Annotated in this window: 105 protein-coding genes and 18 pseudogenes (1 of these 123 cut by a window edge); 65 read left to right on the top strand and 58 right to left on the bottom strand. The window is 68.8% G+C overall.

Going from position 1 to position 111,267, the window contains the following annotated elements; all coding sequences use genetic code 11:
* Positions 1-547, bottom strand: partial view of an alpha/beta hydrolase family protein gene (locus tag AC4OXY_RS05125; RefSeq protein ID WP_362817345.1) — the 5' portion only. 221 nt of this gene lie to the left of the window's left edge; the window shows 547 of its 768 coding nt (coding positions 1-547); its start codon is at positions 545-547; its stop codon lies off the left edge, out of view.
* A gap of 424 nt (positions 548-971) precedes the next feature.
* On the bottom strand, positions 972-1,460 hold the full coding sequence (locus AC4OXY_RS05120; RefSeq protein WP_356027963.1) for a MarR family winged helix-turn-helix transcriptional regulator: 489 nt from the start codon (positions 1,458-1,460) through the stop codon (positions 972-974).
* An 89-nt stretch (positions 1,461-1,549) separates the two neighbouring features.
* Between AC4OXY_RS05120 and AC4OXY_RS05115 the strand changes: the two genes are divergently transcribed.
* Positions 1,550-2,137 (top strand): NADPH-dependent FMN reductase, encoded by a 588-nt coding sequence (locus AC4OXY_RS05115; RefSeq protein ID WP_356027965.1) that lies wholly within the window; start codon positions 1,550-1,552, stop codon positions 2,135-2,137.
* A 355-nt stretch (positions 2,138-2,492) separates the two neighbouring features.
* Here the strand turns inward: AC4OXY_RS05115 and AC4OXY_RS05110 are convergent, their stop codons facing one another.
* The gene (locus tag AC4OXY_RS05110) at positions 2,493-3,509 is read right to left on the bottom strand and encodes an SMP-30/gluconolactonase/LRE family protein (protein WP_491993271.1); all 1,017 of its coding nucleotides are present in this window, start codon (positions 3,507-3,509) and stop codon (positions 2,493-2,495) included.
* A 500-nt stretch (positions 3,510-4,009) separates the two neighbouring features.
* Here AC4OXY_RS05110 and AC4OXY_RS05105 point away from each other — a divergent pair, with 500 nt between their 5' ends.
* The 3 genes from AC4OXY_RS05105 to AC4OXY_RS05095 are packed head-to-tail and all read left to right on the top strand — an operon-like array spanning position 4,010 to position 5,618.
* The gene (locus tag AC4OXY_RS05105; protein ID WP_376292726.1) at positions 4,010-4,774 is read left to right on the top strand and encodes a hypothetical protein; all 765 of its coding nucleotides are present in this window, start codon (positions 4,010-4,012) and stop codon (positions 4,772-4,774) included.
* A 57-nt stretch (positions 4,775-4,831) separates the two neighbouring features.
* Positions 4,832-5,182, top strand: coding sequence for a DUF6207 family protein (locus tag AC4OXY_RS05100; RefSeq protein WP_376292794.1), 351 nt, complete (start codon positions 4,832-4,834; stop codon positions 5,180-5,182).
* A 1-nt stretch (position 5,183) separates the two neighbouring features.
* Positions 5,184-5,618: a hypothetical protein gene (locus AC4OXY_RS05095; RefSeq protein ID WP_491993270.1), complete on the top strand. Its 435-nt coding sequence runs from the start codon at positions 5,184-5,186 to the stop codon at positions 5,616-5,618.
* A 211-nt stretch (positions 5,619-5,829) separates the two neighbouring features.
* On the opposite strand, the gene AC4OXY_RS05090 is transcribed toward AC4OXY_RS05095, so the two are convergent.
* The 3 genes from AC4OXY_RS05090 to AC4OXY_RS05080 form a co-directional block, all read right to left on the bottom strand.
* The gene (locus AC4OXY_RS05090; protein ID WP_356027970.1) at positions 5,830-6,240 is read right to left on the bottom strand and encodes a VOC family protein; all 411 of its coding nucleotides are present in this window, start codon (positions 6,238-6,240) and stop codon (positions 5,830-5,832) included.
* A gap of 81 nt (positions 6,241-6,321) precedes the next feature.
* The gene (locus AC4OXY_RS05085; RefSeq protein WP_356027972.1) at positions 6,322-6,714 is read right to left on the bottom strand and encodes a helix-turn-helix domain-containing protein; all 393 of its coding nucleotides are present in this window, start codon (positions 6,712-6,714) and stop codon (positions 6,322-6,324) included.
* A 316-nt stretch (positions 6,715-7,030) separates the two neighbouring features.
* A complete protein-coding gene (locus AC4OXY_RS05080) occupies positions 7,031-7,315 on the bottom strand; it encodes a hypothetical protein (RefSeq protein WP_362817357.1) in 285 nt (94 codons plus the stop codon).
* Positions 7,316-7,802: 487 nt separating this feature from the next.
* Between AC4OXY_RS05080 and AC4OXY_RS05075 the strand changes: the two genes are divergently transcribed.
* The 14 genes and pseudogenes from AC4OXY_RS05075 to AC4OXY_RS05010 all read left to right on the top strand — a co-directional run bounded on the left by AC4OXY_RS05075 (position 7,803) and on the right by AC4OXY_RS05010 (position 17,383).
* Complete coding sequence (locus tag AC4OXY_RS05075; RefSeq protein ID WP_491993269.1) at positions 7,803-8,387, top strand: dihydrofolate reductase family protein; 585 nt, start codon at positions 7,803-7,805, stop codon at positions 8,385-8,387.
* The gene (locus AC4OXY_RS05070; RefSeq protein ID WP_376292732.1) at positions 8,384-8,797 is read left to right on the top strand and encodes a VOC family protein; all 414 of its coding nucleotides are present in this window, start codon (positions 8,384-8,386) and stop codon (positions 8,795-8,797) included. Before AC4OXY_RS05075 ends, AC4OXY_RS05070 begins: the two co-directional genes overlap by 4 nt.
* 146 nt (positions 8,798-8,943) lie before the next feature.
* Positions 8,944-9,606 carry a dihydrofolate reductase family protein gene (locus AC4OXY_RS05065; protein WP_491993268.1) on the top strand — a complete coding sequence of 221 codons (663 nt, stop codon included), beginning with the start codon at positions 8,944-8,946 and terminating at the stop codon, positions 9,604-9,606.
* A 188-nt stretch (positions 9,607-9,794) separates the two neighbouring features.
* Positions 9,795-10,964 carry a sensor histidine kinase gene (locus AC4OXY_RS05060; protein WP_491993267.1) on the top strand — a complete coding sequence of 390 codons (1,170 nt, stop codon included), beginning with the start codon at positions 9,795-9,797 and terminating at the stop codon, positions 10,962-10,964.
* Complete coding sequence (locus AC4OXY_RS05055) at positions 10,961-11,620, top strand: response regulator (RefSeq protein ID WP_356027984.1); 660 nt, start codon at positions 10,961-10,963, stop codon at positions 11,618-11,620. Before AC4OXY_RS05060 ends, AC4OXY_RS05055 begins: the two co-directional genes overlap by 4 nt.
* 112 nt (positions 11,621-11,732) lie before the next feature.
* Positions 11,733-12,371, top strand: coding sequence for a GOLPH3/VPS74 family protein (locus AC4OXY_RS05050; RefSeq protein ID WP_491993266.1), 639 nt, complete (start codon positions 11,733-11,735; stop codon positions 12,369-12,371).
* Positions 12,372-12,391: 20 nt separating this feature from the next.
* Positions 12,392-13,960 (top strand): carboxylesterase/lipase family protein, encoded by a 1,569-nt coding sequence (locus tag AC4OXY_RS05045; protein ID WP_491993265.1) that lies wholly within the window; start codon positions 12,392-12,394, stop codon positions 13,958-13,960.
* A 203-nt stretch (positions 13,961-14,163) separates the two neighbouring features.
* Positions 14,164-14,625, top strand: a complete 462-nt coding sequence (locus tag AC4OXY_RS05040; protein WP_491993264.1) for an RICIN domain-containing protein — start codon at positions 14,164-14,166, stop codon at positions 14,623-14,625.
* Positions 14,626-14,734: 109 nt separating this feature from the next.
* Complete coding sequence (locus AC4OXY_RS05035) at positions 14,735-15,109, top strand: hypothetical protein (protein ID WP_376292745.1); 375 nt, start codon at positions 14,735-14,737, stop codon at positions 15,107-15,109.
* Positions 15,110-15,123: 14 nt separating this feature from the next.
* A complete protein-coding gene (locus tag AC4OXY_RS05030) occupies positions 15,124-15,621 on the top strand; it encodes a transposase family protein (RefSeq protein WP_376292747.1) in 498 nt (165 codons plus the stop codon).
* Positions 15,567-15,812 (top strand): annotated as a pseudogene (locus AC4OXY_RS05025) (ISL3 family transposase); the annotation flags it as partial. The gene AC4OXY_RS05030 and the pseudogene AC4OXY_RS05025, both read left to right, overlap by 55 nt.
* Before the next feature lie 190 nt (positions 15,813-16,002).
* On the top strand, positions 16,003-16,182 hold the full coding sequence (locus tag AC4OXY_RS05020) for a hypothetical protein (protein WP_491994834.1): 180 nt from the start codon (positions 16,003-16,005) through the stop codon (positions 16,180-16,182).
* Entirely contained in the window at positions 16,115-16,378 is a 264-nt protein-coding gene (locus AC4OXY_RS05015; protein ID WP_356027999.1) for a transposase, read from the top strand. The genes AC4OXY_RS05020 and AC4OXY_RS05015 overlap by 68 nt, the downstream gene beginning before the upstream one ends.
* A gap of 264 nt (positions 16,379-16,642) precedes the next feature.
* Entirely contained in the window at positions 16,643-17,383 is a 741-nt protein-coding gene (locus AC4OXY_RS05010) for a VOC family protein (RefSeq protein WP_491993263.1), read from the top strand.
* A 216-nt stretch (positions 17,384-17,599) separates the two neighbouring features.
* Here AC4OXY_RS05010 and AC4OXY_RS05005 read toward each other — a convergent pair.
* Together AC4OXY_RS05005 and AC4OXY_RS05000 are read right to left on the bottom strand one after the other, a co-directional pair.
* Positions 17,600-17,764 (bottom strand): annotated as a pseudogene (locus AC4OXY_RS05005) (DUF2267 domain-containing protein); the annotation flags it as partial.
* A pseudogene (locus AC4OXY_RS05000) lies at positions 17,761-17,889 on the bottom strand (DUF2267 domain-containing protein); the annotation flags it as partial. The pseudogenes AC4OXY_RS05005 and AC4OXY_RS05000, both read right to left, overlap by 4 nt.
* On the opposite strand from AC4OXY_RS05000, the gene AC4OXY_RS04995 reads away from it, so the two are divergent.
* A complete protein-coding gene (locus AC4OXY_RS04995; RefSeq protein WP_376292799.1) occupies positions 17,837-18,490 on the top strand; it encodes a hypothetical protein in 654 nt (217 codons plus the stop codon). The pseudogene AC4OXY_RS05000 and the gene AC4OXY_RS04995 overlap by 53 nt on opposite strands.
* 264 nt (positions 18,491-18,754) lie before the next feature.
* Here the strand turns inward: AC4OXY_RS04995 and AC4OXY_RS04990 are convergent, their stop codons facing one another.
* The gene (locus AC4OXY_RS04990) at positions 18,755-19,666 is read right to left on the bottom strand and encodes a helix-turn-helix domain-containing protein (protein ID WP_376292751.1); all 912 of its coding nucleotides are present in this window, start codon (positions 19,664-19,666) and stop codon (positions 18,755-18,757) included.
* Positions 19,667-19,750: 84 nt separating this feature from the next.
* On the opposite strand from AC4OXY_RS04990, the gene AC4OXY_RS04985 reads away from it, so the two are divergent.
* The 6 genes from AC4OXY_RS04985 to AC4OXY_RS04960 all read left to right on the top strand — a co-directional run bounded on the left by AC4OXY_RS04985 (position 19,751) and on the right by AC4OXY_RS04960 (position 24,409).
* Positions 19,751-20,353, top strand: coding sequence for a non-oxidative hydroxyarylic acid decarboxylases subunit B (locus AC4OXY_RS04985; protein ID WP_356028007.1), 603 nt, complete (start codon positions 19,751-19,753; stop codon positions 20,351-20,353).
* A gap of 28 nt (positions 20,354-20,381) precedes the next feature.
* Entirely contained in the window at positions 20,382-21,809 is a 1,428-nt protein-coding gene (vdcC, locus tag AC4OXY_RS04980) for a non-oxidative vanillic acid decarboxylases subunit C (protein ID WP_376292754.1), read from the top strand.
* A gap of 41 nt (positions 21,810-21,850) precedes the next feature.
* A complete protein-coding gene (locus AC4OXY_RS04975; protein WP_356028012.1) occupies positions 21,851-22,096 on the top strand; it encodes a non-oxidative hydroxyarylic acid decarboxylases subunit D in 246 nt (81 codons plus the stop codon).
* 283 nt (positions 22,097-22,379) lie between these two features.
* A complete protein-coding gene (locus AC4OXY_RS04970) occupies positions 22,380-22,631 on the top strand; it encodes a hypothetical protein (RefSeq protein WP_491993262.1) in 252 nt (83 codons plus the stop codon).
* 391 nt (positions 22,632-23,022) lie between these two features.
* The gene (gene arr / locus AC4OXY_RS04965; protein WP_356028017.1) at positions 23,023-23,433 is read left to right on the top strand and encodes an NAD(+)--rifampin ADP-ribosyltransferase; all 411 of its coding nucleotides are present in this window, start codon (positions 23,023-23,025) and stop codon (positions 23,431-23,433) included.
* Positions 23,434-23,587: 154 nt separating this feature from the next.
* Positions 23,588-24,409 (top strand): MerR family transcriptional regulator, encoded by an 822-nt coding sequence (locus AC4OXY_RS04960; RefSeq protein ID WP_491993261.1) that lies wholly within the window; start codon positions 23,588-23,590, stop codon positions 24,407-24,409.
* A gap of 49 nt (positions 24,410-24,458) precedes the next feature.
* Here AC4OXY_RS04960 and AC4OXY_RS04955 read toward each other — a convergent pair whose 3' ends face one another.
* Positions 24,459-24,710, bottom strand: a complete 252-nt coding sequence (locus tag AC4OXY_RS04955) for a hypothetical protein (RefSeq protein ID WP_491994833.1) — start codon at positions 24,708-24,710, stop codon at positions 24,459-24,461.
* A gap of 36 nt (positions 24,711-24,746) precedes the next feature.
* The gene (locus tag AC4OXY_RS04950; RefSeq protein WP_491993260.1) at positions 24,747-24,989 is read right to left on the bottom strand and encodes a transposase; all 243 of its coding nucleotides are present in this window, start codon (positions 24,987-24,989) and stop codon (positions 24,747-24,749) included.
* Positions 24,990-25,281: 292 nt separating this feature from the next.
* Between AC4OXY_RS04950 and AC4OXY_RS04945 the strand changes: the two genes are divergently transcribed.
* The gene (locus tag AC4OXY_RS04945; RefSeq protein ID WP_376294260.1) at positions 25,282-26,316 is read left to right on the top strand and encodes an alpha/beta fold hydrolase; all 1,035 of its coding nucleotides are present in this window, start codon (positions 25,282-25,284) and stop codon (positions 26,314-26,316) included.
* A gap of 22 nt (positions 26,317-26,338) precedes the next feature.
* On the opposite strand, the gene AC4OXY_RS04940 is transcribed toward AC4OXY_RS04945, so the two are convergent.
* Positions 26,339-27,103, bottom strand: a complete 765-nt coding sequence (locus AC4OXY_RS04940; protein WP_491993259.1) for an SDR family NAD(P)-dependent oxidoreductase — start codon at positions 27,101-27,103, stop codon at positions 26,339-26,341.
* Positions 27,104-27,223: 120 nt separating this feature from the next.
* Positions 27,224-28,183 (bottom strand): SDR family NAD(P)-dependent oxidoreductase, encoded by a 960-nt coding sequence (locus AC4OXY_RS04935; protein WP_402071090.1) that lies wholly within the window; start codon positions 28,181-28,183, stop codon positions 27,224-27,226.
* Between the two features lie 161 nt (positions 28,184-28,344).
* Between AC4OXY_RS04935 and AC4OXY_RS04930 the strand changes: the two genes are divergently transcribed.
* The 6 genes and pseudogenes from AC4OXY_RS04930 to AC4OXY_RS04905 all read left to right on the top strand — a co-directional run.
* On the top strand, positions 28,345-28,929 hold the full coding sequence (locus AC4OXY_RS04930; RefSeq protein ID WP_362817388.1) for a TetR/AcrR family transcriptional regulator: 585 nt from the start codon (positions 28,345-28,347) through the stop codon (positions 28,927-28,929).
* A gap of 125 nt (positions 28,930-29,054) precedes the next feature.
* Complete coding sequence (locus tag AC4OXY_RS04925) at positions 29,055-29,264, top strand: hypothetical protein (protein WP_376294047.1); 210 nt, start codon at positions 29,055-29,057, stop codon at positions 29,262-29,264.
* A gap of 629 nt (positions 29,265-29,893) precedes the next feature.
* Positions 29,894-31,567, top strand: a complete 1,674-nt coding sequence (locus AC4OXY_RS04920; protein ID WP_491993258.1) for an NAD-dependent malic enzyme — start codon at positions 29,894-29,896, stop codon at positions 31,565-31,567.
* Entirely contained in the window at positions 31,564-33,045 is a 1,482-nt protein-coding gene (fumC, locus tag AC4OXY_RS04915) for a class II fumarate hydratase (protein ID WP_491993257.1), read from the top strand. Before AC4OXY_RS04920 ends, fumC begins: the two co-directional genes overlap by 4 nt.
* A 1,508-nt stretch (positions 33,046-34,553) precedes the next feature.
* Entirely contained in the window at positions 34,554-34,868 is a 315-nt protein-coding gene (locus AC4OXY_RS04910; RefSeq protein WP_356028040.1) for a putative quinol monooxygenase, read from the top strand.
* Positions 34,869-35,026: 158 nt separating this feature from the next.
* Positions 35,027-35,227: pseudogene (locus tag AC4OXY_RS04905) on the top strand (tetratricopeptide repeat protein); the annotation flags it as partial.
* 338 nt (positions 35,228-35,565) lie between these two features.
* On the opposite strand, the gene AC4OXY_RS04900 reads toward AC4OXY_RS04905, so the two are convergent.
* A complete protein-coding gene (locus AC4OXY_RS04900; protein WP_491994832.1) occupies positions 35,566-35,787 on the bottom strand; it encodes a hypothetical protein in 222 nt (73 codons plus the stop codon).
* Between the two features lie 41 nt (positions 35,788-35,828).
* Here AC4OXY_RS04900 and AC4OXY_RS04895 point away from each other — a divergent pair, with 41 nt between their 5' ends.
* A complete protein-coding gene (locus AC4OXY_RS04895) occupies positions 35,829-36,464 on the top strand; it encodes a DUF1989 domain-containing protein (protein WP_491993256.1) in 636 nt (211 codons plus the stop codon).
* Positions 36,465-37,199: 735 nt separating this feature from the next.
* On the opposite strand, the gene AC4OXY_RS04890 is transcribed toward AC4OXY_RS04895, so the two are convergent.
* The 3 genes from AC4OXY_RS04890 to AC4OXY_RS04880 all read right to left on the bottom strand — a co-directional run bounded on the left by AC4OXY_RS04890 (position 37,200) and on the right by AC4OXY_RS04880 (position 38,948).
* Positions 37,200-37,325 (bottom strand): hypothetical protein, encoded by a 126-nt coding sequence (locus AC4OXY_RS04890; protein ID WP_491993255.1) that lies wholly within the window; start codon positions 37,323-37,325, stop codon positions 37,200-37,202.
* 313 nt (positions 37,326-37,638) lie between these two features.
* Positions 37,639-38,199, bottom strand: coding sequence for an IS5 family transposase (locus AC4OXY_RS04885; RefSeq protein ID WP_491993254.1), 561 nt, complete (start codon positions 38,197-38,199; stop codon positions 37,639-37,641).
* A complete protein-coding gene (locus AC4OXY_RS04880; protein ID WP_491993253.1) occupies positions 38,196-38,948 on the bottom strand; it encodes a rhomboid-like protein in 753 nt (250 codons plus the stop codon). The genes AC4OXY_RS04885 and AC4OXY_RS04880 overlap by 4 nt, the downstream gene beginning before the upstream one ends.
* Before the next feature lie 212 nt (positions 38,949-39,160).
* On the opposite strand from AC4OXY_RS04880, the gene AC4OXY_RS04875 reads away from it, so the two are divergent.
* Positions 39,161-40,264 (top strand): sensor histidine kinase, encoded by a 1,104-nt coding sequence (locus tag AC4OXY_RS04875; protein WP_491993252.1) that lies wholly within the window; start codon positions 39,161-39,163, stop codon positions 40,262-40,264.
* Entirely contained in the window at positions 40,261-40,929 is a 669-nt protein-coding gene (locus AC4OXY_RS04870) for a response regulator (protein ID WP_356028048.1), read from the top strand. Before AC4OXY_RS04875 ends, AC4OXY_RS04870 begins: the two co-directional genes overlap by 4 nt.
* A gap of 212 nt (positions 40,930-41,141) precedes the next feature.
* On the opposite strand, the gene AC4OXY_RS04865 is transcribed toward AC4OXY_RS04870, so the two are convergent.
* Positions 41,142-41,447 carry a hypothetical protein gene (locus AC4OXY_RS04865; RefSeq protein ID WP_491993251.1) on the bottom strand — a complete coding sequence of 102 codons (306 nt, stop codon included), beginning with the start codon at positions 41,445-41,447 and terminating at the stop codon, positions 41,142-41,144.
* A 332-nt stretch (positions 41,448-41,779) separates the two neighbouring features.
* Between AC4OXY_RS04865 and AC4OXY_RS04860 the strand changes: the two genes are divergently transcribed.
* Entirely contained in the window at positions 41,780-42,523 is a 744-nt protein-coding gene (locus AC4OXY_RS04860) for an HAD family hydrolase (protein WP_402071119.1), read from the top strand.
* Complete coding sequence (locus AC4OXY_RS04855) at positions 42,520-44,922, top strand: glycoside hydrolase family 65 protein (protein ID WP_491993250.1); 2,403 nt, start codon at positions 42,520-42,522, stop codon at positions 44,920-44,922. Before AC4OXY_RS04860 ends, AC4OXY_RS04855 begins: the two co-directional genes overlap by 4 nt.
* Positions 44,923-45,011: 89 nt before the next feature.
* On the opposite strand, the gene AC4OXY_RS04850 is transcribed toward AC4OXY_RS04855, so the two are convergent.
* Positions 45,012-45,353 carry a hypothetical protein gene (locus AC4OXY_RS04850; RefSeq protein WP_491994788.1) on the bottom strand — a complete coding sequence of 114 codons (342 nt, stop codon included), beginning with the start codon at positions 45,351-45,353 and terminating at the stop codon, positions 45,012-45,014.
* 200 nt (positions 45,354-45,553) lie between these two features.
* Positions 45,554-46,174, bottom strand: a complete 621-nt coding sequence (locus AC4OXY_RS04845; RefSeq protein ID WP_376294075.1) for a TetR/AcrR family transcriptional regulator — start codon at positions 46,172-46,174, stop codon at positions 45,554-45,556.
* 62 nt (positions 46,175-46,236) lie between these two features.
* Between AC4OXY_RS04845 and AC4OXY_RS04840 the strand changes: the two genes are divergently transcribed.
* On the top strand, positions 46,237-47,457 hold the full coding sequence (locus tag AC4OXY_RS04840) for a metal-dependent hydrolase family protein (protein WP_356028062.1): 1,221 nt from the start codon (positions 46,237-46,239) through the stop codon (positions 47,455-47,457).
* A 521-nt stretch (positions 47,458-47,978) separates the two neighbouring features.
* Here the strand turns inward: AC4OXY_RS04840 and AC4OXY_RS04835 are convergent.
* Together AC4OXY_RS04835 and AC4OXY_RS04830 are read right to left on the bottom strand one after the other, a co-directional pair.
* A complete protein-coding gene (locus tag AC4OXY_RS04835) occupies positions 47,979-49,001 on the bottom strand; it encodes an IS110 family RNA-guided transposase (RefSeq protein WP_362817419.1) in 1,023 nt (340 codons plus the stop codon).
* 181 nt (positions 49,002-49,182) lie between these two features.
* Entirely contained in the window at positions 49,183-49,863 is a 681-nt protein-coding gene (locus AC4OXY_RS04830) for a maleylpyruvate isomerase family mycothiol-dependent enzyme (protein ID WP_491993249.1), read from the bottom strand.
* Positions 49,864-50,209: 346 nt separating this feature from the next.
* On the opposite strand from AC4OXY_RS04830, the gene AC4OXY_RS04825 reads away from it, so the two are divergent.
* From AC4OXY_RS04825 to AC4OXY_RS04810, 4 genes and pseudogenes are all read left to right on the top strand, one after another.
* Positions 50,210-51,148 (top strand): MerR family transcriptional regulator, encoded by a 939-nt coding sequence (locus AC4OXY_RS04825; RefSeq protein ID WP_356028067.1) that lies wholly within the window; start codon positions 50,210-50,212, stop codon positions 51,146-51,148.
* Positions 51,149-51,294: 146 nt separating this feature from the next.
* A pseudogene (locus AC4OXY_RS04820) lies at positions 51,295-51,838 on the top strand (GNAT family N-acetyltransferase).
* Between the two features lie 158 nt (positions 51,839-51,996).
* Positions 51,997-52,253, top strand: a pseudogene (locus AC4OXY_RS04815) (transposase family protein); the annotation flags it as partial.
* 180 nt (positions 52,254-52,433) lie between these two features.
* Positions 52,434-52,811, top strand: coding sequence for a nuclear transport factor 2 family protein (locus AC4OXY_RS04810; protein WP_356028069.1), 378 nt, complete (start codon positions 52,434-52,436; stop codon positions 52,809-52,811).
* A 153-nt stretch (positions 52,812-52,964) separates the two neighbouring features.
* Here AC4OXY_RS04810 and AC4OXY_RS04805 read toward each other — a convergent pair.
* Positions 52,965-53,459, bottom strand: a pseudogene (locus tag AC4OXY_RS04805) (transposase); the annotation flags it as partial.
* A 76-nt stretch (positions 53,460-53,535) separates the two neighbouring features.
* Here AC4OXY_RS04805 and AC4OXY_RS04800 point away from each other — a divergent pair.
* Complete coding sequence (locus tag AC4OXY_RS04800) at positions 53,536-54,126, top strand: DUF6461 domain-containing protein (protein WP_356028071.1); 591 nt, start codon at positions 53,536-53,538, stop codon at positions 54,124-54,126.
* Positions 54,127-54,131: 5 nt separating this feature from the next.
* Here the strand turns inward: AC4OXY_RS04800 and AC4OXY_RS04795 are convergent.
* The 3 pseudogenes from AC4OXY_RS04795 to AC4OXY_RS04785 form a co-directional block, all read right to left on the bottom strand.
* Positions 54,132-54,683 (bottom strand): annotated as a pseudogene (locus AC4OXY_RS04795) (transposase); the annotation flags it as partial.
* 74 nt (positions 54,684-54,757) lie between these two features.
* Positions 54,758-54,844 (bottom strand): annotated as a pseudogene (locus AC4OXY_RS04790) (hypothetical protein); the annotation flags it as partial.
* A gap of 432 nt (positions 54,845-55,276) precedes the next feature.
* Positions 55,277-56,343: pseudogene (locus AC4OXY_RS04785) on the bottom strand (IS630 family transposase); the annotation flags it as partial.
* A 232-nt stretch (positions 56,344-56,575) separates the two neighbouring features.
* Here AC4OXY_RS04785 and AC4OXY_RS04780 point away from each other — a divergent pair.
* A complete protein-coding gene (locus AC4OXY_RS04780) occupies positions 56,576-57,304 on the top strand; it encodes a rhomboid-like protein (RefSeq protein WP_491993248.1) in 729 nt (242 codons plus the stop codon).
* Positions 57,305-57,889: 585 nt separating this feature from the next.
* On the opposite strand, the gene AC4OXY_RS04775 is transcribed toward AC4OXY_RS04780, so the two are convergent.
* Positions 57,890-58,018: a hypothetical protein gene (locus AC4OXY_RS04775; RefSeq protein ID WP_491993247.1), complete on the bottom strand. Its 129-nt coding sequence runs from the start codon at positions 58,016-58,018 to the stop codon at positions 57,890-57,892.
* Positions 58,019-58,503: 485 nt separating this feature from the next.
* Between AC4OXY_RS04775 and AC4OXY_RS04770 the strand changes: the two genes are divergently transcribed.
* Complete coding sequence (locus AC4OXY_RS04770) at positions 58,504-58,737, top strand: helix-turn-helix domain-containing protein (protein WP_491994787.1); 234 nt, start codon at positions 58,504-58,506, stop codon at positions 58,735-58,737.
* Between the two features lie 186 nt (positions 58,738-58,923).
* Here AC4OXY_RS04770 and AC4OXY_RS04765 read toward each other — a convergent pair whose 3' ends face one another.
* Entirely contained in the window at positions 58,924-59,499 is a 576-nt protein-coding gene (locus tag AC4OXY_RS04765) for a TetR/AcrR family transcriptional regulator (protein WP_491993246.1), read from the bottom strand.
* 91 nt (positions 59,500-59,590) lie between these two features.
* Between AC4OXY_RS04765 and AC4OXY_RS04760 the strand changes: the two genes are divergently transcribed.
* Both AC4OXY_RS04760 and AC4OXY_RS04755 read left to right on the top strand, forming a co-directional pair.
* Positions 59,591-60,421 (top strand): oxidoreductase, encoded by an 831-nt coding sequence (locus AC4OXY_RS04760; protein ID WP_402071248.1) that lies wholly within the window; start codon positions 59,591-59,593, stop codon positions 60,419-60,421.
* A gap of 367 nt (positions 60,422-60,788) precedes the next feature.
* Positions 60,789-60,965 carry a hypothetical protein gene (locus AC4OXY_RS04755; protein ID WP_491993245.1) on the top strand — a complete coding sequence of 59 codons (177 nt, stop codon included), beginning with the start codon at positions 60,789-60,791 and terminating at the stop codon, positions 60,963-60,965.
* A gap of 374 nt (positions 60,966-61,339) precedes the next feature.
* On the opposite strand, the gene AC4OXY_RS04750 is transcribed toward AC4OXY_RS04755, so the two are convergent.
* Positions 61,340-61,957 (bottom strand): TetR/AcrR family transcriptional regulator, encoded by a 618-nt coding sequence (locus AC4OXY_RS04750; protein WP_356028089.1) that lies wholly within the window; start codon positions 61,955-61,957, stop codon positions 61,340-61,342.
* Between the two features lie 127 nt (positions 61,958-62,084).
* On the opposite strand from AC4OXY_RS04750, the gene AC4OXY_RS04745 reads away from it, so the two are divergent.
* Complete coding sequence (locus tag AC4OXY_RS04745; protein ID WP_491993244.1) at positions 62,085-63,077, top strand: 4,5-dihydroxyphthalate decarboxylase; 993 nt, start codon at positions 62,085-62,087, stop codon at positions 63,075-63,077.
* Positions 63,078-63,444: 367 nt separating this feature from the next.
* On the opposite strand, the gene AC4OXY_RS04740 is transcribed toward AC4OXY_RS04745, so the two are convergent.
* The 3 genes and pseudogenes from AC4OXY_RS04740 to AC4OXY_RS04730 form a co-directional block, all read right to left on the bottom strand.
* Positions 63,445-63,582, bottom strand: coding sequence for a hypothetical protein (locus tag AC4OXY_RS04740; RefSeq protein ID WP_356028093.1), 138 nt, complete (start codon positions 63,580-63,582; stop codon positions 63,445-63,447).
* Between the two features lie 370 nt (positions 63,583-63,952).
* A pseudogene (locus AC4OXY_RS04735) lies at positions 63,953-64,192 on the bottom strand (TniB family NTP-binding protein); the annotation flags it as partial.
* A 199-nt stretch (positions 64,193-64,391) separates the two neighbouring features.
* On the bottom strand, positions 64,392-65,135 hold the full coding sequence (locus AC4OXY_RS04730) for an alpha/beta fold hydrolase (protein ID WP_356028095.1): 744 nt from the start codon (positions 65,133-65,135) through the stop codon (positions 64,392-64,394).
* A gap of 49 nt (positions 65,136-65,184) precedes the next feature.
* On the opposite strand from AC4OXY_RS04730, the pseudogene AC4OXY_RS04725 reads away from it, so the two are divergent.
* Positions 65,185-65,565, top strand: a pseudogene (locus AC4OXY_RS04725) (winged helix-turn-helix transcriptional regulator).
* A gap of 340 nt (positions 65,566-65,905) precedes the next feature.
* Here the strand turns inward: AC4OXY_RS04725 and AC4OXY_RS04720 are convergent.
* Positions 65,906-67,864 (bottom strand): AfsR/SARP family transcriptional regulator, encoded by a 1,959-nt coding sequence (locus tag AC4OXY_RS04720; protein ID WP_491993243.1) that lies wholly within the window; start codon positions 67,862-67,864, stop codon positions 65,906-65,908.
* A 280-nt stretch (positions 67,865-68,144) separates the two neighbouring features.
* Here AC4OXY_RS04720 and AC4OXY_RS04715 point away from each other — a divergent pair, with 280 nt between their 5' ends.
* On the top strand, positions 68,145-70,193 hold the full coding sequence (locus tag AC4OXY_RS04715; protein WP_356028101.1) for a GAF domain-containing sensor histidine kinase: 2,049 nt from the start codon (positions 68,145-68,147) through the stop codon (positions 70,191-70,193).
* Positions 70,186-70,881, top strand: coding sequence for a response regulator (locus AC4OXY_RS04710; RefSeq protein ID WP_376294104.1), 696 nt, complete (start codon positions 70,186-70,188; stop codon positions 70,879-70,881). Before AC4OXY_RS04715 ends, AC4OXY_RS04710 begins: the two co-directional genes overlap by 8 nt.
* Here AC4OXY_RS04710 and AC4OXY_RS04705 read toward each other — a convergent pair.
* The 5 genes from AC4OXY_RS04705 to AC4OXY_RS04685 all read right to left on the bottom strand — a co-directional run bounded on the left by AC4OXY_RS04705 (position 70,848) and on the right by AC4OXY_RS04685 (position 78,336).
* Positions 70,848-73,163: a M14 family metallopeptidase gene (locus AC4OXY_RS04705; protein ID WP_491993242.1), complete on the bottom strand. Its 2,316-nt coding sequence runs from the start codon at positions 73,161-73,163 to the stop codon at positions 70,848-70,850. The two genes, AC4OXY_RS04710 and AC4OXY_RS04705, sit on opposite strands and share 34 nt — an antisense overlap.
* A 146-nt stretch (positions 73,164-73,309) precedes the next feature.
* A complete protein-coding gene (locus AC4OXY_RS04700; protein WP_191873955.1) occupies positions 73,310-73,411 on the bottom strand; it encodes an ALQxL family class IV lanthipeptide in 102 nt (33 codons plus the stop codon).
* A 32-nt stretch (positions 73,412-73,443) separates the two neighbouring features.
* On the bottom strand, positions 73,444-76,206 hold the full coding sequence (lanL, locus tag AC4OXY_RS04695; protein ID WP_491994786.1) for a class IV lanthionine synthetase LanL: 2,763 nt from the start codon (positions 76,204-76,206) through the stop codon (positions 73,444-73,446).
* 16 nt (positions 76,207-76,222) lie between these two features.
* Entirely contained in the window at positions 76,223-77,296 is a 1,074-nt protein-coding gene (locus tag AC4OXY_RS04690) for a radical SAM protein (protein ID WP_491993241.1), read from the bottom strand.
* Positions 77,297-78,111: 815 nt separating this feature from the next.
* Positions 78,112-78,336: a hypothetical protein gene (locus AC4OXY_RS04685; RefSeq protein WP_402071907.1), complete on the bottom strand. Its 225-nt coding sequence runs from the start codon at positions 78,334-78,336 to the stop codon at positions 78,112-78,114.
* Between the two features lie 70 nt (positions 78,337-78,406).
* Here AC4OXY_RS04685 and AC4OXY_RS04680 point away from each other — a divergent pair, with 70 nt between their 5' ends.
* The 4 genes and pseudogenes from AC4OXY_RS04680 to AC4OXY_RS04665 all read left to right on the top strand — a co-directional run bounded on the left by AC4OXY_RS04680 (position 78,407) and on the right by AC4OXY_RS04665 (position 81,774).
* On the top strand, positions 78,407-79,789 hold the full coding sequence (locus AC4OXY_RS04680; protein ID WP_491993240.1) for an NADP-dependent succinic semialdehyde dehydrogenase: 1,383 nt from the start codon (positions 78,407-78,409) through the stop codon (positions 79,787-79,789).
* Positions 79,790-79,844: 55 nt separating this feature from the next.
* Positions 79,845-80,207 (top strand): annotated as a pseudogene (locus AC4OXY_RS04675) (NAD(P)-binding domain-containing protein); the annotation flags it as partial.
* A 36-nt stretch (positions 80,208-80,243) separates the two neighbouring features.
* Positions 80,244-81,044, top strand: coding sequence for a maleylpyruvate isomerase family mycothiol-dependent enzyme (locus AC4OXY_RS04670; protein WP_362817453.1), 801 nt, complete (start codon positions 80,244-80,246; stop codon positions 81,042-81,044).
* 34 nt (positions 81,045-81,078) lie between these two features.
* Positions 81,079-81,774, top strand: a complete 696-nt coding sequence (locus AC4OXY_RS04665; protein ID WP_362817454.1) for a type 1 glutamine amidotransferase domain-containing protein — start codon at positions 81,079-81,081, stop codon at positions 81,772-81,774.
* 54 nt (positions 81,775-81,828) lie between these two features.
* Here the strand turns inward: AC4OXY_RS04665 and AC4OXY_RS04660 are convergent.
* From AC4OXY_RS04660 to AC4OXY_RS04625, 8 genes and pseudogenes are all read right to left on the bottom strand, one after another.
* Positions 81,829-82,671, bottom strand: a pseudogene (locus AC4OXY_RS04660) (lyase family protein); the annotation flags it as partial.
* 17 nt (positions 82,672-82,688) lie between these two features.
* Positions 82,689-82,811, bottom strand: coding sequence for a hypothetical protein (locus AC4OXY_RS04655; RefSeq protein ID WP_491993239.1), 123 nt, complete (start codon positions 82,809-82,811; stop codon positions 82,689-82,691).
* Positions 82,812-82,893: 82 nt separating this feature from the next.
* Positions 82,894-84,549, bottom strand: coding sequence for an NAD-dependent malic enzyme (locus AC4OXY_RS04650; protein WP_491993238.1), 1,656 nt, complete (start codon positions 84,547-84,549; stop codon positions 82,894-82,896).
* Between the two features lie 161 nt (positions 84,550-84,710).
* Positions 84,711-85,574: an SDR family oxidoreductase gene (locus AC4OXY_RS04645; RefSeq protein WP_362817459.1), complete on the bottom strand. Its 864-nt coding sequence runs from the start codon at positions 85,572-85,574 to the stop codon at positions 84,711-84,713.
* A 526-nt stretch (positions 85,575-86,100) separates the two neighbouring features.
* Positions 86,101-86,523, bottom strand: a complete 423-nt coding sequence (locus AC4OXY_RS04640; protein WP_491994785.1) for an FUSC family protein — start codon at positions 86,521-86,523, stop codon at positions 86,101-86,103.
* 247 nt (positions 86,524-86,770) lie between these two features.
* Positions 86,771-87,613 carry an alpha/beta fold hydrolase gene (locus AC4OXY_RS04635; protein WP_376294130.1) on the bottom strand — a complete coding sequence of 281 codons (843 nt, stop codon included), beginning with the start codon at positions 87,611-87,613 and terminating at the stop codon, positions 86,771-86,773.
* Between the two features lie 605 nt (positions 87,614-88,218).
* Positions 88,219-89,193: a helicase associated domain-containing protein gene (locus AC4OXY_RS04630; RefSeq protein ID WP_491993237.1), complete on the bottom strand. Its 975-nt coding sequence runs from the start codon at positions 89,191-89,193 to the stop codon at positions 88,219-88,221.
* Between the two features lie 248 nt (positions 89,194-89,441).
* Entirely contained in the window at positions 89,442-90,026 is a 585-nt protein-coding gene (locus AC4OXY_RS04625; protein ID WP_402071895.1) for a TetR/AcrR family transcriptional regulator, read from the bottom strand.
* Positions 90,027-90,239: 213 nt separating this feature from the next.
* On the opposite strand from AC4OXY_RS04625, the gene AC4OXY_RS04620 reads away from it, so the two are divergent.
* Complete coding sequence (locus AC4OXY_RS04620) at positions 90,240-91,178, top strand: alpha/beta fold hydrolase (protein WP_491993236.1); 939 nt, start codon at positions 90,240-90,242, stop codon at positions 91,176-91,178.
* 347 nt (positions 91,179-91,525) lie between these two features.
* Here AC4OXY_RS04620 and AC4OXY_RS04615 read toward each other — a convergent pair whose 3' ends face one another.
* Both AC4OXY_RS04615 and AC4OXY_RS04610 read right to left on the bottom strand, forming a co-directional pair.
* Positions 91,526-92,812, bottom strand: a complete 1,287-nt coding sequence (locus AC4OXY_RS04615; protein WP_491993235.1) for a cytochrome P450 — start codon at positions 92,810-92,812, stop codon at positions 91,526-91,528.
* Between the two features lie 16 nt (positions 92,813-92,828).
* Positions 92,829-93,455, bottom strand: a pseudogene (locus AC4OXY_RS04610) (type I glutamate--ammonia ligase); the annotation flags it as partial.
* Between AC4OXY_RS04610 and AC4OXY_RS04605 the strand changes: the two are divergent.
* The 3 genes and pseudogenes from AC4OXY_RS04605 to AC4OXY_RS04595 form a co-directional block, all read left to right on the top strand.
* Positions 93,445-93,918, top strand: a complete 474-nt coding sequence (locus AC4OXY_RS04605; protein ID WP_491993234.1) for a hypothetical protein — start codon at positions 93,445-93,447, stop codon at positions 93,916-93,918. The pseudogene AC4OXY_RS04610 and the gene AC4OXY_RS04605 overlap by 11 nt on opposite strands.
* Complete coding sequence (locus tag AC4OXY_RS04600; RefSeq protein ID WP_362817473.1) at positions 93,915-94,046, top strand: hypothetical protein; 132 nt, start codon at positions 93,915-93,917, stop codon at positions 94,044-94,046. The genes AC4OXY_RS04605 and AC4OXY_RS04600 overlap by 4 nt, the downstream gene beginning before the upstream one ends.
* Before the next feature lie 86 nt (positions 94,047-94,132).
* Positions 94,133-94,737, top strand: a pseudogene (locus AC4OXY_RS04595) (winged helix-turn-helix domain-containing protein); the annotation flags it as partial.
* 82 nt (positions 94,738-94,819) lie between these two features.
* Here AC4OXY_RS04595 and AC4OXY_RS04590 read toward each other — a convergent pair.
* Both AC4OXY_RS04590 and AC4OXY_RS04585 read right to left on the bottom strand, forming a co-directional pair.
* Positions 94,820-95,902, bottom strand: a complete 1,083-nt coding sequence (locus tag AC4OXY_RS04590; protein ID WP_491993233.1) for a hypothetical protein — start codon at positions 95,900-95,902, stop codon at positions 94,820-94,822.
* A 314-nt stretch (positions 95,903-96,216) separates the two neighbouring features.
* A complete protein-coding gene (locus AC4OXY_RS04585) occupies positions 96,217-96,525 on the bottom strand; it encodes a hypothetical protein (protein ID WP_491993232.1) in 309 nt (102 codons plus the stop codon).
* A gap of 463 nt (positions 96,526-96,988) precedes the next feature.
* On the opposite strand from AC4OXY_RS04585, the gene AC4OXY_RS04580 reads away from it, so the two are divergent.
* Both AC4OXY_RS04580 and AC4OXY_RS04575 read left to right on the top strand, forming a co-directional pair.
* The gene (locus tag AC4OXY_RS04580) at positions 96,989-97,981 is read left to right on the top strand and encodes an AraC family transcriptional regulator (protein ID WP_491993231.1); all 993 of its coding nucleotides are present in this window, start codon (positions 96,989-96,991) and stop codon (positions 97,979-97,981) included.
* 229 nt (positions 97,982-98,210) lie between these two features.
* Positions 98,211-99,040, top strand: a pseudogene (locus AC4OXY_RS04575) (alpha/beta hydrolase fold domain-containing protein).
* 104 nt (positions 99,041-99,144) lie between these two features.
* Here AC4OXY_RS04575 and AC4OXY_RS04570 read toward each other — a convergent pair.
* The 5 genes from AC4OXY_RS04570 to AC4OXY_RS04550 all read right to left on the bottom strand — a co-directional run bounded on the left by AC4OXY_RS04570 (position 99,145) and on the right by AC4OXY_RS04550 (position 105,384).
* Positions 99,145-101,880: a helix-turn-helix transcriptional regulator gene (locus AC4OXY_RS04570; RefSeq protein WP_491993230.1), complete on the bottom strand. Its 2,736-nt coding sequence runs from the start codon at positions 101,878-101,880 to the stop codon at positions 99,145-99,147.
* Between the two features lie 273 nt (positions 101,881-102,153).
* The gene (locus AC4OXY_RS04565; protein WP_356028116.1) at positions 102,154-102,912 is read right to left on the bottom strand and encodes an SDR family NAD(P)-dependent oxidoreductase; all 759 of its coding nucleotides are present in this window, start codon (positions 102,910-102,912) and stop codon (positions 102,154-102,156) included.
* 25 nt (positions 102,913-102,937) lie between these two features.
* Complete coding sequence (locus AC4OXY_RS04560) at positions 102,938-104,284, bottom strand: MFS transporter (protein WP_491993229.1); 1,347 nt, start codon at positions 104,282-104,284, stop codon at positions 102,938-102,940.
* 78 nt (positions 104,285-104,362) lie between these two features.
* Positions 104,363-104,947 carry a TetR/AcrR family transcriptional regulator gene (locus AC4OXY_RS04555; protein WP_356028121.1) on the bottom strand — a complete coding sequence of 195 codons (585 nt, stop codon included), beginning with the start codon at positions 104,945-104,947 and terminating at the stop codon, positions 104,363-104,365.
* Positions 104,948-105,024: 77 nt separating this feature from the next.
* On the bottom strand, positions 105,025-105,384 hold the full coding sequence (locus tag AC4OXY_RS04550) for a winged helix-turn-helix transcriptional regulator (protein WP_491994784.1): 360 nt from the start codon (positions 105,382-105,384) through the stop codon (positions 105,025-105,027).
* 81 nt (positions 105,385-105,465) lie between these two features.
* Between AC4OXY_RS04550 and AC4OXY_RS04545 the strand changes: the two are divergent.
* Positions 105,466-106,111: pseudogene (locus AC4OXY_RS04545) on the top strand (NADPH-dependent F420 reductase).
* A 1,023-nt stretch (positions 106,112-107,134) separates the two neighbouring features.
* Here the strand turns inward: AC4OXY_RS04545 and AC4OXY_RS04540 are convergent.
* Together AC4OXY_RS04540 and AC4OXY_RS04535 are read right to left on the bottom strand one after the other, a co-directional pair.
* Positions 107,135-107,557, bottom strand: coding sequence for a Rid family hydrolase (locus tag AC4OXY_RS04540; RefSeq protein WP_491993228.1), 423 nt, complete (start codon positions 107,555-107,557; stop codon positions 107,135-107,137).
* Positions 107,558-107,604: 47 nt separating this feature from the next.
* Positions 107,605-108,279 (bottom strand): HD domain-containing protein, encoded by a 675-nt coding sequence (locus AC4OXY_RS04535; protein WP_491993227.1) that lies wholly within the window; start codon positions 108,277-108,279, stop codon positions 107,605-107,607.
* A gap of 71 nt (positions 108,280-108,350) precedes the next feature.
* Between AC4OXY_RS04535 and AC4OXY_RS04530 the strand changes: the two genes are divergently transcribed.
* The 3 genes from AC4OXY_RS04530 to AC4OXY_RS04520 all read left to right on the top strand — a co-directional run bounded on the left by AC4OXY_RS04530 (position 108,351) and on the right by AC4OXY_RS04520 (position 110,745).
* Positions 108,351-109,313: a GlxA family transcriptional regulator gene (locus AC4OXY_RS04530; RefSeq protein ID WP_362817495.1), complete on the top strand. Its 963-nt coding sequence runs from the start codon at positions 108,351-108,353 to the stop codon at positions 109,311-109,313.
* Between the two features lie 500 nt (positions 109,314-109,813).
* Positions 109,814-110,161, top strand: coding sequence for a transposase (locus AC4OXY_RS04525; protein WP_491993226.1), 348 nt, complete (start codon positions 109,814-109,816; stop codon positions 110,159-110,161).
* Complete coding sequence (locus tag AC4OXY_RS04520) at positions 110,158-110,745, top strand: IS3 family transposase (protein ID WP_491993225.1); 588 nt, start codon at positions 110,158-110,160, stop codon at positions 110,743-110,745. Before AC4OXY_RS04525 ends, AC4OXY_RS04520 begins: the two co-directional genes overlap by 4 nt.
* Positions 110,746-110,851: 106 nt before the next feature.
* Here AC4OXY_RS04520 and AC4OXY_RS04515 read toward each other — a convergent pair whose 3' ends face one another.
* Positions 110,852-111,205, bottom strand: a complete 354-nt coding sequence (locus AC4OXY_RS04515; protein WP_356028131.1) for a hypothetical protein — start codon at positions 111,203-111,205, stop codon at positions 110,852-110,854.
* Positions 111,206-111,267: the final 62 nt, after the last annotated feature.

Here is a 111,267-nt window from a genome sequence, read left to right as displayed (position 1 = left end):
TCTCGGCCAGGACGTCGGGCCAGTGCTGACCGAAGACCGCGGCCGTGATCCTGGGTTCGATCGCCACGAACGGTATGCCAATCGCGGTGCCCATGTTGATGCCCCAGAAGCCGACCTGTCCGTTGGGGCCGATCTCCGGGAGTTCCTGGAGGGCGTCCAGGGTCGCCTGGTACTCGGGTACGGCGAGCTCCGCCAGGTGGTCGTTGTAGCGCACGACGATCGGGCCTTCCGGTTCGCCCGCCGCCCTCGCCCGGAACAGCTCGGCGACTTCCGCCTCGTCGTGTGCCGTGCGCGGCCGGTCGCCGTGACCGGGCGCGTCGATGACGGCGACGTGGAAGCCACAGCCGGTCACGAGGAGTCGGGCGCGGCCGGACATCGCCGGGTGCTTCTTGTGGTTGCCGCCGCCGTGGGCCATCAGAACCAGGGGCGCGCGATCGGCCGCATCGGAGGTCGGCGACCAGAGGACGCCGGGGACGTCGCCCACGGTGAAGTCGCGTTCGAGCATGCCGTTCGACGGCAACTCGGCGGTGAACTGCAGAGAGTGCATAGGTGTTGCCCTTCGGGAGTGCTTGTTGGCGAGGCGCTCCCGGCGACACCTACGTCAGTCGCCGACCGTGACGGTAAGGGAGAGCACCCACGTCGATACAGCGTTCATGGGTCTCACCTCCTGGGGCGGTGTCACGGGCGACTGAAAGCTACCAGCCCGATGATCATCTCTTCAACCCTTTTCCCGCTGGGTCATCAGGACTCCAGACACGCCCTGATCGGCTGGCTCCACCGCACCCGTGGTGTTCGGGAAGATTGCTCCGCCCCCGCGCTGCGAGGACACTCCGATCATTGGCTCCGTATGGCCTCCCGCGCCCAGTCGGCCTTGGTCTGGGCGAAGCAAGGCCGAGGGAGGCCCGCCAGAAGCTGTCTGACATGTCCAGTGCGGTATCGGCGGCGTCTGTGAGGGTGATGTGGGGCGCGGTCTAGGACGCGCCGTCGCCGGCTGTCTCGCTGCGGTGGGACTGGAGGCGTTCGGCTGCTTGTTCGCTCCATGCCCGGATGACTGATGTCTGCTCGGGGGTCAGTGAGTCGAGGAAGTGGCGGCGGATGTTGCCGCCGTGCACGAGGATGGCGTTCTGGGCGGCGCGGCGGCCCTCGGTGGTCAGTCCGATCCCCGCACGGCGACCATCGGCCCCGTACCGGGTGCGATTGACGAAGCCGCGTTTTTCCATGCGCGTCAGCTGATGTGAGACGCGGCTCTTGTCCCAGTCGAGCGCCTCGGAGAGCTCGCCTACACGCATCTCGCGGCCGGCCGCCTGCCACAGTGTCACCAGCACGCTGAACTCGGCCTTCGAGATGTCGCAGTCACGCTGCAGACCACGCTCCAGCTCCCTGGTGAGCAGGCGCTGCGCCCGCATCCAGGTATCCCAGAACTCCCACTCCTCGGGTTCCAGCGGTCGAGTCTCCTTCATACCGCCGAGGATACCGCGACCAGCAGAGTTGTCACATCAACACTCTCCAATCTAGAGTTGACGTATCAACTCTTCCGGAAGGGGAGACCATGACACTTCGCATCGCACTCATCCTCGGAAGCACCCGCCCCGGACGTCGCGGCGACCAGATCGCCGCCTGGGCACTGGAGACCGCCCGTGCCCACGGCGGCGCCGACTACGAACTCATCGACCTCGCTGACCACAACCTCGGCAACCTCGACGAGCCCGGCAACCCGAACCTCCAGGAGTACCAGCACGACCACACCCGCACCTGGGGCGCCCTCATCGACAGCTTCGACGGCTACGTGTTCCTCGTCCCCGAGTACAACCACTCCTATCCCGGAGCCCTGAAGAACGCCCTGGACTACGTCTACCGGGAGTGGAACGACAAGGCCGCAGGCATCATCAGCTACGGGGGCTGGGTCGCCGGGGCCCGAGCCGCCGAAGCGCTGCGGCTCGTCCTCGCCGAACTCCAGGTGGCCACGGTCCGCGCCCAGCCCACCATCTCGACACACCCCTCGTTCCACACCGGCACCTTCGCGCCCCAGGAGGGCCTCGACACTGCCCTGGGCGGCATGCTCGATCAGGTGATCGCCTGGTCCGGCGCGCTGCGCGGGGTGCGCCAGGCCAAGACACAGACGGCTGCGGCTGCATGAGGCCAAGTTCGTGGCCGATCACGTGGCAGGACGTGGCGAGCTGACGGACGCTGTACGGCAGGCGCAGCCCCTGCCGCCGGGCGCCGACGGACCCGGCCGTCGGCGGCGCAACCTGCCGGAACACTACGGGCCATGGCCGACGGTCCAGACCCGGCCGCCGACCTGGTCAAGGTCCCGGCGGCGGACTCCACCAAGGCCGCGCTCCGGGCCGGGTCCGTGGTGAACTTCGGCAGCGGGCTTCATGAGCGGCTCAGTTGGCGAGTCCCGCCAGATGGAGGGAGCGCTGGTAGGCGAGGGCGCACTGCCAGGGGGAAGCCGGTGGCGGGAGTGTCCTTCGCCCTGGTCTCTGGCGTGGTCAGCGACTCGCGTCGGTGTGGGCGAGCATGACGATGTCGTCCTCGTGGAGGCTGCCGGCGACCACCGTTCCGCGATGCTCGGCGACGCTGGTTACGAAGCCGTAGTCGACTTCGTCCGTGCGTAGGTCGTGGACGAGGCGGCCGGAGAGGTCGAAGGCCATGACCCAGGCGAGGGGGGTGGGCTTGGGGCGTACAGCCTCGGGCAGGTTCCACAGCAGGATCCGCAGGAATCCCGGCCGGGGGAGCAGCTTGTCGAGGAGTGCGTTGCGGGGCGCGGCGATCGCCACCCACACGAGTCCGTCGCTGCCCAGACTCATGTTGTCGGGCGTGCCGGCGAGGTTCTCGGCGAATGGTTCGACGGTGTCGGCCTTCGGGCCGGTGAGCCAGTAGCGGCTCACCCGATAGCCGGCGGTCTCGGCCACGAGCAGGTAGGACTCGTCCGGGGCGAGCACGAGGCCGTTGGCGAACTTGAGACTGTCGCGCAGAACAGTGACGGTGTTGTCGGGGTCGCGTCGGACGAGCATGCCTGTGCAGGAGTGTTCGACGATGTCGCCGAGATGGTGTTCAAGGTCCCAGCGACGGGTGGAGACGGTGAACCAGACGGTTCCGTCCCGGCTTTCGACCACATTGCTGGCGAAGGTGAGCGGCTTACCGGCGACGGTGTCGACGAGGACGTCGACCGATCCGTCGGCCCCCATGCGCAGCAGTCCGCGGTCGTGGTCGCAGACCAGGACGCTGCCGTCGCCGGACAGTTGGAGTCCCAGAGGCCGGCCGCCGGTGTTGCCCAGCACGGTGCGTGCGCCGCTGGCGAGGTTGAGGCGAATGACGCTGCCGTCGCCGAGACCGGCGAGTACGCGGCCCTGCCGGTCGAAGATCACGTCTTCGGGACCGTGGCCGCCGCTCGCGAGTCGGCGGGCGATGGAGAAGCGGCCCGTGACAGGGCTGCGCCCTGCGTCGTCAGGGGCCGGGGGCGGGGTCCAGCGGCGAGGCGAGATGAGGCGGCGGGTCACAGTCACGGCGCCAGTATGGGCCAGCGTTCGCAGGTGCTGGCAGATTACAGGAAACCGCCGGAACGCACCTGGGGAAATCGGGCCAACGGCGCCTACGGTTACCCGGGAACCCTCGACGGGCCGATTCTCGCAAGATGCCTGGCCGCTTGGCCGAGCTGACTGCTCACGGGACCGGGGTAGGGGGTTCAGCCGGTAACAGCCGCGACAGCCTTGACTACTGGGGCGTCTCCGCCTACCAGCTCCAGCGTCCGCTCGACCGCTCCGGCTCATCGAGCAGGTGCTGCTCGACATCACCGGTTGGACGCCGGGCGAGATCGACACCTACGTCTTCCACGGACCGAGCTTGGGCAGTTCGGTCCCGGCGGCCGGGCGCTGTACGACCCGCGCCCGGGCAACCCGGCCTGCTGGGACCGGGATGGCGACATCCCCTGATCGCCCTCTCCTCGGCCGGGCGAAGACACCATACGGGCCGAACTTCCCCTGGACGCCGGGTCGTAGTGCCGTGCATGGACCCGATCCACGACATGCATGTGAGCGAGCCGGGCCCGGTCGTCGTCGACTTCCTGTTGACTGAACTAAAAATGTCGGGGATTTCGATCACGGAGGACTGGATGAGCGTTGTAGAGGCCTACCTGGGCGCCGCGGGGCAGGGGGTAGCACTGTTGGAGGCGCCGGAGGTTGCCACGGCGTGGGAGCAGCCCAGTGCGTTGGCCAAGATGACGGTCGGCGGCTTGGCCGGACATCTCGCCTATCAGATCTTAAGTGTCAGTTCTGCCCTGCAAGTCGGCGCCAACTCGGCCCTGCAGGAGGCCCCTGCCCAAGAGGTGCCGATCCCCCTGCTGGAACATTACGCCCGAGCTGCCTGGATCGATACGCCTCTCGACGGGGAGGTCAACGCCGGCATCCGGGCGAAGGGGGAGGGAATCGCGTCCCAGGGGTCGTTGTGGTTGGCAGAGCTTGCCCGTACCTCGTTCGTAGAGCAGCGGACCAAGCTCGCGGAGTGTGCAGGCGACCAGCCCGTGTTCATGCCGCAGACGGGATGGGCATTGCGTCTCGATGATTTTCTGGTCACCCGGATGTTGGAGCTCGCCGTGCATATGGACGATCTCGCTGTCAGCGTGGGGCTGGCCGTCCAAGAGCTCCCGGAGGAAGCTTTCGATCTGGTGCTTGTGCTGTTGGCTCGTCTCGCTGCCCGGCGGCATGGCCAAGCCGCGTTGCTGAGAGCATTGGCCCGATTGGAGCGAGCGCCCGCGGCGATCAACGCGATATGACTCGCCGCAGGCGATCAGCTTGGACGATCAGCCCGCTTGCTGATCACTTCGTAGTCCATCGGAGTCGCGGCCGCCAACGACGTAACCGCTCGCGTTCCAGCAGCTGCTCGCCGATCGGCGGCGACATCTTCCGCACAGCACACTACCCACGACGAGGGCGAGCCCGGCGTACGGCTGCGTTGCTACCTGGACCTGCGCCAGCCGATGAGCCCGGCCACATCCGGTAGAGCCGCACCACCCGTGGGGCGGTGTCCCTGCCGCCCCACGGGCTCTGCGCTGTCCTTACGCGCTGAACACCCATCCGCGTTCACCCGTACCTCGTGCCGTAGACCCGCCACACCCGGCCCACCGCGTAACCGCCTGGATACGGAGCCCTCACGTGCCCTGCGACAGGCACTATGGTGCTGACGTGTGCATCTGGGCCGAAGGCGTCCACGACAATATCGGCGCGCCCGGCATCACCAATTCGTGCTACCGCTATGGCACTTACAACCTGTCGAACCAGGTCAACCGGCATTGGGTAACGGGAGACCGGGACCGACTGGGCGTAGTGGTCAAAGGCGGCCGCAGCGTCCTGTGTGGCGCACTGACCACCGGCGCCACCAGAGCCGGTGCCTGGGACACCAGGATGTCTGAGGGATTGCGTGCCGGCTGCGTCCGGTACGGAACCTGGCCGCGCACGTACCACGGGCGCCGGGGAATGTGGTGTGACGTCCCCGGGGCCCGCCACATGGGGATTGCGCTGCTCAACGACGGTGCGACCTGGGCGTCGACGGGTGCCGGCGGCGGCTGCTCCCGCAGGGCCTGGGCGACGTTGCGGGGCGACGGGGCGCTTCCGACGTAGCCCCCCGGGTCGCCGGACTCCACACCGCCCCGGACCAGATCTTCCCGTCCTCATCGAGGGGTTCTTCGTCTTCGCGTTCCTCGCCCGGCCCGGCGACAGAGTCGCCCACGGCCCTGCGCACCGGCCGTGCCGGGGGGCGACCCGGAGCAGGTCCCAGCCGGGGGACTACGTATCCAGGTGCTGGTGACGTCGGCCCTGGCGGGGACGGCCCTCAGGCTTTCGGCTGCGTGAAGCGGATGCTGTTGCCGAAGGGGTCGCGCAGGGCGCAGTCGATTCCGTACGGACGCTCGGTGGGTTCCTCGGTGAACTCCACGCCCCGGTCGCGCAGCGTCTCGTACGTCTTGCGGCAGTCGTCGGTGCTGAAGATGAGCGAGCCGCCCATTGCGCCCTTGGTGATCAGCTCGCGGACCTGCTGCGCCGTCTCCTCGGACAGCGCCGGAGGGCCCGGTCGCTCCAGCAGGATCTGGCGGTCGGGGTGAGCGGGGATGCTGACCGTCAGCCAGCGCATGAAGCCCAGGTCGACGTCGGCGTTGACCTCCAGGCCGAGCTTGCCGACATAGAAGTCGAGGGCCTCGTTCTGGTCGAGGACGTAGATCTGCGAGTGTGTGATGGCGTTGAACATGTGCATCACGCTAGTGGGCGAGCCGGACGAAAACTTATCCAAAACTGCTCAGTCGACGGACGGTGCCCGTAACGCGGACGGTCAGGCGCGCGGCCGCAGCCACGCCATCGTGAAGCACGTCGGTACGTCCGTGGCCGCCACTTGTCTGCGGTACGCCCGCGGTGACAGGCCGACGACGGTGCGGAAGGTGCGGCTGAAGGTTCCCGGGCTGGTGAAGCCGACCGCGAAGCAGATGTCCGTCACGCTGCGGTCGGTCTCCCGCAGCAGGGACATCGCACGCTCCACCCTGCGACGCTGCAGGTAGCGGTGGGGCGTCTCGCCGAACGTGGCCCGGAAGGTGCGCGTGAAGTGCGCCTCGGACACATGGGCGATCCGGGCCAGGGCCGGTACGTCCAGTTGCTGCGCGTAGAGGCGGTCCATCACGTCCCGTGCCCGCAGCATGCGGCGATTGGTCGATTCCACGGTGCGACTCACGGCGCCATCACACCACGCCTCTCCGTCGTCTGTCATCGACGCCGGCCGGCACCCGCCGGTCCAGGTCCATCAAGGCCGCCGCGGAGGCACCGCCGGGGGAGTGGCCGAAGACACCGAACCGGCCGAGAGCCAAGAGCCCGCGCAGGCCGCGCGGGAGCGGCCGCCGTTCGGCGTCGGGGTTGTGCCGCCCCTGTCCAGGACGGCCACTTGGTCCAGCACACAGCGCAGGCCGGCGACGCGCACCGCGACGGCGTCCGCGCTCGGGGCGGAGCGGGTGAGCACCATTCGGCCGTCAGGGAACTCCACCTCGCCCGAGTCATAGGGATGGTCGACCGCGACCACGACGTAGCCCCAGGGACGCCAGTTCCTCGACGAGCAGCGTGTTGAACGTGCGATCCGACTGACAGCCCGGCGAGTGGAGCAACACCGGCCGGCGGCCCTGCCGGACCGGCGCGCGGTCCGCGCTGTGGGTCTGCGGGAGCGCGTAATCGTCCACCGCGCCTCCGAAGCGGGCCTTCAGGGCCCGCTCGGCGCCCGTCGGCAGCCATGGCAACAGCGCGCGGTCACGCACGTCGGCGGCCGGACAGGTCACGGTCACCATCACCTCGCGCGTCCGCCCCGACCAAGGGTCGGACCGAGACGGGTCCACCAGATGCAGTTCTACCGCGCCCACCGGCAGGGGACCGGTCGGCCCTGCCAGCCGGATGGGGATGAGACCGGCTGCCAACGCAGGCGTGGACACCGACAGGGGAACGGCGGCTGAGGCGGCCACTGCGAGGCCACCGGCTCTCGCCGAGTCAGCCCAGCAGCGGTAGCGGGCGGTGAACGCACCCCACCTCGCCGCCCTGGTTCATGCCGGAGTCCGCTTCGAGCGCGGCCACCCCGTCGAACGCTCCGAGGGCCACGCGGCCTGAACGACCGCAATTGATCCACGGGGCATGACTCCTGCCCCTCAGCCGGGCATCAGGCCGGGCGCGTCGGGCCGATGAGTTTGCCGGTTGCCTGAAGTCTTCCTCGTGATAGCCCGCCCCGTCGGCGGATCAGGAAACGCCGGGTCCCGGTGTCATGGAGGAGAGAGGGAGGCCAGGATGAACAATCCGATTCGGCTGTACATGTCGATGTCGCTCGACGGCTATATCGCCGGCCCGGACGATCGGCCGGGGCAGGAGCTCGGACGCGACGGGGGACGGCTCTTCAACTGGCTCGACGACCGGGAGTCCGACGGTCCGAGCGGCCGGGTCTACCGCGAGGCGCGGGCGACCGGCGCGGTGATCTCTGGCCGTCGGACCTTCGAACTCGCCGGGCGCTGGCAGGGCGATCACCACGACGGCGTGCCGATCTTCGTCCTCACCCACCAGGTGGATGACGGGAACGTGCCACCCGACCACGCGCTTTTCGTCACCGATGTCGAGGACTGCGCCCGTCAGGCTCGCTCAGCCGCAGGGGACCGGCCGGCTATGGTCCATGGGGCGGGGGCGGCCCAAGCACTCCTCCGCGCCGGGCAGGTGGACGAGATGGAGATCCACCTGGTGCCGGTCCTCCTCGGGGACGGTCGACGGCTGTTCGACCACCTGGGTACCGATCACATCGAACTCGACCTCGTCCGACGGCTTGAGGATCGAGACGTTACGCATCTCCGCTACCGGGTGTATCGACCCGAGGAGGTCGCGTGAAGACGCTCTTCGTCTCCTACCGCGTCACCGACCTGGACCGCTCGCTCGGTTTCTACACCGCCTTGGGCTACGTCGAACTGGGCAGGATCGAGGGCGGCGACGGGGCCCGCCTCGTGATCCTCAAGTTCCCCGACGAACCGGTGGCCTCGCTCGAACTGGTCCATCGCCCCGGCGACGGACCGGTCGACGTGGGCAGCGGTTTCGACCACCTCGCGATCCAGGTGGAAACGCTGGCCACCACCCTGGAGACGCTGACCGAAGCCGGCCTGGAGCCGGAGCATGTCCAGTATCCGGGCGGTCCTCACGGCCCGAAGACGTCGTGGCTCACGGACCCGGATGGTTACCGGATCGAGTTGGTGGAGTGGCCGTCCGGACATCCCGACGGCATCACCGCAGCAGACTTCTCCTGAGGGGGGCACGGTGACCGGAGTGACGAAGCCTCCCTCGGCGCGGCCGCGGCACAACGCGGGGCAGCATTGCCGTCCCATCCACAGGTCTTGACGATTACTCGGTCCGTATCCACGACACGCCATCAACCGCACTTGAGGAGAGCACTATGACGGCTGTCTACACCTGGGACGTCTTTTCCACCCTCGACGGCTACGGCTCCTACGGCCCCGACGGCGACTGGGGCGGCTACTGGGGAAAACAGGGCCCTGAGTTCCTTGACAACCGCCTTGCCGTGATCAGCAAAGAGCAGCGGATGGTTCTCGGGGCCAACACCTTTCGGCAGTTCGTGGAGCTGCTGGGCCCGATCCCAGAGGCCGACCTCGATCCGGTGAACTCCCGGATGCGAAGCATGCCGACAACGGTGGTGTCGACGACGCTCACAGGACCCTTCGCAGGGCCGGACGTGACCGTCGTGGCTGGCGACGCCGTCGACGTCGTCGCCCGGCTCAAGGAGGAGTCCGAGGTGCCGTTGCGCTCGCACGGCAGCCTGTCGTTGAACCGGGCGCTGATGGCCGCAGGGCTCGTCGACCGCGTTCAGGTGACGATCTTCCCTGTGATCAGCGGTCAGACCGGGACCGACCTGATCTTCGAGGGCGCGGCCGACTTCGACCTTGAGCTGATCGAGAGCCGGATGTTCGACGGCCGCACCCAAGAGCTCATCTACCGGCCCACCCTGCACTGTTCAGCACAGCCGTGCACTGCACCAGGTCCAGCAGCCGAACCTGACCCGGAAACTCCCCCGCGAGCCGACATGCCGCACCTGACATGAACTTGAACACGCCCTGGGCCGCCGGTGCCCCGTCGCGGTGGCTGTCTGCCTGGACACGCACCTCGGAGCACTCGGCCGTGCTCCCGCTCGGGCAACGACGGGGTTCTTCTCCAGCGGCACAGCACGTAGGCCACGGCGCGCCCCCTCGCTGAAACGGCCCGGCCGGCGCTGCTGGATAGGCTCGGGGCGTGGAGCCGATCAGCATGCAGCCGAACCACGCGCTCGCCGCAGAAGCCCGGGGCGGGCTGTCGCCCCGGGCGGCCCGGGCGTTGTGGTGGGGATCGGGAGGTCTGGTGCTCGGCGTGCTGGGCACCTCGGTGCTCGTCGCCGGTGCGGAGCACGGCCGGCGCCTGCCGGTGACCGTGATCCTGGTCCTCGCGCAGGTATGTGCCCTGCGGTGGCAGACACGCGCGCCCATGGCCGTACTGGCCGTCAACGCGCTGACGGGGCTTGCGGTGTGGGCTCTGCTGCCCGCGGTGTCCTTGTCGGGGGCGCTGCTTGCCGCGCAGGTCACGTTGTGCGTGCTGTCGGCCACCAGGCCGCGGCGGGTGTCGGTGTGGGCGCTGGCGGTGATGTGCCTGCCGGCGCCGTTGGCGCTGGGGGCGGCCGGCGCCGCGGGGCCGTCGGTCTATCTGCTGGCGGTGGTTCTGGCGTGGACAGCGGGGCAGTGGCGCAGGGCACAGCAGGACCGGATGCGGGCGGAGGCGCGCCGGGCTGTGGTCGAGGAGCGGGCGCGGATCGCGCGCGAGGTGCACGACGTCGTGGCGCACACCCTCTCCGTTATGGTCATTCAGGCGGGCGCCGCCGACGACGTGTTCGTCCAGCGGCCCGAACAGGCGCGTGAGGCGCTGCGGGCCATCGAAACGGGTGCCCGCTCGGCACTGGGCGAACTGCGCTTGCTGCTGCGGGCCTTCCATTCCGACGAGGGGGCGGGCGCGGCTGGGGATGAGTTGGGGCAGCAGCCCTCGCTCGCGCGTCTGCAGGAGCTGGCCGACAGCGTGCGTACGACCGGGATCACCGTGCACGTGCACTGCGAGGGCGCAACCGACACCCTGCCGGCCACGGTGGACCTGGCGGCATACCGGATCGTCCAGGAGGCCCTCACCAACACCGTGCGCCATGCGGCCGGTGCCGACGAAGTGAGCGTGCGAGTGAAGGCCGAAGGGGAGTGCGTGAAGGTCACTGTGGTCGACAACGGCCGTACCCGGCAAGGCGGTCCGGCCACGGTGGGAGCGGGTCGCGGGCTGGTGGGGATGAAGGAGCGTGCCCGGCTCGTGGGCGGCAGCCTGCGTGCCGGGCCGTTGCCCGAAGGAGGCTTCGAGGTGACGGCGCAGTTGCCCGTGCGGGACGGGTCATGACGCTGCGCGTGGTGGTGGCCGACGACCAGGCGTTGGTCCGCACCGGGTTCCGCATGATCATCGATGCCCGGGACGACCTTGAGGTGGTCGGTGAGGCGTCCGACGGCCAGGAGGCGGTACGGCTGACCCGGGAGCTGGTACCCGACGTGGTGCTGATGGACGTACGCATGCCGGTCGTGGACGGCATCGAGGCGACCCGGCAGATCGCGCTGTACGGCAGCCCGGCCAAGGTGCTCGTGCTGACCACGTGGGACGTGGACGCGCACGTCGTCGCCGCTCTGCGGGCCGGAGCGAGCGGCTTCCTGCTCAAGGACATCCGACCCACCGAGCTCGTCGACGCGATCCGCCTCACCGCGCGCGGCGACGCGCTGCTGGCGCCCGCCGTGCTCAGCCGCGTCCTCGACCGGTTCCTGCGCACCATGCCCGACCCGGCACCGCCGCCCTCCCTGCAGGACCTCTCCGGTCGCGAACGGGAGGTGCTCACCCTGATCGGCCAGGCCCTGTCCAACGCCGAGATCGCCGAACGGCTGCACTTGTCGGAGGCCACGGTCAAGAACCACGTCACCGCGGTGCTGCGCAAACTGGGCCTGCGCGACCGCGTCCAGGCCGTCGTCGCCGCCTACGACCACGGCCTCGTGCAGCCGCGCCGCCCCTGACACCTGCCTCCTCCTCAAGGAGGAGACAGGGCCACGATCCTCCTGTGTTCCCAGTGCCGGACCGCTCCCACGGACGATCCACGGGCGGGGCGGCCGGCCGTAGCGTCGACGTGTGATCGACGACCTGCCTTGCCTCATGTATCTGCTCGCCTACGACGACGCGGCCGAAGGCTCCTACGACCGCCCCCGGACCCAGTTGCTGCTCCGGGCCGCCGCCCTCGTCGACCTCGCCCTGCGCGGCCGGCTGCGGGAGGACGACGGCACGGTCACCGTCTTCGGCACCCGACCGACCGGCGCCCCCGCCCTGGACGGCGTGCTGCACGACGCGGCCGGCGGCCACGGCTGGAAGCACCTCGCGCGCACCCACCGCAAGCGGACCCTGACGGAGGTGGAGGACCACCTCACGGCGGCCGGAGTCCTCACCGTGAAGGAACCCCGCACCCCCTTCGGCACCCGGCGGCTGACCCTGACCGACCGCGCCGTGCCCGCCGCCCTGCACGCCCGCATGTCCGTGGCGCTGCGCGGGGACGAGCCCGTGCAGAGCCTCCCCGCCGCCGACACCGCGCTGCTGGCGCTGGCCGCGGCGGCCGGCGTCCACTCGGTCGTCTCCCGGCAGGACCGCAAGACCTACCGGGCCCGAATCGATGCCTGCACGACAGCTCTCGCCGCCCTGGCGCCCGGCCTGGAGAAAGCGGTACGCGACCTGCCGACGACCATGATCGCCGCCCAGGGCGGCATGGGCGGCAGCTGACCGAACGAAACGGGGAGACGATGACCATGCGCCGCGTCCTGACCGCCCTATGCTGTGGCCTGACCGCCGTCCTCGCGACGGCCTGGTCCGCACAACCGCCGACGCAGTCCGGCCGGCCCGATGCCGCCGCCACGACGGTCCGCACCCACGACGGCCTCGTGCGGGGCGCCGCTCACGACGGCTACCGCACCTTCGAGGGCATCCCCTACGCCGCACCCACGATCGGCAGGCTCCGCTGGGCACCGCCCCACCATGCCGCCCCCTGGTACGGGGTCCGGGACGCGACCCGTCCCTCGAACGCCTGCCCGCAGCCGGCCGGTGAGGTGCCCGGCGGCAGCACGGACGAGGACTGCCTCCGCCTGAACGTCACCACGCCCGACGGCGCGCGACCGGCACACCCCCGTCCGGTGATCGTGTGGCTGCACGGCGGCGGCTTCACCACCGGAGCGGGCGCCTCCTACGACGCCCACCGCATGGCCACCCGTGGCGGTGTCGTGGTCGTCACCGTCAACTACCGCCTCGGAGCACTCGGTTTCCTCGCCCACAGCGCACTGCCCGGCTCCGGCACCTTCGGCCTGGCCGACCAGCAGGCGGCGCTGCGCTGGGTCCGCGCCGAGATCGGCGCCTTCGGAGGCGACGCGCACAACGTCACACTGGCCGGCGAGTCGGCCGGCGGCTACAGCGTCTGCGCCCAACTCGCCTCACCCGCCGCCGCGGGCCTCTTCGACCGGGCGATCATCGAGAGCGGCCCGTGCACCGGCCGCGTCGGCCGACCCTTCGCCCCGTCCTCCGTCCCGCTGTCCACGGCGCGTACCGCGGGCGCGGACCTCACGGCGAAGGTCGGCTGCAACACTGCCCACGACGTCATGCACTGCCTGCGGCGCGTGCCCGTCGCCCGCCTGCTCAAAGCCCAGACCACCGACCAGCAGCCCGCATACGCCACGTCTCTGCTGCCCCGTGACCCCGCGGCGGCCATCGCCGCCGGTCGCTTTCACCACGTGCCCGTACTCCTCGGCAACAACCACGACGAGGGCAACAGCTGGGCCGCCGGGATCATCCGGGCCGGCCACCCCGTCACCCCGGACACCTGGCCCGATGTCGCAGCCACCTTCTTCCCCGCCGCGGGGGAAGCGAAGGCGATCGTCCGCGTATACCCGGTGCACCCCACCGACGGCGGCCCGGTCTTCGGCGCGGTCATCGGCGACTCCGACTTCGCCTGTCCCACCGCGCGCACGGACTCCCTCCTCGCCACCCAGGTGCCCGTCTGGCGCTACGAGTTCGCCGACCAGCATGCCCCGCCGCTCACTCCCGGCACGCCACCGTTCCCGCTCGGCGCACCACACGCGAGCGAACTGCCGTACCTGTTCGACCTCGGCGGCCGCCCCCGCAGCCTGACCGCGGCGCAGCACCGCCTGGCCAACACCATGATCGACTACTGGACCCGCTTCGCCCGAACCGCCGACCCCAACGGCCCGTTCTCACCGCGCTGGTCCCGCCAGACGACACTGTCCCTGGCACCCGACCACATCGTCCCCACACGCACCACCCAGACCCGCCACCATTGCACGTTCTGGAACGCCCTCGGGTGACCACCGGGACAACCACTGTCGAGGACCTCACCCAACCGCACAACTGGCCCGCGACCCACCACAAACCCGCCCTCACCGGCCACCACACCGGCCACCCCGCCCAGACCCGTTCGCCGACTCACCAGCGATGACTGTGCCTGGCGAGCGCCCACCGGGTCCGAACAGGGCTACGTGCCGACCTTAAGGAAATGAGGCAGCGCGACATGCGCAAACTCAGCCGCATCACCAGCACCGCCGCAACGCTCATGGTGGCTACGGGCCTGACCCTTGCCATCGGAGCCGGAACCGCGCAGGCCGACAGCTACACCCAGTACGTGAATGGCTATACAGGTCTGTGCCTGGACGACAGCAACTCGTACAACTGGCGCGCTTTCCCGTGCAATTACGACTCGTGGGAGGCTGGCTACCAGAAGATCTACCACCACGAATTCAACGACGGCACTGAGCGCCTGATGGGCCAAGCCACCGGCCTGTGCCTGCGTCACTTCGGGGGCGGACGGGTCGGCCACGCCGGATGCGACACCTCGCAGGCGGAGAGCTGGTACCACACCTACGACAATGGACTAAGGCTCAAGAACCAGGCCACGGGTTGGTGTCTGGACGACAGTCCTGAGGCGCACCTGCGCACTTTCCCGTGCAATGGCTTGTCCTACCAGGCGTGGTAGCCGCACGCGGCTGAGGCCGACGCGCGGTTGAAGGAGGACCGGCCCGGCATTCGCCGAGTACCGGTGGTGACGGCCGGCAAGGGTCGGCCGCGAACGGAGGGACACCACTATGCGCAGGATCACGCGCGGCGCCGCCGCGCTCGCGCTCGCCACGGCCGCGATAGCGACAGCCGGCACCGGCTCCGCACACGCGAGCGACAGGACCGTCTACGGCTGTCCGGGCGGGGCGGTGTGCATCTACCCCGAAGGGGCAGACATCCACACGAGCTCGCCGGCGCACATCTTCTACAGCTATGGCGCCCACAATCTGAGCAACCAGTTCGGCAACCACTACGTGCTCAACAACCAGTACGGCAGCGCAAACGCCACCGCCCAGTTGTGCAACGGCTACAACGGCGTGGACTGCGTGGTCACTGTCGGGCTGAACGAGTTCGGAGTCTTCAACCTGACGCCGATCAACTCGATCGTCCTGAACCAGCCGTAGCCGGCCGTTGGCTGGTGTTCGACGGGATCGACGATCTGACCGTCGAGGCGGTGACGGCCGTTTTCGGCACGGTCGATGTGGTGGCAAGAGGCCGGGCGGCTGCGGCCCGCTGCCCGGACTGCAATGGCTTCTCGAACCGGGTGCACGACTCCTGCCTGCGCAGACTCAGAGATCTCCCGATCGGTGAGTTCCGGGTCGTGATCCTTTTGACTGTCCGGCGGTTCGTCCGTGGCTCGGCGGACTGCCCGCGCCGGACGTTCGCCGAGCCGTTCGCGCAGTTCACGACCCCGTGCGCACGCTCCACCAGCCGTCTCAAGCGCGCCCTGGAACGCATCGGGCCGGCACTGGCCGGACGAGCCGGCTCCCGGCTGGCTGTCCAACTCAGTTTCGACGCTGGGAGGATGACCTTGCTGCGCCGGGTCATGGCGTTTCCGGATCGCTGTCCAGCACGCCGCCCGTGCTGGGTGTGGACGATTTCGCCACCCGGCGCGGACAGTCGTACGCCACTGTGATCACGGACGGCGAACGCCACCACCCGATCGACGTCCTGCTCGGACGTGAAGCGGGACCGCTCGCGGCCTGGCTCACCGCGCATCCCGGCGTGGAGATCGTCTGCCGGGACCGGGCAGGCGCCTACGCGGAAGGGGTCCGGCGCGGTGCCCCTGACGCTCTCCAGGCCGCCGACCGGTTCCATCTGTGGCGGGGACTCGGCCGGGCCGTGGAGACTTGCGTGGGAACGGCGGTTAGCCGAAGGCTGCACGAGCGTCATCCAGCTGCACCGTGTACTGCTGGCCGAGAACGCCCCCGTCACCTATCAGATGGTCCGTGCCCACATGGCCGGCCTGCGTGCCTCTCCGACTCAGGCACCGCCGCCACCACCGACAGTGCGGCAGGTGACGGGCTGGCTCACCCGCCGTCCCATGGCCCTGGGCGAAGAGGATCGTGCCGGCCTCAAGGAGGTTCTGGCCCGCTGCCCCGAACTGGACACCGCCGCCGGACACATCCGTGAATTCGGCGAGATCCTCACCGACCGCCGCGGCGCCATGCTCCCCCACCTGGATCGACGCTGTTGACGCCAGCCAACTCCCCGGCCTCACCGGCTCCGCACTCCACTTGCTTCGAGACATCGACGCCGTCACCGCCGGACTCACCCTCACATGGAGCTCCGGCGGCATCGAGGGCGCCGTGAACCGCATCAAGAAGATCAAGAGGCAGCTCTATGGGCGTGCCGGATTCGAAGTGCTCCGCAAGATGATCCTGCTTCAGTGAGGCTCCGCGGCCGCTCCCCAAGATCTGTGCCAGAACCCGGAATTCACCGACATCGAGGCGCTGGACTTCGACCTGTAGACCCCAGGAGGATGAGGACCAGGAAGCGCAGCGGTGACTCAGCACTTCACCTGGCGAGTGAGCAGTTCACTTGGCGGGGCTGAGCCCTCCAGTCGGCGAGCTGAGCATTGCGGCTGCTGAGCGAGTCGATCTCTGTTTGACGACGGTGAGGATGTCGTTGCAGAGCGGGCGCATAGGATCGCCGGCATGGCACTGCGACCCGTCATGGTGAACATAAAGGCTCTTGATCACTCGGCAGTCGGCCGGTTCTGGGCGGAGGCGCTCGGCTGGAGTGCCTACAGCCCCGGCGTGACCACCTACGTCGGACCCGCCGGCGGCCTCGTCTGGCCGGACCCCGTCTTCGTCGGCATCGACGTCGTCCCCGTCCCGGAACCCAGGACATCGGCAAAGAACCGCGTACACCTCGATCTCGCCACCGCCTCTGCGGCCCATCAGGCGGAGTTGGTCGCGCGTCTGAAGTCTCTCGGTGCGACGCCCGCCGACGTGGGCCAGGGTGTGGTGCCGTGGACGGTTCTCGCCGACCCCGAGGGCAACGAGTTCTGTGTGCTGGAGCCTCGGGAGATCTACCGGGACACCGGGCCGATCGCCGCGGTTGTGGTCGACTGCGCGGATCCGCGGGCCATGGCCCGGTTCTGGGACGAGGCGACGGACTGGACCCTGCACGAGGTGAGCGACGATCAGGCGGTGTTGCGCTCCGCCAAGGGCGTCGGCCCGTATCTCGAATTCCTGCGCACGCCCGACGTGAAGACCGTTCCGGACCGCGTCCATCTCGACCTGCTGCCGTACCCCGGTGACGACAAAGCAGCGGAGGTGGCCCGGCTGCGGGCCCTCGGCGCCACTGACCTCGACCTCGGCCAGGGCGACGTCCCTTGGACGTGCCTGGCCGACCCGGAGGGCCACGAGTTCTGCGTCCTCGCCCTGTCCTGACGCGGAGCCTTAGCGACTCCCCGACGCGTGAGCCTTGTGTGCTCATGAGCCCTGACCCGGGGTGGGTTGGGCTGCCGCGTATCGGTCGATTCGGGCGGCGAGAGCTGTGCCTGTTTGCGATCCTCGGAGCGCGTATGAGCGGTGCCTCCAGCGTCGGTGTCGGACCACGTGGCTGCCTTGTCCGCGTCAGGATGGTGCCGGAAAGGCGCGGCCCGGCTATGCGGCTTGGGTGAGTTCGGCATGGCCGAACAGCAGCGCGTAGCCGGAGGGGAGCTGTTGCAGGATGCGGGTGATGAGGTCGGGTCCGGCGTAGGCGGCGACGGCGGAGAAGACGGATCCGGTGTCCCAGCGGGTGGTGGCCAGGGAGGCGCCGGTGCGGGCTGGGGGCGGCCGAAGAGGAGGTCGTAGCCCGCGGGGAGCTGGAGCAGGATCTGTTTGAGGAGGTCGTCGCCGGTGGCGTCGGTGACTGTGGACAGGACGGCGCTGACATCCCAGGCCGAGGCCCGCGACCCGCAGCTCCGCCGATGCTGGGTGGTCCTGGCCGACGGCGCCACCCACCAGCTGGGGCTGATCCGGGCCTGGACTGCCCGCCGCAGGATCGAGATCCATATCGTCCTCGACATCGTGCACGTGCTCGAAGAGAAGGTATGGGCGGCCGCGCGGTGTTTCCACACCGCCACCGATCCCGACGCCGAGGACTGGTTGGGCACCGAAGCCACCCGGATCCTGGCCGGTGACGCCCCATCAGCCGTCGCAGCCATCCGCACCGAGGCCGACCGCACGGGCCTGTCCCCAGATCAGCGGGCCGCAGCGGACAAAGCCTGCCGCAACCTGGAGAACAATGCCGCCTTCGTCCACTACGGCCAGGCCCTCGACGCCGGCTGGCCGATCGCCAGCGGCATCGTCGAAGGAGCAGCCCGCCACTTGACGGACCGCCTCGACATCACCGGCAGCCGATGGAGCGTCTGCGGAGCCGAAGCCGTCCTCACCCTCCGCGCCGTCATCAGCAACGGCGACTTCCCGGCCTACTGGACCTACCACACCCAGAGAGAACGCGAACGCCGCTATCACCCACCCGACGAGCACAACGGCGAACTCCAGCCCTGACCAACGATCTCACCACAGAAGAGCCGCACCCATCCGCAATCCGCCGCACAGCGGCGCCATGAATACCTTTTCAAGATCTCGATGGTCTGCAGACGTGACGGAACGGTGCGCTTCATCGGAGTGTGACCGCTGGGCGGTCAAGATCGACGCGGCAAGCCCTGGCCCGGCATCCCGAGCCGGGTGCTGAAGCCCCCGGCCGGGGGCAGGCCGTGCGCCAACCTGTCCTGCGGTAGTCCTGGGCGATGACGGTGGAGCGAGGAGCGTTCAGGTGGGCGTGTGGTGCCCGTTCTGATGACGTGGCGATGGGTTCTCGCGGAAAGCGCCCGGCGTCACGCCCGTCCGCAGCCGGAAGAACTTCGTGAAGTCGCTGGCGTCGGTGAACCCGAGCCGGTCCGCGACCTCCTTGGCAGCGAGTCCGCTGTGCCACAGCAGCCGCTTCGCCTCGAGCAGCACCCGGTCGTCGATGTACTGCTTGGCCGTACGTCCCGTCGCGGCGAGCGTCGCACGGGTCAGCGTGCGCGGGCTGTAGCCGAGCGCCGCTGCGTAGTCCTCCACGCGTCGGGTCACCGCATGGTCCCGCTCCACGGCCGAGTGGAAACGGCGGAAAGTCTCTGACGCGGAGGTCGGCCGGGGCGCCGGGCCGCGCGCCTGTGCGAACCGCACCACGAGGACGGACAGCAGCGCGCGCAACACCTCGGTGTGTGCCTGAAGGGGAAGCGAGGCCATCGCACGGTACTCGTACGAGAGATGGTCGAGCGCCCGCCGCAGGCCCTCCGCCGCCGCGCTGTCCGGCGTCGTCGGACGCTGCTCGTAGGGCGGGTCCATGTGCGCCGCCGACACCGTGGCCGACGGCAGGAAGCCAGGCTGGAACAGCACCACCACCCCGTCCGCCGCCACCAGGTCGGGGCCGAACCGCTGCACCTGCCCCGGCCGGATCCACAGCCACGACCCGGGCCGCAGCTCGTGCTCGACGAAGTCCACCCACATCCGCAGCGGCCGCGAGCGGGCGCCGATCAGCTGGTGGAAGGCGGGTCGCAGCGGCACGTACGGGTCGTTGCCATGGCGGCGCGAGCGCTCGTACAGATCGGAGAGCTCCATCACCTCGACCCCGGCCGCGGCGCCCACGGTCGGGGTGTAGGCCAGCTCCTTGACCTCAGACTGTCCGTTTTTCCCCATCGTGAGTCCCGAGGGTACCGCCGCCCGCCCAGAACCGCCTCCTAGCGTGGAAGCACAGGTCAGCGAGGCGTGAGGAGTGGTCTTGTGCGGTTGGTCGTGGGAATGACCGGGGCGACGGGAGCCCCGTTGGGTGTCCGGCTCCTGGAGCACTTGCGGGAGCTGCCGGACGTGGAGACGCATCTGGTGCTGTCCCGGTGGGCGCGCACCACCATCGAGCTGGAGACGGGCCTGTCCGTGGCCGACGTGTCCGCGCTCGCCGATGTCACGCACCATCCCGAGGACCAGGGCGCCACCATCTCCTCCGGTTCGTTCCGCACCGACGGCATGGTGATCGTGCCGTGCTCCATGAAGACCCTCGCCGGGATCAGGACCGGCTATGCCGAGGGGCTCGTGGCCCGCGCCGCCGACGTCGTCCTGAAGGAGCGCCGCAAGCTCGTCCTCGTCCCGCGCGAGACACCGCTGAGCGAGATCCACCTCCGGAACATGCTCGAACTTGCCCGCATGGGGGTGCACGTGGTGCCGCCCATGCCCGCCTTCTACAACAACCCGCGGACCGTCGACGACATCGTCGACCACATCACGGCCCGCATCCTCGACCAGTTCGACCTGCCCGCGCCGGCCGCCAAGCGCTGGGCCGGGATGCGCGCGGCGCGCACGGCCTCCCGATCGTCGGCTGACGCCGCCTGAAATTTCTTAACCCACAAAGGAGTTCCCTATGGCCTACGACGATCTGCGCAGTTTCCTGGACACGTTGGAGAAGGAGGAGCAGCTGCTGCGCATCACCGACGAGGTGCTGCCCGAGCCGGATCTCGCGGCCGCCGCCAACGCGACGGGCCGCATCGGCGAGAACGCCCCCGCCCTCTACTTCGACAACGTCAAGGGCTTCACCGACGCCCGCATCGCCCTCAACGTCCACGGTTCCTGGGCCAACCACGCGCTCGCCCTCGGACTGCCGCGGAACACCCCGGTCAAGGAGCAGGTCGAGGAGTTCGCCCGCCGTTGGGACGCCTTCCCCGTCGCGCCCGAGCGCCGCGAGGACGCGCCCTGGCGTGAGAACACCCGGGAGGGTGAGGACGTCGACCTGTTCTCTGTGCTGCCGCTGTTCCGCCTCAACGACGGAGACGGTGGCTTCTATCTCGACAAGGCCGCCGTCGTCTCCCGCGACCCCGAGGACCCGGACGACTTCGGGAAGCAGAACGTCGGCACCTACCGGATCCAGGTCATCGGCCGGGACCGGCTCGCCTTCCAGCCCGTCCCGATGCACGACGTCGCCCAGCACCTCCGCAAGGCCGAGGAGAGGGGCGAGGACCTGCCCATCGCCATCACCCTCGGCAACGACCCGGTGATGGCGATCGTGGCCGGGATGCCGATGGCGTACGACCAGAGCGAGTACGAAATGGCCGGCGCCCTGCGCGGCGCGCCCGCACCGATCGCCACCGCGCCGCTCACCGGCTTCGACGTGCCCTGGGGGAGCGAGGTCGTCATCGAGGGCGTCATCGAGTCCCGCAAGCGTCAGATCGAGGGCCCCTTCGGCGAGTTCACGGGCCACTACTCGGGCGGCCGCCGCATGCCCGTCATCCGCGTGGACCGCGTCTCGTACCGCACGAACCCGGTCTTCGAGTCCCTCTACCTCGGCATGCCGTGGACCGAGTGCGACTACCTCGTCGGCCCCAACACGTGCGTGCCGCTGCTCAAGCAGCTGCGCGTCGAGTTCCCCGAGGTGCAGGCCGTCAACGCCATGTACACGCACGGCCTGATGGTCATCATCTCCACGGCCAAGCGGTACGGCGGCTTCGCCAAGGCCGTCGGCATGCGCGCCATGACGACGCCGCACGGACTCGGCTATGTGGCCCAGGTGATCCTCGTCGACGAGGACGTCGACCCGTTCAACCTGCCGCAGGTCATGTGGGCCATGTCCGCCAAGGTCAACCCGAAGGACGACGTCGTCGTCATCCCCAACCTGTCCGTCCTGGAACTCGCGCCCGCCGCGCAGCCCGTCGGCATCACCAGCAAGATGATCATCGATGCGACGACGCCGGTCGCCCCGGACGTCCGCGGCAACTTCTCCACCCCGGCCAAGGACCTGCCCGAGACCGCCGAATGGACGATCCGCCTGCAGCACCTCATCGCCGACCGCCACTGACGCCTGTCACTCCTCCCCTCCCCCCTGAAAGGACAACTCCCGTGAACGACGAGCACCTTGAGTGCCCCCGTTGCGCTTTCGGCACGATCACCCAGCTCGCCGCGTCCCCCGTCCCCGGTGTGTGGGACGTGCTGCAGTGCGCGCGCTGCCTCTATACCTGGCGCACCATCGAACCCGCCCGCCGCACGCGCCGCGACACCTACCCCGAGGCGTTCAAGCTGACGGAGGCTGACATCGAGAACGCGATCGAGGTGCCCGCCGTCCCCCCTCTCATTGGCCGCAGTTGATGACGTGGCCGACACACAACGAGGTCATCCGGTTTGGGTGCGGCTCTTCTGCAGTGAGCTGGTGATGCTGTGCGCCGTTGCCGCTCGTGGTCGGACGGCGGAACGCCGTGTCCCAGGACGTGGTCTTGGAGGCGGCGATGCTGTCGTGGCTGGAGGAACTCGATCGGCGGGAGACTGCCTCACAGGAGGAGATCGCCGAACTGCGGGTCAGATCGAGGAGTTGACCAGGCGTCTCGGTCAGCGGGAGGACGGGTTGTCCCGGCTGCAGATCACGCGGGAGACGATGACCGGGATCCTGTCCGGCAACGAGACGGTCTCGGTTGCCGGGGCGGTAGCGGACGCGGGCGAGGCGGAGATGGAGGAGCACCGGTTGCCGTCGGGATCGCCGGTCGGTGTGCGTCTGGTGCCGCACTGGACGCCCGAGCCGGCCGTGGGGGTGCTGCCGGATTCGTACCGGGACATCATCGAGGTCCTCCAGGACGCGGTGCATCCGATGCGGGCGCATCGATCTGGCAGGTGGCGACCCCGCTGCTGAACGCCGCGGTGTGTGCTACTTCATCTTCGGCATGCTGACGGGCACAAGGCCCGCCAGCTTCCCTACGCGGTCGGCTGGGCGCTGCTCTTCGGCGTCGGCGGGTGCATCTACTTCTGGAAGGCAGAGGGGCGGCACGACCGTGGCTGAGCAGATCACCGAATTGGTTCCCGCTGCGAGACGCTACGGGCCCGTGGCGTGCTCGGCACGAGCCCGGCGCCGTCGGCACCACGGCGGACCCTCGGTACCCGCGGCCGTGCCTCCCTGTGACGCGGCGGGTGCTCGCACACAGCGGGGCCTTCGGCAACGGCGGAGTGGATCCAGCGCTCCCGTCCGGGGCTCTTCACTCGGCAGACAGCTGGGGGCGGGCAAGCAGGTGCCGTAACCTGTGGTGATGAACCAGGCGTTGGACGAGGGACCGTTCTTTCACGGCACGAAGGCCGAGCTGCGGGTCGGAGATCATCTCACCGCCGGATTCCGTTCCAACTACCGGCCCGAAATCGTGATGAACCACATCTACTTCACCGCGTTGCGCGACGGCGCGGGACTCGCCGCCGAACTTGCCGCCGGTGACGGAGCCCCGCGGGTGTATGTCGTCGAACCGACCGGAGAGTTCGAAAACGATCCAAACGTCACCGACAAGAAGTTCCCTGGAAATCCCACTCGCTCCTATCGCAGCAGAGAACCGCTCCGGATCGTCGGGGAGGCCACCGACTGGACGCGACAGACACCCGAAGCTCTCCAGATGTGGCGAGACCGGCTGGCCGCAATCCGTCTTGATGGCCGCGCCGAAATCATCAACTAAGAGGATGTCTCACGTGGCGATGTCTCGTCACGAACTGCTCGCTTGTGGGCACACTCGTGCAACTGCGCCGATGGAGCCCCGAGTTCTCGCTGCCCCGGCCGTCAAGTAGCTTCTTGACTCTCACACCGTGTCAGGCGGTCAGCTCGGAGACATCATGTTCACCATCGGAGACTTCGCCCGACATGGCCGCGTCTCGGTCCGGATGCTGCGTCACTACGACGCGACCGGACTGCTGCGCCCGGCTCACGTCGACCCCGCCAGCGGCTATCGCTACTACACCGCTACCCAGCTCGCCCGCCTCAACCGGATCATCGCGCTCAAGGACCTCGGATTCACTCTCCAGCAGGTCCAGGACATCGTGGACGAGAAGGTCGGCCTCAAGGAACTGCGCGGCATGCTGCGGCTGCGGCGGGCCGAACTGGAGACCGCAATGGCTGCCGCAGGAGCACGGCTGATCCAGGTCGAGGCGAGGCTCCGAGCGATCGAGAATGAGGGGCACATGCCCACGAACGACGTCGTCATCAAGAGCGTCCCTTCCGTCCGGGTGGCGCAGCTGACCGCAACGGCCGCGAGCTTCGAGCCCGAGGACATCGGCCCGGTCATCGGGCCGCTCTACGACGAGCTGTTCCGGTGCCTGGGCTCAGCGGGTATCACTCCCACGGGCCCCGGCATCGCGTACTACGAGGACGCCCCGGAGGGCGGAGGCAGGATCAGCGTCCACGCCGCCGTCCAGGTCTCCGTCCCTCTCCAGGACGGTACCTTCCGGATCCTCGACCTGCCGTCCCTCGACCAGGCAGCGACCATCGTGCACCACGGTTCGATGGACGCCGTGCTCCCCACCGCCCAGGCCCTGGCCCGCTGGATCGACGCCAACGACTACCAGTCGACCGGATACCCCCGCGAGATCAACCTGGAGTGCCCGGAAAATCGTGACGACTGGGTGACGGAACTGCAGGCACCGGTGACCCCGGCCTGATCAATCGCGCCCCAGCCTGGCCGGATTACGTTCGGGCAGCGGGAGACCGCTAAGGCCTCCCGCTGCCCGACTTCAGTCTTGAGAGCTTCTTGTAGCAGTTCAGGGCGGCAGCGAGGCCGAGAAGGGCGAGGAAGTGTGAGCCGGTTCGCTCGTATCGGACGGTGAGGCGGCGGTAGCCGAACAACCAGGCGATCGACTTCGGCCCGGTGAGGGTGCCCCCCCTTTTCGTCCGGGCCGAGGCGGCGTCAATGATCGCCGAGGTCAAGTCGACTTCGTCCTTGGCGCCGAGTTCGTCCAGCACCGCCCGGTGAAGCCGGCGCCACAGGCCCGCCTCGGTTCACGCAGTGAACCGGCGATGCACCGTCGCGGGAGACGTACCGAACGTCGGCGGCAGATGCCGCCAGGCACAACCGCTGGTCAGCACGTACACCACGGCAGTGAACGCGGCCCGCTCATCACACGGAGCGGTCCCACCATCCGGCGGACGAGCAGTGAACGACGGCAGCAACGGGGCGAGCAGCTCCCAGAGTTCGTCAGGAACCAGACGCTGCGACAGATCAGCACCCACGACCTGCATCATGCCGCACAGACTTCACACCACGTGAGACAGCCACTATGTCGACTGCATGCCGGGTGGCCACTGGGATCACTCAGACGGAGCAATGTGTACATGTCCCGTCACGTTGCGCCGTCAGCGGTACGAGTGTTCCATGGCAGAGGAGCGAACCGGCGTGAGAGCCCGGCCATGAAGGTCCTCGACCACGGAGATCAGACACATCCGACTGCCGGCCCCTCCCTCGGCGTCACGCCCTCCGTGGCCTGCCCGCGCCCTCCTCGAACAAGGAGATTCACCGATGGAAATGCGCGGACCCATGCATAGCCGTCGTCAATTCCTCGGAGCCGCAGCCGCAACCGCTGTGACAGCCCAGTTCGCCATGGGGGACACTGCGCAGGCACAGTCGGAATCGCGAGAACATATGGCTCATCCCGGGGTCGATCCTGCGAAACGGACGTCCTTTGGCCCGGTGAAGCAGATCCACGCCGGGGAACTCGACGTGGGGTACGTCGAAGCCGGACCGGCGAATGGGCAGGCGGTCCTGCTCATGCACGGCTGGCCCTACGACATTCACAGCTACGAGGCGGTCACGCCGTTGCTCGCGGCCAAGGGGTACAGGGTGATCGTCCCCTATCTGCGCGGCCATGGCACCACGCGATTCCTGTCGAGCAAAACGCCCAGGAACGCACAACAGTCGGCGTTCGCCGTCGACATCGTCGCGCTGATGGACGCCCTGAAGATCGACAAGGCCGTTCTCGCCGGGTACGACTGGGGATCGCGGACGGGCGACATCATTGCGGCCCTCTGGCCGGAGCGCTGCAAAGCGCTGATCTCGGTGACCGGCTACCTCGTTGTGAATGTCGAGGCCAACAAGACGCCGACGCCGCCGAAGAGCGAATGGGCCTGGTGGTATCAGTACTACTTCTCTACCGAAAGAGGCGTACTCGGCCTCCAGGAGTACCGGCGCGATCTGGCCAAACTGGTCTGGAAGTTCAACTCCCCGACCTGGAACTTCGACGAGGCGACCTTCGATCGGACGGCAGCGGCATTCGGCAACCCCGATTACGTCAGTATCGTGATCGACAACTACCGCTGGCGCCTTGGGCTCGCGAAGGGTCAGCCGCGGTATGACGAGCTGGAAAAGCGTCTGGCCGCGGCGCCGGTCATCAAGGTGCCGACGATCACCATCGACGGAGCGCACGATCCGTTCACCCCTCCGGGGAACGGGTCCGCGTATCGCAAGAAGTTCGCGGGCAAGTACGCGCACCGGACCCTGGACGTAGGGCACAACGTTCCGCAGGAGGACCCGCAGGGGTTCGCGGCGGCTGTCGTGGAGGTCGACGGGTTCTGACCGGTGCGGCGCCGCGAGGGACCTACCAGGTCTGCTCGGAAGCGCGGACGAGGACTTCGTTGACGGACACCCTGCGGTCACGCGTGACGACGAAGGCGACCGTGTCCGCGACGTCCTCGGGGCGCAGCATCTCCATCCCGGCCAGCTGCCGGCCCAACGACGCTCTGATCTCGTCCCGCGAGTGCGTGACGAACTCGGTGTCCACCGTCCCGGGTTCGATCACGCTCACGCGCAGTCGCTGCCGCATGACCTCCTGGCGCAGGGCTTCGGTGAACCCGTTCACACCGAACTTGGTCATGCTGTAGACCGCCGTGCCCGGCCGTGCCACGCGTCCCGCGGTGGAGCTGATGTTGACCAGGTCCGCGACCCGGCGGGGCGAGTCCTCCGCCGCGCTCAGCAGGTGGGGCAGCGCCGCGTGGGTGACATGGAGCAGGGCCTGGAGGTTCACCCTCACCATGCGTTCCCATTCCTGGGCGGGCGCGTTCAGGACCGGTCCGGCCATGCCCACGCCAGCGTTGTTGACGAGGACGTCCAGGCGGCCGAGTTCGACCACCACACGTTCCACGGCGGCCGTCGCCTCTTCCGGGTCCGTGATGTCGGCATCCACCACGAGGGCCGCCCCGCCCTCGGCGCGTATCTTCCCGGCCAGCTCCTTGAGCCGGTCACGGCGCCGGGCGACCAGGGCGACGGCGGCGCCCTCCGCGGCGAGGCTCAGGGCGGTTGCCTCGCCGATGCCGCTGCTGGCGCCGGTCACCAGGGCAACGGTGTTCTGCAGACGTGCGGCCATGACTGTCTCCTTGATCTGGATCGAGATCGAAACCGGGGGGGAATGCGTGGCGGCGGCGATGCGGTGGTGGCCGACCGGCGCCCGTTGCGGGCCCGCGGCTGCTGGTGCTGGACGGTGCCGTCAGGCGGCCGTGGAGACGGTCGTGAGCATGTCGAGGGAGACCTGCCACAGACGGGCCGCGTTGTGGGGGTCCACCGCGTGGGCGGCGACTCCCCGGCGCACACCAGGCCGGTGCGGGCCGGCCTCGTTGCAGTCCTCGAAGTACCGGCCGGTCACACCCTCGGCCAAGGGAGAGGCGGCGAGCAGCACCGAGGTCGCGGCACCCTGCTCGATGTTCTTCCAGGACACGTCGGTGCTGGTGGGGTCGAACGAGGCCGGGCTGTTGGAGATGTCCCCGATGTGTCGGCCGAGCCGGGTGCTGGTGATGCGGCCCGGGTTGAGGGCGTTGACGGCGATGAGGTCGGTCGCCCAGCGGCGGCCCGCCTCGACGGCGAACAGGACATTGGCGGTCTTGGACTGGCTGTAGGCAGCCCATGGGTCGTAGGGGCGCTGCTCGAAGTTGATGTCGTCGAAGATCACGCCGCCGTTGACGTGGCCGACCGAGCTGACGGCGACCACGCGTGCACCGTGGGCTGCTGTCAGGGCGCTGTGCAGGCCGGTGGCGAGGGCGAAGTGGCCGAGGTGGTTGGTGGCGAACTGCATTTCCCAGCCTTCTTTCGTCCGCTCCAGCGGCGAGGCCATCACGCCGGCGTTGAGGACCAGGATGTGCAGGGGCCCCCGCCACGCCGCCACAAAGGCGTGCACCGATTTCTGATCGGCGAGGTCGAGCGGCGCGGCGTCGACCGTTCCCGGACCCGTTGCCGGTGCGATCTCCTTCGCGACCCGCACGCCGGCGGCCAGGTCGCGGACGCCGATGGTCACCTCGGCGCCGGCGGCGGCCAGGACCCGGGCGGTTTCACGTCCGATGCCGGAAGCGCCCCCGGTGACGATGGCGCGCCGGCCGCTCAGGCCGATGCCTGCGAGTACCTCGGCGGCGGTGGTCTGCGCTCCGAACGGGGTCGTGAGGAGGTTGTCGGTCATGGGTTCTCCAGGAAGGCGACGGGAACGGGAGGCGAGTGCGCGTCCGATGGCGCGCGGCCAGGGGGTGTCGTACCCTCATATCCGGAACTGGTTCCGGTTACGCCATCGAGAGTAAGCGGAACCGGTTCCGGTTGCAAGTGTGACGAGGAAGGGAGTCGGCGGTGACCGGTATCGAGGGGGGCTCGGCGCGGCCCGGCAGGCCGTTGCGCGCCGACGCGCAACGCAATGAGGACCGACTGCTGGAGGCGGCAGCGGACGCCTTCGCCCGTGAGGGAGCGGGCGCCTCGGTCAAGGACATCGCCCGTGCGGCAGGTGTCGGCGTCGGCACCCTCTACCGCCGGTTCCCCTCCAAAGAACTGCTGATCGAGGCGATCTACCGGCAAGAAGTACAGCGCCTGTGCGAGGCGGCACAGCACCTCACCGCCACACAGCCACCGGTGGACGCGCTGCGGACCTGGATGGAGCGCTTCATCGACTTCATGGCCGCCAAGCAGGGCATGGCCGACGCGCTGGCCGTGGTCCTCACCGACGAGAGCGAGAAGGTACACACCCGGTCACTGCTCGCCGACGCCATCGCCCACCTGCTCGGCGCCGCGGAGGGGCAGTCGGTGGCACGGCCGGGGGTCGAGGCGCAGGACGTGCTGATGGCCCTCGGCGGAATCAGTCTCATGGCCGCCAGCGAGGAACGACGCGACCTGGCCACCAGACTCATCGACCTGCTCCTGCACGGCGTCGTGACGAGCTGACGCGATCCGCGCGACTGCCGCCCCGCAGAGTCCCTCGACGCCGCGATGGCCATGACGCCGGGCGGACCAGTGGGCAGTCGGCGTGGGCGCACCCCTGAACGCGGGAAGCGACCTGGGCGGCCTCGGTGGCGTCGAGGCTGGGTGGTCCGACGAGTCCACTCACCGCAGCCACCGAGCAGGAGCTGCGGCAGGCCGTACCGACACGGCTCGCCGCGGCCTTGGGCGGTACCGGTGCCTTGCCGGTGTCGGTCGGCGAAGGGCGACTGCGCGTCTGCTTCGACGGCGGGGTCCCGCTGCGGCGGGCCGACGCCGCGCACGGCACGTCGGTGCGCTGAGCACCCTCTCGGAGGCCCTCCGCACCGGCAAGGCGCAGCACCTTCCGCATCGGCAGGAATACATCCGCCGCCCGCGTCAGGACGTCACTGTGTCCCCGGTACGGCCATGACCTCGCCATGCCGGTCTTTCCCCTCGGCCCGGTCGGAGACCGCAGCGCGACAGCGCGCCGGCGGATGGTCACCGCCGTTGTCGTCGAGGGCCCGGGCCCGTCGCTCGACGGGCCCGGGCCGGACGGCCCGCCGCCCAGGCCTTGCGCGGCGGGCTGGACGCCGAGGCGACCGCGGACCGGGTACTCGATGCCGCGTCCGCGGCCACGACGATGTGACGGTGCTGGTCGTGGGACGCGCCGAAGCGTGAAGTCGCGCACCCCGTCGGCGAGTCGTTAGCCTGAGTTCATACTCTGGCACCGATGAGGTCCCCACCGATGTGTGGGGCGGGCCCGCCGGGCCGCGCGCGTCGGCGAGTGACCGTCCCGTGGGGACGCCGGGCTCATACCTCCATATTCCGCCGGGCCCCGGGGCCGGTCCGACCGTCGCAGGTTCCGATCAGGATTGCACTCCGCATAGAGCGTGTCCGCGCAGTCACCCCGGGCAGAGCCGACTCGGCTTTCGCACAGAGGGAGATCGTCATGACCGACAGCCACGCGCGGACCCCGGCCATCCCCGGCGTCCTCGTCGATCCACTGCGTAACCGCGGCGTGGCCTTCACACCTGAGGAACGGGAGGCCCTCGGCCTCACGGGGCGCCTGCCCTCCGCAGTGCTCACGCTCGACCGGCAGGCTCAGCGTGCCTACCAGCAGATGCAGGCTCAGAGCAGCGACCTCGCCAAGAACGTGTACCTGGAACAGCTGCACGACCGCAATGAAACCCTGTACTTCAAGGTACTCACCGAACACCTCGCCGAACTTCTGCCGATCGTCTACGACCCCACCGTGGGCGAAGCGATCGAAAAGTACTCCCACGAGTACCGACGCCCGCGCGGCATCTTCCTGTCCGTCGACCGGCCCGACGACATCGAGAAGGCCTTCGCCACGCTTCAACTCGGGCCCGAGGACGTCGACCTGATCGTGTGCACCGACGCGGAGGAGATCCTGGGCATCGGGGACTGGGGTGTGAACGGGATCCAGATATCGGTCGGGAAGCTCGCGGTCTACACCGCGGCCGCGGGCATCGACCCGAGCCGTGTCGTTCCCGTGTCGCTGGACGTGGGTACGGACCGGGCATCGCTCCAGGAGGACCCGCTGTACCTGGGCAACCGGCATCCCCGCGTCCGTGGCGCCGACTACGACTCGTTCATCGAGAAGTACCTGGAGACGGCGTCGTCCGCGTTCCCCGACGCGCTCCTGCACTTCGAGGACTTCGGTCCCAGCAACGCACGGCGGATCCTGGAGCAGTACGGCGGCCGCTACCGGATCTTCAACGACGACATGCAGGGCACCGGAGCCATCACACTGGCCGCGGCCCTGTCCGCTGTCAAGGTCAGCGGTGTGCGGATGCGTGACCAGAAACTGGTCGTCTTCGGCGCCGGGACCGCCGGCGTGGGCATCGCCGACCAACTGCGCGACACGATGATCCGCGACGGCGCGGACGCGGAGCGCGCCGCCGCACAGGTGTGGCTCGTCGACAAACAGGGACTGCTCATCCGGGACATGACCGACCTGCGCGACTTCCAGCAGACCTACGCGCGTGATCCGGCCGAGATCGCGGACTGGGAGCGGAGCGATGGTCAGGTCTCACTGCTGGAAACGGTGCGCAGGGTCGAGCCGACCATACTGCTGGGCACCTCCACCGCGCATGGCGCGTTCACGCGTGAGGTCGTCGAGGCCATGTCCGAGGGCACCGAGCGGCCGATCATCTTCCCGATCTCCAACCCCACCTCCCGGATCGAGGCCATGCCCGCCGACGTCATCGCCTGGTCCAGGGGGAAGGCGCTCGTCGCGACCGGCATCCCCGTCGAGCCCGTCGAATACGACGGCGTGACCTACCAGATCGGGCAGGCCAACAACGCACTGCTGTACCCCGGCCTGGGCCTGGGCACGATCGTCTCCGGTGCGTCCCAGGTGACCGCGGGCATGCTGCTCGCGGCCGCGCAGGCCGTCGCCGACCAGGTCGACCCCTCGGGGCCGGGCGCCTCCCTGCTGCCGCCCGTAGACGACCTGCGGGAGTCGTCCGCGATCACCGCGACCGCGGTGGTCGCGGCGGCCCTCGACGACGGCGTGGCCACCTCCAAACCGGTCGACATCGCAGAGGCTGTCCGCCGGGCCATGTGGCAGCCGGTCTACACGGACGGAGCAGCAGCATGAACAGGCGACACTCCGGCGCCGGCCGCTCAGGGTCGGCCGCGCGGGACGAAGGCCCGGAGATCCTCGACATCCCCATCGGCCTGCACGCGACCGGCACCCGGCGGGAGACCGACTCCATGGGAGCCATCGATGTCCCCGCGGACCGCTACTGGGGCGCCCAGACACAACGGTCCCTGATCCACTTCTCCATCGGGGACGACCGGATGCCCAAGGCGGTCTACCACGCCTACGGCTACGTCAAGAAGGCCGCCGCCGCCGTCAACGGGCGCGCCGGGCGGCTCCCGGCCTGGCAGGCCGACCTGATCCAGCGGGTGGCCGACGAAGTCATCGCGGGCGACCTGGACGACCACTTCCCGCTGTACGTGTGGCAGACCGGGTCCGGTACGCAGTCCAACATGAACACCAACGAGGTGATCAGCAACCGCGCAATCCAACTGGCCGGCGGGGAACTGGGCAGCAAGTCCCCGGTCCACCCCAACGACCACGTCAACATGGGACAGTCGTCCAACGACACCTTCCCCACCGCCATGCACATCGCCGCGGTCAAGGAGATCCACGAGCACCTGCTGCCCAGTGTGCAGGCGCTGCAGCGTGCCATCGAGACGAAGGCACGGCAGTGGCACGACGTTGTGAAGATCGGCCGCACGCACCTGGAGGACGCCGTCCCTCTCACCGTGGGGCAGGAATGGTCCGGCTACGCCCACCAATTGCAACAAGCCATCGGCCGCGTCACCAGCGCCGCCGAGGGCCTGTACGAGCTTGCGATGGGCGGCACCGCGGTGGGCACGGGGCTCAACGCCCCGCCCGGATTCGGCGAGCAGGTGGCAGCCGACATCGCGGACGCGACCGGTTACCCGTTCACCACCGCGCAGAACAAGTTCGCCGCCCAGGGCGGTCTGGACGCCATGGCCGGCGCCTCCGCCGGGCTGCGGGCGCTGGCCGTGCCGCTGATGAAGATCGCCAACGACATCCGCTGGCTGGCCTCAGGCCCCCGCTGCGGCCTCGACGAACTCATCCTCCCGGCGAACGAGCCCGGTTCCTCGATCATGCCGGGCAAGGTCAACCCGACCCAGTGCGAGGCGATGGTCATGGTCTGCATCCAGGTGCTTTCCGAGGACGAGGCCATCGCCTTCGCCGGTACACAGGGCAACTTCGAACTCAACGCCATGCGCCCGGTCATCATCAACAACTTCCTGCACGCGGCGACCATCCTCGCCGACGCCTGCACCAAGATGCGCAAGTACTGCATCGAGGGCGCCGAGCTCAACCGCGACCAGATCGACCGTTACGTCGACCGGTCCCTGATGCTGGTCACGGCCCTCTCTCCCGTGATCGGTTACGACAAGGCCTCCGCGATCGCCCACAAGGCCGACGACGAGGACACCACCCTGCGTTCCGCCGCACTGGCTTCCGGTTACATCAGCGCCGAGGACTTCGACCGCATCGTCCGGCCCGCCGCCATGGTCGGTCAGGCGTAGAACAACACGGGGCGGGGCCGCCTGCACGTGGAGGCGCCCCGGTCGACGACACCTACCGACGGCAGCTCGGCAGCCCAGCCGCACAGCAGACCCTCGCGCGCTACCTGGACAACCTGGAAGGCACGCGGGAGGAAAGCCCGCTCCGGGCAGCTCAACGTGCTGGGTAACTGCGGAGCACGGCGCCGACGACGACCGCCACTGTGGAGGCGGCGGGGCCCATGGTGGTTGCAGCATGCACCGGTGCGCACCCGTAGCCGCTCCAGCGGTGGTGAGCCGCGCTCAAGGGGCACACGATGGAGGGAGCGGCGGATCGCAAGCCCTTCGGTGATCACATGGTGGGACTGGTCGTCGTCGTGTAGTGCCTCCGCTGACCGCGTCGACTCTCTCGCCGGCGCTTGGCCAGTGGAAGATCACTGGCATGGCCGATCACTGCGGTCTGCACTCGGCGTTTGTCCAGGGCCATGCAACCGCCAGCCGTACTGGAGCCGAGATCCGCCTCCGGTCGGCGCCCTGCCACACTGCCGGGCGCCCAGCTGACTGACGGTATCTCACGCCACTGACAAACGCGGGAGGGCTGAGGCGTTGGGACCCACTGGGTTCGGCGCGCCGCTGCGCAGACAGTTACCTCAAGGGGAAGTCCGAAGCGCCGCCCAGACGCTGTGGCTCACGACGACGTCACCAAACCATGGAGACTTCCTCTCAGCTTCCTGCCACGGGCGACTCATCCGAGATCGATACCTTCTTCCGCCATCACCTCGCATCCGCCGGAGTCGAGTGACCAGGTCGGTAGATCGACGCGGTCACGGGCCATGGTGGAAGGCGAAGACGGTCTCCAGGGGTGGGACGAGCGAGGCGATTCCAGCGGCGTTGCTCCCGCGCCCGCGGCCACGTCGAGGAATCGCCCGTGTATGACGTGACGATCCGGCGCACGCAGTACTGCTGCGAGCCTTTGCGGGCGAGCGCTGACGTAGCGGACGCCTCTTCGACCTGCAGTGCGTCCGCGGCGCCGGCCTTCGCGGGCCGAGGCGGTGTCAGGTCAGGTAGTCGGCGACGAGGGCGGCGAACTCGTCGGGAGTGGCGAGGCGGAAGCCTGCGGATCCCAACCGGGATTCGACGGCCCCGCCGCCCAACCCGATGACCCCGGTCACGTACGCCCGCCTGATCCACCAGATGTTCAGCCTCGTCGGCTACGCCATCGACAGTGACAACGTCGACTTGGCGGAACACCTCGACCTCGTCGACGCGATCCGCGAGCTCTACACCCGAGCCGGCACCGCTGCCCCCCGCCCCCGAGGACTACTGACCGCAACCGCGGAGCGATCACCCGGTGCAGCCACCACGTCCTGCTGCCGTGCAACCTCTAGCTTCCAACCATGCCCGTTGCATTGCGGCCGGGCTTCCTGACGGGGACCCGGGCAAGGCCGGGGTGCCCGTGCCTGGCATAGGCTTCTTGAGACCATCAAGATCGCGTCCGTGAATACGGACCGGTCCCATCCCAAGGAGGTTCCTTGCCCATCGTCGTTGCCACCCTCCGGACCAAGCCCGGCCGCCGGGAGGACGTGCTCGTGGCATTCCGCCGGCACGCTGCCGCCGTGCACGCTGAGCCCGGCTGCCTGCTCTACGCCGCCCATGCCGGCGAGGACCGCGTCACTGTCGTGGAGAACTGGGCCGATCAGGCCGCTCTCGACGCCCACTCGGCCGGGCCGGTGCTGGCCGCGCTGGGCGGGGAGATCGCGGACGCGCTGGCCGGCCCCATGGACGTCGCGGTGCTGGAACCGGTTCCCGCTGGTGAGCCGGAAAAGGGTCAGCTGCCGAACACCTGAGCCGGGCCGGGTCACCAGCACGGGTCGGCCGTCAGCGGCCGCCGCCCAGCCGCCCGCGCTGGCCCGGTCCCGACAGAATCGCCTGGATACGGGGCTGTCAGGGGCGCTGGGAAGAGACGACCGAGCTGGCCCGCGCAGTCGTTGAGTAGGTCGACAGCATTCATGACGAAGCCCGCCCTTTCGTCGTAGCCGCCCGCCACCTGTTCGCCGAGTGCCTGCTGCACACCGGCAACCTGACAGCCGCCGAAGACCAGGCCACACGCGTGCGGCAGATGCGTACCGTGAGGCTTGGCGCCGACCACCCCTGCACGATCGTCATCAGCTGTGGCCTTGCCCGGATCCTCGCGGCCGCTGGCCGACTGGAGGACGCCAGCCTCTCGCCGCCCAGGTCCTTCCCGCGGCCGTGCGTGTCCTGGGTGAGCACAACGTTCACACCAGACGGCTCCGCGAACTGGCCGCGTGACTGCTGCCCGTCGCCTGGTGGGGCAGTCCGGGGTCGGCGGGCTGGAACTCCGACTGCTCGGACGGTGGCTTCAAGCTGGACGGCGGCTGCGGCGTCGAGGGCAGTGATGGCCTCGGCCCACCACTGCACTGAGCCGGCTCGGCATCAGCTGACACGGCACGATTGCAGGCGCTGTCAAGCGTGTCGGAGGGCAGCGAGGCCGTGGCGGGACGGGTCATGGCGTCCGGCCCGTCGCTACGGGGGAGAGCTGCGGGCCGGACGCTTCACGATGACACACGCCCCCTGCCACCCGGAAGAATCGAGGTCGACTTCCTGCCGCGCGGCGTCAGGTGGGGTAGTCGGCGACGAGGACAGAGAACTCGCCGGGGTGGCGAGGCGGATGCCGAGGTCTTCGGCGTCGGCGCGTTGGGAGCCTGCGTTGTCACCGGCGACCACCGGGGTGGTCTTCTTGGTCACGCTGGACGTAGGCGCCTCGGTCTGAACACCAAGGAGGGATCATGGCTGTCACGATGACGCTGGCCGCACGCACAGGAGCGGCCTTCCAGGTACCGCGGGGCGGAACACTGCGTGTGATCAACACGTACGGGAGCCAGGTGGTCGACACCTGGGCCATAGCAAGGCAGGAACCGCAGCACGGGCTGTCGATGGCGCACACCCGCGCCGTGCTCGGCCGCCTGGTGGTGAAGGCCGGTGACGAGCTGGTCGACGACCGGCGCAGGCCCGTCCTGCACATCGCCGAGGACACCTCGCCGGGCGTGCACGACACCTTGATCCCGGCCTGTGACCCCGTCCGGTACCGGCAACTGGGACACACAGGTCACCACGACAACTGCAGCGACAACTACCACCGAGCCCTCGCCGACTCCGGCCTCCCGGACCTCCTGATCCCGGTGCCCGTTCCACTGAATTTATTCATGAATGTGCCCGTCAACTCGGACGGCGACATCGTGTTCAGCGCGCCGGTCAGCCGTCCGGGCGACTCGGTGCTCCTGCGGGCGCTCACGGATGTGGTGGTCGTGCTGTCCGCCTGTCCGCAGGACATCCTCCCGGTCAACGGCGTTCTCCAGCAGCCGAGGGACGTGGAGGTCCGGATCACGGACGCGCCGGGCAAGCACACAGAAGAGCAGTCATGAACCGGGAAACGGGCTCGGACGCCGCTGCCACGCGTCGCCGGACGGCGGGGCCGCCTCCACACCCGTGGCGCGACAGGTCCTGACGTCCGGCCCGTAGCCACGGTGCCTGAATCAGGCTGCGGCTCGCGTGCATTGAGCTCCTTGCCGCGCATCGTGACGTAGTCGGTGAGCCGATCCTCCAGGCGTGACGGCACCTGCCCCACGAGCTCGATCCCATCCAGGGTGACCTACGGGCCACGCAGAGCGTTGACCGCGACACCCGCCAGGCCGATCGGCTCGTCGTAGTACGCAGTGACCGCCGGCCCGGAGAACCTGGCATCAGAGGCCGTGGTCCTACCGGATGTGATCACTGAGTTTCCGCTGTTCAGGCATGGTTCCGGTGTCGTCGTGGGAGCGTTTGGGCGATCAGTTCGTCCTCGACGATGCGGAGGTGGCCGGTGGCGTCGGTGATGGGTTTGCTGGAGGGAGCGGGAGGCCGCTGCCCGGGTGCTGGTGGAGGAGCTTCAGGCGGAGGCGGACCGGATCCTGTCCGAACTCGCTGGAGCCGAGGCGGTGTTGGAGCGCCGGGTGATCGCTCGGGTGGAGCTGGCCGAGGCCCTGGGGGGATGCGACGAATGCGGCCGTGCAGGAGGCGCCGGAGCCGGTGCCGGCGGTCAAAGTGGTGAAGGTCCCGGTCGCGGGGTCGATCGTGCCGCGCTTCGGGGAGGGAAGGACGGTGGAAGCGCTCGTGCCGGACTATCGGCGGATCGTGGAGCTGGTGGAGTCCGGTCCGGAAGCCGGTGAGGGGATGTCGGCGAAGGAGATCGCGTTCAGGCTGGGGCTGGAGTTGGTGCTGGCGAAGACCGAGGGGGTGCGGTCCAAGGCGAGGCGCCTGGCCGAACGGGGCTGGCTGGCCGTGTCGCCGTCCGGCCGGTTCACGCCGCGCCGGCCCACCGTGACTGTTCCTGCCGCCGTCGGGAAGCCCGGCGGCGAGGCGACGGCTCATGAGCATGGCCTGCGAGAAGTAGATGAACGCCGCGGTGCTGGCGGGGAGTGTCTCAAAGTCCCGCACCAGGCGGCGCGGGCGCATCAGCCACCCCAGCGTGCGCTCTACTACCCACCTTCTCGGCAGCACCACGAGCCCCTTCATGTCATCGCTGCGTTTGACGATCTGAAGTGTGAGCTGGAGTTTCTCCTAAGTCCACGTGACCAGGCGGCAGGCATAGCCGCCGTCGGCCCACACCGGCGTGATCTTGTGGAACCGTGCCCGCAGGCGGGACAGCATGACGCGGGCGGCCTGGCGGTCGGTGACGTCGACGGCACACACCAGCACCACCAGCAGCAGGCCCAGGCAGTCCGTGATGACGTGCCGGCGTCTTCCGTTGATCTCCTTGCCGCCGTCATAGCCGCGCGTGACGGCGGACACCGAGGCGGCGCCCTTGACCGATTGCGAGTCGATGACCGCCGCGGTCGGCTCTGCCTCGCGGCCCTCGGCCTCACGGACCCAGCCGCGCAGCCGGTCGTGGAACTCCTTGACCAGGCCGTGCTCCCGCCACCTGTGGAAAAAGGCATACACCCGGTCCCAGGCAGGGAAGTCGGCAGGCATAGCACGCCACTTGATGTCGTTGTCGGTGACGTACCGGATCGCATCCAGCATCACGCGGTGACAGTAGCCCTCCGGCTGCCCGCCCCGGCCCTCCAGCCAGGCCGGTACCGGCATCGCGTCCCGCACCACTGCCCACTCCGCGTCCGTCATGTCCGACGGATACACCGGCACCCTCTCCGGGCGGTCGGCCGCGTTCCCGAACCTGTGCGCGAGACAATCGCACGACCATTGGTACCCCTCTCGGTCTGAAGCGATGCTGCGCGTGACGTCAGTCGTTGCAGGTGGCGGTGGTGGTGGCGGGCGTCGGACGACCGCAGAGCCCATGCCAGCAGCATGCCGGTGGACAGTGCTGTCACGTGGCCGACGGGAGTGACCCCCAGCGTGGTCAGGCCGCTCGTGATGTGCGGTGCGCGCACCGCGAGCGCGGCGAGCGCGGTCCATCGGTGCCACCGCCGGGCTCCCGCTGCCACCACGGCGGCCAGGGCCGAGACGATCACGTAGGACGGGCCGACGTCCAGCGTCGCACGCAGCGCCGGGTCGGCTCGGCCCGCCGCGATCCGCGCTGCCAGCAGCCCTTCGCTCACCAGCGTGCCGAGGACTTGGCCTGCCGCGATCAGCGCGACCGCCCGTATGTTGCCGAACCGGATGACGAGAAACGCCAGCATGGCCCCGGCCAGGGCGATGCCGCGCAGACAGGCCCAGGAATCGGCACCGAACAGGAAGGCGGAGGCGACGAGCGCCTCCACAGGATGATCACCCATATTGGCCAGGTTGGTCGACGCCCAGGCGTTCACCGCGTGATCACCGCCGTACGTCAGGGACGACGCGGCGGCGAGCAGGGCGAAGCCCCAGGGCACAGGGGAAAGCCAGCGGCGGGCGGGAGTCTGGGAGAGATCCATGTGGCCGACCTTGGCAGAGGGTGCCCGTGCCGCGGATCTGGCCACGGAATGACCGGCTGATCTCTGTCTCTGGACAGAGGCGGATGATCGCCCTCCTGGCTAGGGTCGGATGCGTGCGAGGCATGATGGTGAGACATGACGTGGCGTCCTTCGCCAGGAGACTGAGCCCGACTCAGCTGATCGGGCTGGATGTGCTTTTGGCCATGGCCCTGATGGCGTGGAATGTCTTGTGGTGGACGTTTGGCGCGCACCGCACGGGCTGGCCGGCATGGCAGGCCGTGCTGACGTGCTCGTTGTTCTTGGCCGTCGCCGTCCGCCGGCTGCTGCCACTGCCGGCTCTGGCGGTGGCGTCGGTGGTGATGGCCACCGAGGCCGCGGTCGGCTTGTCGGGGATCGTGGCGACTGCCTTGGTGGTGTACGAGGTGGCGGCCACCCGGCCCGCGCGTGTCGCGGCGTCCGCGGGCGCGGTGGCAGGCGCCGTACAACTCGCCTTGTTGACCCCTCTGCAGGACGTAACAGGGCATTCCTGGGGGTTGCCGGGGCTGATCCAACTCCTCATCATCCAGGCCGCCGCCTGGGCGATCGGATGGTCCACCAGACGGGGCCGCGCCTATTCCCAGGGCCTGGTCGAGCAGGCCGAGGAGCGGGCACAGCTCCTCCTCGTCGAGGAACGCATACGCATCGCCCGGGAGTTGCACGACGTCGTCGCGCACAGCCTGAGCGTCATCGCGGTGCAGGCGGGCGTCGGCCACCACGTGATCGGCAGCCGACCCGACGAGGCCGCGAAATCCCTCTCCGCGATCGAGACCACCAGCAGGGCCGCGCTGGGGGAACTGCGCTCCCTACTGGGTGTCCTGCGCGACGACGACGGCGCCGAATGGCTGCCCGGCGGCCTCGACGACCTGAACACACTCGTCGAACAGACCCGACGGGCAGGCGTGCAGGTCGACTTGACGACCAGCGGTCACCCGCACGATCTGCCCCGAGGTGTGGACCGCGCCGCCTACCGCATCGTGCAGGAAGCCCTGACCAACGTCGTCAAGCATGCCCGCACCAGCCATGCCCGGGCGACGGTCGCCCACGCGCCGGGCGAGGTCGCTCTCACGGTCGTCGACGCCGGAGCCGGCCGCACGACCACCCCGGTCACCGAGGGCCACGGCCTGACCGGCATGAAGGAACGCGCCACCCTTTACGGCGGCGAGTTTCACGCGGGCCCGCTCTCCCCGCACGGCTTTCGCGTCACCGCCCGGCTGCCGTACGCCACGGACGCGCGAGCAGCCCAGTTCCCCGTGGGCGCCGACCTGGAGGGCGCATGACGGTGCGGGTCGTCGTGGTGGACGACGAGACGCTGGTGCGTGCCGGGTTCCGGGTGCTGATCGAGTCGGAAAACGATCTCCAGGTCGTCGGCGAGGCGGCCGACGGGACCGAGGCGGTCAGGGTGATCCGCGAACTGCGCCCCGACGTCGCTCTGATGGACATCCGGATGCCCGGGCTCAATGGCATCGAGGCCATCCGCGCGCTGCTCGGCGGCCCGTCTCCGGTGCCCGTCCACGTCCTGGTGCTCACCACCTTCGACCTGGACGAGTACGTCTTCGAGGCGCTCCGCGCAGGCGCCGCGGGCTTCCTCCTCAAGGACACTCCACCCGCACGCCTGATCGACGCCGTGCGAGTGATCGCCACCGGGGAGTCGCTGCTGTCACCCGGCGTCACCCGCAAGCTCATCGAGACCTACGTCCGCCGCCCCGGCTACCCCGGCCCGGTCACCCGCACCTTGGACGGGGTGACCGGCCGCGAGCGTGACGTGCTGGGCTTGATCGCACGTGGCCTGTCCAACAATGAAATCGCAGCCGAGCTGTATCTGACTGTGGGCACGGTCAAGACCCACGTCAGCCATTTGCTGACGAAGCTGGGGGCCAGGGACCGGGCCCAACTCGTCATCGCCGCCTACGAAAGCGGACTGGCAGGGCCCGCACGTTGTTGAACCAGGACGAGCAGGAACCGGTTGTGGGGCAGGAGGTTCACGCCTCGGCCGGTGCGATCCACGCGGGGCACGACACAGCCCAGCCACCCGCGGATGGGTCAACCGGCTTGACGCCCGTCCCGGCGAGCCGCACGTACCCGGGCCCTCCACCTTGATCGTGGACACCTCGACACCGGATCTTGAGTCCAGGGAGAGGAGTTCCAGGTGGGGACCTACAACCACTCGGCGGAGTTCCGGGCCGACGCGGTGGCGTTGACCCGTTCGTCGGGCCGGCCTGTGTCAGGCATCGCGGCCGAGCTCGGCGTTGACCACGAGACGCTGCGGCCCTGCGCAAGCAGGTCCGGCGGATACACAACTCCGCATCGTGGCCAGTGCTGCTCCCACTGCTCCTTGGTGATCTCGTACCGTACGCCTCCCTGCTCGGAGCTCTCGATCATCTCCATGCCGCAGGGAGTGGGGACGGTGTCCGCGAGCGTCAGCTTCTCCATGAAGTTGTGCGAACCGTGGTTCACCGACATCGTCCCAGCCCAGACCATGCGCACACCGAGTTCTGTGAACGCCTTGCCCAACAAGTTCCGCGAGCCCTCGATGGGAAGACCCACTCCTTGCCGGTGATTGCCGCCGACGGCCGGATCCCCTTGGCGCAGCCGCCCTTGCGGCAGATCGTCGACGCGGGATGGCCTTGCACGGCGGTGACCGGCCCGACCGCCTCACCGGCTTGAGACGGGCGCGTCGATCGCGGCGCCCGCGAATCGCGCGGCGGCGCAGGCCTCGACCGAGCGGGTGTCTCGCGGCGTGCCAGGCAGAGACGTACTGGGCCCGTCCACAGGCGGCTTCTAGCATCGGCGGCATGCTGGGGCTTCCTGCGCGCATCCGCGCCTGCCTGTTTGACCTGGACGGGGTGCTCACCCAGACCGCGAAGGTGCACGCGGCGTCCTGGAAGGAGATGTTCGACGCGTATCTCCGCGAGCGCGCGACGCGCGAGGGCAACACGTTCGTGCCGTTCGACGCGGTCGGTGACTACGACGAGTATGTGGACGGGCGACCTCGTGAGGACGGCGTGCGCACGTTCCTCGCCGCACGCGGGGTGCACCTGCCCGAGGGATCGCCAGGCGACCCGCCGGAGGCGGAGACGGTGTCCGGCCTGGGCAACCGGAAGAACGAGCTGGTCCTGCGGCGGATCCGCGAGGAGGGGGTGGAACCCTACGACGGCTCGGTCCGGTTCGTGCACGCGGTGCGGGCGGCAGGACTGCGCTGCGCGGTGGTGTCGTCGAGCGCGAACGCCCGGGACATCCTGCGAGCGGCGGGCATCGAGGGGCTGTTCGACGAGCGGATCGACGGAGTGGTCACGCGCGAGCGCCGGCTGCGGGGCAAGCCCGCCCCGGACACCTACCTGGAGGCGGCCCGAGGGCTCAGCACGGATCCGGGGGAGGCCGCGGTGTTCGAGGACGCTCTCGCGGGCGTCGAGGCCGGGCGGGCGGGACGCTTCGGTGTGGTCGTGGGCGTCGACCGGGTGGGTCAGGCGGAGCAACTACAGGCGCACGGCGCCGATCTGGTGGTCCGTGACCTGGCCGACCTTCTGGAGGAGCGGTGATCACCCATCCCAGTTTCATGGTCGAGCCGTGGGCGCTGCGTGAGACCGAGCTGAACCTGGATGTGCTCGCCCAGAGCGAGTCCGTCTTCGCCCTCTCCAACGGGCACGTCGGGTGGCGCGGCAATCTTGACGAGGGAGAGCCGCACGGACTGCCCGGCGCGTACCTCAACGGCGTCCACGAACAGCATCCGCTGCCTTATGCCGAAGCCGGCTACGGATATCCCGAGTCCGGCCAGACGATGATCAACGTCACCGACGGCAAGGTCATCCGGTTGTTCGTCGACGATCACCCGTACGATCTGCGCTACGGTCGGCTGGTCGCGCACGAGCGGGTCCTCGACTTCCGCTCCGGCATCCTCAGCCGCACCGCGCGGTGGACGTCGCCCGGCGGTCGTACGGTGCGCATTTCCTCGCGTCGGCTCGTGTCCTTCACCCAGCGCGCGGTGGCCGCGGTGGTGTACGAGGTGGAACCGGTCGATGGCCCGGCCACGGTGGCCGTGCAGTCCGAGCTCGTCGCCAACGCCCAGTTGCCGCGTTTCGAGGGCGATCCTCGCGTGGCCGCGGCGATCGAGTCACCGCTGCTGGCCGAGGAGCAGTTCGCCGAGGACACTCGACTGCGGCTGGTGCACCGTACCGACCGCAGTGCGCTGCGGGTGGGGGCAGCGGCCGACCATCTCGTCGAAGGACCGCAGATCACCCGCTGGACGGCGCAGTGCGAGCCGAACGTCAGCCGGCTGACGGTGACCGCGGACCTGGTGCCTGGGCAACCGCTCCGACTGGTGAAGTTCGTGGCCTATGGCTGGTCGGGGGAGCGTTCGCTGCCGGCCGTACACGATCAGGTGGACGCCGCGGTGGCGGCCGCGGTCAGCACCGGCTGGGACGGTCTGGCCATGGCGCAGCGGGCGTATCTGGATCGCTTCTGGGCGTGCGCGGACGTCGAGGTCGAGGGCAGCGCGCGCATCCAGCAGGCGGTGCGGTTCGCCCTCTTCCATGTGCTCCAGGCGGCGGCCCGTAATGAGAACCGCGCGATCCCCGCCAAGGGCCTGACCGGAACCGGGTACGACGGGCACTGTTTCTGGGACACCGAGTCGTATGTGCTTCCGGTGCTGACGTTCACCGCTCCGGGAACCGTCGCATCGGCGCTGAGGGCGCGTCACCGGATGCTGCCAGCGGCGCGGGAACGCGCACGCCAGCTGGGGCTTGCGGGAGCGGCGTTCCCCTGGCGCACGATCGACGGTGCCGAGTGTTCCGCCTACTGGCCGGCCGGTACGGCCGCCTTCCACATCAATGCGGCCATCGCGATGAGCGCCGACCGGTACGTCATGGCGACGGGGGACGAGGACTTCGAGCGCGGTGAGGGGCTCGACCTCCTCGTGGACACCGCTCGGCTGTGGCGCTCGCTCGGGCACCACGACGCGGAAGGCGTCTTCCACATCGACGGCGTCACCGGCCCCGACGAGTACAGCGCGATCGCCCGCGACAACCTGTACACCAACCTGATGGCCCGGCAGAACCTGATCTCGGCCGCGAACGCTGCCGCGCGTCATCCGGAACGCGCCGCAGAGCTGGGCGTCGACGACGAGGAGACCGCGGCGTGGCGGGACGCCGCGTCCCGCATGGCGGTGCCGTACAACGAAGCGCTCGGCGTTCACGAGCAGTCGGCCGGTTTCACGAGTTTTCAGCGCTGGGACTTCGAGGCGACGCCGCCCGAGAACTACCCGCTCCTGCTGCACTACCCCTACTTCGACCTGTATCGCAAGCAGGTGGTGAAGCAGGCCGACGTGGTGCTGGCGATGATGGAGTGCCCCGATACCTTCTCCGACGAGCAGAAGGCACGCAACTTCGCCTACTACGACGCGCTGACCGTCCGTGACTCCTCCTTGTCGGCGTGTTTCCAGGCGGTGCTCGCCGCCGAGACCGGCCATCTGCGCCTGGCCCACGCCTACCTCAGCGAAGCCGCGCTGATGGACCTGGACGACCTGGAGCACAACACCCGTGACGGGCTCCACATCGCCTCCCTCGCCGGGACCTGGATCGCGCTGGTCGGCGGGTTCGGAGGCTTGCGCCGGTACGTCGGCGACGAAGGGAGCCAGGACCAGCTGGCGTTCGCGCCCCGCCTGCCGGAGGCGCTGTCCAGGGTGGCGTTCACGCTGCTGGTACGCGGACGCAGGCTGAAGGTGGACATCGGTCCGTCCCTTGTTCGCTACCGCCTGGTGGACGGCGAACCGCTGGTTGTGCTGCATCACGGCGAGCCCACGACCCTGACCGCCGACGCTCCGGTGGACCGCCGGATGCCGCCTGCGCCCATGCTCCCCGAGCCGCAACAGCCGCCGGGCCGGCGCCCAGTGGGCCTGCCGGCCGAGGACGAGGAACAGCCGACGACACAGGACTACCGGTAGTCCGTCAGATCCGGCAGTGGTGGGTGGTCCGTGGGTTGATGTCCGTTTCGAAGTGAGGCTTGGGGCAAGGGTGCTGGCCGCGGTGCCGGCTACTGTTGCCGGGTAAAGCAGCTGGTGTCGGCTTCGGTGAGGATGCCGCGTTTGGCCAGGCGCTTCAGCTTGGCCTGGGTGCCTTCGACGTTCTTCGGCAGCAGTTCATGGCCGAGGGCCTGGCAGACGTCCTTGGCCCGCAGGGGGCCGGTCGCCTCGTTGAAGGCGGTCGGGATGCGCGGGTAGTCCGGGTGCTCGGGCGGTTCGAGCGGGGATGCGGGGAGCCGGTCGGCGAAGCCGGCGACGGTCCTGCGGGTGATCGCGAGGCGCCTGAGACGTGTCTCGGGCTGCCGTAGCCGGGTCCGCAGGTCGTCGATTCGCGTGCGCAGGTCGTCGGCCAGGGCCCGGCGGCGTCGGCGGCGGTGGACCTCGAGACGGCCGCCAGCCGCCGTAGAAAAGGCGGTGATCCCGGTGACCGCGTCCACGACCGCACGGAACCCAAGGCTGTCCACAGGACCGCACCGGGGTCCGACCACCGGCTTCTTCGCGGCGTCGTCAGAGGGCTGGCCGGTGGTTGCACTGGGCCGTCTCTTGTGCTGCGTCAGCCCAGAAGCCCGGCAAGCACGGCCGTCGCCGCGTTCAGCAACTCCTCGGCAGCGGGGCCGCCCGCGGTGGTACGGGCGAGCAGGCCCTCACGTGCGGCCAGGACCACCTGAGCGGCCTGCTCGGCGGAAACGCCGGGGGGTACCAGCTCTGGCAGGACCCGGTGCAGCAGTGTCGCCACCGCCGCCGTCACCGTGCGGTCGTGCGCGGCGACCCGGTCGGCGAGTTCGGATGTTCGGGCGGCCAGCAGGCGGAACTCCAGGAAGAGCAGCATCCACCCGGCTTCGGCGGCCTCGACCCGCAGCAGTGCCTCGACCAGCCGACGTGCCCGTTCCTCGGGGCCCAACGCTTCGGCCGCTGCGGTCAGGTGTTCCAGCTCGCTCATTCGCTTGGCCGCTTGCTCGTCGAAGAGCGCCAGCAGCAGGTCCTCCTTGGTGGCGAAGTTCGAGTAGAAGGCCCCGCGGGTGTAGCCGGCGGCGGTGCAGATGTCCTCGATGCTCGTCCGTGCGTATCCCACGGACAGGAACAGTTCGCCCGCCGCCGACAGGAGGCGGGCTCTGGTGTGGACGCGGCGGCGTGGGGGCCGGGGCGTGGAAGGTCCGGCCGGAGAGGAGTTCACAACATCACGATACATGGTGTATTCAATACGTGTCGTATTGAAACGGGGAGAGGACCACAGCCATGAACCGACTGCTCATCACCGACGCCCACCTACTCCATCCCGAGACCGGCAGCCGTACCGACCCGGGCTGGATCGAGGTCGCCGACGGCCGGATCGCTGCCACCGGCACCGGCCGCCCGCCCGGCGCCGGACAGGACGTGCGGGTCCTCGGTGCGGCCGGCGCCACCGTGATGCCCGGCCTGATCGACGCCCACGTCCACCTGCTGGTCACCTCCCTCGACCTGGCCGCCATCGCCTCCTGGACCCCCGGCTACCTGACCGTCCGGGCCCTCGCGGAGGCGGAACGGATGCTGCGCCGCGGCTTCACCACCGTCCGGGACGTCGGCGGCGCCGATCACGGCATGGCCCAAGCCCTGGCCGAAGGGCTGGCACTCGGCCCGCGACTCGTCCACGGAGGGAAGGCGCTCTCCCAGACCGGCGGCCACGGCGACCTGCGCCCGCTCGGAGACGACTCGGTGCCCTGCTGCGAGAGCCGTCCCCACTTCGCCCGGATCGCGGACGGAGCCGACGCCGTACGCGCGGCGGCCCGGGATGAGTTCCGTAAGGGCGCCGCCCATCTGAAGGTGCTGCTCTCCGGCGGGGTGGCCTCGCCGCACGACGAGATCGCGGCCGTCCAGTACAGCGAGGAGGAAATAAGCGCCGCCGTTCAGGAGGCGGAGAACCACAACCGGTACGTCACCGCGCACGCCTACCACCCACGCGCCATCGATCGCGCCCTGCGGGCCGGCGTACGTTGCGTCGAACACGGCAACCTGATCGACGACGCGACCATCCAACTACTCCTGGAGCGGGACGCCTTCCTGGTGCCGACCCTGGTCGCCTACGAGCAGACCGCGAAACTCAGCCGGCAGTCCGGCCTGCCGGAGTCGTCCTACCGCAAGCTCACCGAGGTCCGCGACCAGGGGCTGGCCGCCCTGGAGAACGCCCACCGCGCGGGCGTCAACCTGGTCTACGGCAGTGACCTGCTCGGACCGCTGCACTCAGCGCAGTTGGAGGAGTTCACCCTGCGCGCCGAGGTCCAGCCCGCTGCGGATGTCATCCGCTCTGCCACCAGCACGGCGGCCCGCCTGCTGCGGATGGACGGTGAGATCGGCACCCTCGCTCCGGGCGCGCACGCCGACCTGCTCGTCGTGGACGGCGACCCGCTCGCGGACCTGACCGTCCTCACCCGTCCCGAGCGGCACCTTCGGCACGTGATCAAAGCCGGTTCCCCCCTCTGAGAGGGCCTCTTGAGCGAGGCGGCGCATGAGGTTCTCCTGCGGGATCGTCATGCCATGGCGATGGCATGACGCGGACTTTGAGACGTCATCTCATTCTCAAAGACGGGCTGGGAAAGACAGCCAGCCTGGTGACGTGATCATTTGGCCAGAGGGAGAACCATCGCAGCAGACAAGGATCTTCATCCGGCTGACATCACCAGAGAGGAATTGTCATTCCTGAAGGGGCGGGTTCTGTCAACGGTGGTGTTTTTGCTGGTTGTTGGCGGTATCGGGCAGGGCCGACCGACTCGTGGCCGGGGTGTGGTCCCGAGGTAGGTGTGAGCATGCGGTTGTGGGTGTCGCTGTTCTCCAGTCCGCGATGCGGGAGGGCAGGGCCGTACTCGGCTGCCGGTCATTCCTTCGCGGCGCTGGGCCGCATGGAGCGATACGACGTGGGGCAGGCGGGGCCAATCAAATCCACGGCCGCGCCGTTGAGGGGGCCAGACAATTGCCCGGCCGCGCGCCTGCCGCCACCGAGCTGCTCACGCCGTCTGGCGGGCCAGGGCGCGGATGTGTCCGTCGCGCAGCCCGTAGTAGACCAGCGTAAGCAGTTTTCGGGCCGCGGCGACCTTCGCGATGTTCCTGCCGCGGCGGGCCTCGATCCGTGCCCGGTCTTCGGCGATCTTGGGTGTGGTGGCGCGTTGGATGGCCTCCACGACGGCCCAGCGCACGAGCTTGCTGCCCTGCTTGGTGACGTGCCCGCGGCGCACGACGGTGTCGGATTCGTAGTGGCGCGGGGTCAGTCCGGCCCAGGAGCACAACCGGTCGGCGGAGGGGAACCGGTGCACGTCGCCGATTTCGGCGACCAGTACTGCGGCCAGGACCGGTCCGATGCCGGGCAGCCCCCGGATGGCCCCACAGCCGGCATGGCCGCGAAGCCGCTCGGCGATCCGGGTGTTGAAGACGGCTTCCTCGGCGTCGAGGATGTCGATCAGCTTCAGCAGGGAGACCACGCGCTGGGTGTAGGCACCGGACAGCGTGGTCTGCCCCAACTGGCGGCGGCCGTCGGTGCCGAACAAGTCGGAGACGGCGATGAGGACCCCGGCCTTCGCAAGCACCGCGTGGACCTGGGCCTTCAGCCCACTGCGCAGGGCCACCAGTTTGGCCCGGTAGCGGACCAGTTCACGCAACTCCCGCAGGTCGGGCGGGGCGATCCAGGACTCCGGAAGACGCCCCATGCGCAGCAGGTCGGCAAGGTCCGAGGCGTCCTTGATGTCGTTCTTGACGCGCCGGTAGGCGAAGCCCTTCACGCCCAGCGGGTGGGCCAGGTGGACCTCGGCCCCGGCAGCCTGAAGCACGTCAACTGCCCAGTACCAGCCATAGGTAGCTTCCACGACCACGTCCGGGCGACTGCCGGCCTGCTCGATCTGCAGGCCCAGCGCGACCGGGTCGTTTGCGATACGCACTGCGCTCAGCTGCGTGCCGTCCACGGTCTGACGCACGATCACGGAGCGCCGGCGATGCAGGTCGATGCCGACATACTGGTGTCCGTCGTACTCGCTCATCAGGGGCCTCCTTAGCCATGACGAACGTGAACACCGGGTATGTACCCGGCCCCCCGAGGGCGGAGGCCCCGCCCCTTCATCGCATCAAAACCTGTGGACGGGGAAGATCAGACGCTGACGGGCTGCCGTGGTCTGCGAGCTATGTCGAGGGCCCACGCGACTCAGGGCTGCTGGGCCGTTCCTAACCCAACGCGAGCCAGGTGACACCCAGCCTGGCGATCCGGGAGGACTCCTCCGGCCGCAGCGGCTCACGCCCAGTGAGTTTGCGAAGCAAACGGGCACGGCTCCAACCCAGCTCGGTCACCCCGCTCGTGTCCGGTCCGGCGAGAAGTTCCAGCAGCAGGTCTCCGGCCGGCGGCGTCAGCCATGTCTCACGCCCGAGTGCATCCGCCAAGTCGATCCCGTGCACGGAGACTTCGAAGACGCGCGTCAGCATGAAGTCGGCGAGCAACATGGCGTCGTCGTGTCGTGTCCGCACCACTCGGTGCTCCGGCTCCTTCCGGCACAACTCTTCCGCCTTCCGCCAGGTTTGGGTGAAGTCGGCGACGAGCTCGGCCCCTGAACGATGACGAGCGGCTCGGTCTCGTCCAAGCTCGATTCGGGCCGCGTTGGTCGCGGTGCTGAAGCGGCGGTCCGGCCTGTAGTACTCGGTCGCGGAAACTTCTGGGACCTCGGGAGCCTGGCCGTCGATCATGTCGGGCACCCAGTCCAGGACGACGCAGACATGGCCCAGCAGTTCATGGGCGGACCACGGTGAACACCGTGTCGGGCGGTCCCACGCCACTTCCGGCAGCCCCGCGAGTCCCCGGCCGAGCGCCTCGGCCTCTGTCTCGAACGCGTCCAACACTCGGGAGAGGTCCATGATCATCAGGCTACCAGCGGGCCCCGTACCGGTCTGTGGTCAGGCTGCAGCCGCAGTTTCCGGGCGTTCGACCAGGGGGCCGTTCTCGAAGCTGGCGCCGGCGCGGGCCAAGCCGTCTCAGTGAGGTCAGCTCTCTGGGGATGTCGGAGAGCTGACGATCGTCGAAGGGCGTAGCTCATTCTGCTGCCCTTGACCGAACCGGTACCCGATGACGGCTCCGGCGATCCCTGTGACTGGGGTGACATAGAAGCTGAAGTCCTGCGCAGCGACTCCAGCGATCATGGGGGGGGGGCTGGCAGGCATAGGGGCTTGAGTCTCCAGCAGGGGGAGACGTAAAGGTGGGGGCATGGATGGCGTCACGCTCTACTCGATCGGCGAGCTCGCTCAACGGACCGGTCTCACGGTCAAGACCATTCGGTTCTACTCCGATCGCGGAATCGTGGCGCCGACGGACCGCAGCCCGGCCGGCTACCGCCTCTACAACATCGACGCTGTCGCACGCCTGAACCTCGTGCGGACCTTGCGCGAGCTGGGACTGGACCTTCCCACCATCCGCAAGGTCGTGGACCGCGAGCTCTCGCTTCCCGAGGTCGCCGCGGCGCACGCCGAAGCACTGGCAGTGCAGATCCGCGTCCTGCGCCTGCGACGCGCGGTGCTGACGGCGGTGGCCGAGCGCGGGTCCACACCTGAGGAGACGGAACTCATGCACCGGCTGGCCCAGCTCTCCGAGGACGAACGCCGACGTCTGATCGGCGATTTCCTCGACGTCGTCTTCGGAGGTCTTGACGCCACCCCCGCATTCGCGGGGGTCATGCGCTCGATGACCCCCGAGCTGCCCGACAACCCGGAGGCGGAGCAGGTCCAGGCGTGGGTGGAGTTGGCCGAAATATCCCTGGACCCGGATTTCCGCGCCAGCGTGCGGCGGATGGCCGAGGACCAGGCAGCCGAGCAGGCCCGAAGCGACACGATGGGCCCGCGCCGCGACATTGCCGCAGCCGTCCGTGACCAGGTCGGCCCGGCCCTGGCCGCTGGCATTGACCCGGCCTCGCCCCAGGCCGATCCGATCGTCGCGGCGTTCACGGCGCACTACGCGCACCTCCTCGGCCGCCCCGACGACGTCGAGCTTCGCCGTCGGCTGGCGACTCGGCTGGAGAGCGTGAACGACCCCCGCAGGGAGCGGTACCTCCAGCTGCTTGCAGTGGTCAACAGCTGGCCGGCCCCGGAGAGTCTGGCCCCAGTGTTCGACTGGTCCGTTCAGGCTCTGCGCGTCCGGACACAGCAATGACGGTGCGGTCGCAAGGCGACATGGGCCGGACGCGGCTGGCGTCGGGTGAAAACATCGCCGCGCATGATCGGTTGGTGAATACTCCCGTCGTACTTCAGATGGCCGCGACGTCCCCCTCTCCCGCTCTCGTCCTTCGCGCCTGGCGCATGGAGGACGTTGCCGCATTGGTCGAGGTGAGCCGGGATCCCGCATTGCGCCAGTGGGCGAGCTCTGTCGTGGACAGTGATGCTGACGGGAGTGGGTGCGGGCCCAGCAGCGAAGCTGGGCAGCGGGGGACCGGTTCAGTTTCGCCGTCCTTGAGGTACAACCCGGTTCAGTTCGCGAACAGTTGGTGGGCAACGTGGTCCTCAAGGAAGTCACCCCCCGCAAACCGGCGGCCGAGGTGGGCTACTGGACCGCAGCGCACGCTGGCGGGCGGGGAGTAGCCCCCCGCGCTCTTGAGGCACTCACCGGCTGGGCCTTCGACACCTTCGAAGTCGACAGACTGGAGCGCCTCGAACTCCTGCACCAGGTGGACAACCTGGCATCGTGCCGGGTTGCGCAGAAGAGCCGGTACGACTTTGACAGCGTCCTGCCCGCAGCGCCACCCTCCTTCCCCCCCGCGATGGCCACCTGCACATACGGCGCACGGAAATGCCGGGGACTGAGCAGTCCGGATCAGGGAACGAACCGGTGCACGTGCCGAGTTGATCCCTCATGCTGTGAGCTGGAAATGTCGCGGGTGCCAGCTCATCGAGCCCCTTTCAACCTGGTGGGGCAGGCCGCCGGTTGGGCGGGTCTGCGATGTGGTGAAGCTCCTGGTAGACGGTGTCACGACCAAGATCCACTGTCCCCACCAGGAGCTTCACGTGCTTGCCCATCCGTCGGTAATCGATCTGTCCACCGCGCACCTGCCGCATCTGACGCGTCAACTGACCGGACACCGGAGGGAGATGGGTACGCGCCGGCAGCGGCTGCCGGCGGGCGTCAGGCCCTGCCTGCCCTGGCGCACCTGCGGTGCGGTGACACCTATGCCCAGCTCACCGATGGCTTCGGCATCGGGATCGCTACCGTGTACCGCTGTGTCCGGGAAGTCGTCGAGCTACAGGTCGCGCTCGCACCGACGGGCGTGCGTTTTCGACGCGTTGCCCGTGAGCATGGCAATTTCTTGGGGGTGAGAAGCATTTCGGACCGTCTACGGCTGTTTCGCATCTTGTGCCAGTGCTGTGACCGGGATGGTTCACCGTGGTCGGGAGACGGCCCACGGGACGAGCGCGGTCCGCGAGGCGAGTGGTATTACTGGTGCATGCAGGAAGAGACCGCGCGGTCCGCGATCGACACGTTCATCTCCGCGTTCAACGCCACGGACGACAGCTATGTGACTGCGCTGCTCTCCCAGGCCCTAACCTCGGACGTGGTCTTCTGGGGACCGTTGGGCCGCAGTGAGGGGATCGAGGCGGTCGAGCGGTTCGTGCTGGACATCCGGCGCCACCCCGCGGGGACCGGCACGATGGTGCGCTGTTCGGCGGTGGACATGCCGGACGAGTGGGCCCGGTACCAGTGGGTCTTCACGACGCCGGATGGAGGCCCCCGCCTGGCGGGAACGGACGTCGTCCATCTGCGGCGGAGCCTCATCGACCAGGTCATCGTCTTCGCGGGGGAGATCGAGCCGTCCGCCTCCTGAGCCGTTCTCATCTGGCGCCGTCCTTCTCCTGAACCGGCCCCGTTCGGGGCTCCGTGTCTGCCCAGCCGAGATCATCTTCACAACGCTTCGGTCGTCCGCGCTTGGCCACGAGCGGACCGATGATGCACTGTGGCTGTGTAAGTTCGCGGTTGGTCAGGCTGCGGTGTTGAGGGGGCGTCCGCCCCAACGGATGTCCTTCTCGCTTCGGATGCGGGCGCGTTCCTTGCGTTCGGCGGCCAGGACGGCGCGCTGGCGGGCGTTGGCGTTGCGTCAGCGTAGATAGGCGTGCAAGGCTCGTCTCTGCACCGTGTGGTTGGGGTGGTTGGGGTTGGCGATGGTGAACTGCCTCAGCGGTCCGAAGTGGGCCTCGATGGGGTTGGCCCGAGAGGCGTAGGTCGGGGTGAAGCACAGCTCGACCTTGTGCTTTGTAGCCCACCGGCGGATGTCGGTGCCTTTGTGGGCGGACAGGTTGTCCAGGATCACGTAGATGGGGGCGCCGTCGGGCCGGGCGGCGCGGATCGACTTGAGCGCGGCCAGCGTGAGTGGGCCGAACTCGTCGAACGCGAAGACCCGGTCGGGGAAACGGTCCAGGACGTGCTCGATGCGGTCCAGCTTCGCCTCTCGGTCGGGGTCGGTGGATTCCTTCCAGACATCCGATGCAGTTGATCTGTCAAGGGCTGAGGTCCGGGACAGGGTGTCAGTGGGGCGTGGCAGCATCCGCCACATGACGAGCACAGATGCGGACCGCGGCCTGGACATCTTCCGAGACGGGGACTTTCCCTTCTACACACTGACCTTTGCGCGAGATCTGCCCCCGGAGGAGCTGCTGACCCGCATGAGGGTGGACCTGACGACCCTGACGCTTCGCGACGGCACAGACCTGGCGGATGACTTCGGCGACGATCTCTTTGACGATGATGAACCAGTCGTCACCACCGGTATCGACGGCTCCTGGACGTGGGCGTGGGAACAGGGCGGCACGCACGGACTCGATGAGCGGATCTTGAGCGCCGTCTCCGCCGGGACCGAAGCCGTCGCGCTGCACTACAACGAGAAGCCGATGCACTGGTTCAAGTACGCGGTGGGCGGCGAGATCATCGTCGACTTCCACACCCTCCAGGCGATCGAGCCGGCTGGGCACGAGCCGGCAAGGCTCGACGAGGTCATGAGGCCCCTCGGGCTCGTTCCTGGACAGGCTGCGCCTCTTCACAGCGTCTTGGGACTGGTGGAGAACGCTTTTGGCATCCGCTTGACGAAGCCTGGAGAGGTTGACGACGAGCGTTGGAGTGGCAGGCTGCGTCCTCTGCCGAACTGAACGTCTCAAGCGGCTGCGTTCAGAGCAGGGAGTTGAGGCGGTGGGAAAGCTGTGGCCTCCTCGTAGCGGGTGCGTGTGGCGAGGCAGTGATGGAGACAGCCGAGCATGCGGTTGAACAGGTGGCGTTGGGCGGCGCTGTGCAGGTCTCCAGCCTGGCGGCGCCGGTCGTAGTGAGCCCGCGCACCTGGTGAGGCTGACAGGGCGGAGAAGGTCCAGAGGTGGCCGGCGGCGGCGAGTCGCTGGTTCTTGACCCGGCGGGCCATGACGACGAAGCTTCTGCCGGACGCCCGGGTCACCGGTGCGGCCCCAGCGAAGGCCCTGAGCCCCTTCGCGTCGACGAAGCGGGATCGGTCGTCTCCGATCTCAGCGAGCACCCGGGCGCCGATGAGCGAACCGAGCCCTGGCAAGCCGGTGATGATCTCGGCATCCGGGTGTGCATCAAAAGATTCCACCGCCGCCGCGGTGAGGTCATCGACGCTGGCGCAGGCAGCATGGAGTTGTCGCAGCAGGGCGAGGGTCTGACGGCCCATCGCCTGCTCGACGAGGGGAAGCTGCCGCATCTGTGGGAGACGCCGTGGGTGGCCAGGAGGTCGAGGAGCTGCTGGAGGCCGGCAGCGTCATCGGTGATCCGGGCCCGGGCTAACAGGGCTCCGTCATGGTCGACCAGGGCGACGTCGTGGTGGTCGCTGGCCCAGTCGATTCCGCAGAATACGCGCATCGTGTGGTTCGGTTTCTTTCGCTCGAAGGTGTTGCCGCTGGTCGCAGCCACGAGGGGGCGCGTCTCTCTGATGGAAGGGCTCATGGCCCTGCATTCGATCAGCCGTTCGTGACCCCAGCTGCCCGCAGGGCCCTCGGTCCGCTCCAGAGCCCGGCGGCTCCAGGCTTGTTGAGGGGTGACCCCTGCGAACGGCTCGGACCACGGATATCAACGATCCGATCATCGGACTGGATGCGGTGCACACGTTGCGGTGGCAGCGGACGGAACCGGGGCGGCTCTTGTCCGAGGGATCGAGTCCCGGGGGTGTGTGGACGACTACCCCGGCACCGACCGCCACCACCGCAGCGATCAGGCGGGAGCGGCCGGACCAGTCTGGAAGAAGAGCTCACTGGGCCCTGGTCTTGGTGTCTGATCTCTTCGGATTGGTGTCGGCTGGTGGGTGAGTTTGAGTCCGGTGCTGGCCAGGCAGCCGTCGATCGGGTTGGGGCGGAGCTGGATGTCACGCAGACCCCGGCGGAGGGTGCGTTCGAGGTGGTCGTCGTCGGTGAAGGCGGTATTGGCCATAGGTCCGCGCCGTAGCAGCGACCAGACGCCCTCGACCGGGTTCAAGTCCGGTGCGTATGAGGGCAATTGGATGATGGTGAGCCAGTCGTGTGGGGCCGCGTAATCGCGCATTCCGGCTGCCCGGTGGGTGTTGAGATTGTCCCAGATGACGACGATCGGGGCCTGGAGCTGGATGTGGGCGCGGACGACCAGGTCGCGGTAGTCGCTCCAGGCGCAGCTGTCGCGTCCCTTGCCCTTGTGCTTGCGGTGACGGCGCGGCCGATAGATCAGACGGGAGGCCTCGCCCGGCCGGTAGCAGCACATCACGGCGATCGACCAGCGGCGCCAGGACCGGCCCCGTACCCGCACCACCGGCGTGTGCCCACGCCGGCCCCAGGTGCGGGCCCGTGGCGGCGTCATCGAGAACCCGGCCTCGTCCTCGAAGACGACGTACGCGCCCAGCGCCGCCGCAGTCATTCCGCCTGCGGCCACACATCCTTCTTCCACAGGCCCACCGCCTGCTCGTCGCGCTCCAGAGCCCGGCGGGCCGGACACTGCCACGACCAGCCGTGCCGGTGCAGCAGCCGCCACACCGCCGCCGATGAGCAGTCCAGCCGGAACTTCCGGGCGATCAACTCTCTGATCCGGGCGAGGGTCCAACGCCGGTCCTCCCAGCCATGCACAGCCGGTCCCCGCGCCAGTTCCTTCTCCAACTCGGCGAACTCGTCGTCGGACAGCTTGGGCAGTTTCGGTGGCCCCGCGGAGGCGAGCGCAGCCATCCCGCCCTCCCGCCAGGCGCGCCGCCAGCGTTCCACCGACCGCTCACTCACCCGCAGATCCCTCGCGATCACCGCGGTCCTCTCACCGCGACCGAACCGCTCACCCGCCTCGTACCGGATCCGCTCGCGAAACCGCCGCCGCTCCGCGGTCAGCCCACCACCCTGCGCGTACCGCATACCACCGGCCTACCGCAGGCATCACCACACGTCACCACCCCCGACACCAATCCGAAGAGAGCAGAACGGAGTCCTACTGCAGCATCGCTTGGTGAGAATCCCTCTCATGTTGGCCGCCGTCGGAACCAGTCGCGGTGGCTGACGGTCTCTTCCCGGGAAGGGCGGGCACATCGCCCTTGAGTGCCCGATCGCGGGTGGCAAGCGTCGATCAAAAGCGTATGAGAGCAGGGAAATGAGGGCTGTGGAGACGTTGAGGCGGCGGCTGCCTGGCACCGTCGTATACGTGACGGCCCTGCTGCTCACCGCGTGGTGGCTGAAGGGACAACCGGCAGCGGAACGGGCCCGCTTCATGCGCCACAACAGCAGCAACGTGCACCACCTGGATGTCGGCAAGTGGTGGACCTTGTTCACGAGTGGGCTGGTGGTCGACGGTGTACCGGCCCTGGTCGGTATCGCCGCGGTGGCCGGGGTGCTGGGATGCGCCGAGTGGCGCTGGGGGACACTGCGCGCGTGCGGAGTCTTCGTCTTCGGTCACCTCACCGCGACCCTGCTCACCGAGGGCGCCCTGTGGCTGATGCACGTCGCCCATCTGCCGGGCGTGCCCACCCGGGCCCGTGACGTGGGCATCAGTTACGGACTGGTGACGACCGCCGCCTGCCTGTTCGCCCTCGCCGCCGGCCGGCTGCGCCGCTATGGCCTGCCTCTGCTCGCCGCGGCGCTGACGGCCGCGCTGCTGTACGACCAGGAGCTCGCGGACGTCGGCCACCTGGCCTCCCTCGCACTGGGCTCCCTCGCCGCCCGCACGGCGTGGCTGCGCGCCCCGTCCGGCCCCCCAGTACGCACGATGCCCGTCGCGCGCGATCCCGTCGGCGCCGCATTCCCGAGCGGGAGTGCCCCGGTGAGGAACGACGGCGTTGGTGCGCGGGGTACGCCAGGAGCAGTCCCGAACGGCGGGCGTTGAGTGGTTCGCTGTCCCAGGCCGACAGGCCCGGGTGCGGGAGCTGGAAAGGTGGTTCGGAAGGCTTGCGCCCGTGGTTCTCCGCCCTGCACCCGGTGCTGGACTCGATCAGCGCGACGGCCTCGGGGTGGGGTATCGGCCAGGAATTCTGGGACTCTGACACGCGGTCTGTGTGCTCCAGACGGTGGATTGAAGGCCCAGCCGGAAACCCCGGGCCCCCGGCTCAACTCCCGGCCACGAGGCCGCCCATGGGCACGAACTGGAAACAGCCCCATGGTCGGGGCTGTGGTCGGTCCCACGCCCCCGAGCACGTCTGTGCCGGGGCGAGCGAGGCCATGGCAGGCCGCAGTGGCGGGCCGTCGGCCCTGGGAGCTGTGGGGAAAGAGGCGATGGCCGGTCCGCAGCAGCCTGTAGCTGCTGCGGGACGCGGTGGCGAACGGGTCATGTCGGCCATCGTGAGGCGTCTGGCCCGCCGGGAGTTCGTCAATCCCTCAGACCAGCAGCCGCGGCCCCGCCTCCGAATCCGTCACCTTCAGAGGTCAGGGTGACCACGCAGGACGCGTCCCCTGCAGATACGGACTGCTATTTCTACGCGTGGAAGCCCAGCCACAGCAGCTCCAGGATGACGGGTACCGGGGGCATCGAGTCGTGCTCAGGCGGGCCCGTGGCCTGTACCAGCGAGGTGGACCTTGAGTACGACGACGACTTCTCGAGCATGTGGCTGACGGCAGGGACCGCGCGTCAGTCCCTGTGTGCGCCACCGCTGCGGTCGTCGACCGCGTCGGCAAGCTGCGTGAACCGCCCCGGTGACCCCAACCGTGCCCGGCGTACCACTACGTACGGGACTCTCGTGAGCTCGGGCGGCTCCGCGGGCGGCGGCATGGTGAACAGCCTCGTTCTGTACGTGCCCTGCGGGCAGTGGGAAGTTGGAGGGCCTGGTTGTCGTCGGGTTGGTCCCCGGCTCCAGGCCTTCCACTCGCCGTAGAGAGGATCGACTGTGACCTCGGACCACGACATGCTGTGGAGTCGTTGCGCGCTGCTGGGCCGTGTCCTGCTGCCGCTGGTGGACCAGGAGCCTTGGCGTCAGTCTCGTCGCCACGAAAACCTGCGGGTCTGGGGCATCGACACGGCGGCAGGCGCGCGAATGATCGAGGTCTTCGCGGCCCTGGCCGCCCACGCCGTCGCGGTCGACGCTTCCGTGTCTGCCGCGGAATTCGACGCTCTACCTGACCGAATGGCGCATGACCATCGCCCGCGGCCACCTCCGCGCCGACGATCTCAGCCTGGCCCAGATCGCCGACGCCGTCGGCTACGGTTCGCCGTTCGCCTTCGCCGCCGCCTTCCGCCGTCACCACGGAGAACCGCCCGGAATCTGGCAGCAGAGGGAACGAGCGGGCGCAGACACGCGAGTGCTGACCACGCACCCCGGCCTGTGAGCGGTGCTCGGCTCCGGCGGCCGGGTAGCGGGTCCGGCCGTCCTGCCGCAAGACCCGGGCTGACGTCAGAACAGTGGCCTGTGACAGCGGATCTACGCGGCAGTGGACAGCACCCTGGCGCGACCCGTGTTCGATGTTCACGAGCAGCGACAGCACCGTCTGACCCGAGTTCCGGGTCTCGTCGTGTCAGTTACCTGCTTGCCGGGTCGCGGTGGTCAGCCCGGGTGTGACGAGTGCGAGCCAGCGGGCGCGGGCCGTGGGTGGCTGGTCGGTGGGTGCGGTGGAGAACAGCAGGTAGATGTCGCTGACGGTGACGTCGGGGTGGATGTCGCCGTCGGCCTGGCCGGCGCCGATGAGGGCGGCGACAGCGGCACCGGCGCGGTCCTCGTCCGCGCGGTCACCCGGCTCCGCGCCCAGGGTCTGGGCGGCGGCCTTGACGGCGCGGTCGGTCACGGACGCTTCGACGACGCGGCCGAGGAACGCGGTCAGCTCGTCCACGGCGTGGGCACCGGCCTCGACGCGGCCGAGTGCGGTCTCGGCGTCGTCGGCGACGCGGGCGACGCATGCGGCGACGACCGCTGCGACCAGGTCTGTCTTGGTGGGGAAGTGCCGGTACAGGGTGCCCACGGCCACGCCCGCCGCGGCGGCGATCTCGTCCATGCCCACCTCGGGGCCGTGCGCGGTGATCTGCTCGCCGGCGGCGGCCAGGATCTTCTTCCGGTTGCGGACCGCGTCGGCGCGCGGCGCCCTGGCTGGAGTCACAGGGGTGCCTGCCCTTCCACTTGCATCAATCTGAACCTGGGTTCAGTATAGATGGTGAACCATAGTTCATCTTATGTGTGAGGACTCCGCCATGCCCGCCAAGACCGCCCTCGTCACCGGTGCCTCCTCCGGCATCGGCGAGGCCACCGCCCTCAAGCTCCACGAGCTCGGCTACACCGTCTACGGGGCCGCCCGCCGCACCGACCGGCTGCAGAAGCTGGCTGACAGCGGCATCCGCCCGCTGGCGATGGACGTCACCGACGACGACTCCATGCGCGCCGGCATCGAGAAGATCACCGCCGAGACCGGCCGGATCGACGTGCTGGTCAACAACGCCGGTTACGGTTCCTACGGCGCTCTCGAAGACGTCCCCCTGGACGAGGCCCGCTACCAGTTCGAGGTCAACGTCTTCGGCGCGATCCGCCTGACCCAGCTCGTTCTGCCCCGCATGCGCGCCCAGCGATCCGGCACCGTCGTCAACGTCACTTCGATGGGCGGCAAGATCTACACCCCGCTCGGCGGCTGGTACCACGGCACCAAGTTCGCCCTGGAGGCCCTCAGCGACTGCCTGCGGCTGGAGGCCAAGCCTTTCGGCATCGACGTCGTCGTGATCGAACCCGGCGGCATCGCCACCGAATGGGGCTCCATCGCCGCCGACAAGCTGGAGAAGTCCTCCACCGACGGTGCCTACGCCGCGCAGGCCGCCGCCGTGGCCACCTCCCTGCGCTCCGAGGCCAACGCCAACCGCAACTCCCCGCCCAGCGTCATCGCCGACGCCATCGGCAAAGCCGTCACCACCCGCCGCCCCAAGACCCGCTACGCCACCGGCTTCGGCGCCCGCCCCCTCATCACCCTGCGCCGCGTTCTGCCCGACCGCGTCTTCGACACCGCCATCTCCCGCGCTGTCGGCATGCCCCGCTGAACCGTCCGGGAGACCCCTGCAAGGCGCGGGGTGCTGACGAAGCCCGTGAACAAGGCCATCACCACGTGCCTTCGGTGCTGGTCTGCATCCTGCGTAACGCTGACCGGGGTGACGGACGAATTGCAGTGCCTGGCCGAGGATTTGACCGCGGACTACCTGCACGGCCGGTGGCGGCCGGAGGCGACCGAACAACACCGCGCCCGGATCCTGTCCACGCACGCGGCCACCGACGGGGGACTGGACGGCCTGGCGGCCGGCGGTGTCCTGGCGACGCCGTCCATCGAGCCGATGCTGCGCCCGCGACTCCTGGCGGCCGGCCTTGGTGCTCCGGGCCTACCCGGACGGCAGCGTGGAGGCCCAGGCCCTCGTGCGGGACCTGCTGGGCGCGATCACCGTCGGCGGCTTCCCGTTGCTGCCGCCTAGCCCCCTGCGCTACATCAAGGCCCCCGCGTGCTACGACGGCAAGGCCACCTCGCTGTTCCTGGCGGCGGCATCACCGGATGCCCCAACTGGCAGATGCGCGCCGTGCTTCAGCTGGATGTGATCGCCTCCGCGGCCACGCAGCCACGCCCGGGCCGTAGTCCGTCCGCGCAAGCTCGGCCTTCCTCCCGGAACGGGACCGGCAAGGGCCCTGCTACACCTGGCTGCACGTGTTGAGGCCCCGCTCCTGGCGCAGGCTCTGGGCATCACCGCGAGTACCGCCGTCCGCTGGAGGGTCCGCTGTGAAAGTGGATCAAGGTTGTGGATGATCACCGGCCGCGGGACGAGGTGGTCTGACGAATGACCGGTCCAGCACTCCTGTGTTTCGCGTGAGCTACCGCGACGTGCGGTGTGGGGATCAATGCGCTGGTGTCTGTCCGCTGTGATGCCCGTGGCGCGCTGCCTGAGCCGATCGGGCCGGCTTGGGGTCATCGCCCGTCACAAGATAAGCCCGGCGTGCAGGTCGTCTGCGAAGCCGGCCGTGTCCGTGAGTCCGAAGGCCACGCGCTGGAGCAGGAATCCGTGCAGCAGTGCCATCACCACGCGGGCTCCGCGGTCCGGGTCCATGGTGGCGGCCACCGCGCCCGCGGCCCGGCCGCGGCGCAGCGCGTCGGCGATGCTGGCGCGGACCTTCTCGAAGCCCTCGGTGGCCGGGCCACGCACCTCGTCGTTGCGCAGCATCTCCGACCACGCCTGCACGGCGCAGCGCAGCAGCTCGTCGACTGCGACCGTGTGCCCCGCCGCGTCCTGCACTGTCTGGCCGCTGATCGTGTCGAGCGCGGCGGCCACCAGTTCCGTGACGGCTGGGGCGTCTGTGCTCTCGGCCAGCCGCTCAACCGGTTCGAAGATCAGCCGGAACGCGTCGCCCGCAATAGCGAGGATGATCTCCTCCTTGCTCGTGAAGTAGCGGTAGGGCGCGCCGGCCGAGACGCCCGCCTCCGCGGCGATGTCCGGCATTGAGGTCTGGTGGAACCCGTCGCGGGAGAAGCAGCGGCGAGCCGCCGCGACGATCTCGGCGCGCTTGGCCTCGCGGCGCTCGGCTGTGATGCGCGGCATGGCGGTCCCTCTCATCGTGAATGAGCATTCATCTTGACGGCTCGACTATTCCGGGACCACCATAAAAGGTGAACGATCATTTACGGAAGCTGGCCTTCCCGTGTACTCCCCGAGAGGAGATCCACTGATGAGCACGCAGCTGAACATCGGCGTCTACGCCTACGAGCACACGGAGGCACTGTTCGACGGCCGGGTCGTGGTCGACGGGGTGGACGCGGTGTTCGAGACGGCGCCGCTCGTGTCGGACATCTTCCGTCGCGCCGTCGAGGGGTACTACGACCTTGCCGAGTTCGGTCTCACCTACTTCCTGCGCACCTTCGACCTCGACGATGCGCCGTTCCTGGCGCTGCCGATCCTGCCCAATCGCAACTTCCGCCACTCGGCGATCTTCGTGAACACCGCCAGCGGGGTTGAGAAGCCGCAGGACCTCGTCGGCAGGACCGTCGGCGAGTTCGGGCTCTACGGCCACGACGCCGGGATCTGGCCGAAGGGCATCCTGGCTGACGAGTACGGCGTGACCCCGGCCCAGTGCCGCTGGGTCATCGGCGGCACCAACCACCCCCTCCCCGCCTTCGACTGGGTCCCGCAGCCCGTCCCGGACGGCGTCGACGTGCGCCACGCGGAGGACGGCCAGACCCTGGGTGCCATGCTCGAATCCGGTGAGATCGACGCACTAATCTCCGTCGACGTGCCGAAGGCGGTGCTGGACGGCTCGCCGAAGGTCGCCCGTCTGTTTCCCGACTACGAGGCTGTGGAGCGCGACTACTACCGCCGTACCGGGATCTTCCCGCCGATGCACATCGTCGCGATCCGCAGGGAACTGGCACAGCGGCAGGGCCTCACGCGAGTCGTCTACGATGCCTTCACGGAAGCCAAGGAACTCGCCGAGCGGAAGTACCTCGACGACGCCGCGAAGCAGCACATGCGCGTCATCACGCCGTGGTTCAGCGCGCTGTTCGAGGAGAACCGTCGGCTGCTCGGCGACGACTGGTGGCCCTACGGGATCGACGCGAACCGCAAGGCCATCGACACGTTCTTGCGCTACCACCACGAGCAGGGCCTGTCGAAGCGCCGGCTGACGTGCGAGGACATCTTCGTGCCGGAACTCCTCGACACCTGAGTCGAGCGGCAACGACGCTTCGGGTTGGGGCTGCCTGGCATGATGATCCCCGGACAGTTCCGCATCCGGCCGATCCGGGCCACAAGCCGGGCTCGGGGGTGAACAACCTGAAGGACCCGGTGGTGACGAAGCTGCACACCGCGGTCTGCTCGGGCAAGGTCACCCTGAAGGCTGCGCAGAACGCCATCGTGACCGACTGGACCACCGCGCTGAGCAGGCTCGGCCTGGCCGCCTGACGGACCGGCACGCCGGGCAGCGGTGTTGAACTGAACGGCCGGGAAGGGGTCTACGGGGCTGAGCCGACGCGGCTCGGGCCCGTCACCCGAAGCTACCGGGCGTCCTTCGCGCGCTGATCCTGGGCCTGGGGTCAGGAGCGGGGTGGCCGGCAGGCGAGGGCGACGATGAACCGTCGCGCGAGGCTGCGCCCGTGGCCCAGCGGGGTCGAGCCGGGTTCGGCGGCGAAGGCCTTGACGAGCCGCCCGAGGAACGAGCCGGCTCGGATCATCAAAAATCCCTTGGCGTGGGTGGACGTCGGCCGTCGAGACGCTTGAGGCGGCACGCCCCCGTATTGAGGCGGTGCGCGCCTACGTCAAGGAGCACGGCCAGCTGCCGCCCGAGTACGAGGACGCGCCGGACATGACCGACGCCATCGTGGTTGACGCGCGGGGCCGGCGGGGCGCCGCGTGACCTACCGGCTCCACGCCCCCGCCGACCAGTACGACGTCTACAAGAATCTTTCGGACGAGGCACGCCGTGACATCGCGGTGTGCCTCGTCGACGCCGTCCATGACCGCATCGGGGCCAGCGAGCCCGTGTTCGGTGAGGTCTTTGAGGAGGTCGGCTGCTTGGGCGCCGGTGGTGGTGCGGGGGTTGAGGCGGCGGATTTCGTCCATGAGGACGAGTTGGACGCCGGTGGTGTTGTGGGTGTGGCAGACGGCGTCGGTGATCTGAGCCTGGGTCATGCGGGTGGTGGTGGGGATGCCGAGGTAGCGGGCGAATTCGGCGGTGAGGGTTTTCGCGGTGGCGCCGGGCGGGACGAGGACGTAGACGACCGGGACCTGAGGGTGTTGGCGGCCGGGTGCGGGCGGGTTGCGGTGGTGTAGGACAGGTGACAGGCGCGTGCGACGTGGAGCAGGGCGGTGGTTTTCCCTGAGGATGCGGGCTCGGTGACGATCAGTGAGGGCCTTGCGGTGGTGGTCTGGTGGCGGCCGAGGATCATCAGGGTGCGGGCCTGGGTGGCGAGGGTAACGCCAGAGGATGCACGCCCCGAGCAGACACTCGCGTGTTCCGTGACCCTGCCCAACCGGCGACCGGTCAGCCAGCCTTCAACAGCAGGTCGGTGAGTGCGTCCGGCACGGTGACCATGCAGTCATGGCCGCTTTGCAGCTCCCACACCTGCGACGCCGCGCCGCCCGGCTGCACCGCCGGCACCGGGCGGCGCGTGACGTCCCCCGGTGCGCTGCCGACACAGTGGATGTGCGTCCGGGAAATCGCGTCCACGGCCGGGTTGTCCAGCCGGACCGGCTGCAGGAAGCAGCGCACCGACTCGTCCGACAGCATCGTGCGCAGCCACGCCGTGTCCGCCGGGTCGGTCACCCCGAACAGACCCATGGGCGCGGGCATTTCCGGCACGGGCGGGATGCGCCAGGGGGCGTCGGAGGCAGCGGCCGCGTCGATCAGTCGCTGGGTCTTCTCCGGTATGACGTCCAGCGCGCTCTCACCGTCAGTCGGGACCATCGCGTCGACGTAGACCAGATGCGCGATCCGGTCCGGGACCTCGCCGGCCACGCCGGAGATGACCATTCCGGCGTAACTGTGGCCGACCAGCACCACGTTGGTGAGGTCCCGCTCGCCGAGGAGAGCGACGACGTCTGCGATGTGGGTGTCCAGGCCGACGTCCGGAGTGAGCAGGTGTTCCTTCTCGCCGTGGCCGGTCAGCGAAGGGGCGAACACCCGATGCCCGGACCGGGTCAGCAAGGGAACCACCCGGTCCCAGACGCGCCCGCTGTGCCAGGCACCATGGACAAGAACATAGGTTTTCGTGTGCGACGTACTCATGCGGAAAGACGCTACTGAGCCGATAGGTACCTCCTGGTAACCTTCGGCCATGCACGACTCAGCCGGAAGCGTCTTCCTGGCCGACTGCCCAGCCCGTCTCGCCATCGACATCATCACCGACAAATAAGCCGTCATCATCCTGTTCGCCTTCAGCCGCAGGCCCCGCCGGCACGGTGAACTCGTCGACCTCGTCGGTGGCATCTCCCGCAAGGTACTCACCCAGACACTGCGCAGACTTCAGAGCTACGGCCTGGTCGAACGCCATGCCTATGCCGAGGCACCCCCACGGGTCGAATACAGCCTCACCGACCTCGGTCAAACCCTCACCGAACCCATCGCCGCTCTGACCGACTGGGCGAAGACGTACGGCGCCGCCGTCGCCGACTTCCAGGAAGCGGCGCAGCAGGACACCACCGCCTCCGGCACCTGACCCGTGACTGCCACCGGACAGGTGATCAAGAAGGGCACTGTCTACGCGGTCTGTGAGCCGAGCAGACAGTCCGGATCGCAGCCTGCCACTACACCGCCCGCGACCCACGACGGCCCCTGACAGCCCTTGGAATCCCCTGACCAACTGGACGAATCGACAACACGCAAAGACCCTGACCCGGAACCCGCCGTAACATTCTGGCGGGGCCAGCGGCGAATCCAGACGCACCGGTCGCCGCTGGATGCCCACGTGGCAACCCGAAGCATCCAGCCCGAGACCGCGGCTGCGGTTGCGCGGGACGCGCCGACGTTGGAGCCGAGCCCATCGCGCGGGCTCCCGATCAGCCCCTGATCCGCAGCACGGGAAACGGCACCGGGGCGACGTCGATCTCTTCCATGCACCCGGCGTACATCCGGTAGCGGCGCCTGGCCTCGCCATGGCGGCCCGCAGCCGCCAGCAGCCGGACCAGGGCGAGATGGGTGTCCTCGTCGTACGGATCACGTTCCAGCAGACGGAGCCTGTAGTGGATCTCGGCGTAGGCGTCGCGGTTCTCGGCGGCCGCCGCGGCGAGCCTGGCCAGCAATTCCGCATGGGCGGCCTGGGCCTCCTCCCGCAGGGCCGTCGCCCACTGCGCGTACGGTTCGTCCGCCAGGACGTCTCCGCGGTACAGGCCCTCGGCGGCGGCCAGCGCCGCGAAGGCGTGCTCGGTTGACCGCCCGGCGACGCCCAGCGCATGGCGTGCCGCGGCCAGGAACTCCTGCACGTCCACGTGCAGCCGGGCCAGGCCCACCACATAGTTGTCCGCGACGATGAAGTGGTCCTGGGCCATACGGCGCTGCGGATCGAGGACCAGACGCAGGACGGACAGCGCCACCGACAGCCGGTTGGCGCACCGGGCGGGATCCTGCTCGGGCCACAGCTCCTCCATCAGCAGTTCACGCGGTGTGGGCAGGCCGCGCCTGGCCACCAGGAGCTTGAGGAGGTCCCGTGCCTTCTTCGACTGCCACTGCTCGGCCCCGACCGGGCAGCCGTCCCGCAGGACCTGGAAGCCGCCCAGCACCCGCACCGTCACGGACGGGCACTGACTCGCCGCCGCCCGGTTGAGCAGCCCCGCCGCATCGCCGGCCCCAGCCCCCACCCCGAACTGGCCCAGCCGGGCGGTGGCCTCGCGCACCCGCGTCGCGCCGGCATCCTTGAGCCGCGCCCGTGCCACGGCGACCCTGGCCACCGCCAACGGACGCTGCGCGGTGGCCCACATCTCCTCGGCGTCCCCCAACAGCGCCTGCCGCGTGGCGGGATCGACGGCACACATCGCCTCCAGCTCCAGCAACTCGGCGAACACCGCCCGGCTCCCCTGCGCACCGGGCTCGCCTGCTGCCTGCCGGGCCGACTCCTCGGCCGCCTCACAGCGCCCGGCCGTCAGCGCGATCCAGCCGCCCGCCAGCAGGGCGCGGATCCGCGGCGGACCGGCGCACCCCAGGGCCGCCCGGGACGCCAGAACCGCTGCCGAGTGAGGCTCGCTGCCGCCGCGGGACAGAGCGAGCCCGGTCAGCGCCGCGGACAGCGTCTGGCGGTCGCCGGACCGTTCGGCGAGGACCACTGCTTCCTGGTAGGCGGCCCTGGCCGGCCCCAGCTCACCACGCTCCCGGTGGACATCGCCGACACCGAGCAGCGCCGGCGCCCCCAGCGCGAGGCCCGCGCCGTCTCCCAGTCGGTGATAGTCCATCAGCACATCGGTGAACTCGGCGGCGGACCGGTCCAGTTCACCCAACACCAGCAGTGCGGCGGCCCGCCGGCACCGCGCCGAAAGCAACAGGGCCACCGCCAGTACGGCATCCTGACCGGCCGTACCCAGCGCACTGTCCAGTTCGGCGAGGACCTCACGCGGCTCCCCCTGCTCGATCCGCTGCTGCGCCGTACCCACCACCGACAGCAGCCGCAGCAGTGGATCGCCCGCCGTACGGGCGGCCTGCAGCGCGCACTGCCGGTGATGCTCGGCGGCCGCACACCGGCCGTCCGTGGCCGCCACGGCCGAAGCCGTAGTGCGAGCCACCACCACGGCGTACGGATCACTGCAGTGCTCCAGCGCGCCCACGGTGCGCCTGACGAGGTCCTGGGCCTGCCTCAGCGCGCCCCGCGCGCAGTGGGCGGCGGCGGCCCAGGCCGCCGCCGCGATCTCCTCGGGTGTGTTCAACCCGGCCGAGGCCAGGCGCCGGTGGGCGGCCACGGCCCGTTGCGGTTCGCCCAGCAGCTGGAACAGCGCGACCAACCGACCGTCCTCGCCGGACTGCTCGCGCAACAGGTGTGCGACCGTCGTACATCGCGCCTTTTCGCGCTCAGGTAACCGGTGACACGGTGCCGTCTGTGTGGTGGTCATACCCGCCCCCTCGCCGCCCGCTGCGCGGCGCCAGCCACGCTCACCGCGACCCGGCCCCCCCGGATCGCCCAGCGAGAAGTGTGCCCTTCGCCGCCCGGACGGCGAAGGCGGGCGCCCTCTCTTCTGGTATGGAGGTTGTCCGCCACCACAGTAGGAGGCATGCGTCCTGTACAGCGCAAAACGGTCAAGGAACACTTGCGCCATGGCGGTTGAGGACGCACGGGGCATGCGTGTCCTGGCGATCTGCGGTGGACTGGGGCTGCTCTACGCGGTCGGGCTCGGGGCCTTGCTCTCGGCCACGCGGACGCTGCCCTGGGCTCTGGGCGCGGTATCGCCGTGCTATCTGGCGGGGCTTGCACTGTGCTGGAAGGCCCCGGCCCATCCGGTCGCGCGGCGGGCGCTGGCGACCGGATCGTGGGCTGCCCTCGGGCTGGTCGTGCGCTTCACCGTGGCTGCCCTGGGCTCCGTCGCCGGCTGGGTCCCGGGACCGGCCGCCAGCTGGCCGTTGCTACTGCTGGCCCGCACCATCGACGTGATCGCGGCCGTCATGACCGCCCGGCTGCTCGCCCTGCTGCCGGACGGACGCGAGCACCGCGCCCGCGAACGCATCACGCTGCGGCTGCTGTGGCTGCTGCTCGCAGCTCCGCTCGTACTCATGGCGGTGCCGATGCCGCAGTGGCTGGAGCTGCGGCTGCTCGTCCAGCCGGAGGCATGGATGCCCGCAATCGGAGCGGGGCTGCTGCTGGCACGCTCGCTGCCGGGAACCAAGCGCCCCGACACCCGGAACACCGGCCGGTGGCCCGCGGTCGTAGCAGCGGCCTTCGCTCTGTTCGCTGCTCGCGGCTCCATGCGGCTTGTGCGGATGTGGCAGGGAGACAGCGGGCCGGCCTACTTCGTCGGCTGCACCCTGGGCGCGCTGCCCTATGTCCTGATCTCGGCGGGTCTGGTGTACGCGGCGTTCCGGCACCGGCTGCCGGGGCTGGACTTCACCGCCCGGCGCTCCACCGTCTACGGCCTGCTCTGGGTCATCATCGGCGGATGGTACCTGGGCATGGTCACCGCCCTGGGGCTCACCGCGAGCCAGTACCTTCCCATCAGCGCCGCCGTCCTGGTGGCCGTCGCCGCGACGATGCTGTTCCAGCCGCTTCGCCAGCAGCTCAACCAGGTGGCCGCACGGCGCGTGTTCGGGGTGCGACGCTCCAACTTCGAACTTCTGGTGCAGTTCGGCACGACCCTTGAGCACGCCTACGACCTGACGCTGCTGGCACCGCAGCTCGCTGTCAGCCTGCAGGAGTGGCTGGTCCTGCGCTGGGTGAACGTCGAGCTGGGCACCGCCGATCCGGGCCGGCTTCCCTCCGCCCGGGGCACCGCGGGCACGATGCCGGACGGCACGGACGCCTCACCCACCAGGGTACGGCTGTGTTACGGCGACGACGTCCTCGGCTTCATCGAGTACGGGCCCAAGGCCCAGGGCCGGTTCACCCCCGAGGACCGAGACCTGGTCGAGACCCTGGCCCGGCAGGCGGCACTGGCGGTACACAACGCACGCCTCAATGCCGAACTCTCCATCCGCATCGAGGAAGTGCAGCGCCAGGCCAGCGAACTCAACGCGTCCCGCACGCGCATCGTTCAGGCGCAGGACACCGAAAGACGCAGGATCGAGCGCCAGCTCCATGACGGCATACAGCAGGAACTCGTCGCGCTCGTAGCCAAGTTACGACTCGCCCGCAACCAGCTGTGCCGCAACGGCGACACGGTGCACACCACCCTCACCGAACTCCAGGACGACGCCTGCCGGGTCATCGACGGACTGCGCGAGCTCGCCCACGGCATCCATCCGCCCGTCCTGACCGACCAGGGCCTGGCGGCGGCCGTGATGTCCCGGGCCCGCAGACTGCCGATCCCGGTGACCGTCGAGATCGAACCCTCCGTGCGCGCGGCACGCTTCACACCCGACATCGAGGAGGCGGCGTTCTTCGTGGTGTCGGAAGCACTCACCAACGTCCTCAAACACGCCCGGGCAGCCGGTGTGACCGTACGCATCGGCCGCGCCGGCGGATCACTGCTGCTGGACGTCAGCGACGACGGGGTCGGGCTGTGCTCGACCACCGGGCTCGGCTCCGGACTGACCGGCATGCGCGACCGGATCGAGGCCGTCGGCGGCGAACTGTCCATCATCAGCCGGCCCGGCAACGGCACCACACTGCACGCGCGCATCACCGAGACGCGACGGGAGACCGCAGATGTCTGAACCAACGTCCACCAGGATGCGGGTCGTCATCGCCGAGGACCACTACCTGGTGCGCGAGGGCACTCGCCGTCTGCTGGAGGACACCGGCGAGGTGGTCGTCGTCGCTGCCGTCGGCACCGCGGAAGAACTGCTGGACGCGGTCCAGCGGCTGCGTCCCGACGCCGTGATCGCCGACATCCGGATGCCGCCCGACCACCACACCGAAGGCATCACCGCCGCGCACGCCATCCGCGCCGGCCACCCCGGCATAGGCGTGGTCGTGCTCTCCCAGCACGCCAACGAGCAGTACGCCTTCGCCCTGTTCCAGCACGGCACCGACGGATTGGCCTACCTGCTCAAGGAACGCATCGGCGAGCTTGAGGAACTGCTACGGGCCCTGCGGGAGGTCGCCGCCGGACGTTCCGTGATCGACCCGCGCATCGTGGAGGTTCTGGTGGGCAGCCTCACTCGCACCACCGATGCGCCGCTGTCCCAGCTGACCCGCCGAGAACTCGACGTGCTGCGGCACATGGCGCAGGGCAAGAACAACCGGTCCATCGCCGAATCCCTGTCGCTGTCGGAATCCACCATCGAAAAGCACGTCAACTCCACCTTCGCCAAGCTGGGCCTCGCCGAGGAGACCCAGCTGCACCGCCGCGTCACCGCGGTCCTCACCTATCTGCGCTCGGGCCCGGAACCGGGACCCTGACCCTGCGCCCGCGCGCCCGCGCACACATCCCCGACGTCCACCCGCTGCCCCCGGCCGACGGTGACCGCCTTGCCCCCCACCCGGTGCCCGCCCGGATCCTCACAGGTCAGGGTGTACGCCTCGGTGGAGCCATGGACAGTGGGCAGCGGCGAGCGGAAGTCGACCCGGCCCTTCCAGGGGTCCGCAACACGCGGGTCGGCCTGCTGGAAGTCGACCACCACGGCGGTGTACCGGCCCGGCGGCGGGTCGAACAGGACGACCTGCTGGGAGTCGGTGTCGCCGATGATCGACTCGCTCACCGTTCTGCCTGCCGCGTCCAGAACGTACAGATCCCATTCGGTGCTCCGCGACCGCCAGTTGACCGACACCGTCATACGCCCGTTGTCGGCCCGCGGCGGACCCTCGACGGTGAACGGGACACGGTCCGCCACCGGGTCCGTGGGGTAGTCGGTGTTCACCGGCGGCAGGACGGGCGGGTGGCCGAGGACGACCGGCGGCTGGACGGGGGCCTCGGGGTCTCGTCCGTAGCGCCCCGCCACGTAGGGCCGGGTGGAGGGGTTGACCGACCAGGCGAACCCGCCGCCCGGGGCGAGCAGCGTCGAATCGAGCGTGTCGGCCACCTCTAGCGGCGGCCCCTGCGATCCGTCCGCCCGCCGCACCGGCGAGGTCGGCGTCCGAAACGACTTGTGCAGCCGCAGCCGGTATCCGCGCGGTGCGGTCCCCACGACCGTGGCATGCGCCGCCGGGTCCGCGGTGTCGGCGAGCATCTCCAGCAGCGCCGCCCGGTTGCCGCCCTTGCCCGCCCCGGCCGCCGGAGCCAGACCCGCGTACTCGGCCACCACGCCGTCCGCGTAGGGAGGATGGGCGGTGCGCGGGCCGATCTCCAGGGTCAGGCCGAATCCCCCGGTGGCCCAGTACGACCAGTCCTCCGTCATCCCGGTCGCCTCGTACAACTCCCGTGCCGGTTCGCTGTGGTAGCCGTTGTGGGCGGCGAGCCGGTCGCCCAGGGCCCGGTAGGCCGGTTCGTCCAGCGGCGGCTGGGTGTCGTTGGCACCCGGCGGGCGCACCACGAGGTCCCCATAGGTGTGCAGACTCACCAGGTCGGTGACCTGCCGGGCGGAGACCAGAGAGCGCACATTTCGGGTCTCGGGCTCGGAGAAGGGCGCCGGCCCGCGGTAGTGGTCGTCGTCCCACAGCGGTGAGGCCCCGGCACCGCCCCAGAAGCCCGCGTAATTGCGGTTGAGGTCCACACCGCGCAACCGCCCGGCCGCGTTCGCCGCGCACGGTCCCGTCCGGTCCTGCGCCGGCGCGCCCCCGGCGGCGCAGTTCTTGCGCTTGTCCTCGTAGTCGAAACGGGAGAAGTCCCCCTTGGGCGCCGCCGTGCGGGAGACGGCGAAACCGTCGGGGTTGACGACCGGCACGATGACGCTGCGGGTCCTGCGCACCAGCGCACGGATCCGGGGATCGGTGCGGTAGCCGAGCGTCAGCTCGTACGCCCACTCCATCGCGATCTCCCCGCTGGGCCACTCCGAGGCATGGTGCAGACCGAGGGTCAGCATCACCGGCTTGCCGTCCTCTTTCCGGACCGGGTCAGTGGCGATCTCCACCCCGGACACCTCCCGCCCCTCGGCGGTCAGGTAGGGCAGCGTGACGGAGGTGACCAGCGACGGATGGGTACGGGCGAGGTCCTTCAACTCGTACTCGTACTCGTACAGTTGCCGATACGTGCTACGGCCGGAAGGCAGCGTGGAACGCGCCGCGGCGGCGGCAGGGCGACGGGTGGGAGCAAAGGATCCCTGCCCGGGCACGACATCAGCACGCAGGGACACCGTCCCGGCCCGGCCGGCATAGCGGCAGCCCTGCACGACCAGTCGCTGCCCCCGCACAACGGTTCCCTCGGCCAACTCCCGGCTGTGCGGCCCGGACGAGGCATCGACGAGGGCTCCGCCGGCCTTGTCGAACACGGCCACGTCCCAGTCCCCGGGCGCGCCGCCCCGGGGTGCCAGCCGCACCCGCAGCACACCGGTGGCCGGCGAGGTGACCTCGCGCACCGACACACCCGCAGTACCCGGACGGAGCAGGGCCGAGTAACAGGGCCGCGGCACGGCCCGGCCGGCGGAGAGTACGGCCCTGCCGACGGGGAAGGCGCGTGCCGCCGTCCCTGGCGGTGCCGGTACCGGAGCCAGGGCCGGTGCCGGCAGAGCGGCCAGGACGACGGCCCCCACCGGGACGACGGCAAGTACCGGCCACAGCGCTCTGCAGCGGCCCCGCAGTGTGCGCATGATCTGCCCTTCCCTCCAGCCCGGTCAGCCGGACCGGTCGTATCGGCCATGTCGGTGGTGTCCGCGATGTCACTCGTGCCGGTCGTGCCGGTCGGTCACCGCCCCCGCCGGGGCGGGGGCGGTGACCTGGTGGGCGGTCGCAGCCGTCAGAAGGTGCTGCAGCACGAGCACCGCGTCGGCTCGGGCCAGGCGCCGCTCTCGGGCTCCTCCTGCTCCAGAACCTGCAGGGCGTTCACGTCGAACTCCATTACCATTCACCTCCTTTCGTCATCGCGCATCATCAGCCGGTACCGGGGGCGGCCTGCGCCACCCGCGCACCGGAGTCCTCACTGCAGGCCTCATCGAGGCCTTCGGGTCTCGCCGCCGTCAGCGAGAGCGGCAGCCACATCCGCGGGCCGCCGTGCGTGAGCCGTGACAAGAAGGCGACCACTCCGGAGAGCCCGGTGTTGAAGTCGGCCCACACGGCCGTGCCGGTGTCGTCGGGGACGACCATGCGCCCGTCCCGCACGACATGGCGGGCATGGATGCCCAGCGCGAGTTCCGCGGCCCAGTCCCGGTACCTGTCCTCGCCGGTGGCCTGGGCGAGATCGAGCAGGAACTCGCCGTCCCCGGCGAGACCGTGGCACTGGGTGGGCCCTTCGTGCCAGCGGGTACGGCGCACGGCCACGGCCGCCTGCCGGGCCGCCCCCAGCAGCTCCTCCTCGCCGGTCTCCTGCCAGGCGCGCACCAGGAACGTGCCCGCTCCCGAGGAGCCGCTGCACCAGTGCGTCTTGCGCGGGCTGCCCGGCTCCCCGGTCCGCCAGTACGCGCCCTCCTCCTCCATTTCGGCGACGGCGAGCAGCGTCCGGGCGGCCTCGACGGCCAGTTCTGCGTGCGCGGCCGTACCGGTGGCTCGTGCGGCCGCCAGGAGAAAGGCACCCACCCCCGCCACACCGTGCGCGAACCCGTAATGGGCGAGGTCGTCGGAGGCCGCCAGCACCTCCCTGGGAATCGGCCACAGCAGCAGACCGTCCCTGCGCACCGCCATGTCGCTCAGCGCCTCGGCCGCCTGCCGCGCCCGTTCCAGGAACCGCGGCTCCCCGGTGGCCTCCCAGAACCGCAGCTGGGTCAGCCCGGCCCCGGCCACACCATGGCAGACATCGGGCACCGGCCCCTCCACCGGCACCCCGCCCGCCAGCGCTTTTGCATGGTCCAGCAGCGCGGCGTCCCCCAGCAGCCCGGCCGCGTCCAGCAGCGCCCAGGCGGTGCCCGACCGACCGTAGTACAGCCCCGGCAGGCACCGGGGCTCACGGCCCACCCGCCCGCTGATCCAGTGCGCCGCGCCACGCACCGCCTCATGCACCGCAGGCTGTGGTTCGAGCTGGTGGACCCGGACCAGTACACCGAGCACCCCGGCGGCGCCGTGCTGGACGTTGAACGGGTCCGCCACAGCCCCGGCCGGGCCGGACCGCCACAGTCGGTCGGAGCGCTCCGGAGTCATCGTGGTGATGAGGTGGTCAAGACCGTCCGTCACGAGCTGCTTGAGTTCGCCCTCCCCGAGACGCCGGCACGCCGGGTCCGGGGCCGGACGGGAGCGTACCGGTCCGGTCTGATCCTTTTGCAGCCGGTTCAGCACTTGGTCCAGGGCCGGCCGGGCTGCGGGATCGTCGTCGAGCAACGCCCGTACGAGCGGCGCGAGTCGGCGTGCGGCCGGGTTGTCGGCCGACAGCCGCCCCAGCCAGGAGACCAGCCGTTCCCTTTGCGCACCGGCCCCGCCGTCGCCGGAAGCCAGGAGCGGATCGACACCGGTTGCCAGATAGAACAGGGTCGCGCCGAGGCTGTACAGATCGGACTCGGTGCGGGGCGCGGCACTGATGCGCTCCGCGTTCACCTGCTCGGCCGCCGCGTAGCCGGGCGTGTGGACACGCTGGACGGGCTCCCCGGGACGGGCGAGCGTCTCCAGGTCGATCAGCCGCAAGGTGCCGTCACCGGCCACCATCACGTTGTTCGGATTGAAGTCCCGTAGCACCCAGCCCTTGTGGTGCACCGCCCGCATGAGTTCCGTCAGACGGCAGGCCAAGGACATCGTCTCGTCCGGGTCCGGCCCCCACGTGCCACCGTCGTCGAACACCATGTGGTCCAGCACCCAACGGCGCAGCGTGGCACCCACGATGGCCTCCTGCACCAGGAACAGATCACCCTGCTGCTCGAACACGGCGACCGGGCGCGCGGTGAAGCCGCTGCCGGCGAATTCGTCCAGCATCGCCGCCTCATGGCGCCGCAGACTGTGTGCGTCGCCCCCAGCCGTCGTGGCCGCCGCATGACGGCGCGCCTGCTTGACGATGACCGCCTCCCCGGTGCCCTGGTCGACCGCCCGGTAGACTCCGCCCGCGAAGGTATGCCGGATCACACTCCTGACCAGGAACCGTCCGTGCAGCAACACCGGTGCCGGCGTGGGCGGTTCGCAGGAGCGGCCGGGTGCGAACGGATCGCGCGGAGCCCACGGCGGCGGCGCGAACCACGCCCGGCGGCTGTCATCCACCAGCGCCCCGTCCGGGGCGATGAGCATCGCGGCACGCATCCCGTCCCCGTTCAGCGCGCTCACCCCGCTGAAGACCCCGTAGCGGTAGTGCACCAGGCTGTGCGGGAAACACGCTCGGTCGGACAGAATGCCGGGCCCGGGCAGGCCCAGGGTCGCCCGGTGCAGCTCACCGGCCACATCCCGCAACCAGTCCTCGTCCCCCTCCGGGTAGACGGTGAGGAACTTACCTCCTCCGCCCCGTTCGTAGTGCCGTGACACCAGTTCGCCCACTCGGTCGACAGTGCCGGCGAACTTGAACCTGCAGTTTCGCCGCACCAGGACCTCAGCCGCACGGCACAGCACCAAAGGAGCCGACAAGGGCGTAGCCGAAAGGTGCAGCTTCCAGCCCTGTACCTGCTGCGCCTCACGCGGCGGAGACACGTAACACCAGAAGTCCCCGGCCCTCACACGCCAACCGCCCACAGGCCCTGATCCATCGTCCCCGGCGCGCGAGAGCACGGCCGTGACGATGTCGCACAGCATCGTGTCGGCGTCCATGTCAACGGCCTCCGTTCACTTCGACAGGCGCGGCGGGCAGATCGGGACGTCGGGCGAACCGGGTTCGGTCGGCGTCCGTTCCGAAACGGTGGTCCATGAGCCGTACCGCCTCGGCCCAGTCGGCCATGGTGCGCACCGCGGACAGTGTGCGGGCCACGAACGGGTCGTCCCATCTCTCCAGCGCCCGCCGCCACAGCACGTCCACCGGCTCGTCGAGAAGACTTCCCACCGTCCCCTCGTACACGGGCATGGCCCGCACCTGCCCGTCCGGCTCCACCTGGATGACCTGGAAACCCAGCCCGCGCGCCACCTGGTCCGGAGCCATCCGCAGCTCCAGGTTGTCCGAGGTGAGCACCAGGACTCCCGGCGGCGCAAGAGCGGCAAGCCGCGCCCGCTCCTCCTCACTGCCGAGCCGGCGAACCTGCTCGTCATCCGGCAGCTCCCGCTCCACAAACCCCGGGCGGCTGGCGAGTCCGGCGGGAATCACCGCCTGGAAGGACAAGATGCGCAGTTCCGCAAAGCGCGGCGCGATCCGGGTGCAGAACTCCTCAAGCCGGTCCGCGTTGCTGCGCACCACAACACAGTCCGTTCCGAACTGCAGGGGCTTCAGGCCTTGTTGACGGCGCTCGCGGGACACCTCGTCCAGCAGCCCGAGCGTGCGCAGGGCCCGGTCGAACGATCCCGCCCGGCCCCGGATCCGGTCGTGTACCTGCGCGTTCGGCCCGTCGAGACTGACCACGAAGCGATGGCACACCTCTGCAAGCCGTTCCACCATCGCCCGGGTGACCGACCAACCCCCCGTGTAGAGGACCACCTTGGCACCGCCACCGGTGAGCCGCCGGGCGACCTCGTCCAGCCACGGCACCGCCAGCGGTTCACCCCCGCCCAGCGACACCACACCCGGGCCCAGCGCCACGATCGCATCGGTGATCCGCAGCATCCGGTCCCGGTCCGCCTGCCGAGCGGGGCGCCGACCCGACTCGGAATAACAGTGCGTACACCGCAGCGGGCACGCATAGGTGATGTCCCAGATGACATCCCTGGGACCATCACCACTCTGAGCTGTTCGCCCCATCGCCGCCTCCGGCCGTCCTGTTCCTGCCCTGGCAACCATCCTGGCCGGTGCTCTGTCGGTGGCCTTAGTCCCGCCTTGCGGTCACCGGCTGCCGCCCCCAGGAGGCTGCAGATACAGGTCGCTACGGCGCCCCGCCGGGAGTGCGGGCCACTGCCCAGCGCACGCCGCTCGACGCCACCCCACGGGATCAGGCGACACTGGATCCCGCCGGGCGGCCGTCCACGCCACCCTGGCCGGCAACCCGCTCCCGTCCCGGACGGCGATCCGGCCGCCGACCACCTGGGCCTTCGGAGGCGTGCACGCTCCGTCGCGCCCCCACGCACAGGAGCCCTGCGCCCCGGCACCCGCTCGCCGGAACCGCCCAGCTGGGCGACTTTCTTCAGGGCGCGGTCCAGGCGCGCTGCCACTCCACCGGCCAGGTGGGGCACCAGGGAGGGTCGATGTCCTCCAGCTGCTCGTGCTGCGAATGCTCGGTGTTGTGGCGGTGGGTTGGTCGACAACGGGGTCTGACGTGGTGGATGCCTTGTTGGCCAGCATGTTTGTGGGCGGAGGTGTTGGAGTTCGGCTGTCATGGGGTGACTACTGATCTCATCGGATTGGTGTCGGGGGTGGTGACGTGTGAGTGGTGCATCGTGAAGCTTGCAGGTCAAGTGGGGTAGTGTGCGTGGGCTCCGGGGTGCTCATGCTGGTCAGGGGCGGATGACTGTCGGCAAGGTCATCGGTCAGCGGGCGACTTCGCGGTTCGTCAGCACCAGCAGGGCCCTCACCAGGGCGGTCGCCCACTTCGGGTCGGTGCGGACCTTGCCGAGCACGCGTCAATTGACCAGCGGAAACATCAGAGAAATGCGACTTTGCAAGAGCCCTGTAGGCAAGCCAGGCGCAACAGCACGATCGATCATGTTGCCGCGACCATCGACGGCCGCGCCAGAGCGCCGACTCAAGCGACTGCCATCAAGATCCCGCACTCCCCGGACACCAGCTCCCACCAGGGCGGATGAGGATTTCGGCAAGGGCAAGGTCGAACTGATCGTGTTCAGCACGAAGGCTTGGTGCGATTAGTTCGCATAGGGGTGAATTGCTGTCTTTGTCAAGCGGCCATACGGTTGATTCATGGCTATTGCTACTACGAGTCCTGTGACGGGTGAGGTCCTCGAGAGGTTCGACGAACTGTCTCCTGAGGAACTGGAGGGCAAGCTCGCTCGGGCGGCGGCAGCGGCCGCGTCGTACCGGTTGACGAGTGTCGAGGAGCGGGCGGGGTGGCTGCAGCATGCGGCCGAACGCTTGGAGAAGGAGATCGAGAGCGTCAGCCGGATGATCACCACGGAGATGGGCAAGACCTTCCGTGCGGCGGAGGAGGAAGTGGTCAAGTGCGTGCACGGGCTGCGTTTCTACGCCGCCGAGGGCCCCGCGTATTTGCGGGACTTGGAAGGCGACGGCGCACGTGTGGGCGCGAAGCGGACGTTCGTGACGTATCAGCCGATCGGTGTGGTGCTCGCGGTTATGCCGTGGAATCTGCCATTGTGGCAGGCCATGCGGTTCGCCGCGCCTGCCCTTATGGCGGGGAACGTGGGCCTGCTCAAGCACGCCTCGAACGTCCCGCAGTGCGCCTTGTACCTGGAAGAGCTCTTCCGCGACGCCGGTTTCCCGGACGACGTGTTCCAGACTCTGCTGATTTCCGCGGGGAGGGTGGAGCAGGTGCTGCGCGACCCGCGGGTGGCGGCCGCGACGCTGACGGGCAGCGAGCCGGCGGGCCGGTCGGTGGCCACCATCGCGGGCAACGAGATCAAGAAGGTAGTTCTCGAACTCGGCGGGTCGGACCCGTTCATCGTCATGCCCTCCACCAACCTGGAGAGGGCCACCGATGTCGGGGTCAAGGCACGGTGCCTGAACAACGGACAGTCCTGCATCAACGGCAAGCGGTTCTACGTGCACCAGGACATCGGTGACACGTTCATCGAGATGTTCGTGGCGAAGATGGGCGCGCTGGTGGTGGGTGATCCGATGGACGAGGGCACCGATGTCGGTCCGCTGGCCACCGAGTCCGGGCGGCGGGATGTGGAGGCCTACGTCGACGACGCCGTCGGCAAGGGCGCGACGGTGCTGCTGGGCGGCGAACGCCCTGACGGTCCGGGCTGGTTCTACCCGCCCACCGTGCTGACCGGCATCACACCGCAGATGCGGATGTACCACGAGGAGGTCTTCGGCCCCGTGGCGCAGGTATGGACCGTGTCCTCCCTGGAGGAGGCCCTGCGGGAGGCCAACGGCCACCCCTACGGACTCGGTTCGAACCTGTGGAGCGAGGACGAGGCCGAACGCGAACTGTTCGTCCGCGACGTCCAGTCAGGCATGGCCTTCATCAACGGCAACACGACCAGCTACCCCGAGATCCCCTTCGGCGGCGTCAAACGCAGCGGCTACGGACGCGAACTGTCCGACCTCGGCATGCGCGAGTTCATGAACGCCAAAACCGTCTGGATCGGCCAGGACGCCTAAGACACCCGGTCCCGGGCGGCAGTCGACCCACCGACATGCGTGCCGACCCTCGCGGCGCGCGGCCCGCCGAGCACCTGGAGGTACGACGATGAGCGCAGCGGACCGGACCCAGTCGTCCGCGCCCGAAAGGCCCGTGGTCGCGATGCTCGGCACAGGCACCGTGGGAGAGACCATGGCACGCAACATCGCAGCGGCGGGGCTGGGACTGCGCGTATGGAACCGCGACCGTGCCACCGCCGAACCACTGGCCGACGTCGGCGCCACGGTGTGCGACACACCGGCCGAGGCCTGCCAAGGCGCCGACGTCGTCCTGACCGCGCTCGCCAACGAAGAGGTGGTCGCCGATGTCATGGACCAGGCCCGCCACGGACTGCGAGACGACACGGTTCGGATGCAGACGTGCACAGTCTCATCCTGACCGCACCGCCCCTTCGAGCGAGACGAGGGAGGAACGATGACCCGTGCCGGCCTCGCCGCCGCGCGTTCGGGCACCACGCAACTCGCGGAGATCATCCCCCAGGTGAACGACGAGCAATGGGAGCTGCCGTCCGCCTGTGACGGCTGGCGCGTCATCGACGTGGTGGCCCACCTCGCCGCCCTCGCCTCCGAGGCGGTGGACCCACCGCCGCCCGACCCTTCCCTGCCGAAGAACCGCGAGCGGTATCACGACCTGCGCGTCGACCAACGCCGCGGCTGGAGCCATGCCGAAGTCCTCGACGAGTGGCGCCGCAGCACCCCCCGGCAACTGGACCTCCTGGAAGCGGCGCAGGAACCGCCCTCGGCCGACGAGCCCGTCGAGGTGGCCGGGCTCGGGACGTATCCACGCCACCTCCTGGCGAACACCATGGCGTTCAACGTCTTCTGCCACCTGTACAACGACATGCTCGCCCCGGACGGCCCGCTCCCGTTCAGGCTGCCGGAACCGACTGACGATCTGGTCGCCCCCGCCGTCGACTTCATGCTGGCCGGCCTCCCTCAGATGCAGGGGCCCGAACTCACTGCCACCGTCGGCCGCCCCCTCGTCCTGGAACTGACCGGCCCGGGCGCCACCACCGTCACCATCCACCCCGCGACCGCGCCGGACGGACAGCTGACCGTGGCACCCGGTACGGACGACGCCACCACCCGGATCCACAGCACGGCACTCGACTTCATCGCGTGGGCCACCACCCGCAAACCCTGGCGCGACCACTGCAGCATCACAGGCGACGCAACCGCCGCCACGCCGTTCCTCGACTTCCTCAACATCATTTAGCCCCCCACGGCAATGTCTTTTGGAGGAGCGCCCAATGGCCAAGATCCTTTGCGTGCTGACCGGCGCGAGCTACTGGACACTGAAGGACGGGCACCGGCACCCCACCGGGTACTGGGCCGAGGAGTTCACGGCTCCGTACAGCGTGTTCACCGACGCCGGACACGAGGTCACCGTGGCAACCCCGGGCGGGGTCGTCCCCGTCGTTGACACAATGAGCCTGGAACCCCGCATGGCGGGCGGCGAGGAGAACGCCCTCCGGGAGGAGGCCGTCATCGAGTCAGCGGATGAACTGCGGCATCCCATCTCCCTCGAGGAGGTGCGTCTGGAGGACTACGATGCGGTCTACTACCCCGGCGGTCACGGCCCGATGGAAGACCTCTCGGTCGACCCCGAGTCCGCGTCACTGCTGCGAAAGGCACTCGATTCCGGAAATCCACTCGGCATCGTCTGTCATGCTCCGGCCGCTCTCCTCGCGACCCGTGACGCACACGGTGACACGCCGTTCGCGAACTACCGTGTGACGGGCTTCTGCAACGAAGAGGAGGAGGGCGTCGGTTTCGCCGACAAGGCCAAGTGGCTGCTGGAGGACGAATTGAAGAATCTGCCCACACAGTATTCGCGGGGCCCCGCCTGGGAGCCCTACATGGTCGTGGACCGCAACCTCTTCACCGGGCAGAACCCGGCTTCCTCGGGTCCCCTCGCCAAGGAGCTGGTCAAAGCTCTCTCCTGACCAGTGTTCTGCGGCTGCACTTGTCCGCGGCCGAGGGGCATGCACCGCGGCCTCTTTGAGGGTCTGGTTGTTGGCGAGCGCGGACTCGGGGATGTGCGCGGCGTTCTGGTAGCCGATCACGGGACTCAGTGCCGTGACCAGCATGAGGCTCTCGTTTACGTATTGGGCGATTTTTGTTCGGTTCAGTTCGGTGCCGTCGACGGAGAATGTCCGGAACTTCTCCATCCCGTCGGCAAGGATGCGTGCGGAGTGCAGGAAGTTCCAGATGATCACTGGGCGCATCGCGTTCAGCTCGAAGTTGCCCTGGCTTCCGTCAGCGATCTGCGCCTCGACGTCACGGCTGAAGTTCTTCGGCGCGTTCAGGCCTGTTCCGACGGCGGTTCCACCCAGGGCCAGCTTGAGCAGCCCGTTGCGGCTGTGCTCGAATTCCTCGACGCAGGCGCCTAGTTGGGCGGCATAACCTGACCACTCCTGTCCCACGGTAAGCGGTACGGCGTCTTCGAGGTGCGTGCGGCCGATCTTCACGACCGAGTTCCACTCTCTGGCCTTTGCCTCAAGGACCGCCGCAAGGCCTCGGGCCTGAGGCAGGAGGTGGTCATCGATTTCCTGCACCGCAGCGATGTGCATCGCGGACGGGAAGCTGTCGTTGCTGGGCTGACCCATGTTGACGTCGTCGTTCGGGTCCACCGGCTTCTGGCTCCCGAGCCTGCCACCGAGCAACTGCGAGGCACGGTTGGAGATGACTTCGTTGACGTTCATGTTGCTTTGAGTGCCCGAGCCCGTCTGCCAGACGAAGAGGGGAAAGTGCTCGTCGAGCTCTCCCGCGATGACTTCCTCCGCGGCCCGCGCAATTGCCTGTTTCTTCCATTCGGGCAGCCGGTTGGCGGCGGCGTTCACAAGCGCTGCCGCCTTCTTCACGTACCGTAGGCGTGGTAGACCTCCTTGGGCATCTGGTCGCCACCGATGCAGAAGTGGATCAGCGGCCGTTGCGTCTGCGCACCCCAGTAGCGATCTGCCGGCACCTCGACGGTGCCCATGCTGTCAAAGTCTTCGCGTTGTCCATCGGGTGGGATGCCGATCGGCACATCCTGCATGTCGGGGCCGACTGGTCGCCGTGGCTCACTGCACGTGCGCCGCATCGCTCGTGGGATAGACCGGCTGCCACATCGCGTCCTGGACCGCTTGAATGAGGTTTTCATGCGTCTTCGTCGCGACTCGATCTTTTGCCGCGGCGCGGGCGACGGCGACGGCGACTGTGGCCGAGGACGCTCTCAGGTTCGCGACCGGCGGCAGGAGTGACGCCCCCGGCCGGGACACATCGACCTGGCCGGCCACCGCTTCGGCAGCGGCGAGCAGCATCCCGTCGGTCACATGACGGGCGCCCGAAATGATCGTGCCGAGGCCGAGTCCGGGATAAAGGAGTGCGTTGTTGGCCTGTCCGATCTCGTAGGAGACGCCTTTGTAGTCCACCGGTCCGACCGGGATGCCGACCGCCATCAGTGCTCTGCCCTCGGACCAGACGATCGCGTCAGAAGGCATGACCTCGATGCGACTCGTCGGATTTGACAGCGGCAGGAGGATCGGGCGGTCCACTCCCTCGGCCAGGGCGCGCACGACGTCTTCAGTGAAGGCGTCATGGACGGTCGACGTGCCGATCAGGATGGTGGGTTTGACATGCTTGATGGTGGTCAGCAGGTCGATCTCACCGTCTGCCCACGCGCTCACCTCGGACTTCGGCCTGGCGTACGCCCGCTGGTAGTCCGGCAGGTCTGCCATGTCGTCGGTCACGAGGCCATGGATGTCGATGAGCCAGATGTTGCTCTTGGCCTGTGCGGGTGTGGCACCGTCACGCAGCATCGCTGCATGGATCTGGTCGGCCATGCCGGTGCCGGCGGTTCCCGCTCCGAAGACCACCAGTCGTTGCTCGGACCAGCGTCCACCTGTGACCTTCAGGGCAGAGAACACCGACGCCATGACGATCGCCCCAGTGCCCTGCATGTCGTCATTGAAGATCCGGTACTTGTTCGCGTTCTCCACCAGGATCCGCCGGGCGTTCGACGGCCCGAAGTCCTCGAAGTGCAGCAGGGCATTCGGGAACAACTCGGACACGGTCTGGAGATAGAGGGCGATGAAGTCGTCATACCGTTTACCGGTGACCCGCGCATGCCGGTTGCCCAAGTAGGGCGGGCTGTTGAGCAGTTGCTCGTTGTCTGTCCCGACATCGAGGTTCACGGCGATGACCCGGTTCGGGTCGATGCCCGCTGCGGCCGTGTAAACGGCGAGCTTGCCGATGGAAATATCGGTCCCGTTGACACCCCAGTCTCCGATTCCCAGAATTTCCTGCGCATCGGAGACAACGATCAGATCGACGTCGTCTGCGCCAAGGCCGAGCGACTCGAATGATGCTTTCACGTCCTCGGGACGGTCGATTGACAGGTATACCGCGCGCGAGTCGCGGTAGTCCACGGACCATTGCTGGATCGCGTCACCCACGGTCGGGTCGTACACCACGGGCAGCAGCTCGTCGAGGTGGTCGGCCAGCAGCTTGAAGTACAGAACCTGGTTCCGGTCGTGGATCTCGTTGAGGTAGATGTACTTCTGCAGATCGGACGATTTCTGCTTGAGCTGTGCGTAAGCCCGGTTGGCCTGTACATCGAGGGTCTCGACGGCCGCCGGCAGCCGCCCGGTGATCCCGAGCTTCGCCCGCTCCTCCAGTGTGTATGCGGTGCCGCGGTTTCGGTTGCGATCCTGCAGGACAGTCAGTTTGACAGACATGGATGCCCCTTCGGCAGGTTTCGGGCCTTGGCTCTTTGCGCTGCCCCGGGCATGGCTCCCTTGGGTACAGGGAGCCCGCTACTGTCTTCGCCCTTACGTGCAGCGCCTCTTGCTGGGTGAGAGAGCCTCTGAGAAGACGCTCGCGGCCACCCGGAAGGGGATCAGGTTGAGACGAGAGTCTCCGGCTGCATCTCGTAGGAATGCTGGATGGCCTGGTGCCGGGTCCCGAGGCCGTCCGTGACCTTGCGCTCCCAGGGAACCTGCTGGAGGTGCTTGGTCTCCTCGATCATCGACGTGGGCTCCAGGTTGCGGAAATTGTCGACTTCTCCGGCAGCGACAGCGGTCAGCGTCGCGAAGACCGCTTCGGGATCGAACTGTGCTCGGGGGAAGGCGAGCTTGGAGTAGTCAAAGAGCCGCTGCGAGGGGTCGTCCTCCCAGCTCTCCCAGGTCTGGAACATCCGGTCGTTGAAGCCGGTCAGGAACGGCCCCGGGTTGACCGTGGCGACTTCGATGTTGTGCTCCTGCAGCTCGTAGGCCATGGTTTCGGCGATCGCCTCGACTGCGTGCTTGGACGCGGAGTAGATGCCGGTGAAGGGGTTGACGTTCAGGCCCTCTCGCGACGAGACCCATACGATCCTGCCGGAACCGCGCTTGACCATCTGCTTGGCGATCCCTTGAGTGAGGAGCAACGGGCCGGTGACGTTGACCTCGAACTGGTGCCGGATGTTCGCTGCGGGAATGTCAACTGTCGAACCGCCTTCGCCGACTCCCGCGTTGTTCACCAGGATCTCCACACCCCAGTCGAGAGCCTTGTGGCGATCACCATCGTTGGTGACATCGAGCTTCTCGACGTGCAGGCTCACCCCTCGCTCAGCCGCCTGCCGCTTCATCGTCTGGACCTGGGCGTAGATCTCCACCGCGGCGATCACATCGAAGCCCTTTTTCGCCAAGCGCATGGCGGCTTCATGTCCGAAGCCGGTACCTGCTCCGGTGATGAGAACCTTTTTCAGCGCACGATTCGCCATGTGGACCTTCCCTTCGATATTCTTTCTGCCCAACCATCGCATCCGGAACGCCGTATTTATTTCACGCATAGTCAGTCATGGGACGCGACACACTGGCTTCGCGGAAATGCGTTCCCTTCACGGCGGCAGACCTGACCGCGGAACTCGGGACCGCATGGAGACTGCGGTCCGCTCTCGATGCCACGCTGCCACACATTTCGTCGACCCGCGATCCGACCACGGCCCGGCTGGACTGGGGTAATTGCCTGACCGCCACGGTGGCGAAGCCTTCAGAGGCTTTGAGGAAGCGGGTGCCAGGCTCGCAGTCACAGCGGGAAACCAGCCTCAGTGATCGAATGGTCAACGCTGGCGCCGGTCATCTGTCAGGGGAATCGCTGGCCGTCCCGGAACCGTTCGAGTGAACCTTCCGTCCTGGGCGTTGCCCTGCTGCAGAGTGGTCGTCGTCTGCTTATCAGTGTCGGCCGGTATCTGTCGGATCTGACCGATGAGCAATGGGCGCTGCTGGAGCCCGCTGCAGCATGAGGAGTCAGTCGGCCTGGCTCGTGGCTGATCGATCCGGATGAGGGCTGCGGCCCCTGCCTGTCCACTTGCCGATCTGAGCCACGATGACCAGCGTGACCATGCCTGCGGCTACCCCGATGGCGGTGTCCGCCAAACGTAGCAGCGGCTGTTTCCAGGCGCCGTGCGGGTTCAGTCCTGCGACGACCATGACGACAGTGGTGGTGATGGCTGCGGTCGCCTCGTCGCCGGGGCGTCCGAGTAGACCGGGCGCCAGCACGCTCAAGCCCACGAGCAGAGCGAGGCCCCACGCTTGGAAAGGCAAGAACGCGAGGTAAACCAGGCAGAGTGCAAAGCTGATGAGCGTTGCCGACATGCGAGCGATCGCTGCTGTTGTACTCTTCCTTTTGCATTCCCGAATCACGAAAATGGTAGAAATTGCAGCCCACATGCCGCCGAGTTGCCCTTCCTCGTATGGCTGATGAGTGCCAGACCAAATTCTCGTGGCCGCCCAGTAACTCAGCAGGCTGGCCAGACCGACCTCGATCGAGTACCTCAGCAGCTTCCCGGTCCCTCTCTTTGATGAACTCGCTGTCACCACCATTCTGCGACCCCCGTTTCAGGATGTGCATCCCACCGGGCCCGGTGGGATGCACAGCGTGGTGGGACCTTGTGCCGACACACTCATGCGTGTTCGTTTAGTGGTGGCTGGTGTCGTTGGCGGCGTCGAGGATGAGATCGGTGACGGCTTGGGGGTGGGAGATCAGGGAGACATGCGAGGAATTGATCTCGACTGTTTTGCGTGCGTGTGCGCGTTTGGCCTCGTAGCGTTCGAGGCTGGGGTTTATGGCCCGGTCCTGATTGCCGACGAGTACGTAGACAGGCTTGTCGCGCCACGCTGCTTCGGTGAGCTTGTCTGTGAAGGCCGAGAGTGCGATCGGGCGTTGTGTGGATGCCATGACGGAAGCCTGCTGCTGGGAGAGGTCCTGGGCGAAGGTGGCGTGGAGTTTGGCGGGCTGGATGTAGACGTCGGTGCCCGTGGTGCCGTCGCCGTTGCGGAATGGGACCTTCTGCAGTGCCTTGGTGAGTGGGGCTGCCGGGTACTTGCCGGAGAGGCTGGCGAAGGACTCTCCCTTGTCCGGCATGATCGCGTTGATATACACGAGTGCCTTGACGTTGTCGATGCCGGCGGCAGCCTGTGAGATCACTTCGCCGGCGTAGGAGTGTCCGACGAGGACGATCGGCCCCTTGACGGTCTTCAGGAGGCTGTTCAGGTATGTCGAGTCCTGGGGTATACCGCGGAGCGTGTTGGGTGGGGCGACGACCTGGTAGCCGTCCTGTTGCAGGCGCTGCACCACCCCGTTCCAGCTGGACCCGTCGGCGAATGCTCCGTGTACGAGCACCACGGTTGGCTTCTGGCTTGCAGGGGTCGCGCCGGGATCGTCGGCTGCGTGGGTCGGTATCACGGTCAGGGCGGAGAGGACCGCGACTCCAAGGGCGAGGCGACCCTTGCCCGATATCAGGATTCCGGAGACGGTCATGTGCTTCCACTCCTTCGACGTACAAGGTGAAGCTGGCCTATTCGTCGAGTGAGAACTGGGAGGATCGTGCGGAAGGGTCGAGCCATCGCCGCCGCGATTCCCGTGTGCGGTCGGCGACGCGAATGGGGAGGGGGCGTCCGACGCTGGAAGTCGTGACGGACCGCGTTCTGCCGTATACCGCGGATCACTATCTTCGCGCGTTTCTGCTTGTCGCGCATCTGATGCCGTGCTCGCTGATCGGCAACGGGTGTGGTGGCCGCTTGACAGGCCGCCGCTGGATTGGACCGCGCGGTTCTCGCCGAGCTGGAAGGTACGCCTACCGATGGCGCGACGTGGCGAGGGATCAGAGAGGGTATTACTGATCTCGGTTCGTTAAGGTGATCTTTGCTGAACATCCTGATGTGGGTGTCGTGTTGCCGGTATTCCGTGGTGCGTGAGAGATGTGGATGGGGGCGGGCTGGCCTGCAGCACGGCTGCGCCGGGAAGTCGCCGGGCTCCATTGGCAGTTCGCCGTCGGCTTCCAGGTGCCGGCGGGCGAGGTGGAAGGCGCGCTGCCATTCCACGGCAAGGCCGGACACCACGACGGGTCGATCTCCTCCAGCTGCTCACGCCGCCCTTCCGGCATCGCTCCGGCCGCGGGGCCCCGCCGGCAGGCCCTGGGCACGCCGTTGCTCGATCTCGGCAGCTTTCCGGGCGGCGGCCCGCTGGTTCTTCAGCCAGATCCCCACCCTGTACCCCTGGTGGGTGGCGTCCAGTGGTGCCAGGAGGTGTCCGTTCTCCTTGGCCCAGCCGCGTGGGGCGGCGAGTCCTTCCTCCCACGCGACGTCGTAGTGCGACCAGACCATGCCGAGCTTGTCCAGCTGCTCGACGCGGTCGGTGTCCGTGTTGCCGCGGGTGTAGAAGCGGCGGGCGTCGGCGAACCACTGCCCGAGCGGGAACCTGGTGAGTGAGGCCGGCCATCCCTCGCTCTGCGCCTTACCGTCGTGCTCCTGGCCGCCGGGGTCGGGCACGCGGTAGGTGAAAGGCACCTTCAGGTCGCCGTGGAGCCGGCTGTAGATGATGGCGGCTTCCGCGCCGCGCCGCCAGTGCTCGTGTTCGGGGTTGAGGACCCCGAGGTTGATGAAGGCGGCCAGCGCGGCGGGGTCGCGCGGGGTGGTGAGCTTCAGCAGGGCCCGCGCCGGCACGGACAGCGTCAGGCCGTCAGTCTCACCCTCAATCCCTTCACCGCCCGGGCCCGCGGAGCGGCTCTGGACGCCCCGGGAGCGGCTTGGGGCCTGCGGCCGGGCCAACGCTTCCACGACCCGGGCGTCATGCGCCCGCAGCGCTTCCAGCAGCTTGGCCAGGCCGCCGAAGACTCGGGAGGTGAGCATGTTGTCCGCGCTCTCCCCGGGCCCGAGCAGGACCGGCACGACCAGCGAGGCGAGCTTGCCCTCGCCGGGCTGCATCCGCAGCGCGCGCCCGACGGCCTGGACGAGGTCGGGCCTGGAACCGCGCACGTCGGCGAAGTAGACGGAGTCGCAGCTCTTGGTGCCGACGCCCTCGCCCAGCACGTTCACCGACCCGAGGAAGCTCTTCTCCACGACGGCGCCGTCCGTGGCGATCTGGTCGGCGAACTCGGTCAGGTGACGCTTGGCGGGGGGGTGTTGGTGTACGGGGTGGTGGCTGACCTGGGGTGTTGTGGGTTTTCTACGAGGTTGGGTGATCGGTTCCAGCGGGGAGGTCGGGATGTGCGAGCTGGGGCTGTGTGTTGCGTGTTGAGCGTGGTTGGGTTTGTTGCATGAAATGACGGTGCGTCCAGACTGCGAGTCCGGCAGCCGTATCAGATTCCTTACGCGCGCGAGGCCTGCGATAGTGCGTGCACGGTTACGCCCACGATAGCCAGGAGCTGCGCCGGGCTTGCCCCGGCCCTGCTCATGACGGCGAGCGACTGGTTCACAGCCGCCGCGTGTTCAGCGAAGGCCTCGGCGTCCTGGTCGGTCAGTCGTCCGGCCTTCAGTGCGGCGCGCAGGCGAAGGCGCTGGAAGCCGAGCGCCCGCTTGGCGTGCGCTGCGACGGCTGGGCTCAGCACTGGAATTGCCATGGCTGACTGGGCGATCAGGCATCCGTCGGGCAGTTCGGGATCGGCAATGCGCTCAAGGGTGACGTCGAAGAACGCACGAACAGCGGCAACGGGTTCCGAGGCTGCACACGATAGGGCGGCGTCGTACTTCTCGCCATAGCGCGCGGCGTAGAGATCCAGGCAGCGTAGGAAGAGCGTGTCCTTGTCGCCGAGGGAGGAGTAGATGGAACTGCGGTTCAGGCCGGTTGCCCGGGACAAATCGTCCAATGAAGTGTCGGCGTAGCCGTCGCGCCAGAACTGGATCATCGCGGCGTCGAGCGCCGTGTCCATGTCGAACTGCTTCTTGCCTGCCACGCGGCACTTCCTTGGCGATGCGTCGATGGTTCGGGCTCTGTTGCGTACCATTCTATCTTGAACTAATCAGTTCAACATGTGTTAGCTTTCAAGCGTGGTCATGGCCACGCACACCGCGCGCACTTCGCAACCGAGCGAGCAACACCACGTGGCCAAGTCGCCGCCGTCAGCCACACCGTCCCAACCCGCACCTGACACCGATGGAGGATCCCCGTGACCGGCCCGGCAACCAGCACTCCGCATGTGTCCGAAAGCAACCCCGTCCCCGACCTACCCCTGCAGCATCTGCCCGGATTCACTCACCGCTGGGTCGACGCGGACGGCGTCCGCCTTCATGCCGTCGAAGGCGGACGGCCGAGCGGCCCGGCCGTCGTCCTGCTCGCCGGATTCCCGCAAACCTGGTGGGCCTGGCGCAAGGTGATGCCCGGCCTCACCCACCGGTTCCACGTCATCGCGATCGACCTGCCGGGTCAGGGCCACTCCGAGCGTCCGCAGCGCAGCTACGACACGCACGCGGTCGCCGCGCACGTCCACACCGCCGTGAAGGCTCTCGGGGTGTCGTCTTACTCCCTGGCCGCCCACGACATCGGCGCCTGGGTCGCTTTCTCCCTCGCCCTCAACTTCGAGAGCCACCTGCGCGGGGTCGCTCTGCTCGACGCCGGAATTCCCGGTATCACTCTCCCGGAGGCGATTCCCACCCACCCGGATCGAGCCTGGAAAACCTGGCATTTCGCGTTCCACATCGTGCCCGATCTGCCCGAGACGCTGCTTGCCGGCCGTGAACGCGAGTACGTCAGCTGGTTCCTGAAGGCGAAGGCCCTGTCTCCCGACACGTTCCACGACGCCGAGCTCGACCACTACGCGGCGGCCGTCGCCGTCGACGGCGGCCTGCGCGCTTCCCTCGCGTACTACCGAGACGCCGCGGAGTCGGCGCGCAAGAACCGCGAGGCGCTCAAGCGGCGGCACCTGACCGTGCCCGTCCTCGGAATCTCCAGCAGCCACGGCTCCGTTCCGGACATGGCCGCCTCCATCAGCCCGTGGGCCGACAACACCACCCGAATCGTCGTGCCCGACGCTGGACACTTCATCCCCGACGAGCAGCCCGAAGCTGTCGCTACCGCGATAGCAGACTTCATCGCTGACGGCGACTGACGCCCGTCGAACCAACCCGACTACGCCGCTCAAGACCGCGCGATACTCAGACCACGAAGTCCGACCGCCGTACACTCCTTCGCCGCGCGCCGGGGACGGCAGCACGCGGATGAGGACCACGTCGAAGATTCGCACTGCCGTAAACGCCGGTGGAGGGCCGCCGAGTCGATGGCCTCACGCAGGCGCCACGGCAGGGGCCGTAGGCTCAGTACTCCCGTCGCGAGGGGGGGGCGTGCGCCTGTGTGCCCGGGCCCTGGGGAGCAGGCGGGTGCAGGGGTGGGGGAGCACGCTCAGCTGCTGCTGTTCGTCCGTGAAGGGCGTCATGAGTTTGCCCGAGGCCGCAGGTGTCAGGCGAGCGTCACTTCCACCGGCAGCCTCTTGATGCCGTTGACGAAATTGGAGCGGACGCGCGGGACGTCCCCGGCCAGCCTGAGGTCGGCGATCCTCGGGATCAGCTCCTCGAACATGATCCGGATCTCGGTGCGGGCGAGCAGGTTGCCCAGGCACAGGTGCGGGCTGCCCTTGCCGAAGGTGGCGGGGTCGTTGTTCTCGCGGGCCACGTCGAAGTCGTACGGGTTGCCGAATGCCTCCTCGTCTCGGTTGCCGGAGGCGTACCACATGACGACCTTGTCACCCTCCCTGATCCGCTTGCCGCCCAGCTCGACGTCCCGGGTCGCGGTACGGCGGAAGTGGTAGACGGGGGAGGCCCAGCGCAGGAACTCCTCGACGGCCGTGGGGATCAGGGACGGATCCTCCTGGAGGCGGGCGAGCTGCTCGGGGTGCTGGAGCAGGGCCAGCATGGAGTGGGTGATGGTGTGCCGGGTCGTCTCGTTGCCGGCCACCACCAGGAGCAGGAAGTAGTTGTCGAAGTCCTGCGCGGAGAGTGGGACGCCGTCGCGCGGGGTGGTGTTGACGAGCTTCGACACCAGGTCGGTCCCGTCCTTGCCGCGCCGCTGCCGGGCCAACTCGCGCCCGTACTGGAAGACTTCGAGCGAGGCGGGGGAACGGAACGGCAGGTCGCGGTACTTCTCGCTCTCCGCGCTGTGCAGCAGGACGTCCGCGTAGTCGGGGTCGGTGTTGCCGATGATGCGGTTGCCCCACTCGATGAGCTGCTGGTTGTCCTCCGGCGGCACGTCCAGCAGGCGGGCCAGCACGTTGATGGGGAAGTCGGCGGAGACGTCCGCGACGAAGTCGAAGCTGCCCTTGGCGAGCGCCGCGTCCAGGGTCTTCGCCGTCAGGCCGCGCAGGAAGTCGGAGTGGCTGTTGATCACGCTCGCGCCGAACTGCCGCTGGATCAGGCTGCGCAGCGCCCGGTGCCGTACGCCGTCCAGCTCCAGGATGGAGGCCCGCTTCTTGATCTGGTCGTCGTCGACCTCTTCGAGGTTGACGAACCGGGTCGAGGTGAACGTCTCCGCGTCCCGGTCGACCCGGGTGATGTCGGCGTGCCGGGTGACCGCCCAGAAACCGGAGTTGGGCGCCTCCTCCGGCTGCCAGTGCACGGGGTCCTCGTGGCGCAGGGTGTGGAACATCCGCCACGGGGTGATGCCGTCGGTGAAATTGTCGAGGTCGACGAGGTCGACATCTGCCAGGGGCAGTGGCTCGCTCGCGGCGGCGGTCGTGATCTCGGTGGTCATCGGTGGCTCCTAGGGGTCACAGGTGGTAGGCGTACTCGGTGAACTCCCAGTCGGTGACGAACCGTTGGAAGCGCTCGACCTCGTTGCGCTTGTAGGTGAGGAAGGACGTGGTGAAGTCCTTGCCGAGGATCTCGGCCAGGGCGGTGTCCGCCTCCAGCGCGTCCAGGGCGGCGGACAGGGTCGTCGGCAGCAGTGCCGACCTGGCGGTGTCGTAGCCGTAGCCCTCCAGCGGGGCGGGGGGCTCCTCGTCGGCCAGGACGCCCAGCAGAGCGGCGGCGACGGTGCCGGCGATCGCGAGGTACGGGTTGGCACTGGCGTCGCCCAGCCGCAGCTCCAGGCGGGCGCCGCTGCCGCGCTCCGGCGGGATGCGGACCATGGCGCTGCGGTTGTCCAGCCCCCAGTCGATCAGCCAGGGGGCGAGGGTGTCCGGGCCGAAGCGCTTGTACGAGTTCACCGTCGGGTTGAGCAGCGCCGCGAGCGCCGGGGCATGGGCGAGGACACCGGCCACGGCGTGGCGGGCGGTGGCGGACAGGCCGTACGCCCCGGAGGGGTTATCGAAGGCGTTGCGGCCGTCGCTGTCGTCGCAGGACAGGTGCAGGTGGAAACCGGAGCCGCCGGCGTCGTTGAACGGTTTGGCCACGCCCCTGGCGACGCCCCACACCCCGCGTGCCGCGGCCTGCTTCGGCGGCACGAAGCCCATCAACACCATCGAGGGCTGGCTGCGTTGCGAGACGACCGCCATCCTCGGCATCCGGCAGCCGGCCTACGCAATGCTCACCCACGCTGCGACGGGCCTACCCCTCCCCGACGACGTCGGCATGGCCCCCGCCCACTATGGCGTCCATGTCGACGCCCGCCGCAGCGACGGCACCGTCTCCATGCTGCTCCGCCTCGGCCCCTACCCCCAGACCTGGCTCGCCTCCCGCGACGCCGACCGCCTCACCACCGAACTGGCGGGCCTGGCGACCACCGTTATCCCCGGCGGCTGCACGGTCACCGCGAAAGCCGCGCCGTTCGACCTCGGCGACCACGCGAGCTACATCGACCCGCACGGCGCCGACATTGCCACGCTCCTGGCCGACGCCGTCGTGAGGGTGAGCGCATGACCACCACGGCGTACGAGATCGAGACCCACGAAGCCGAGGATGGCACCACGCATCCGGTGGTCTGGGCACCACCTGACGAACCTCGCGCCGTCCCGATCACCGCCATCCGGCACTCAGCCGCCCGGTGACCGCCGGCGGCATCCCCAATCCCGACCAGGACCAGGACTCGGCATCCGTGACCTGGGCGGACTGACACACGACACGGAGCACAACAGAGGAACTGGCGCTGGGACCGGCTGTGCATTGGTGGGAGGACCGGCGTTGGACCCTGGCCCGGATCAGAGCGTTGATCGCCTGGAAGTTCTCATTGGATTGCTCGTCGGCGGCGGTGTGGTGGCTGCTGCACCGGCACGGCTGGTCGTGGCAGTGTCCGGCCCGCCGGGCTCTGGAGCGCGACGAGCAGGCGGTGGGCCTGTGGAAGAAGGATGTGTGGCCGCAGGCGGAATGACTGCGGCGGCGCTGGGCGCGTACGTCGTCTTCGAGGACGAAGCCGGGTTCTCGATGACGCCGCCACGGGCCCGCACCTGGGGCCGGCGTGGGCACACGCCGGTGGTGCGGGTACGGGGCCGGTCCTGGCGCCGCTGGTCGATCGCCGTGATGTGCTGCTACCGGCCGGGCGAGGCCTCCCGTCTGATCTATCGGCCGCGCCGTCACCGCAAGCACAAGGGCAAGGGACGCGACAGCTTCGCCTGGAGCGACTACCGCGACCTGGTCGTCCGCGCCCACATCCAGCTCCGCCCCGACCTGATCGACGGCTGCCTGGCCGGCACCGGACTCAAACTCACCCACCAGCCGACAACAATCCGAAGAGATCAGTAGGCGTGTCATTGTGGGGTTGTCCGGCCCGTCGCTTCCCCCGTAGCGGCGGGCCGGGCCTCCACGCTTGTGCCCCGGCCGCGGTTCAGCCGGATGATCCAGCCACTCCGGCGGGCCGCCAGGCGGACATGTGCGTGTAGTGCTGGACCAGCGTTGCCCGGGTCCAGGCGCCGTTGGCGTAGCGCATGGTGTGGAACAGCGTGCCGCGGTCATCGTCGGAGGCGAAAACGAGCTGGAGGTTTCCTGCCACGTTGACGGCGGTGACCTCGTTCAGCACGGTGCCGATGAAACCAGCGTGGTTGAAGTCCACCCGCGTATTGATGTCGTCCCAGGTGTTCCAGTGCCCGTTCGGGCTGCGGATGGTGTGGTACTGCGCGACCTGCCCGTTGGTCAGCACGACCATCTGCAGGCTGCTGCCGAATCCGGCCATGGCCACCCGGATCGGCATGCCCCAGTGGCGGGGAGTACCGGTCCAGGACAGCACGTTGCTCCACGGCGTCCACCTGCCGTTCGCGCCGAGCGCGGTGTGTAGAACGGTGCGGTGGATCTGGTCCACCGCGGCCACCTGCAGCCCTCCGCCGACCGATGCGGCCGACAGGCTCTCGAACCAGTCGTTGCGGTAGGCGCCGCCCGGCGCCACCTGGTCGGGAGCGGTCCAGGTGCCGTTGGCCTGCTCCATGGTGTGCATCAGGCGGCCGTTGGTGTCGATGTACACCAGGTGCACGTGGGTTCCTACGACGGCTGCCGCGAGGTAGTTCCGCGTCGGCTTGGAGGTCACCGGCACCGGTGCCAGGCCGTGCATCGGGGTGGGGGCAGGCCAACTGCCGTCCGGGTTCTGGGTGGTCTCCTCCAACGTGACGTCCCGGCCGGTGGGCTGCTCGATGAACAGACGCAGTCGGCCTTTTTGTACCACGTCGGTGAAGTCGTAGAAGGACCAGCTCTTGAACAGCTGCTTGGTCGGGGCCCACTTGCCGTTGGCGTATCGGGCGGTCTGCAGGACCTCCCAGTTGGCGCCCTGCACAAGCAGGTTGAGCCCGCCCTTGCCGGCCATGGCCGCCGGGTGGGCTGGGGAGGCAGCACCGACCGAGGCGGCGGCCGCTGCCTGTGCAGCAGCGGGTGCTGCCAGGGGAGTGAGGCTGATCGCGGCGGCGAGGCAGAGCCGCGCCATCCACCGAAGGTATGGCTTCAAGGAACCCTCTGATGTGTAGGAGACAGACGGGGATCCTAGAGGATCTGTGAAGACCCGAACGGCCGTGCGCCCGACGGATCCTGTCGTGGCCCCGCGACCGCAATGCGGCGGCGCAGATGCGGTGGTGCTTGGCCAGCGGGGCTGGCCCTGCGCCGACAGCCAACGGCACCAGTCCCGAGGCATGAGGCGGCGGGGCGGGGCGTACAGACCAATCAGCCCCGTCGTACGGCGGGGCTGATTGGGGGCAGCCCGGAGAACGACCGGTCGCCTTTGCGTGTTCTTCCTGTCCGCTGTCAGTCGCCGGTGCTGTGGGCCATGCCGTCGTCCAGGACGATACGGATGGTTTCGCCCTGGCCGGTGACGTCATCGAGCTCGGCCTTGATGCGGTTGTAGGAGGTCGTCGCCAGGGCCCAGTCGCCTTCCAGCGGGGTGGCGGCGGAGCGGGTGTTCCATAGCTCGATCAGCAGGGCGATGAGGGAGCGTCCGCACAGGACGGTCTGGATGCGGCCTTCCTTGATGTCTTCCACTGCGGGCGGAGTGCGAAAGTGTCCGTGGTCGACGGCGAGCGCGGCTAGCCACTCCCAGGTGTCGCGGTGCACCACGAGTTCGGCGGAGGCGACGTCGGCGGCCTTCAGTAACAGGAGGCCGTGGGCCCCGCGCGGGTCCTCGGTCCCAGTGCCGGGGGCTTGTGGCCCGGCAGGCGAGGTCTGTGTTGGGGCGTGCGTGCCGCGGTAGGCGGCCTCGATTGCTTGCTTGAGGACGTGGTCCTGGCCGTCGTTGCCGGACGGGGCTGTGGTTGCTGATCGGCGGTCGTCATGGTCTCCCCCTGCTCAGGAGGTGTCCGCCAGCAGGATCGGTGGCCAGGCCCACGCTGAGGTGGTGCAGGCCGCCGTACTCGCCCATCGCGACGGACCGCACGTGGGCCGAGTTACCGTCGACGCCCGGCAGCCGGTCCCGACTGTGCAGCTGGGAGGCCTGCGTGCTGCATGCCCCTCCCTGGGCCGCAGAGGGCGTTGTGGCCGGCAGCCCAGCACGTTGGACGTCGTATCGACGGTCATGTGACGCATGCCTGTGCGCCAGGCTCCTGCCACAGTGAAGGACATGAGGCCGCCTGTGCGGCGTGTCCTGATCCTGGGAATGGCTGCAGGCTTTGCCCACCGTCACACCGATTCTCGACAGGGCCGCCGAAGTGGGGGCGGACCTCGGCCGCACCAAGGTGTGCGGGTCCCGCTGCCTTCCCGGCCGCGATTCGAGCCAACCGGAGAAACTCGCATGACCACGATTTCCTGGCAGATTCAGGTCGTCTCCCCGCTGTCTCTGGGGAATGAGGAATTCGTCCATCTGGCACTGACTGTCGCCGATTCGGTGCTGATCACCCGAGATGGGGACGAGATCCTTTTGAAGGCCGGTGACCTCGTTTTCTGTGATCCAGGCCGGCCTCGCTCCCCGCGGTTCGCCGATGACGGCCAGGTGACTGTCTTCCGTCTGCCCCACCGCTGTCTGGAGCTGTCGGAAGCGGATCGGGATCGCCTCGCGGGGATGATATCGAGTGGCGGTGACGGTCTGGGTGCTCTGGTGTCGGGCTTTCTGGCCGGGCTGGTCACCGGGGCGCAGTGCCACAGGCCGCAGGTCCTCCACCAGCTCACCCGCACAGCCGTGGACCTGCTCGTCCTGCTTGTCATGGAACTTCTCCCGACGGAGCGAGAAGACCTATCCGGTACAACAGCTAGCCGTAGCGAGATGCTCGCGCGGGTCCAGAACTACATCCAGACTCACCTGGCGGATCCGGACCTCTCACCTCAATCGATCGCCCGCGCCAACCACATATCGGTCCGCTACCTGCACAGGATTTTCCAGTACGACGGCACCACGGTGAGTCAGTGGTTGCGGCAGCGCCGGTTGGAATCCTGCAGGCGCGACCTGGCCCGAACAGCGAACCGAAGGATCACCGTGTCGGCAGTGGCAAACCGTTGGGGCTTTACCAGCGCGTCGCACTTCAGCCGCGTTTTCCGGGACGAATACGGTATGAGTCCCAGCGAATGGCAGGACCTGTCGTGATCGTGAGCGGCCGCGACGGGCGCACGGAGAGGTGTCGAATTCCCGCACTCTCGACCCTCTTTGCATGGCCTCGCAAGCGAGTGTGCGCTGCGGGAGGAGTGGTGTGCGCTCCTGGCACGGTACCCCGCGCCCGGCGGCATAGCGTGGCAGAAAGTGCTCCCGGACGCACTTCCTGAGGGCCCGGCGCCGCGATACCGGAGCCACCGACATCTCACGTAGGAGAACCCACATGCCTGGTGCCGTCGAGCCCATCCAGCCGGTACTCGAAACGGCGGCAGCGGCCTTAGCGGAAGCCACCGCCCATCCCCCCTACCCGTTCGAGCTGCCTCTGGCGGAAGGACGCAGGGCCGTCGAGGAGATGCAGGGCTGCGGGGTCGCGAAGGCCGTGATCGAGGAGGAGTGGATCACCCTGCCGGGCGGTCCGACCGGCAGTGTCCGTGTGCGAATCGTGAAGCCCACCCGCGCCGAGGGCGCCCTTCCCGTGATCCTCTGCCTGCATGGTGCGGGACGGGTGTTCGGCGGTGGCCGGACGCACGACCTTCTGTTCCGCGAACTGGCCGTCGGTGTCGAGGCGGCCGTGGTGTTCCCCGAGTACGCCCTCTCGCTGACATTAATGGCCAACGAGCGCGGTGATGTGCCGCTGGTGTACCAGCTGCTGTTCTCCCCGGTGACCGACGCTGCCTTCGACACCGACTCCTACCACCGATTCGCCACCGGCTACTTCCTTCGCCGCGACGGCATGCGGTGGTTGTGGGACCAGTACACAATCGATGAGGCCGGGCGCGCCCGGATCACCGTCTCTCCGCTGCGGGCCTCCACCGAGCAACTCACCGGGCTGCCTGCGGCCCTGATCATCACCGCCGAGGCCGATGTCCTGCGTGACGAGGGCGAGGCCTACGCGGGCAACCTCCGCGCGGCCGGTGTCCCGGTCGTCTCCGTACGATTCTCGGGCGCCATCAACGACCTCGTGGTGTCGACGCCCTGCGTGGGACCTGCGCGGCCGAGGCGGCCAACACGCTGTCCGCCGACACCCTGCGCGCCGCTCTTTGCAGCATCTGACGGTCGCCGGTGCGCGCCCGCGAGGATGGGTGACGAGTCCCGCAGCGTTGTCGGCGCGTGGTCGAGAGGCGCACCCGGGGTCCCGGCAGACGGGGAGGGGAGGGCTATTCGCCTTCGAGGTCGGCCAGGTGCAGCTGGCCGCGGGAGGTGACGTCGAGCTTCTGGAAGATGCGGCGAAGATGCTGGCCCACCGTGCGGTGGGAGATGAACAGGCGGGTCCCGATCTCGCGGTTGGTTATACCGGTCGCCGCCATCCTGGCGATCTGCAGTTCCTGCGGGGTGAGGCTGTCCGCTGTGGACGGGGTGGCCCTGCGGACGGCTTCGCCCGCCGCGCGCAGTTCGGACCGCGCGTCCTGGGCGAACACGGTGGCGCCCAGCGCGTCGAAGCTCTCCACGGCCGCTCGCAGGGGCCGGCGGGCCTCCAGGATGCGGCGCTGGCGGCGCAGCCACCGCCCGTAGGACAGCTGCAACTGTGCGCGGTGGAAAGGCCAGTTGACCAGCAGCCTGTCGTCGAGGGCCCGCAGGTAGCAAGCCTCCGCCTGGTCGGGGGCGACGACCAGGGGTTGGGTGCAGGTGGCCATGACCTTCAAGAGCGTGGCGGTCGTCTTCTCGGCCAGCGCACTGAGGCGGGCGTGATGGTGCGCCGCCTCGTCGGTGCGGTCGGTGCGGACCGCGGCCTCGATGAGGTCCGCGGTGCCAAAGAAGCCCAGGACCGGGTGGTAGGTGATGTCGGCCGGATCCAGCACCCGCGTCAACTGCTCGTAGGCGTCGTTGTACTGCTTGTTGACCATGGCGTGGCGCCCCTTGGCGAACTGGGCGAAACCGAGCATCGAGTGCGCTCCGGCGGAGAGTAGTTCCGCCTCGGCCGTCCGGATGAGCTCGTCCGCGGTGTCGGACTCCCCGCGTTCGCTCGCCAGGGTGGCCAGGACCAGGTCGGCGGCGCACGCCCACAGGGGTCGGCCGGTGTCGCGGGAGAGCCGCCGGGACTCGTCCGCCGTAGTGTGCGCCACCCGGTGCTTGCCGAGGTGGAGCGCAGCCCACGCCTGACACACCAGGGCTTCGCCGAGCAGTCCCAGGCGTCCCTGCCGGCGCAGGCCGTCGACGGCGGCACCATGGTAGGGCCAGGACAGGTCGAGCGCCCAGATCCCGGTGAGCGAGGAGCCCAGGGCATGCTGTTCGACCGGGTCGTCCACGACCCCCGGAGCGATCCGGGCGGTCGTGTCGATGATCCGGGCCGCTTCACCGACGGGGTCGCCCAAGGCGGCGACGGACAGGGCCATCGGGTCGCTGTCGTGCCGCTGCAGCCGCCGCGCCGCCTGGACGAAGAGGTCGCGGGTCTCCTGCGTCGGGTTGTCGTGCCAGCACCTGATGGACAGGGGCCACAGCGCGTTGAGCGCGAGTGCGGCGCCTGCGGTGTCGGCACCGGCCAGCCGGTCCGCCACGTCGGCGAACGCCCTCACCCGCTCGGTACTGAGCCAGCTCTCGTGGTTCAGCACCTCGCTCCACAGGATCAGGCGCAGCCTCTCCTCGGTCCGCAGTTCCGCCGACTGTGCCTCGGCAAGCTGCTGGTGTGCCGTGGCAGCCTCGCCGAGTTCGAAGTTGATCTCCGCGGACCGCAACAGGAGCCGGCCCCTGTGCGTCTGGGGGAGACTACGGAGTGCCGCCCGCCGCAGCGCCTCGGCCGCGGCACGCGGGGCACCTCGGGCCAGTGCCCTGAGGGCGGCTTGTTCGAGGTCGAGCGCCACGTCGTCGTCCACCCCGGGGGTCGCGGCCGCACGGTGCCAAGCCCTGCGTTCGGGCTGTCCGGCCAGTGTCTTCGCCAGTGCCGCGTGTGTGCTCAGCCGACGGGAGGGGCTGGCGGCGTGGTAGATGGCTGAGCGGACCAGAGGGTGGCGGAAGTGCACGTCGTGTCTGCGGATCTCGACCAGCCCTGCGTCGACGGCAGGCTCCAGGGCGGCGACCGATAGGTCGCCGCCGACCAGGACCTTCGCGGTCTCGATGATCTCGGCGAGGTCACCGACGTCGTCGGCGGCGGCGACCAACAGAACGGTCTGGGTGAGCTCGGGCAGGTCCGAGGCACGCGAGAGGAAAGACCGCTCCAGGCGGCGGGTGGTCGGCATCAAGGGCAGCAGCGACGGTGGGACGCTGCCGTCCCCGCGCAGCGCCGTCGGTAGTTCGACCAGTGCCAGCGGATTGCCGGCGGCCTCGGCCAGGATCCGTTGGCGCACCGAAGGGTCGAGCCCGGGTGTGCGTGCCTGGAGGAGCGCCGCCGCCGCGCCGTCATCGAGCCGCTGGAGCTGCATATCGGCAAGGCCAGCATCGTTCAGCACACCCTCGTGGCCCTCACGGACGGCCATGAGCAGGCCGACCCGCTCCCCTTCAAGGCGTCGGGCGACGAAGGCGAGCACCTCGCTGCTCGCCCGGTCGATCCACTGCACGTCGTCGATCAGCAGGGCGACGGGGGCTTCGTCCGCCAGGCTGCTGATCAGCTCCAGCGAGGCCAGCCCGACGGAGAACATCCCGGGCGCGGCGCTGTCGTTCATGCCGAAGGCCGCGTACAGGGCTTGCCGCTGGGGCTCCAGGAGGGACGGAGCGTGGTCGGACAGGACCGGAGCGAGCAGCTGGTGGAGCCCGGCGTAGGGAACGGAGGCTTCGGACTGCACGCCGAGCGCCGACAAGGCCCGGCCGCCACGTTGGAGGGCGACTTCCCTGACGGCACCGAGGAGGGCGGTCTTCCCGATACCGGCCTCGCCGCGCAGCAGCAGGGCGTCACCCGCCCCATCGAAGCATCGCGAGAGAAAGTCGGACAGGAACCGCAGTTCACCATCACGCCCGTACAACCTGTCTCCGTCCAAAGTCGCCACCGCGAGAACGTCGGCCGCTCGGGCGCGGATGACATCACTCCAGGGCGGCCTGGGCCTCCGGCACACCTTCGCTTGGCTGAGAACACCCCTCGCTTTACGTCTTGACGGTAACATGACCCCAGGTCAAGGTAGGGATCCCTCGTCGTCGCTGACCGGGCACGGATGGCACGCACCGCGGAAGCGACATGGCCGCTACTGTGGGTCATCACGTCCGCGGTGCGGTTCGAGGCGAGAGGTCAAGGAACAAGCTCAGGCTGAGGATCCACTGTCGACGACCAAGTCGGTGCCGACCACCGCGCCGGCCGCGGTCGAGGCGAGGTAGAGCACCGCGGCGGCAACTTCTTCGGCCTCCGCGACCCGGCCGAGCGGGTTTTCTGTCTTCACTCGCTCGGCGCGGTCCGCCTCGGTCTCGCCGGGCCGCAGCGACATGGGAGCGGCGGAGGCGCCGGGGCTGACCGCGTTGATGCGGATGCCCTGGTGGATGTGGTCGAGAGCGGCGGCGCGGGTCAGCGCGGAGACTGCTGCCTTCGAGGTGATGTACGCGGCGGCATTCGGGATCCGCAGGTGTGCGCCCAGGTTGGAGGAGATGTTGACGATGGCGCCGCCGCCGTTCTCCTTCATGTGCGCGATCTCGTGCTTCATGGCCAGCCAGACGCCGGTGACATTGGTCCGCAGCACCGCGTCCCAGTCCTCCTCGCCCACCTCGCCGACGGGTACGGTGCCGCGGAGTATCCCGGCGTTGTTGACCGCGATGTCGAGTCCGCCGAAGCGGATGGCGCTCTCGCGTACGAGGTTGTGGACTTGGCTGGAGTCGGTGACGTCGGCGGTGATGGCGGCGGCGGTGCCGCCGGCGGCCTCGATGAGGCCGACCGTCTCGTCCAGGGAGGCAGCGGTGCGTCCCGCGGCGACCACGGATGCACCCTCGGCGGCGAAGGCGAGCGCGATCGCGCGGCCGAGACCGGAGCCTGCGCCGGTGACAAGGACGGTCTTGCCGGTGAAGCGGTTCAATTCGGTGACTCCCATGAGTGATGGATTACTTGGTGCGGTGGTTCAGGAGGGCGACGACAGCGAGGGCGGTCCCCGTCAGGGCCAGGGACCAGGCATCGCTGCCGAGCGTGAGCAGGAGGGCGAACAGGACGGTGGGGCCGAACTCCATCGCGGTGTTCAGCACGCCGCCCAGGAGTCCGATTTGCTGCTGCGGCACGCCTGCGGTGGCGAGCACGGCGGCTCCCGCGAAGGAGGCCGCGGCGCCGGCCGCCAGTAGCACAAGGCCCGGCAGGAGCCCATAGGCGTACGAGGCGTGAGCGTCGATCCCGGTGATCGCGAGGACGGCGAGCCCGCCCCCGCCGGTGCCGAGCCCGGCGGTCGTGACGGATCGGGCCCCGTACCGCGCGATGAGCGGTCGTGCCGCACGGCCTGAGGCGATCAGCGCAACGGCGAACGGTACGAACGCCGCCGAGGTTCGCAGCGGCGACCAGCCGCGCGTCTGCTGGAGGTGGAGCGAGAGCACCACAAAGGTCATTGAGGTTCCGCAAGCGCTCAGTGCGATGGCCGCGAGGGCGAGGGCCCGCCGCCGGTCGAGCAAAAAGCGGGGTGGCAGCAGCGGGTCGCGGGCGCGTCGCTCGGCGCACCAGAACGCGGCAAGCAGCACGGCTCCGGCGAGAAGCGGCACGAGTACGCCGACCGACGACCAAGGTTGGGCGTCGCTGACGACGAGCCCGTAACTGGCGAGGGTGATCCCGGCGGTGGCGAGCAGAGCTCCCGGCAGATCGAGAGTCCTGCCCCGGTTCGGCGTGGTGTCCGGCAGCAGCCGGGGCGTGAGGGCGAGGGCTGCGCCCGCCACCAGGACCGGTACGGCGAACGTCCAACGCCAGGACAGCAGCCCTGAGATGAGACCGGAGAGCAGATTACCCGCGGTCGCGCCGAGTACCGAGAGCCCGCCCCACGTGGCCATCGCTCTGACATAGGCGGTAGGGGAGGGGAAGGCGGCGCGCAGCACGGCCATGGCGGCGGGCGCGATCAAAGCCGCCCCCGCGCCCTGCGCGAAGCGCGCTGCGAGCAGCGTCCCGATGCCGGGGGCGAGCGCGGCGGTGGCCGAGGCGACGGTGAAGAGGACAAGGCCGGCAGTGAGGGCGCGCCGCCCGCCGTAGCGGTCGGCGAGGCGTCCGCCGAAGAGCAGCAGTCCGGTGAAGGTCAGTCCATAGGCGGTGCCGAGAAGGAACAAGTCGGCGCGTTGCAGGTCGAATTCGCGCCCGATGAGGGGCAGCGGCACGGCGATCGCGGCAAGCGTGAAGATCAGTGTGGTCTGGACACTGCCGAGGAGGACGAAGGCGGATCGGTGGTGCATGGTGGCGACGCGGGCGGCCTCCGTGGCGGTCATGTCCCCCCTAAATTCTTGACCGATCGGTTTGTTATTTGGGCATGCTGAAGGAAGTCCCGGTGACCGCATGAGTGTGATTCAGTCCAGCAGGGCCAGAGCCTGCTCGGCCGCGTCCCGCACTCGGGCGGGATCGTTCGATGCCTTGCCGACGATCCGCATGCCCTGCAGCAGGACGAAAATCATGCGGGCCAGCGCGCGCGGATCACGTTCCTTGGGTAGCTCGCCCTGAGCCTGGGCCCGGACGAGCGCGGAGTGCAGCGGGGTCTCGACGTGCTCCCAGCTGATCTCGACCCGGCGGGCCGCCGCGGGGTCGTGCGGGGCCAGTTCGGCTGCGGTATTGGTGACGAAGCAGCCGTTCAGCCGCCTCTCCGGAGAGGAGGCCTCCGCGGCGAAGCGGCGCACCATCGCCCGCACCGCCGGCAGTGCGGGGCCCGGCTGGGACAACTCGGCAAGAAGAAGTGGATCGCGCGTCTCGGCGTAGCGGTCCATGGCCTTCAGATACAGCTCGTGCTTGCTACCGAAGGTCGCGTAGATGCTGGCGCGGCCGATGCCGAGGTGCTCGACCAGGTCCGCCATCGACGTCGCTTCGTAGCCGCGCCGCCAAAACAGCTCAAGGGCCGACTGCAGCGCGGCATCTGGATCGAATTCCTTGGTTCTGCCCACACCGAAGACCATAGAGCTATCTAGAACGATCGGTCAATAACTGCGCGCCGTGGCCTGTCGTGAGGGCCCCACCACGATCACGCCTCCGCTTCCTCAGCCCGCTCCCAGGCTGCCATCACGTCTTCGCCGTGTTCCAAGGCCCAGGCGCCGAATGCCTCGATGGGCTCCAGCAGCGTTCGTCCCAACCCGGCGAGGGTGTACTCCACGTGCGGCGGCGACCCTGCGTACGTCTGGCGCTTCACCAACCCGCTGAACTGGAGCCGGCGCAGCGTCTGCGTAAGGACTTTGGGGCTGATCCCGCCGATCCGTTCGCGCAGTTCACCGGGTCGCGCGGGACCATCGCGCAGCGTCCACACCACCACCGCGTTCCAGGTGCTGGCCAGCAGATCGAATGCGAGGCGGGCACGGCAGTCGGCGATGTGGCCCTGATCAGTGATCACTTACCATCTGGTGCCCGAGCGGCTTCCTAATGTCGTCCCCATTCCGACTTGCGGGATCACCACGAGGAGGCTGGGCTGATGAGAATCGGGATTGCCGGTGCGGGCAACATGGCGCGGGTGCTGGGTGCACGGTGGTCGCAGGCGGGGCACGACGTGCTGGTGGGTGGGCGAGACGCCGGCCGCGCCGCGGCCCTGGCCGACCAGATCGGCGCTCGGGCGGGGACTCTGCGGGAGGCGACTCAACACGGCCGGGACGCGGTACTGCTGGCCGTGCCGTACTCGGTGGCGATCAGGGTGGCATCCGAGCTGGCCAACACCGTACGAGGCCGGACGCTGATCGACTGCACCAACCCGCCGGCGCAGGGCTTCGCCCTTGAGACCTGGGGCGGCCATCGGCGGCTGAGCGCCTCGCGGCTGCGGCGCCCGGTGCGTCCGTGGTCAAGGATTCAATCTCTGTCATGAGAGCGTGTGGCGTTTGACCCCGCCGGTCTTCCGCGGACGCCCTCTCGCGGTGCCGCTCTGCGGTGACGATGCACTGGCCCTCGAAACAGTACGGCTCCTTGTCCGCGACCTCGGCTGTGTCCCGGTCAACGGAGGGGGACTCGGCCGGGCGGGTCTGCTGGAGGCGACGGCCGCGCTCCTGATAGGCCTGTGGGTGGGCGAAGGGGCGGATGCTCAGGCGATCGCGCCCCCGCTGGAGTACACGGGGGTTGATCTCGCCTGATTCGCGATCCGGTGTCAGAGCGGCACGGGAACGGGAACGGCCACTGCGTGATCATCAAGGGCTGTGTGGACTCATGATGATCGCGTGGTGGCCGCAGGCCACAGCACAGACGCCGCCCGATGGCGGCCGATGCGGCTTGGTGCGTCAGTCAGTGGGTGTGACGCGCTCTGCCGCCTCGCGGGCGTCCGGTTTCGGTTGACGGCTGCCATGACAAGCTCCCCACTACGGGGAGAACGACATGGCTGTCGGTTTCGACCCGCCAGGCTGCCAGGCCGAAGACGACCGCGTAGGCCGCGAGTACGCCGAGGACGGTTCTTCTGCCGGGCATGGACGGTCTACTACGCATCCGGCCATCTCGACAGGCCCAGGCCATAGCCGTCGTGGCGGAGTTCACGCCTCCGGAGTGCGCAAGGCCCCGCCGAAGCCGAAGCTTCGACGGGGCCAGGGGGAAGGTCAGACGCGGGACCAGATCTGCCGGACCGGTTGGCCCAAGGCGTCACCGACCCTGGCCAGTTCCTCTTCAGTCAGCATGTCTCTGTTGGGACTCCACACCGCGATCCCGAACCGAGCAAATCCACACCGAACGTTATATATGAGGTCATTTAGTGTGGTATTGGTGTCACAGCAAGGAGTCGGCACGGCAAGGCTTGAGGCGCTGCCGTCCTGGTACGCCTCGTGCATCCTGGCGCTCCACCATCCCTGGAAGTCGAGCCGCGTTCCGCATCGAGGGCACGACACGCACTCCAGGCCAGCACCATCCATGAACTGTGGAACATCACTCTGATCCATTTCGATGGGTCCAAGCGGGTCAGGGCACAGCTCTTCGACAAGCGTGACCGCACGGCTGATCGCCCCTTGATCGGGCCGCCAGTACGGGTCAGACGGAATGATGTGGGGGACGGCTTTACTTAACGGGGCTCTCGCTTCACGCAGAGGTTCTGGAAGACACTACCTGGCAACGAGGAGTCCCTCCATTGGGGGTTCTGGGGCGTACGGGCGGGCTCTTGGGACCGGGAGCCGCGTCTACCGAGGTGCGTCGGGATACGCGGCGGTCGCGCGGATCTCGACGAGGAGTCCGGGGCTGGCGAGGCCGCTGACCCCGATGATCGTCCAGGTCGGGTATGGCGCTTTGACGAGGCGCTGTTTGGCCTCGATGAAGCCGGGCAGGTGCTGGCGAATGTCGACGTGGTAGCTGGTGACGTCGACGAGGGCGGAGGTGTCGAGGTTCTCCAGCCGAAGGATCTCTTCGATCTTCAAGATGGCGGTCTCGGTCTGCTCTTCGATGGTGTTCGGGATGGTTCCGTCGGCGCGGCGACCGATCGTTCCGGCGATGAACAATAGGCCGTGCGCGCGGACCGCGGCGGAATAGCCGAAGCTTGCGAAAGCGCTGGTGGTTTGCCCGAAGACCGGGTTGTCCTCAGGGACCTCGACGGTGTGGACGGTCATTGTGGTGCTTCCTTTTCCTTGTCGGCGGGGTCGTGGAGTCCGTGGAGTCAGTTGCCCCAGCGGGACGAACGGCAGGCGTGTTCCAGTCGGGTCCGGCCGAAGGTCTCGCGTTCGCGGAGGAATTCGCCGGGGATCGCGTAGCGGGGTGCGTTCTTCGGGTTTGTCGCGGCCTGCGCGACGATCGCGTCGGTGAGTGAGCGGACCATGTCCAGCCGTGGATAGGCGGCGTGCACGGCGTCTGCCTGCTCGTCGGTGACGGCGTCGACGTGGTCGGCGCCCAGTGGGCCGCCGAAGTCGAGGGCGACGCCTTCGCGGACGAGTACGCACAGCGTGCCGCGGCGTTCCGCGATGCCCGGGGAGGTGTGCAGGGCAATGGCTTGCCAGACCTGGTCGGCGTCGGCTGCGGGCACTCCGTGGTCGATCAGGAATGCGGCGGCCCGGTCGGCGCCTTCGACCTCGAACCGCTGGCTGTGCGGGCCGTCCGAGGCCACGCCGAGGTCGTGCATCGCGCACGCGGCGAACAACAGGTCGTCGTGGTAGTCGTGGCCGACGGTCAGGCCGAGGCGGCCGGCAACCAGCCGGGCGAACAGGTAGCTGCGGATGCTGTGGTTGAAGACGGACGGCGATTCCACCGGTCGGATGAGGTTCATGACGGCGTCGGCAAGCGGTGTGCCGGGCAGCGTGATCGGGTCGGCGGTCGCCTCGTGAGTACGTCCGGTCATGTCTTCAGCCTGGCCGCGACCGCCCTGACCTGGTGAGAGGCAAAATTTCCTAACTTCGTTAGAATCTTGCCATGACAGTGCATCGAGTCGCGGTCCTGGCGCTGGATGGGGTCACCCCACTCGACCTGGCGATCCCGACTCAGATCTTCACCACCCGGCCGGAAACCCGCTACGAGATGACCCTGTGTGCACTGGAGGCGAAGGTGGCCACCACTGCGGGCTTCGCACTGGTCGCAGACGGGGGCCTGGAACAGGTGCGCACCGCCGACACTCTGATCGTGCCGGGATTCGAACCGATCCTCCCGTTGCCGGACGCCGTGCTCGATGCACTGAGCGAAGCTCGCGACCGAGGCAAGCGTGTGGTGTCGATCTGCACGGGCGCGTTCGCGCTGGCCGCGGCAGGCGTACTGGACGGGCTGCACGCCACGACCCACTGGAAGCACATCGACGAGTTCGAGCGGGGCTTCCCGGCTGTCACGGTCGACCGCGACGTGCTCTACGTCGACGAGGGCGACGTGCTCACCTCGGCCGGGGTGTGCTGCGGCATCGACCTGTGCCTGCATATCGTGCGCCGCGACCTGGGAGCCGAGGTGGCCAACCAGATCGCCCGCGGTCTGGTCGCCGCCCCCCACCGAGACGGTGGGCAGGCCCAGTACGTGCCGGCTCCCGTCGCGGTGGCCGGTCAGGCGTCGCTGTCCGGTACCCGTGGATGGGCCCTGCACCGGCTCGGCGAGCCACTCACCCTGCGCGTGCTTGCCCGGCACGCGGGCCTCTCGCAGCGCACCTTCATGCGCCGGTTCAGCGAGGAGACGGGCACGACCCCGTTGCAGTGGCTGCTCAACGCCCGGCTCGGCAGGGCGCGGGAACTGCTGGAAACCACGGACCGCTCAGTGGAACAGGTGGCGCGTGACTGCGGGCTGGGCACGGCAGCCAACCTGCGGCTGCACTTCCGGCGCGCACTGGACACCACCCCCACTGCCTACCGCCGCACCTTCACACGCTCGACGTCGGCAGCAGTCCCGCGCTCGGACTGAGAATGGCCACCACGACACCGAAGGGTTTCGGAGACGGGTCGCTGCCGCCAAGCTTGACCTGGCCGGCTACTGCCCGCTGCGGCCTTGCCGCCCCGACCAGGCCAAAGACCCCCGCGACCCACCCACCCTGCTCGTGATGTTCGGCGTTGGGGGTTTCAGTGGTTCGGTGTTTCGTTTTCAGTGTGTCTGGCCTGGTGGTTTGTTGGGGGCGCTGAAAGTGAGGCGCTGTTTTGGTGCTGAAAGTTGTTGCTGAGTCTTGGTAAAGGGTGGGGGCTGAGTGTGTAGGGCTCGGGCTGGGCTGGGTTCTTCGGTGTTTGGGTGGGGGTGTCGTGGTGTGGCCGGGACCAGCTCTACCCTGCTGAGCTCCCAGAACGAGCTCCTGCGCTGCTCAACACCATCAGCACGACGGCCGGTTGATGGGCTACGCCACAGGGGGATCGCGCCCCTCAGGAAGTCATTGGCCCGTGACCAGCCGACACAGAGGATCAAGCGATGCTTGTTTGCGTCGGGGCTCACGCTCGCCCGAGTTCAAGGCGGACGCCGTCGCGCCGTACCTGTCGGACCCGAGCCATACGTTCGAGGGCATCGGCAAGGACCTGGGCGTCAGCCGGGAGACGCTTCGCAACTGGGTGCTGGCCGAGCGGGCCCGCCGTGGTGAGCGCGGCACGACGAGCACCAAGACGAAGGACGTCTCGGTGCGCGAGGCCACGCAGCAGGAACTGGAGGCCGAGATAGCGGCCTTGCGCGCGGAGCTGAAGACCGTGCGCAAGGAGAACCAGAAACTGGCCACCGAACGGGACATCCTGCGCAAGGCGACGAAGTTCTTCGCCACCGAGATGAACTGGTGAACCGCTTCACGTTCATCGAGGACCACCACCACGCCTGGGGCGTGAAGCGGTTGTGTCACGTGCTGGAGGCCGCCGGCTCCAGCTTCTACACATGGCGGGCCGGCCGCCAGGCCCGCGCCGCGCGTGAGCGGGCGGACGCCGCGCTCGCCGAGCGGATCAGGACCGTGCACGCCGAGCGGGACGGCACGTACGGCCGGCCCCGGATCACCGCCGAGCTTCGCGACGGGGGCGAGTGCGTGAACCACAAGCGTGTCGGACGGGTCATGCGCAAGTACGGTATCGCCGGGCTGCGGCTGCGCAAGCGCCAGGTCACCACCGTGCCCGAACCGTCCGCCGCACCCGTGCCGGACCTGTTCCGGCGCGACTTCACGGGCACGGCGCCGAACACCAAGTTCGGAGCGCGCTGTGCGAAGACTGCCGCCACCTCGTCGTGGCGCCAGAACCGCTTGCGGCCCTCGGTGTGTGCGACTGCGGGGAAGCCGCTGTCCGGGTTGTTGCTCCAGTCGCTGATCCGGGGCTTGCTCGTGCCGAACTCTGACACGATCTGCGCGGTGTCCACGAGCCGCTCGGCGGGAGAGATCTGAGCCCCTTCAGGAAGGATCGGCAAGCCGGTGCCGCCGCCCCGGACGGCGCGACATGTTCGATCATGCCAACGAGGTGATTCGCTGCCCAGCCCGACGCCAAACCGGCCTACGTCCGTTCCTCGCCCAGCAGACACACCCCGAAGCGCGCGGCACGCTCACCCAGCTCCGTGTAGGCCATGGCGGCCGGCGGGGCGTCCCAGGTCGCGAAAGCGAGAGCGGAGACCGCCTCGCCGCGCGTCATCTCCTGTTCCCACGGCGCGCCCGCAGCAGCGCACCGCTCGGCGAGCTGGGCGTCGGACATGCTCAAGCTCTCCCGGTCTACGCCGGCCTGGACCTCGGCGACGACCGCGCACCAGGCGCGGTGGCCCGCAGGCAGCAAGTCGTGCAGCGCTTCCGCATCGGTCACGCGCTGAGCCTGGGAGGCGAGGTCGAGCAGCAGGGCGGTGGGGTTCGCCTCCATGGTCATCTCCTCCAACCACTGTAAGGGGGCGCCCGCTGCCCGAGGCGCGCAGCGAGCGGTGG

Source organism: Streptomyces sp. HUAS MG56, assembly GCF_058673395.1.
The sequence above is the reverse complement of the archived record's forward strand: the minus strand, read 5'-3'. Positions and strand labels throughout refer to the sequence as shown.

Bases quoted from the DNA above. Each gene is read 5' to 3' on its own strand.
- AC4OXY_RS04715 (WP_356028101.1), top strand. From the start codon at position 68,145: ATGGCGGTTGAGGACGCACGGGGCATGCGTGTCCTGGCGATCTGCGGT.
- AC4OXY_RS04945 (WP_376294260.1), top strand. From the start codon at position 25,282: ATGCATAGCCGTCGTCAATTCCTCGGAGCCGCAGCCGCAACCGCTGTG.
- AC4OXY_RS04970 (WP_491993262.1), top strand. From the start codon at position 22,380: ATGACCGGGATCCTGTCCGGCAACGAGACGGTCTCGGTTGCCGGGGCG.
- AC4OXY_RS04960 (WP_491993261.1), top strand. From the start codon at position 23,588: ATGTTCACCATCGGAGACTTCGCCCGACATGGCCGCGTCTCGGTCCGG.
- AC4OXY_RS04665 (WP_362817454.1), top strand. From the start codon at position 81,079: ATGGCCAAGATCCTTTGCGTGCTGACCGGCGCGAGCTACTGGACACTG.
- AC4OXY_RS04775 (WP_491993247.1), bottom strand. From the start codon at position 58,018: ATGCTCGAGAAGTCGTCGTCGTACTCAAGGTCCACCTCGCTGGTACAG.
- AC4OXY_RS04535 (WP_491993227.1), bottom strand. From the start codon at position 108,279: ATGACCGGACGTACTCACGAGGCGACCGCCGACCCGATCACGCTGCCC.
- AC4OXY_RS05090 (WP_356027970.1), bottom strand. From the start codon at position 6,240: ATGTTCAACGCCATCACACACTCGCAGATCTACGTCCTCGACCAGAAC.
- AC4OXY_RS04880 (WP_491993253.1), bottom strand. From the start codon at position 38,948: ATGGATCTCTCCCAGACTCCCGCCCGCCGCTGGCTTTCCCCTGTGCCC.
- AC4OXY_RS04810 (WP_356028069.1), top strand. From the start codon at position 52,434: ATGCAGGAAGAGACCGCGCGGTCCGCGATCGACACGTTCATCTCCGCG.
- AC4OXY_RS04590 (WP_491993233.1), bottom strand. From the start codon at position 95,902: ATGGCGCGGCTCTGCCTCGCCGCCGCGATCAGCCTCACTCCCCTGGCA.
- AC4OXY_RS04935 (WP_402071090.1), bottom strand. From the start codon at position 28,183: ATGACCGACAACCTCCTCACGACCCCGTTCGGAGCGCAGACCACCGCC.
- AC4OXY_RS05045 (WP_491993265.1), top strand. From the start codon at position 12,392: ATGACCATGCGCCGCGTCCTGACCGCCCTATGCTGTGGCCTGACCGCC.
- AC4OXY_RS05065 (WP_491993268.1), top strand. From the start codon at position 8,944: ATGACGGCTGTCTACACCTGGGACGTCTTTTCCACCCTCGACGGCTAC.
- AC4OXY_RS04895 (WP_491993256.1), top strand. From the start codon at position 35,829: ATGGCTGTCACGATGACGCTGGCCGCACGCACAGGAGCGGCCTTCCAG.
- AC4OXY_RS05105 (WP_376292726.1), top strand. From the start codon at position 4,010: ATGGACCCGATCCACGACATGCATGTGAGCGAGCCGGGCCCGGTCGTC.
- AC4OXY_RS04860 (WP_402071119.1), top strand. From the start codon at position 41,780: ATGCTGGGGCTTCCTGCGCGCATCCGCGCCTGCCTGTTTGACCTGGAC.
- AC4OXY_RS04615 (WP_491993235.1), bottom strand. From the start codon at position 92,812: ATGACCACCGAGATCACGACCGCCGCCGCGAGCGAGCCACTGCCCCTG.
- AC4OXY_RS05040 (WP_491993264.1), top strand. From the start codon at position 14,164: ATGCGCAAACTCAGCCGCATCACCAGCACCGCCGCAACGCTCATGGTG.
- AC4OXY_RS04750 (WP_356028089.1), bottom strand. From the start codon at position 61,957: ATGCCGCGCATCACAGCCGAGCGCCGCGAGGCCAAGCGCGCCGAGATC.
- AC4OXY_RS04760 (WP_402071248.1), top strand. From the start codon at position 59,591: ATGCCCGCCAAGACCGCCCTCGTCACCGGTGCCTCCTCCGGCATCGGC.
- AC4OXY_RS04990 (WP_376292751.1), bottom strand. From the start codon at position 19,666: ATGGGGAAAAACGGACAGTCTGAGGTCAAGGAGCTGGCCTACACCCCG.
- AC4OXY_RS04730 (WP_356028095.1), bottom strand. From the start codon at position 65,135: ATGAGTACGTCGCACACGAAAACCTATGTTCTTGTCCATGGTGCCTGG.
- AC4OXY_RS04950 (WP_491993260.1), bottom strand. From the start codon at position 24,989: ATGATGCAGGTCGTGGGTGCTGATCTGTCGCAGCGTCTGGTTCCTGAC.
- AC4OXY_RS04705 (WP_491993242.1), bottom strand. From the start codon at position 73,163: ATGCGCACACTGCGGGGCCGCTGCAGAGCGCTGTGGCCGGTACTTGCC.
- AC4OXY_RS04800 (WP_356028071.1), top strand. From the start codon at position 53,536: ATGACGAGCACAGATGCGGACCGCGGCCTGGACATCTTCCGAGACGGG.
- AC4OXY_RS04560 (WP_491993229.1), bottom strand. From the start codon at position 104,284: ATGACCGCCACGGAGGCCGCCCGCGTCGCCACCATGCACCACCGATCC.
- lanL (WP_491994786.1), bottom strand. From the start codon at position 76,206: ATGCTGTGCGACATCGTCACGGCCGTGCTCTCGCGCGCCGGGGACGAT.
- fumC (WP_491993257.1), top strand. From the start codon at position 31,564: ATGAACAGGCGACACTCCGGCGCCGGCCGCTCAGGGTCGGCCGCGCGG.
- AC4OXY_RS05055 (WP_356027984.1), top strand. From the start codon at position 10,961: ATGACGCTGCGCGTGGTGGTGGCCGACGACCAGGCGTTGGTCCGCACC.
- AC4OXY_RS04655 (WP_491993239.1), bottom strand. From the start codon at position 82,811: ATGGGCACCGTCGAGGTGCCGGCAGATCGCTACTGGGGTGCGCAGACG.
- AC4OXY_RS04700 (WP_191873955.1), bottom strand. From the start codon at position 73,411: ATGGAGTTCGACGTGAACGCCCTGCAGGTTCTGGAGCAGGAGGAGCCC.
- AC4OXY_RS04835 (WP_362817419.1), bottom strand. From the start codon at position 49,001: ATGAGCGAGTACGACGGACACCAGTATGTCGGCATCGACCTGCATCGC.
- AC4OXY_RS04830 (WP_491993249.1), bottom strand. From the start codon at position 49,863: ATGGACCTCTCCCGAGTGTTGGACGCGTTCGAGACAGAGGCCGAGGCG.
- AC4OXY_RS04875 (WP_491993252.1), top strand. From the start codon at position 39,161: ATGGCGTGGAATGTCTTGTGGTGGACGTTTGGCGCGCACCGCACGGGC.
- AC4OXY_RS04515 (WP_356028131.1), bottom strand. From the start codon at position 111,205: ATGGAGGCGAACCCCACCGCCCTGCTGCTCGACCTCGCCTCCCAGGCT.
- AC4OXY_RS04940 (WP_491993259.1), bottom strand. From the start codon at position 27,103: ATGGCCGCACGTCTGCAGAACACCGTTGCCCTGGTGACCGGCGCCAGC.
- AC4OXY_RS04825 (WP_356028067.1), top strand. From the start codon at position 50,210: ATGGATGGCGTCACGCTCTACTCGATCGGCGAGCTCGCTCAACGGACC.
- AC4OXY_RS04650 (WP_491993238.1), bottom strand. From the start codon at position 84,549: ATGTCTGTCAAACTGACTGTCCTGCAGGATCGCAACCGAAACCGCGGC.
- AC4OXY_RS04780 (WP_491993248.1), top strand. From the start codon at position 56,576: ATGAGGGCTGTGGAGACGTTGAGGCGGCGGCTGCCTGGCACCGTCGTA.
- AC4OXY_RS04645 (WP_362817459.1), bottom strand. From the start codon at position 85,574: ATGGCGAATCGTGCGCTGAAAAAGGTTCTCATCACCGGAGCAGGTACC.
- AC4OXY_RS04670 (WP_362817453.1), top strand. From the start codon at position 80,244: ATGACCCGTGCCGGCCTCGCCGCCGCGCGTTCGGGCACCACGCAACTC.
- AC4OXY_RS04600 (WP_362817473.1), top strand. From the start codon at position 93,915: ATGACCACCACGGCGTACGAGATCGAGACCCACGAAGCCGAGGATGGC.
- AC4OXY_RS04840 (WP_356028062.1), top strand. From the start codon at position 46,237: ATGAACCGACTGCTCATCACCGACGCCCACCTACTCCATCCCGAGACC.
- AC4OXY_RS04680 (WP_491993240.1), top strand. From the start codon at position 78,407: ATGGCTATTGCTACTACGAGTCCTGTGACGGGTGAGGTCCTCGAGAGG.
- AC4OXY_RS05120 (WP_356027963.1), bottom strand. From the start codon at position 1,460: ATGAAGGAGACTCGACCGCTGGAACCCGAGGAGTGGGAGTTCTGGGAT.
- AC4OXY_RS04530 (WP_362817495.1), top strand. From the start codon at position 108,351: ATGACAGTGCATCGAGTCGCGGTCCTGGCGCTGGATGGGGTCACCCCA.
- AC4OXY_RS04690 (WP_491993241.1), bottom strand. From the start codon at position 77,296: ATGGGGCGAACAGCTCAGAGTGGTGATGGTCCCAGGGATGTCATCTGG.
- AC4OXY_RS05035 (WP_376292745.1), top strand. From the start codon at position 14,735: ATGCGCAGGATCACGCGCGGCGCCGCCGCGCTCGCGCTCGCCACGGCC.
- AC4OXY_RS04870 (WP_356028048.1), top strand. From the start codon at position 40,261: ATGACGGTGCGGGTCGTCGTGGTGGACGACGAGACGCTGGTGCGTGCC.
- AC4OXY_RS04740 (WP_356028093.1), bottom strand. From the start codon at position 63,582: ATGATCCGAGCCGGCTCGTTCCTCGGGCGGCTCGTCAAGGCCTTCGCC.
- AC4OXY_RS04540 (WP_491993228.1), bottom strand. From the start codon at position 107,557: ATGACCGTCCACACCGTCGAGGTCCCTGAGGACAACCCGGTCTTCGGG.
- AC4OXY_RS05115 (WP_356027965.1), top strand. From the start codon at position 1,550: ATGACACTTCGCATCGCACTCATCCTCGGAAGCACCCGCCCCGGACGT.
- AC4OXY_RS04885 (WP_491993254.1), bottom strand. From the start codon at position 38,199: ATGACGGACGCGGAGTGGGCAGTGGTGCGGGACGCGATGCCGGTACCG.
- AC4OXY_RS05010 (WP_491993263.1), top strand. From the start codon at position 16,643: ATGGCACTGCGACCCGTCATGGTGAACATAAAGGCTCTTGATCACTCG.
- AC4OXY_RS04920 (WP_491993258.1), top strand. From the start codon at position 29,894: ATGACCGACAGCCACGCGCGGACCCCGGCCATCCCCGGCGTCCTCGTC.
- AC4OXY_RS04640 (WP_491994785.1), bottom strand. From the start codon at position 86,523: ATGTGGGCTGCAATTTCTACCATTTTCGTGATTCGGGAATGCAAAAGG.
- AC4OXY_RS04580 (WP_491993231.1), top strand. From the start codon at position 96,989: ATGCCTGTGCGCCAGGCTCCTGCCACAGTGAAGGACATGAGGCCGCCT.
- AC4OXY_RS04745 (WP_491993244.1), top strand. From the start codon at position 62,085: ATGAGCACGCAGCTGAACATCGGCGTCTACGCCTACGAGCACACGGAG.
- AC4OXY_RS05075 (WP_491993269.1), top strand. From the start codon at position 7,803: ATGAACAATCCGATTCGGCTGTACATGTCGATGTCGCTCGACGGCTAT.
- AC4OXY_RS04635 (WP_376294130.1), bottom strand. From the start codon at position 87,613: ATGACCGTCTCCGGAATCCTGATATCGGGCAAGGGTCGCCTCGCCCTT.
- AC4OXY_RS05080 (WP_362817357.1), bottom strand. From the start codon at position 7,315: ATGGTGACCGTGACCTGTCCGGCCGCCGACGTGCGTGACCGCGCGCTG.
- AC4OXY_RS04865 (WP_491993251.1), bottom strand. From the start codon at position 41,447: ATGTCGGTGAACCACGGTTCGCACAACTTCATGGAGAAGCTGACGCTC.
- AC4OXY_RS04710 (WP_376294104.1), top strand. From the start codon at position 70,186: ATGTCTGAACCAACGTCCACCAGGATGCGGGTCGTCATCGCCGAGGAC.
- vdcC (WP_376292754.1), top strand. From the start codon at position 20,382: ATGGCCTACGACGATCTGCGCAGTTTCCTGGACACGTTGGAGAAGGAG.
- arr (WP_356028017.1), top strand. From the start codon at position 23,023: ATGAACCAGGCGTTGGACGAGGGACCGTTCTTTCACGGCACGAAGGCC.